Origin of the sequence: Geothrix sp., assembly GCF_020622065.1 — a bacterium.
Lineage (GTDB): Bacteria > Acidobacteriota > Holophagae > Holophagales > Holophagaceae > Geothrix.
This window is the reverse complement of record NZ_JAHRYQ010000001.1, coordinates 1,404,967-1,517,242: the sequence shown is the minus strand read 5'-3', so window position 1 is coordinate 1,517,242 and position 112,276 is coordinate 1,404,967. Positions and strand designations below refer to the sequence as shown.

Annotated in this window: 103 protein-coding genes and 5 tRNA genes (2 of these 108 running past the window's edge); 45 read left to right on the top strand and 63 right to left on the bottom strand. The window is 66.6% G+C overall.

The genetic code is table 11. The features are described from left to right. Both QZ647_RS07135 and QZ647_RS07130 read right to left on the bottom strand, forming a co-directional pair. Positions 1–886, bottom strand: partial view of an MFS transporter gene (locus tag QZ647_RS07135; protein ID WP_291271492.1) — the 5' portion only. Its footprint begins 458 nt before the window's first position; 886 of the gene's 1,344 nt are visible here — the first part of the coding sequence; the start codon lies at positions 884–886; its stop codon lies beyond the left edge, outside the window. A gap of 75 nt (positions 887–961) precedes the next feature. Then, entirely contained in the window at positions 962–1,507 is a 546-nt protein-coding gene (locus QZ647_RS07130) for a hypothetical protein (RefSeq protein WP_291271491.1), read from the bottom strand. Between the two features lie 99 nt (positions 1,508–1,606). Here QZ647_RS07130 and QZ647_RS07125 point away from each other — a divergent pair, with 99 nt between their 5' ends. Then, positions 1,607–2,800, top strand: coding sequence for a glycine C-acetyltransferase (locus QZ647_RS07125; RefSeq protein ID WP_291271490.1), 1,194 nt, complete (start codon positions 1,607–1,609; stop codon positions 2,798–2,800). A gap of 1 nt (position 2,801) precedes the next feature. On the opposite strand, the gene QZ647_RS07120 is transcribed toward QZ647_RS07125, so the two are convergent. Genes QZ647_RS07120 through asnB form a run of 3 tightly spaced genes read right to left on the bottom strand, consistent with a single transcriptional unit; the run spans position 2,802 to position 5,226 of the window. After that, positions 2,802–3,047, bottom strand: a complete 246-nt coding sequence (locus QZ647_RS07120) for a hypothetical protein (protein ID WP_291271489.1) — start codon at positions 3,045–3,047, stop codon at positions 2,802–2,804. 52 nt (positions 3,048–3,099) lie between these two features. Further along, entirely contained in the window at positions 3,100–3,471 is a 372-nt protein-coding gene (locus tag QZ647_RS07115; protein WP_291271488.1) for a PilZ domain-containing protein, read from the bottom strand. A gap of 57 nt (positions 3,472–3,528) precedes the next feature. Further along, entirely contained in the window at positions 3,529–5,226 is a 1,698-nt protein-coding gene (gene asnB, locus QZ647_RS07110) for an asparagine synthase B (RefSeq protein ID WP_291271487.1), read from the bottom strand. A 263-nt stretch (positions 5,227–5,489) separates the two neighbouring features. Between asnB and tdh the strand changes: the two genes are divergently transcribed. After that, positions 5,490–6,521 carry an L-threonine 3-dehydrogenase gene (tdh, locus tag QZ647_RS07105; RefSeq protein WP_291271486.1) on the top strand — a complete coding sequence of 344 codons (1,032 nt, stop codon included), beginning with the start codon at positions 5,490–5,492 and terminating at the stop codon, positions 6,519–6,521. A 71-nt stretch (positions 6,522–6,592) separates the two neighbouring features. Here the strand turns inward: tdh and QZ647_RS07100 are convergent, their stop codons facing one another. After that, positions 6,593–7,216 (bottom strand): hypothetical protein, encoded by a 624-nt coding sequence (locus QZ647_RS07100; RefSeq protein ID WP_291271485.1) that lies wholly within the window; start codon positions 7,214–7,216, stop codon positions 6,593–6,595. Positions 7,217–7,268: 52 nt separating this feature from the next. On the opposite strand from QZ647_RS07100, the gene udk reads away from it, so the two are divergent. From udk to QZ647_RS07075, 5 genes are all read left to right on the top strand, one after another. After that, positions 7,269–7,922 carry a uridine kinase gene (udk, locus tag QZ647_RS07095; RefSeq protein ID WP_291271484.1) on the top strand — a complete coding sequence of 218 codons (654 nt, stop codon included), beginning with the start codon at positions 7,269–7,271 and terminating at the stop codon, positions 7,920–7,922. Next, on the top strand, positions 7,915–8,232 hold the full coding sequence (locus tag QZ647_RS07090; protein WP_291271483.1) for a rhodanese-like domain-containing protein: 318 nt from the start codon (positions 7,915–7,917) through the stop codon (positions 8,230–8,232). The genes udk and QZ647_RS07090 overlap by 8 nt, the downstream gene beginning before the upstream one ends. Continuing rightward, positions 8,232–8,837 (top strand): NUDIX hydrolase, encoded by a 606-nt coding sequence (locus tag QZ647_RS07085; protein WP_291271482.1) that lies wholly within the window; start codon positions 8,232–8,234, stop codon positions 8,835–8,837. The genes QZ647_RS07090 and QZ647_RS07085 overlap by 1 nt, the downstream gene beginning before the upstream one ends. Before the next feature lie 72 nt (positions 8,838–8,909). Further along, on the top strand, positions 8,910–9,407 hold the full coding sequence (locus QZ647_RS07080; RefSeq protein WP_291271481.1) for a YajQ family cyclic di-GMP-binding protein: 498 nt from the start codon (positions 8,910–8,912) through the stop codon (positions 9,405–9,407). 2 nt (positions 9,408–9,409) lie between these two features. After that, on the top strand, positions 9,410–10,405 hold the full coding sequence (locus QZ647_RS07075; RefSeq protein ID WP_291271480.1) for a polyprenyl synthetase family protein: 996 nt from the start codon (positions 9,410–9,412) through the stop codon (positions 10,403–10,405). A gap of 15 nt (positions 10,406–10,420) precedes the next feature. On the opposite strand, the gene QZ647_RS07070 is transcribed toward QZ647_RS07075, so the two are convergent. Beyond that, positions 10,421–11,776 carry a tetratricopeptide repeat protein gene (locus QZ647_RS07070; protein ID WP_291271479.1) on the bottom strand — a complete coding sequence of 452 codons (1,356 nt, stop codon included), beginning with the start codon at positions 11,774–11,776 and terminating at the stop codon, positions 10,421–10,423. Between the two features lie 200 nt (positions 11,777–11,976). Continuing rightward, on the bottom strand, positions 11,977–13,548 hold the full coding sequence (locus QZ647_RS07065; protein WP_291271478.1) for a PilT/PilU family type 4a pilus ATPase: 1,572 nt from the start codon (positions 13,546–13,548) through the stop codon (positions 11,977–11,979). Between the two features lie 109 nt (positions 13,549–13,657). On the opposite strand from QZ647_RS07065, the gene sucC reads away from it, so the two are divergent. The 5 genes from sucC to QZ647_RS07040 all read left to right on the top strand — a co-directional run bounded on the left by sucC (position 13,658) and on the right by QZ647_RS07040 (position 18,390). Beyond that, entirely contained in the window at positions 13,658–14,815 is a 1,158-nt protein-coding gene (gene sucC, locus QZ647_RS07060) for an ADP-forming succinate--CoA ligase subunit beta (protein WP_291271477.1), read from the top strand. A gap of 44 nt (positions 14,816–14,859) precedes the next feature. After that, complete coding sequence (sucD, locus tag QZ647_RS07055; RefSeq protein WP_291271476.1) at positions 14,860–15,732, top strand: succinate--CoA ligase subunit alpha; 873 nt, start codon at positions 14,860–14,862, stop codon at positions 15,730–15,732. 94 nt (positions 15,733–15,826) lie between these two features. After that, positions 15,827–16,252 (top strand): hotdog domain-containing protein, encoded by a 426-nt coding sequence (locus QZ647_RS07050; RefSeq protein WP_291271475.1) that lies wholly within the window; start codon positions 15,827–15,829, stop codon positions 16,250–16,252. Between the two features lie 18 nt (positions 16,253–16,270). Further along, entirely contained in the window at positions 16,271–17,149 is an 879-nt protein-coding gene (locus tag QZ647_RS07045; protein ID WP_291271474.1) for a hypothetical protein, read from the top strand. Next, positions 17,149–18,390, top strand: coding sequence for a CapA family protein (locus QZ647_RS07040; protein WP_291271473.1), 1,242 nt, complete (start codon positions 17,149–17,151; stop codon positions 18,388–18,390). Before QZ647_RS07045 ends, QZ647_RS07040 begins: the two co-directional genes overlap by 1 nt. A 10-nt stretch (positions 18,391–18,400) precedes the next feature. Here the strand turns inward: QZ647_RS07040 and QZ647_RS07035 are convergent, their stop codons facing one another. Genes QZ647_RS07035 through QZ647_RS07010 form a run of 6 tightly spaced genes read right to left on the bottom strand, consistent with a single transcriptional unit; the run spans position 18,401 to position 22,948 of the window. Continuing rightward, the gene (locus QZ647_RS07035) at positions 18,401–18,958 is read right to left on the bottom strand and encodes an HD domain-containing protein (RefSeq protein WP_291271472.1); all 558 of its coding nucleotides are present in this window, start codon (positions 18,956–18,958) and stop codon (positions 18,401–18,403) included. 11 nt (positions 18,959–18,969) lie between these two features. Beyond that, the gene (locus tag QZ647_RS07030; protein ID WP_291271471.1) at positions 18,970–19,794 is read right to left on the bottom strand and encodes a hypothetical protein; all 825 of its coding nucleotides are present in this window, start codon (positions 19,792–19,794) and stop codon (positions 18,970–18,972) included. 8 nt (positions 19,795–19,802) lie between these two features. After that, on the bottom strand, positions 19,803–20,201 hold the full coding sequence (locus tag QZ647_RS07025; RefSeq protein ID WP_286355975.1) for a response regulator: 399 nt from the start codon (positions 20,199–20,201) through the stop codon (positions 19,803–19,805). 31 nt (positions 20,202–20,232) lie between these two features. Then, on the bottom strand, positions 20,233–21,084 hold the full coding sequence (locus tag QZ647_RS07020; protein WP_291271470.1) for a PHP domain-containing protein: 852 nt from the start codon (positions 21,082–21,084) through the stop codon (positions 20,233–20,235). Between the two features lie 9 nt (positions 21,085–21,093). After that, positions 21,094–21,402 (bottom strand): EscU/YscU/HrcU family type III secretion system export apparatus switch protein, encoded by a 309-nt coding sequence (locus QZ647_RS07015; RefSeq protein ID WP_291271469.1) that lies wholly within the window; start codon positions 21,400–21,402, stop codon positions 21,094–21,096. A 22-nt stretch (positions 21,403–21,424) separates the two neighbouring features. Next, positions 21,425–22,948, bottom strand: a complete 1,524-nt coding sequence (locus QZ647_RS07010; RefSeq protein ID WP_291271928.1) for a cellulose synthase family protein — start codon at positions 22,946–22,948, stop codon at positions 21,425–21,427. 127 nt (positions 22,949–23,075) lie between these two features. Between QZ647_RS07010 and QZ647_RS07005 the strand changes: the two genes are divergently transcribed. Further along, entirely contained in the window at positions 23,076–24,977 is a 1,902-nt protein-coding gene (locus QZ647_RS07005; RefSeq protein ID WP_291271468.1) for a serine/threonine-protein kinase, read from the top strand. 134 nt (positions 24,978–25,111) lie between these two features. On the opposite strand, the gene QZ647_RS07000 is transcribed toward QZ647_RS07005, so the two are convergent. The 14 genes from QZ647_RS07000 to QZ647_RS06935 all read right to left on the bottom strand — a co-directional run bounded on the left by QZ647_RS07000 (position 25,112) and on the right by QZ647_RS06935 (position 37,868). Then, positions 25,112–25,186, bottom strand: a tRNA-Gln gene (locus QZ647_RS07000). 78 nt (positions 25,187–25,264) lie between these two features. Continuing rightward, a complete protein-coding gene (locus QZ647_RS06995) occupies positions 25,265–25,624 on the bottom strand; it encodes a SpoVG family protein (protein ID WP_286355980.1) in 360 nt (119 codons plus the stop codon). A gap of 60 nt (positions 25,625–25,684) precedes the next feature. Beyond that, complete coding sequence (locus QZ647_RS06990) at positions 25,685–26,374, bottom strand: polyphenol oxidase family protein (RefSeq protein WP_291271467.1); 690 nt, start codon at positions 26,372–26,374, stop codon at positions 25,685–25,687. A gap of 7 nt (positions 26,375–26,381) precedes the next feature. Beyond that, positions 26,382–27,182, bottom strand: a complete 801-nt coding sequence (locus QZ647_RS06985) for a serine hydrolase (protein ID WP_291271466.1) — start codon at positions 27,180–27,182, stop codon at positions 26,382–26,384. Between the two features lie 122 nt (positions 27,183–27,304). Beyond that, positions 27,305–28,207: a UbiA family prenyltransferase gene (locus QZ647_RS06980; RefSeq protein ID WP_291271465.1), complete on the bottom strand. Its 903-nt coding sequence runs from the start codon at positions 28,205–28,207 to the stop codon at positions 27,305–27,307. Continuing rightward, the gene (locus QZ647_RS06975; RefSeq protein ID WP_291271464.1) at positions 28,204–28,989 is read right to left on the bottom strand and encodes a DUF116 domain-containing protein; all 786 of its coding nucleotides are present in this window, start codon (positions 28,987–28,989) and stop codon (positions 28,204–28,206) included. The genes QZ647_RS06980 and QZ647_RS06975 overlap by 4 nt, the downstream gene beginning before the upstream one ends. Further along, complete coding sequence (locus tag QZ647_RS06970) at positions 28,986–30,452, bottom strand: MlaD family protein (protein ID WP_291271463.1); 1,467 nt, start codon at positions 30,450–30,452, stop codon at positions 28,986–28,988. Before QZ647_RS06970 ends, QZ647_RS06975 begins: the two co-directional genes overlap by 4 nt. Then, a complete protein-coding gene (locus QZ647_RS06965) occupies positions 30,449–31,240 on the bottom strand; it encodes an ABC transporter ATP-binding protein (RefSeq protein ID WP_286353073.1) in 792 nt (263 codons plus the stop codon). The genes QZ647_RS06970 and QZ647_RS06965 overlap by 4 nt, the downstream gene beginning before the upstream one ends. 4 nt (positions 31,241–31,244) lie before the next feature. Beyond that, entirely contained in the window at positions 31,245–32,021 is a 777-nt protein-coding gene (locus QZ647_RS06960) for an ABC transporter permease (protein WP_291271462.1), read from the bottom strand. Positions 32,022–32,042: 21 nt separating this feature from the next. Continuing rightward, complete coding sequence (gene glmU / locus QZ647_RS06955) at positions 32,043–33,440, bottom strand: bifunctional UDP-N-acetylglucosamine diphosphorylase/glucosamine-1-phosphate N-acetyltransferase GlmU (protein ID WP_291271461.1); 1,398 nt, start codon at positions 33,438–33,440, stop codon at positions 32,043–32,045. Between the two features lie 62 nt (positions 33,441–33,502). Next, positions 33,503–34,219, bottom strand: a complete 717-nt coding sequence (locus QZ647_RS06950; RefSeq protein ID WP_291271460.1) for an aminotransferase class IV — start codon at positions 34,217–34,219, stop codon at positions 33,503–33,505. Further along, a complete protein-coding gene (locus QZ647_RS06945) occupies positions 34,216–35,433 on the bottom strand; it encodes a 4-hydroxythreonine-4-phosphate dehydrogenase PdxA (RefSeq protein ID WP_291271459.1) in 1,218 nt (405 codons plus the stop codon). The genes QZ647_RS06950 and QZ647_RS06945 overlap by 4 nt, the downstream gene beginning before the upstream one ends. Before the next feature lie 53 nt (positions 35,434–35,486). Further along, complete coding sequence (locus QZ647_RS06940; RefSeq protein ID WP_286353078.1) at positions 35,487–35,969, bottom strand: LSm family protein; 483 nt, start codon at positions 35,967–35,969, stop codon at positions 35,487–35,489. A gap of 198 nt (positions 35,970–36,167) precedes the next feature. Further along, positions 36,168–37,868, bottom strand: coding sequence for an ATP-binding protein (locus tag QZ647_RS06935; RefSeq protein WP_291271458.1), 1,701 nt, complete (start codon positions 37,866–37,868; stop codon positions 36,168–36,170). A gap of 72 nt (positions 37,869–37,940) precedes the next feature. Between QZ647_RS06935 and QZ647_RS06930 the strand changes: the two genes are divergently transcribed. From QZ647_RS06930 to amrB, 4 genes are all read left to right on the top strand, one after another. Continuing rightward, positions 37,941–38,327 carry a transcriptional repressor gene (locus QZ647_RS06930; protein WP_291271457.1) on the top strand — a complete coding sequence of 129 codons (387 nt, stop codon included), beginning with the start codon at positions 37,941–37,943 and terminating at the stop codon, positions 38,325–38,327. A gap of 36 nt (positions 38,328–38,363) precedes the next feature. Continuing rightward, a tRNA-Gly gene (locus QZ647_RS06925) sits at positions 38,364–38,438 on the top strand. Positions 38,439–38,510: 72 nt separating this feature from the next. Beyond that, positions 38,511–38,585 (top strand) — tRNA-Cys (locus QZ647_RS06920). Positions 38,586–38,857: 272 nt separating this feature from the next. Continuing rightward, positions 38,858–40,006: an AmmeMemoRadiSam system protein B gene (amrB, locus tag QZ647_RS06915; protein WP_291271456.1), complete on the top strand. Its 1,149-nt coding sequence runs from the start codon at positions 38,858–38,860 to the stop codon at positions 40,004–40,006. On the opposite strand, the gene QZ647_RS06910 is transcribed toward amrB, so the two are convergent. From QZ647_RS06910 to QZ647_RS06895, 4 genes are all read right to left on the bottom strand, one after another. After that, the gene (locus QZ647_RS06910) at positions 39,985–40,530 is read right to left on the bottom strand and encodes a hypothetical protein (protein WP_291271455.1); all 546 of its coding nucleotides are present in this window, start codon (positions 40,528–40,530) and stop codon (positions 39,985–39,987) included. The two genes, amrB and QZ647_RS06910, sit on opposite strands and share 22 nt — an antisense overlap. Positions 40,531–40,565: 35 nt before the next feature. Further along, positions 40,566–41,675: a tRNA 2-thiouridine(34) synthase MnmA gene (mnmA, locus tag QZ647_RS06905; protein ID WP_366526155.1), complete on the bottom strand. Its 1,110-nt coding sequence runs from the start codon at positions 41,673–41,675 to the stop codon at positions 40,566–40,568. Between the two features lie 54 nt (positions 41,676–41,729). Further along, positions 41,730–43,967 (bottom strand): LptF/LptG family permease, encoded by a 2,238-nt coding sequence (locus QZ647_RS06900; protein WP_291271453.1) that lies wholly within the window; start codon positions 43,965–43,967, stop codon positions 41,730–41,732. 74 nt (positions 43,968–44,041) lie between these two features. After that, positions 44,042–45,064 carry a KpsF/GutQ family sugar-phosphate isomerase gene (locus QZ647_RS06895; RefSeq protein WP_291271452.1) on the bottom strand — a complete coding sequence of 341 codons (1,023 nt, stop codon included), beginning with the start codon at positions 45,062–45,064 and terminating at the stop codon, positions 44,042–44,044. On the opposite strand from QZ647_RS06895, the gene QZ647_RS06890 reads away from it, so the two are divergent. Next, on the top strand, positions 45,063–45,686 hold the full coding sequence (locus QZ647_RS06890; RefSeq protein ID WP_291271451.1) for an LON peptidase substrate-binding domain-containing protein: 624 nt from the start codon (positions 45,063–45,065) through the stop codon (positions 45,684–45,686). The two genes, QZ647_RS06895 and QZ647_RS06890, sit on opposite strands and share 2 nt — an antisense overlap. Positions 45,687–45,721: 35 nt before the next feature. Beyond that, a tRNA-Ile gene (locus tag QZ647_RS06885) sits at positions 45,722–45,797 on the top strand. A 310-nt stretch (positions 45,798–46,107) separates the two neighbouring features. On the opposite strand, the gene QZ647_RS06880 is transcribed toward QZ647_RS06885, so the two are convergent. From QZ647_RS06880 to QZ647_RS06855, 6 genes are all read right to left on the bottom strand, one after another. Continuing rightward, complete coding sequence (locus tag QZ647_RS06880; protein ID WP_291271450.1) at positions 46,108–47,472, bottom strand: TniQ family protein; 1,365 nt, start codon at positions 47,470–47,472, stop codon at positions 46,108–46,110. Beyond that, on the bottom strand, positions 47,469–48,578 hold the full coding sequence (locus QZ647_RS06875) for an ATP-binding protein (RefSeq protein WP_291271449.1): 1,110 nt from the start codon (positions 48,576–48,578) through the stop codon (positions 47,469–47,471). The genes QZ647_RS06880 and QZ647_RS06875 overlap by 4 nt, the downstream gene beginning before the upstream one ends. Then, positions 48,529–51,249, bottom strand: a complete 2,721-nt coding sequence (locus tag QZ647_RS06870; RefSeq protein WP_291271448.1) for a DDE-type integrase/transposase/recombinase — start codon at positions 51,247–51,249, stop codon at positions 48,529–48,531. The genes QZ647_RS06875 and QZ647_RS06870 overlap by 50 nt, the downstream gene beginning before the upstream one ends. A 327-nt stretch (positions 51,250–51,576) precedes the next feature. Continuing rightward, positions 51,577–51,750, bottom strand: a complete 174-nt coding sequence (locus QZ647_RS06865; protein WP_291271447.1) for a hypothetical protein — start codon at positions 51,748–51,750, stop codon at positions 51,577–51,579. Between the two features lie 195 nt (positions 51,751–51,945). Further along, the gene (locus QZ647_RS06860; RefSeq protein WP_291271446.1) at positions 51,946–52,308 is read right to left on the bottom strand and encodes a hypothetical protein; all 363 of its coding nucleotides are present in this window, start codon (positions 52,306–52,308) and stop codon (positions 51,946–51,948) included. Between the two features lie 145 nt (positions 52,309–52,453). Continuing rightward, positions 52,454–53,848, bottom strand: coding sequence for a zinc-ribbon domain-containing protein (locus QZ647_RS06855; RefSeq protein WP_291271445.1), 1,395 nt, complete (start codon positions 53,846–53,848; stop codon positions 52,454–52,456). 534 nt (positions 53,849–54,382) lie between these two features. Here QZ647_RS06855 and QZ647_RS06850 point away from each other — a divergent pair. Further along, the gene (locus QZ647_RS06850) at positions 54,383–55,984 is read left to right on the top strand and encodes a hypothetical protein (protein WP_291271444.1); all 1,602 of its coding nucleotides are present in this window, start codon (positions 54,383–54,385) and stop codon (positions 55,982–55,984) included. Further along, entirely contained in the window at positions 55,981–57,642 is a 1,662-nt protein-coding gene (locus tag QZ647_RS06845) for a DUF2357 domain-containing protein (protein WP_291271443.1), read from the top strand. The genes QZ647_RS06850 and QZ647_RS06845 overlap by 4 nt, the downstream gene beginning before the upstream one ends. 27 nt (positions 57,643–57,669) lie before the next feature. Here QZ647_RS06845 and QZ647_RS06840 read toward each other — a convergent pair whose 3' ends face one another. Both QZ647_RS06840 and QZ647_RS06835 read right to left on the bottom strand, forming a co-directional pair. Further along, positions 57,670–59,280: a DNA cytosine methyltransferase gene (locus QZ647_RS06840; RefSeq protein ID WP_291271442.1), complete on the bottom strand. Its 1,611-nt coding sequence runs from the start codon at positions 59,278–59,280 to the stop codon at positions 57,670–57,672. Further along, positions 59,277–59,702, bottom strand: a complete 426-nt coding sequence (locus tag QZ647_RS06835; protein ID WP_291271441.1) for a very short patch repair endonuclease — start codon at positions 59,700–59,702, stop codon at positions 59,277–59,279. Before QZ647_RS06835 ends, QZ647_RS06840 begins: the two co-directional genes overlap by 4 nt. A gap of 578 nt (positions 59,703–60,280) precedes the next feature. Between QZ647_RS06835 and QZ647_RS06830 the strand changes: the two genes are divergently transcribed. Then, positions 60,281–60,574 carry a hypothetical protein gene (locus QZ647_RS06830; RefSeq protein ID WP_291271440.1) on the top strand — a complete coding sequence of 98 codons (294 nt, stop codon included), beginning with the start codon at positions 60,281–60,283 and terminating at the stop codon, positions 60,572–60,574. Between the two features lie 27 nt (positions 60,575–60,601). Then, the gene (locus QZ647_RS06825; RefSeq protein WP_291271439.1) at positions 60,602–60,817 is read left to right on the top strand and encodes a hypothetical protein; all 216 of its coding nucleotides are present in this window, start codon (positions 60,602–60,604) and stop codon (positions 60,815–60,817) included. Between the two features lie 16 nt (positions 60,818–60,833). Here the strand turns inward: QZ647_RS06825 and QZ647_RS06820 are convergent, their stop codons facing one another. The 3 genes from QZ647_RS06820 to QZ647_RS06810 all read right to left on the bottom strand — a co-directional run bounded on the left by QZ647_RS06820 (position 60,834) and on the right by QZ647_RS06810 (position 63,286). Beyond that, on the bottom strand, positions 60,834–61,337 hold the full coding sequence (locus QZ647_RS06820; protein WP_291271438.1) for a hypothetical protein: 504 nt from the start codon (positions 61,335–61,337) through the stop codon (positions 60,834–60,836). 409 nt (positions 61,338–61,746) lie between these two features. Then, positions 61,747–62,028 (bottom strand): hypothetical protein, encoded by a 282-nt coding sequence (locus QZ647_RS06815; RefSeq protein WP_291271437.1) that lies wholly within the window; start codon positions 62,026–62,028, stop codon positions 61,747–61,749. A 541-nt stretch (positions 62,029–62,569) separates the two neighbouring features. Beyond that, complete coding sequence (locus QZ647_RS06810; RefSeq protein WP_291271436.1) at positions 62,570–63,286, bottom strand: FadR/GntR family transcriptional regulator; 717 nt, start codon at positions 63,284–63,286, stop codon at positions 62,570–62,572. A 174-nt stretch (positions 63,287–63,460) separates the two neighbouring features. On the opposite strand from QZ647_RS06810, the gene QZ647_RS06805 reads away from it, so the two are divergent. The 7 genes from QZ647_RS06805 to dinB all read left to right on the top strand — a co-directional run bounded on the left by QZ647_RS06805 (position 63,461) and on the right by dinB (position 72,450). Beyond that, a complete protein-coding gene (locus tag QZ647_RS06805) occupies positions 63,461–65,221 on the top strand; it encodes an L-lactate permease (RefSeq protein ID WP_286353088.1) in 1,761 nt (586 codons plus the stop codon). 103 nt (positions 65,222–65,324) lie between these two features. After that, complete coding sequence (locus QZ647_RS06800) at positions 65,325–68,183, top strand: FAD-binding and (Fe-S)-binding domain-containing protein (protein ID WP_291271435.1); 2,859 nt, start codon at positions 65,325–65,327, stop codon at positions 68,181–68,183. After that, positions 68,180–68,926, top strand: coding sequence for a (Fe-S)-binding protein (locus QZ647_RS06795; protein WP_291271434.1), 747 nt, complete (start codon positions 68,180–68,182; stop codon positions 68,924–68,926). The genes QZ647_RS06800 and QZ647_RS06795 overlap by 4 nt, the downstream gene beginning before the upstream one ends. Then, complete coding sequence (locus QZ647_RS06790) at positions 68,916–70,349, top strand: LutB/LldF family L-lactate oxidation iron-sulfur protein (protein WP_291271433.1); 1,434 nt, start codon at positions 68,916–68,918, stop codon at positions 70,347–70,349. Before QZ647_RS06795 ends, QZ647_RS06790 begins: the two co-directional genes overlap by 11 nt. Beyond that, a complete protein-coding gene (locus QZ647_RS06785) occupies positions 70,342–71,004 on the top strand; it encodes a lactate utilization protein (RefSeq protein ID WP_291271432.1) in 663 nt (220 codons plus the stop codon). The genes QZ647_RS06790 and QZ647_RS06785 overlap by 8 nt, the downstream gene beginning before the upstream one ends. 36 nt (positions 71,005–71,040) lie before the next feature. Beyond that, positions 71,041–71,117: transfer RNA gene (locus QZ647_RS06780), tRNA-Met, on the top strand. Positions 71,118–71,280: 163 nt separating this feature from the next. Beyond that, positions 71,281–72,450 (top strand): DNA polymerase IV, encoded by a 1,170-nt coding sequence (gene dinB, locus QZ647_RS06775; RefSeq protein WP_291271431.1) that lies wholly within the window; start codon positions 71,281–71,283, stop codon positions 72,448–72,450. Between the two features lie 23 nt (positions 72,451–72,473). Here the strand turns inward: dinB and QZ647_RS06770 are convergent, their stop codons facing one another. The 3 genes from QZ647_RS06770 to bshA form a co-directional block, all read right to left on the bottom strand. Continuing rightward, positions 72,474–73,616: an acyl-CoA desaturase gene (locus QZ647_RS06770; RefSeq protein ID WP_291271430.1), complete on the bottom strand. Its 1,143-nt coding sequence runs from the start codon at positions 73,614–73,616 to the stop codon at positions 72,474–72,476. An 85-nt stretch (positions 73,617–73,701) separates the two neighbouring features. Next, a complete protein-coding gene (locus QZ647_RS06765; protein WP_291271429.1) occupies positions 73,702–76,248 on the bottom strand; it encodes a two-component regulator propeller domain-containing protein in 2,547 nt (848 codons plus the stop codon). A gap of 60 nt (positions 76,249–76,308) precedes the next feature. After that, positions 76,309–77,418 carry an N-acetyl-alpha-D-glucosaminyl L-malate synthase BshA gene (gene bshA / locus QZ647_RS06760; RefSeq protein WP_291271428.1) on the bottom strand — a complete coding sequence of 370 codons (1,110 nt, stop codon included), beginning with the start codon at positions 77,416–77,418 and terminating at the stop codon, positions 76,309–76,311. A 49-nt stretch (positions 77,419–77,467) separates the two neighbouring features. On the opposite strand from bshA, the gene QZ647_RS06755 reads away from it, so the two are divergent. The 4 genes from QZ647_RS06755 to QZ647_RS06740 are packed head-to-tail and all read left to right on the top strand — an operon-like array spanning position 77,468 to position 80,881. Then, a complete protein-coding gene (locus QZ647_RS06755; protein ID WP_286353102.1) occupies positions 77,468–77,725 on the top strand; it encodes a YggT family protein in 258 nt (85 codons plus the stop codon). Between the two features lie 9 nt (positions 77,726–77,734). After that, on the top strand, positions 77,735–78,283 hold the full coding sequence (locus QZ647_RS06750) for a DivIVA domain-containing protein (protein WP_291271427.1): 549 nt from the start codon (positions 77,735–77,737) through the stop codon (positions 78,281–78,283). A 46-nt stretch (positions 78,284–78,329) separates the two neighbouring features. Next, positions 78,330–79,502: a thiolase family protein gene (locus QZ647_RS06745; RefSeq protein ID WP_291271426.1), complete on the top strand. Its 1,173-nt coding sequence runs from the start codon at positions 78,330–78,332 to the stop codon at positions 79,500–79,502. 44 nt (positions 79,503–79,546) lie between these two features. Next, on the top strand, positions 79,547–80,881 hold the full coding sequence (locus QZ647_RS06740) for a DUF2252 domain-containing protein (protein ID WP_291271425.1): 1,335 nt from the start codon (positions 79,547–79,549) through the stop codon (positions 80,879–80,881). 50 nt (positions 80,882–80,931) lie between these two features. Here the strand turns inward: QZ647_RS06740 and QZ647_RS06735 are convergent, their stop codons facing one another. From QZ647_RS06735 to QZ647_RS06700, 8 genes are all read right to left on the bottom strand, one after another. Beyond that, entirely contained in the window at positions 80,932–82,431 is a 1,500-nt protein-coding gene (locus tag QZ647_RS06735; protein ID WP_291271424.1) for an outer membrane protein transport protein, read from the bottom strand. Positions 82,432–82,584: 153 nt separating this feature from the next. Continuing rightward, positions 82,585–83,337, bottom strand: a complete 753-nt coding sequence (gene trpA / locus QZ647_RS06730) for a tryptophan synthase subunit alpha (protein WP_291271423.1) — start codon at positions 83,335–83,337, stop codon at positions 82,585–82,587. A 1-nt stretch (position 83,338) separates the two neighbouring features. Next, positions 83,339–84,523: a tryptophan synthase subunit beta gene (trpB, locus tag QZ647_RS06725; RefSeq protein WP_291271422.1), complete on the bottom strand. Its 1,185-nt coding sequence runs from the start codon at positions 84,521–84,523 to the stop codon at positions 83,339–83,341. After that, positions 84,520–85,140: a hypothetical protein gene (locus tag QZ647_RS06720; protein WP_291271421.1), complete on the bottom strand. Its 621-nt coding sequence runs from the start codon at positions 85,138–85,140 to the stop codon at positions 84,520–84,522. The genes trpB and QZ647_RS06720 overlap by 4 nt, the downstream gene beginning before the upstream one ends. Next, a complete protein-coding gene (locus QZ647_RS06715) occupies positions 85,137–85,970 on the bottom strand; it encodes an indole-3-glycerol-phosphate synthase (RefSeq protein ID WP_291271420.1) in 834 nt (277 codons plus the stop codon). The genes QZ647_RS06720 and QZ647_RS06715 overlap by 4 nt, the downstream gene beginning before the upstream one ends. Beyond that, positions 85,967–87,025: an anthranilate phosphoribosyltransferase gene (gene trpD / locus QZ647_RS06710; protein WP_291271419.1), complete on the bottom strand. Its 1,059-nt coding sequence runs from the start codon at positions 87,023–87,025 to the stop codon at positions 85,967–85,969. Before trpD ends, QZ647_RS06715 begins: the two co-directional genes overlap by 4 nt. Continuing rightward, on the bottom strand, positions 87,022–87,597 hold the full coding sequence (locus tag QZ647_RS06705; protein ID WP_291271418.1) for an aminodeoxychorismate/anthranilate synthase component II: 576 nt from the start codon (positions 87,595–87,597) through the stop codon (positions 87,022–87,024). The genes trpD and QZ647_RS06705 overlap by 4 nt, the downstream gene beginning before the upstream one ends. Next, positions 87,594–88,979, bottom strand: a complete 1,386-nt coding sequence (locus QZ647_RS06700; protein WP_291271417.1) for an anthranilate synthase component I family protein — start codon at positions 88,977–88,979, stop codon at positions 87,594–87,596. The genes QZ647_RS06705 and QZ647_RS06700 overlap by 4 nt, the downstream gene beginning before the upstream one ends. Before the next feature lie 233 nt (positions 88,980–89,212). Between QZ647_RS06700 and QZ647_RS06695 the strand changes: the two genes are divergently transcribed. The 4 genes from QZ647_RS06695 to QZ647_RS06680 all read left to right on the top strand — a co-directional run bounded on the left by QZ647_RS06695 (position 89,213) and on the right by QZ647_RS06680 (position 94,283). After that, positions 89,213–90,136, top strand: a complete 924-nt coding sequence (locus QZ647_RS06695; protein WP_291271416.1) for a hypothetical protein — start codon at positions 89,213–89,215, stop codon at positions 90,134–90,136. Then, the gene (locus QZ647_RS06690) at positions 90,126–90,926 is read left to right on the top strand and encodes a 5'-nucleotidase C-terminal domain-containing protein (RefSeq protein ID WP_291271415.1); all 801 of its coding nucleotides are present in this window, start codon (positions 90,126–90,128) and stop codon (positions 90,924–90,926) included. The genes QZ647_RS06695 and QZ647_RS06690 overlap by 11 nt, the downstream gene beginning before the upstream one ends. Before the next feature lie 8 nt (positions 90,927–90,934). Then, a complete protein-coding gene (locus QZ647_RS06685; protein ID WP_291271414.1) occupies positions 90,935–91,891 on the top strand; it encodes a metallophosphatase in 957 nt (318 codons plus the stop codon). 166 nt (positions 91,892–92,057) lie between these two features. Beyond that, the gene (locus QZ647_RS06680) at positions 92,058–94,283 is read left to right on the top strand and encodes an NADP-dependent isocitrate dehydrogenase (RefSeq protein ID WP_291271413.1); all 2,226 of its coding nucleotides are present in this window, start codon (positions 92,058–92,060) and stop codon (positions 94,281–94,283) included. A 51-nt stretch (positions 94,284–94,334) separates the two neighbouring features. On the opposite strand, the gene QZ647_RS06675 is transcribed toward QZ647_RS06680, so the two are convergent. Together QZ647_RS06675 and QZ647_RS06670 are read right to left on the bottom strand one after the other, a co-directional pair. Next, on the bottom strand, positions 94,335–96,875 hold the full coding sequence (locus QZ647_RS06675; RefSeq protein WP_291271412.1) for a hypothetical protein: 2,541 nt from the start codon (positions 96,873–96,875) through the stop codon (positions 94,335–94,337). A 109-nt stretch (positions 96,876–96,984) separates the two neighbouring features. Continuing rightward, on the bottom strand, positions 96,985–98,892 hold the full coding sequence (locus QZ647_RS06670) for a formate--tetrahydrofolate ligase (RefSeq protein WP_291271411.1): 1,908 nt from the start codon (positions 98,890–98,892) through the stop codon (positions 96,985–96,987). Between the two features lie 107 nt (positions 98,893–98,999). Between QZ647_RS06670 and QZ647_RS06665 the strand changes: the two genes are divergently transcribed. The 5 genes from QZ647_RS06665 to QZ647_RS06645 all read left to right on the top strand — a co-directional run bounded on the left by QZ647_RS06665 (position 99,000) and on the right by QZ647_RS06645 (position 102,760). Then, complete coding sequence (locus QZ647_RS06665; RefSeq protein ID WP_291271410.1) at positions 99,000–99,608, top strand: YigZ family protein; 609 nt, start codon at positions 99,000–99,002, stop codon at positions 99,606–99,608. 197 nt (positions 99,609–99,805) lie between these two features. After that, on the top strand, positions 99,806–100,234 hold the full coding sequence (locus QZ647_RS06660; protein WP_291271409.1) for a DUF5668 domain-containing protein: 429 nt from the start codon (positions 99,806–99,808) through the stop codon (positions 100,232–100,234). Then, the gene (locus tag QZ647_RS06655; RefSeq protein ID WP_286353122.1) at positions 100,231–100,941 is read left to right on the top strand and encodes a DUF5668 domain-containing protein; all 711 of its coding nucleotides are present in this window, start codon (positions 100,231–100,233) and stop codon (positions 100,939–100,941) included. Before QZ647_RS06660 ends, QZ647_RS06655 begins: the two co-directional genes overlap by 4 nt. Next, positions 100,941–102,005 (top strand): histidine kinase, encoded by a 1,065-nt coding sequence (locus tag QZ647_RS06650; protein WP_291271408.1) that lies wholly within the window; start codon positions 100,941–100,943, stop codon positions 102,003–102,005. The genes QZ647_RS06655 and QZ647_RS06650 overlap by 1 nt, the downstream gene beginning before the upstream one ends. Beyond that, complete coding sequence (locus QZ647_RS06645) at positions 102,002–102,760, top strand: LytTR family DNA-binding domain-containing protein (protein WP_291271407.1); 759 nt, start codon at positions 102,002–102,004, stop codon at positions 102,758–102,760. The genes QZ647_RS06650 and QZ647_RS06645 overlap by 4 nt, the downstream gene beginning before the upstream one ends. A gap of 15 nt (positions 102,761–102,775) precedes the next feature. On the opposite strand, the gene QZ647_RS06640 is transcribed toward QZ647_RS06645, so the two are convergent. The 4 genes from QZ647_RS06640 to QZ647_RS06625 all read right to left on the bottom strand — a co-directional run bounded on the left by QZ647_RS06640 (position 102,776) and on the right by QZ647_RS06625 (position 106,680). Then, entirely contained in the window at positions 102,776–103,021 is a 246-nt protein-coding gene (locus tag QZ647_RS06640; protein WP_291271406.1) for a hypothetical protein, read from the bottom strand. A 10-nt stretch (positions 103,022–103,031) separates the two neighbouring features. After that, entirely contained in the window at positions 103,032–104,243 is a 1,212-nt protein-coding gene (locus QZ647_RS06635; protein ID WP_291271405.1) for an SCP2 sterol-binding domain-containing protein, read from the bottom strand. A 104-nt stretch (positions 104,244–104,347) separates the two neighbouring features. After that, positions 104,348–105,421, bottom strand: a complete 1,074-nt coding sequence (locus QZ647_RS06630) for a hypothetical protein (protein ID WP_291271404.1) — start codon at positions 105,419–105,421, stop codon at positions 104,348–104,350. Between the two features lie 95 nt (positions 105,422–105,516). Then, the gene (locus QZ647_RS06625) at positions 105,517–106,680 is read right to left on the bottom strand and encodes a hypothetical protein (protein WP_291271403.1); all 1,164 of its coding nucleotides are present in this window, start codon (positions 106,678–106,680) and stop codon (positions 105,517–105,519) included. A gap of 164 nt (positions 106,681–106,844) precedes the next feature. Here QZ647_RS06625 and QZ647_RS06620 point away from each other — a divergent pair, with 164 nt between their 5' ends. Then, complete coding sequence (locus QZ647_RS06620) at positions 106,845–108,341, top strand: Ppx/GppA phosphatase family protein (RefSeq protein ID WP_291271402.1); 1,497 nt, start codon at positions 106,845–106,847, stop codon at positions 108,339–108,341. A 7-nt stretch (positions 108,342–108,348) separates the two neighbouring features. After that, a complete protein-coding gene (locus QZ647_RS06615; RefSeq protein WP_286353129.1) occupies positions 108,349–109,551 on the top strand; it encodes a LeuA family protein in 1,203 nt (400 codons plus the stop codon). A gap of 9 nt (positions 109,552–109,560) precedes the next feature. Here the strand turns inward: QZ647_RS06615 and QZ647_RS06610 are convergent, their stop codons facing one another. The 3 genes in view from QZ647_RS06610 to QZ647_RS06600 are tightly spaced (at most 23 nt apart) and all read right to left on the bottom strand, a layout consistent with a single transcriptional unit that may run on beyond the window. After that, positions 109,561–110,850, bottom strand: coding sequence for an NAD(P)/FAD-dependent oxidoreductase (locus QZ647_RS06610; RefSeq protein ID WP_291271401.1), 1,290 nt, complete (start codon positions 110,848–110,850; stop codon positions 109,561–109,563). 6 nt (positions 110,851–110,856) lie between these two features. Continuing rightward, positions 110,857–111,165 (bottom strand): hypothetical protein, encoded by a 309-nt coding sequence (locus QZ647_RS06605; RefSeq protein ID WP_291271400.1) that lies wholly within the window; start codon positions 111,163–111,165, stop codon positions 110,857–110,859. Between the two features lie 23 nt (positions 111,166–111,188). Beyond that, positions 111,189–112,276, bottom strand: the 3' end of a protein-coding gene (locus QZ647_RS06600) for a nitric-oxide reductase large subunit (protein WP_291271399.1). It continues 1,201 nt past the right edge of the window; only the last 1,088 of its 2,289 coding nucleotides appear in the window; its start codon lies beyond the right edge, outside the window; its stop codon occupies positions 111,189–111,191.

The following is a 112,276-nucleotide window of genomic DNA, read 5'->3' as shown; positions in this document are numbered from 1 at the left end:
CGCAGAGCAGGCCGCCCAGGATGCCACCGCCCATGAAGGCGATGCCGGTCCACCAGAAGAGGTGTTCCTTCTTGCCCAGGTGATAGATCTCCTGCAGGTATTCGGTGAAGTAGAGCATGACCCCTTGGCGCACGAAGCCCGTGCAGAACTCCGCGAAGATGAGCGACACGATGATGGGGTTGTGGAAGACCTTCTTGATCAGGTCGCGAAGGGGCAGGGGGGCGTCTTCGGCCGAGCCGGCATTGGAGCCGTCCCCGGTGTCGAAGTCGGGGTATCCGGCGTGGCTGGGCCGGTTGCGCACCAGGAACCAGTCCACGGCGAACATGAAGGTCATGGCGGCGGCCGGCACGAACCAGATGACCGTCCAGCTGCGGAAGCTGGCGAGCAGCCAGGCCCCGATGGTGGTGGCCAGGAAGTAGCCCGAGCTGATCATGATCCCGAAGATGCCGCCGAAGACGCCGCGCTCCCGGACATGGAACCAGGTGCTGTTCACCTTCACCACGGACAGGGCCCCGAAGCTCTGGAAGTACATGTTCAGGCTCCAGAGCAGGCTCATGCTCACCAGGATCTGGGTGACATGACCGTTCAGGAACATGAACCCGATGGCCAGGTTCAGGAGGGCCGCGCCGAGGGAGCCCACGAGGATGGCCTTGCGTCCGCCGATGCGGTCGGCGAGGGGGCCGTTGAAGGCCACGGCCAGGCCGTAGGTCCAGAAGCCTGCCGAGGCGATGAGGCCCATCTGGGCCTTGTCCAGGTGATACCAGGCGCCGATGTCGTTCTTCACGATGTTGAAGTTGTAACGGCCCATGTACATGGCCGCGTAGGTCAGTCCCAGGGGAAACCAGTTCAGGAACCGGCGCAGACGAAAGGCGGGACTGTGATTCAAGGGAACCTCGATGCCTTCAAGGGTACTGGAGGGCCTGCCGGCCCCCAAGTGACGAGGCTGTAACTCTGGTCAAAGTCACTCGGCCTTGCGGAAGGCTTCGTCGGTCCCCGTCAGTTCCCAGGAACCCCGGCGCCGCTCGAAGGTGGCGTGACGCTGCTTGGTCTGGCCCACCTTCGCATCCGGATGCAGGGCCTGGAAGAGGGGGAATTGGGCGGTGGGCTTCTCCAGGCGGATTTCGTAGGTGACGCGGGCCCCCTCCCGGGTGGGCTCCATCCGGACGGCCCGGACGAAGGTGGCCTCGGCCGCGGGCACGGAGAACCCCTTGGGCGCGGCCTTGATCATCTTGGGGGCGTCGGCTTTCAGGCGGAAGGTGAAGGATTCCCGATCACCTTCGGTCAGCACGGTGGCATCGAACCAGCCGCTCTTGTCGAGATTCTCCTTGAGGGCCCCCAGACGCAGGTGCTCGGGGCTGCCCTTCGTCGCACTGGCCTTCTCAGGCACAGTGACGGGAATCACGACGGGGTAGTCCTTGCGGATCAGATCCTCGGCCTTGCCGCGCTCCAGCTTGGAGCTGCAGGCCAAGGTGAGCAGGAGGACGGGAAGGAGCAGGGCAGGGCGCATGGTCGGTTCCTCTCCGGTTGGCAAGGATGGTGACACAACTCGGTGCCCGCCATTCAACCTCGCAGTATCCTATCAAGTTGCTGACGATAGGAGATTGCCGTGAATCCTGGCTACCTGGCCCACCTCAACCGCGAGATCGAGCTGCTGAAGGAGGCCGGGCTCTACAAGACCGAGCGCGTCATCACCTCGCCGCAGCAGCCCCAGATGAAGGCCAACGGCCGGGATGTGGTGTGCCTGTGCGCCAACAACTACCTCGGCCTGGCGAACCATCCGGAAGTCATCCAGGCCGCCAAGTCGGTGATGGATGGCCATGGCTTCGGCATGGCCTCGGTGCGGTTCATCTGCGGCACCCAGGACATCCATCGGGAGCTCGAACTCAAGCTCGCCGCCTTCCTGGGCTTCGAAGACACGCAACTTTATTCCTCCTGTTTCGACGCCAACGGCGCCATCTTCGAGGGCTTGCTGGGGGAGGAGGATGCGATCATCAGCGACGCCCTGAACCACGCCTCCATCATCGACGGCATCCGGCTCTGCAAGGCCAAGCGCTTCCGCTACGCCAATTCGGACATGGCCGATCTGGAAGCCCAGCTGAAGGCCGCGGATGCCGCCGGGGCCCGCTTCAAGCTGGTGGTGACGGACGGCGTCTTCAGCATGGACGGCTACATCGCCAAGCTCGCGGCCATCTGTGACCTGGCGGAGAAGTACGGCGCCATGGTGATGGTGGACGACAGCCATGCCGTGGGCTTCATGGGTGAGAACGGCCGCGGCACGCATGAGCACTGCGGCGTCATGGGCCGCGTGGACTTCATGACGGGTACCTTCGGCAAGGCCCTGGGCGGCGCCTCGGGCGGCTACATCGCGGGCAAGCGCGAGGCCATCGACTGGCTGCGGCAGAAGGCCCGGCCCTACCTGTTCTCGAATTCCGTGGCCCCGGCCATTGTGGCGGCGACCCTGAAAGTGCTGGATCTGCTCAAGGACAGCCAGGGCCTCATCCGGCAGGTGCACGAGAACGCCCGCTACTTCCGCGCCGGAATGGAGAAGGCCGGGTTCAAGCTGCTGCCGGGCGAGCATCCCATCGTGCCGGTCATGCTCTACGAGGCCCCCCTGGCCCAGGAGTTCGCCAAGAAGCTCCTCGATGAGGGCGTCTATGTCATCGGCTTCTTCTTCCCCGTGGTGCCCAAGGGCCAGGCCCGCATCCGCACCCAGATGAGCGCCGCCCACACCCGCGCGGACCTGGATCATGCCATTGCCGCCTTCACCAAGGTGGGCCGCGAGCTGAAGGTGATCGCCTGACCTACAGCACGATGTACCGGTAGGTTCCCGGATTCTGCTCCTTCAACAGGAGCTGGATGGTCCAGCGGCCGTCCGGGAACCGCTCGTACATGGTGGCGCTCAGGACGGACTCGGCCAGCCAGGGCTTGATGTCCTCGTACCGCTCGAAGACAGGCGGGACCCACGCCTCTTCGGCGGTGCCTCGGGCGGCGGAGCCGGGCTTGATGTAGTCCATGAGGCGCGAGAAGGCGGATTCTGGGTGCTGCACAGGGGGCTCCGGGGCTGATTCGGGTGGGCGGACGCTTCCCGTCGGGAGGCGGCTATCCGCAGGCCTTGATGTCGGTCTCGAAGGCCTGATCCGTCTGCGGGCTCAGAGATTGGATCAAGGCCCTCAGGGCTTCGAGGCTGGCGGGTTCGAGGTCCCTGGAGAACGCGATGGCCATGCCATCCGCATCGGCCCGGACCACGGTGCCTCGGGTCACGATCCGCTTGCCGGCCTCGGCGTCCTCGAGGAGGATCGCCACACCGCAGGCACTGCCGAGGGGAAGCCGCTCCGTGCCTCCGACCAGGATGCCGCCCAGGCTGATGTTGATCGCCGAGGGGAAGGCGAGGATCTGGTCGCCGGTCACCACCTTCACCCGGTAGGCGATGGGGATGCGGGGAAACTGTCGTTGGTCGGAGGGCACGCTCACCACGGGCATCCAGGTCTGCTGGCTGATGCATGATAGCGCGGGCGGGAGGTCCAGAGGCTAGCGGTGGCCCTGCTGGTGGACATCGCGAACAGCTCGCCCCGAGGGATCGGCCATGGCCGCGAAAGCCGCATCCCAGGCCAGAGCGATGGGCGTGCTGCAGGCCACGCTGCGCTCGTGGGGGACGCACTCGACGGCCGCAGCGGAAGGGAAGTGGTGCTCGAAGAACTGGCGGTAGAGGTAGGCCTCCTTGGTTTCGGGCGTCTTCACGGGGAAGCGGACCGCCGCGGCCTGCATCATGGCATCGCTGATCTCCCGTTCGGCGGTGGCCTTGAGGGCATCGATCCAGGCGTAGCCGACCCCATCGGAAAACTGCTCCTTCTGGCGCCACAGCACCTCGTCGGGGATGAGCCCCTCGAAGGCCTTCCGCAGGGGGAACTTCTCGATGGGGTGGGGCCGGGCGGCGTTGCGCGGCAATTTCACCGAGGGGTCCAGGCGCATGGCCACATCCAGGAACTCGCGGTCCAGGAAGGGGACCCGGGCCTCCACACCCCAGGCGGCACTGGACTTGTTGGCCCGGGCGCAGTCGTAGAGGTGCAGCTTCTGGAGCTTCCGCACGGTTTCCGCATGCAGCTCGGCTCCGTCCGGCGCCTTGTGGAAGTAGAGGTAGCCGCCGAAGATCTCGTCGGCCCCCTCGCCCGACAGCACCATCTTGATGCCCATGGCCCGGATCTTCCGCATCATGAGGTACATGGGCGTGGAAGCTCTGATCGTCGTGATGTCGAAGGTCTCCAGGTGGTAGATCACATCCGAGAGCGCATCCAGGCCCTCCTGCACGGTGAAGTGGACCTCGTGGTGGATGGCACCGATATGGTCGGCCACCAGCCGGGCGGGGCCGAGGTCCGGCGCGCCCTTCAGGCCCACGGCGAAGCTGTGGATCCGGGGCCACCAGGCCGGGGCGCTGCCGCCCGCCTCCACCCGGCCCTCCCGGTACTGGGCGGCGATGGCGGCGATCAGCGACGAGTCCACGCCTCCCGAGATCAGGACGCCATAGGGCACATCGCACATGAGCTGGCGGCGCACGGCGGCCTCCAGGGCCTTCCGGAGGGCCGCGGGATCATAGGGCTCCTGCGGCACCTGGCCGGGTTCGGCCCAGTCCGGCTCGTAGTAGCACTGGAACCCTTTGTCCGCCTGGTGCCCCAGGAAGAAGTGCCCCGGCGGGAACTCGCGGATCCTTTCACAGTGGCCCACCAGGGCCTTCATCTCCGAGGCGGCGTAGAGGTTGCCCGCCTCGTCCCAGCCCACATAGAGCGGCACCACACCGATGGGATCCCGGGCGATGAGAAAGGTCTCCCGCTTGGGATCGTAGAGGACGAACGCGAAGATGCCGTTCATGCGGTTGAGGAAGTCCTTGGGGGAATGCTCGTCGTAGAGGTAGAGGATCACCTCGCAGTCCGACAGGGTCTGGAAGTCGTGGGGCTCCCGCAGCTCCTCTTGGAGGTCCCGGTGGTTGTAGATTTCGCCATTGACCGCCAGCACCGTGCCCTGGAGGGTGTCGATCAGGGGTTGGGCGCCATGTTCCACATCCACGATGGACAGCCGCTCATGGACGAGGATCGCCCGGTCGTCGGCGAAGATGCCGCTCCAGTCGGGGCCCCGGTGGCGGATCTTCCGTGCCATGGCCAGGGCCTGGCGCCGGAGTTCGGCGGGATTGGACCGGGCCGGGTCGATGCCGAGGATGGTGAGAATGCCGCACATGGAGGCTCCAAAAGAAAAACCCCCGATCCGCTGTCGCGAATCGGGGGTGGTCCGGGAAATCAGGGATCTAGGAGACGCCCTCACCGGCCCACGCGCGATCCGCGCGAGGGAACCGATTGGAATGGCGGTTGGGCCGCAGGGGGGAGGAAGTCATGGAAGGCCTGGAAGCACCTTATCGGCCGGTTTCTCGAATCGTCAAGCCGGGAAGACCGAAGTTGGCCCGCCTTGCCCTTGATGTTGAAATGGTGCGGTTGGAGGCACGCATGAAAGTCCTGTTGAAGTCCAAGCGCGAGGAAGGCATCTGGATGGGCGAGGCGCCCATGCCCCAGGTGGGGCCGAACGATGTCCTGATCCGCGTCCACAAGAGCGCGATCTGCGGCACCGATGTGCACATCTACAACTGGGACGACTGGGCCCAGAAGACCATACCCGTGCCCATGGTGGTGGGACACGAGTATTTCGGCGTCATCGAGCAGGTGGGTGCCGAGGTGGAGGGTTATCAGCCCGGGGACCGCGTCAGCGGCGAGGGCCACATCACCTGCGGCCACTGCCGCAACTGCCGGGCGGGCAAGCGCCACCTCTGCCGCAACACCGTGGGCGTGGGGGTGAACCGCACAGGCTCCTTCGCTGAGTACCTGTCCATCCCGGCCTTCAATGTCTTCAAGGTCCCGGACAATGTGCCCGACGAGGTGGCCTCCATCTTCGATCCCTACGGCAATGCGGCCCACACGGCCCTGAGCTTCGACATGGTGGGCGAGGATGTGCTGATCACGGGCGCAGGCCCCATCGGCATCATGGCGGTGGCCATCGCCAAGCATGTGGGTGCCCGCCATGTGGTGATCACGGATGTGAATGAATACCGGCTCGACCTGGCCCGGAAAATGGGCGCCACGGTCGCCGTGAACCCCATGAAGAAGGGCCTCCCCGAGGTCATGAAGGACCTGGGCATGACCGAGGGGTTCGATGTGGGCCTGGAGATGAGCGGCAACCGCAACGCCTTCGAATCCATGCTGGAGGCCATGCACCATGGCGGCCGAGTGGCGCTGCTGGGGATCCTTCCGGGCGACTGCGCCATCGACTGGAGCCAGGTGATCTTCAAGGGCCTCATCCTGAAGGGGATCTATGGCCGCGAGATGTTCGAGACCTGGTACAAGATGGCCGCGATGATCCAGAGCGGCCTGGACATCACCCCGGTGATCACGCATCGCTTCGGTATCGACGATTTCCAGAAGGGTTTTGACGCGATGCGGAGCGGGCAGAGCGGGAAGGTGATCCTGGATTGGGGCGTGAAGTAGCTTCTCTCCTACGGACATGACGACGGAATGCGGCCCTTGGGCCGCATTCCGCGTACTTGGGCGCAAGCGCCTCAGCGCACCGGCTGGGGCTGGGGGATGGGCGGGAGGCCCGCCTCGCTCCAGGGGGCGCCATCTTTGATGAGGAGGTCGCCAGCCAGGCCTTCGCCTCCGGGTAGGAGGTCGGTCCCGAGGCAGGCGAGATAATAGCCGTCGAACTTGGTGTTGAATTTCTGCCGCACGGGGCCCCGCTTGACCTGGATCTCCTCCACGGGGCGGGTGACATAGGGCCGGTAGAGGAAGGGGTGCCCCCAGGGCGCCTCGGGCACCTGGTCGAGGTACTCGGGAACCAACTCGTGCAGGGCCACGGGATATTCCCCCTTCTTCGTCTTGAACCGGATGAGGGCATCGGTGACGCGCTTCATGGCCCCGCGGACCTGCCGCTGGCGGTCGGCCATGTCGCGGCTCACGAAAGCCTCGATGAGGTAGAGGTCCCGCTTGGCCTGGTGAGCGGCCTCGGAATCCGGGTAGCGCTCCGCCAACTGCTTCATCATGGCCCGGGCTTCGAGGCTCCGGCCCTCCAGATTCAGCTTCCGGGCCTCCTCGTAGAGGTTGCCTGGAAGCCGGGGGTCTTCCGAACTGCAGCCGGCCAGCAGCGTCAGAAGGGCCAGGGCGGGAGTGATGCGCGTGCGCTTCATGGCATGAACCTTAGCAGAGGCGTGTGAAGTAGGATGGAAGAAAGGGGGCGTCATGATCGACAGACCGATGCTGGTGGGCATCGTGGGGGGCTCCGGGAGCGGGAAGACCTCCGTGGCCGCCGAGCTGGTGAAGCGGCTCAAGAAGAAGACCGTGGCCGCCCTCCTGCTGGACATGGACGCCTACTACGCCCCTCTCGAGGTCGTGAAGGGGCGCTTCGGGGACCGGCCCGTCAACTGGGACCACCCCCACGCCTTCGATCTGGAGCTGATGGCCTCCCACCTGTCGGCGATGCATCGCGGCGAAAGCATCCGGAAGCCGACCTATGATTTCACCCTGTCGGACCGCACCGGCTGGGAAGCCCCCCTGCCGCCGGGCCAGGTCGTGATCCTGGAGGGGCTGCTGCTCTTCGCCTTGCCGGAGCTGCGCGATCAGCTGGACATGAAGGTCTTCGTGGACACGGACGCGGACATCCGCATCCTGCGGCGCATCCGCCGGGACACCCGGGAGCGGGGCCGCAGCCTGGAAAGCGTCATGGACCAGTACGAACAGAGCGTGAGGCCCATGCACCTGGAGTTCGTGGAACCCAGCAAGCGCTGGGCCGACCTGATCGTGCCCACGGGCGTGGAGAACCGCACGGCCCTGGATGTCATCACCCACCACATCTGCAGCCGGGTGCTCGGCTCCGGAGGGCCGCCGCATGTTTGAACAAGGCATCCACCTCTCCCCGGAGACCTACCGGGACCTCGACGGGACCGTCCAGCGGCTCGATGTCCGGGAGCCCTGGGAGTATGACCTCGCCCGGATTCCCGGAGCCGTCCTGATCCCTCTGGGCGAACTGGCGGACCGTGTGGGCGAGCTGGACCCCACCCGACCCGTGGCGGCCTACTGCCACCATGGCACCCGCAGCCTCTATGCGCTGCGCTTCCTCCAGGGCGCGGGATTCAAGGACCTGGCCCACCTCGCCGGCGGTATTGATGCCTATAGCCGCCTGGATCCCACAGTGCCCCGCTACTGATGCGCCTCCTCCACCGCCACCCCGAGGGCTTCGATCCTGCCGCCGCCTGGATCCAGGAGTCCGAGAGTGTGCGCCAGGATTCGCGTCTCTTCCGCCAGATCGTCGCCCAGCGGCGGAGCCCGCACACGGGGCGCCAGCACGCCTTCTATCGCCTCCAGGGCCCCGATTGGGTGAATGTGGTGGCCTTCACCTGCGAGGGTGACCTCCTGGTGGTGGAGCAGTTCCGTCACGGCATCGATGCCCCGACGCTGGAGATCCCCGGAGGGGGTTGCGATGCGGGGGAGACCCCGGCCGAGGCTGCCCGCCGCGAATTGCGAGAAGAGACGGGCTTCGTGTCCGATCGGTGGGTGGCCCTGGGCAGCTGCACCCCGAACCCCGCCACCCAGAACAACCGCTGCCACACCTTCCTGGCCCTGGACTGCGAGGCCGATGGAGCCTTGGCCCTGGATCCAGCCGAAGAGCTCCAGGTCTGGGCCTGCTCCTGGCCCGAATGGCAGGCCCGCATGCGCCGGGGGGAGATCCACCACGCCCTGGTTCTGGCGGCCTTCCAGTTCCTGGGCTTGTGGGAGGGCTGGCCCGCCCTTCGGCAGCGATTGGAACTCTGAACCGGCTTGTCGCCTTTTCCCGAAGCCGCGCGAGGCGCTAGTCTGGAGGCTGGACCCGGATGAGGAGTGCCCATGGCCAGCGAATGTTCGTTTGATGTCGTCTGCAAGGTGGACCTGGACGAGGTGAAGAACGCCGTCTCCCAGGCCATGAAGGAGATCGGCCAGCGCTATGACTTCAAGGGATCGGTCTCCAAGATCGAGCTCAAGGACGACAAGATCCTGGTGCTCACGAGCGACGACGAAGTGAAGCTGAAGGCCGTCATTGATGTGCTTCAGACCAAGCTGCACAAGCGCGGCGTGAGCATCCGCAGCATGGAATACGGCAAGATCGAGCCCGCCTCCAAGGGGACGGTCCGCCAGGAGGTCACCATCCACCAGGGCATCCCCGTGGAGAAGGCCAAGGGGCTCATCAAGGCTGTGAAGGACGCGAAGATCAAGGTCCAGGCCAGCATCCAGGGCGACCAGCTCCGGGTGAGCGGCAAGAGCCGCGACGACCTGCAGGAAGTCATCGCCCTCTTCAAGAAGGACGATCAGGGGCTGGACCTGCAGTTCACCAACTACCGGGGCTGACTTTGAGCCGATTGGACCTCTCCCGCTATTTCCTTCCCATCGCCCCGAAGCTGGCGGGTGTGGAGGCAGAGCTGCAGCGCATTCTGCAGAGTGATGTGGAGGTGGTCCAGAAGCTGGCGGACCATGTCCGAGGGGGGCAGGGGAAGCGCCTGCGGCCGGCCCTGGTGATGTTGTCGTCCCGCTTCTGCGGCGTGCAGAACGAGGATGATGTGAGGTTCGGCGCGGTCTTCGAGCTGGTCCACACGGCCACCCTGGTGCATGACGATGTCATCGACCACGCCCAGCTCCGCCGGAGCATGCCCACCCTCAACCGGCTCTGGGGCAACACCCTGACCGTGCTCTTCGGGGATGTGCTCTACCTGGTGGCCATGAGCGAGGCCATCGCCGGGCGCAGCTGGCGGATGATGGAGATCTTCGCAGAGGTCACCACCCGCATGATCGAGGGTGAGCTGATCCAGAACGATGTGCTCTTCAAGCTGGACACCAGCCGGAAGGATTACTTCGACATCCAGGAGCGGAAGACCGCCCTGCTGTTCAGCGGCTGCACAGAGACGGGCGCCGTCCTCACAGGGCGGAACCCAGAGGAATGCATCGCCATGCGCCAGTACGGCCTGGAAGTGGGCCGGGCCTTTCAGCTGGTGGACGATCTCCTGGACTACACCGCCACCAGCGAGCAGCTGGGCAAACCGGCCTTCAGCGACCTGCGCGAGGGTAAGCTCACGCTGCCCATGCTCACCCTGCTTGAGAAGGCCCCGGACGAGGCCCGATCCCTGGTCCGGACCATCTGGGATCGGGGCGAGGAAGTGCCCATTCCCGAGGATGAGGAAGCCCACCTCCGCGCCCTCATCGTTCAGCACGACGCCTTGGCCGAGACCCGCGAACTCGCGGTGAAGGCCTCCAGGAATGCCGTGGCCCACCTGGCCCTCGTGCAGGGCGAGGCCGCCACGGGCGAGCTGTTGCGCGAGATTCCCGAGGCCCTGCTGTCGCGAAGCAAGTGAAGCGGGACCCTCCGATCAGCTCCCCAGCCGTGCCATCAGAGCCTGGAAGCGGGGGTGGGACCGGACGGCATCCAGATCCCCGTCGTGGATGAACCAGTCCTTCTGGGAGAGTCCTCCGGCGGCCGCCCGTTCAAGGCACTCCAGGCTCTCCTCGGGATCGCCCGCGAGGGCATGGATGCAGCCCAGGTTGTAGAGCAGCATCGGGTCGTCCGGATCCATGCTCCGGGCCTTGCGGGCCCAGTCCAGGCCCTTCTCCCGCTCCCCCAGGGCCACGAGGGCATTGGCCCCCAGGTAGCGGGCGCGCACATCCTCGGGAACCCGTTCCAGCCGTTCCTCCACCAGGGCCAGCCCGGTCCTGCGGGCGCGCTCGGCCTCATCCTCCAGACCCAGGCTGTGGTAGACCTGCGCCACGAGCAGGATGGCCTGGAAGTCTTCGGGACGGAGGGCGGCGGCCCATTCGAAGTACTCGATGGCCCTTTCCAGCTTCCCGTTGGCGAAGCAGTGGCGCGCATAGAAGTAGGCCGCCGCGAAGAGGTTGGGGTCCAGGCGGAGGGCCGTCTCGAAGGCCGCCTCGGCCTCGTCGGCCAGGCCGGCGGCCGAGAGGGCCACGCCCCGGGAGGCGTGCGCCTCGGCCAGGTCGGGGTCCAACTCCAGGGCCTTGCGGCTGCAGGACTCCGCCAGCTCCCGCTGAGGTTCGGTGCGGTCGATGTAGATGTAGGTGAAGGCCGCGCAGTTGGCCAGGCCTGCCCAGGCCGAGGGGAAATCCGGATCCAGGTCCAGGGCGCGCCGATACATCTCGGCCGCGGAACGCATGCCCTGGCGGTTGAACTGGAAGTAGGCCTGTCGTCCCCGCAGGTAGGACTCGTAGGCTTCGAGATCCACCGCATAGCGGGGTCGGATGGAGGCCGGCACATGGAGAGCCGAGGCCACGCAGCCGGTGAGGTCGTCCAGCGTCTTGAAGAGATCCGGCCGGTCGAAGGCATAGGCTTTGGACCAGGCGACCCGTCCCGATTTCACCTCCACCAGTTCCGCCTTCAGGGTCAGGAGGGATGCCTCCTTGCGGAGCGTACCCGCCAGGATCACGGTCGCGTGCAGGCGGCGGCCCACCGCCAGTGGGGAGAGGGTTGATCCTCCGTAGCGGAAGGAGGTGGTCCTGGAGACCACCTGGAGGCCTTCCAGGTGGTTGAGGGCCTGCAGAACCTCCTCGGCGATGCCTTCACTGAGGTGGGAATCGGCGCCCCCCGGGCGCTGATCCAGGAAGGGGAGGACGGCCACCACGGCCTGCGCTTTGCGGGCCTTGGGATGGACCGGTCCCCTTTTCGCGGGGGCCGTTTTGGGTGTTTGAGGGGACTTCCCCAGTTGCAGGGCCATGCTCCACCTCCAGGACAGATCTCAAAATGAACTCTGATCGGGGCGGGCTTGGATGCATCTCCCTGAAAGAAGGCAAATCACTACAAACTTCACCGGGGTTCCCAAAAGGGGACCCCCGGGTGGGCAGACGCATGGAACCTGGCCCGCAGGCGCTATCCAGGATGGGATGGCCGGGCCTCTGCGCAAGGGCTGCCGGGGCCCTAAGCTTCGACTTCCCCCAGCCTCAGGTCGAAGGGGATCCCCGCCCGCTTGCAGGCGGCGATGAAGCTCTCCTTGTCGGGGCACTTGAGGTAGGCCTCCATGGCCTCGACCTTCTTGTCCTTGATGAGCTCGATCAGGGAGTCGTTCATGAGCTTCTGACCGTAGCTGCGGCCAGTCTGCATGGCGCTGGGGATCTGGAAGTTCTTGCCTTCGCGGATGAGGTTGGCGATGGCCGGGCTGATGAAGAGGGTCTCCAGGGCCGCGACGCGGCCCCCGCCGATCTTCTTGAGCAGGATCTGACTGACCACGCACTTCAGGGCATCCGCCAGCATCACGCGAATCTGCTGCTGCCGATCCGCGGGAAACTGGTCCACGATGCGATCGATGGTGCCGATGGCGCTGCTGGTGTGCAGGGTCCCGAAGACCAGGTGGCCGGTGACGGCGGTCTCCAGGGCGATGGCGATGGTTTCCAGGTCGCGCATCTCGCCCACCATCACGATGTCGGGATCCTCGCGGAGCGCGGCGCGCAGGCCGCTCTTGAAGCTGTCGGTGTGCGTGCCCACTTCGCGCTGGTTCACCAGGCAGCCCTTGCGGGGATGCACGAACTCGATGGGATCCTCGATGGTGAGGATGTGGTCTCTCCGCTTCTGGTTGGCCAGGTCGAGGATGGCCGCCAGGGTCGTGGATTTGCCGCTGCCTGTGGGGCCCGTCACCAGCACCAGGCCCTTGGCCAGGTTGCAGAGGCGCCGGACGGGATCGGGCAGGCCGAGCTTGTCGGGATCGGGAATCTGGTTGGGGATGACGCGGCAGACGAAACCCGGGCCTACCCGGTCGTGGAAGTAGTTCACCCGCAGCCGGCACCCGCCCGCGTCGTAGGCGTGGGCGAAATCCGCGTCGCGATGGCTCTGGAACCGGGCCCAGGCGTCCGGCGTGGCCAGGGCCTCCATCAACTCGAGGAGGGCCTCCGGTTCCAGGGGCTGGAAGCCGGGCAGTTCCTGCATGTCGCCGTGCACCCGGACCAGAGGGGCCTCGCGGCTGGTGCAGTGCAGGTCGGAGCCCTGGCATTCCAGCAGCGCGGCGAACAGCCGCTCGGCCAGGGCGTGTCGAGAGGTGCCGCCGGTTCCGCCGGGCGCAGGTTTCGGGGCGGATTTCGGGGTCATGGGCTGGGCTGGCTTAGCGGCTGGTGCAGCCGTCGGCGCCACATCTGGGGCCATAGACAGCGCGGCCGCAGGGAGGTCGGCCTTGACGGTGGGGGCGGGGGCTGCCGGGCCGAGATGTTCGGCCGTGATCTGGGCCGCCTCCTGGTAGCGGGTCAGACGGATCAGGAAGGCCTGGCCGGAGAGGTTGTACTCGAATTCCGCGCGGCCCTCCGTGGCCCAGGCGTTCTTGAGCTCCGGAGGCACCACATCTCCGGCCAACACATCCACCATCACGGCGGGCAGGGGGTTCGGGAGGAGGTCCACGCTCCCGCCGCGCCTCAGTTCGAGGGAGGGCCGCTTGTCCGCCTCGAGGCGCAGCTTCGAGCCGCCTTTGGCGATGACATGGGAAAGCAGCCGGTCCAGTTGGGCCATGGGGAAACTCCTCCCTGGAGATTCAAAGGATGCCACGGGTCACAGCCTTCGGGGTTCGGGCTTTGGCCTCCGGTCGCTAGACTGGAAGGTGACCCTTTCGGGAGTGACCATGAATATCCACGAATACCAGGCCAAGGAACTGCTGCGGCAGTACAAGGTAGCCACCCCGGATGGGAAGGTGGCCCAGGATGCGGAAGAGGCCCGCATGATCACCAAGGAGTTCGGTGGGGCCAGCGTGGTCAAGGCGCAGATCCATGCCGGTGGTCGCGGCAAGGGTGGCGGTGTGAAGTTCGCCACGGATCCCGACAAGGCCGCCGAGCTGTTCAAGGCCATGATCGGCATGCAGCTGGTCACGAAGCAGACCGGTGCCGAAGGCCGCAAGGTCCGCACGGTCTTCCTTTCCAAGCCCGTGGACATCGAGCGGGAACTCTACCTGAGCTTCCTGGTGGATCGCGTCACCAGCCGGATCACCATCCTGGCCTCGACTGAAGGCGGTGTGGAGATCGAGGAAGTCGCCGAGAAGACTCCCGAGAAGATCGTCAAGGTGGCCGTGGATCCGGCCCTGGGTCTGAACGGCTTCCAGGCCCGCCAGGTGGCCTTCGCCCTGGGGCTCGAAGGCAACTCCTTCAAGCAGGGCGTGGTCTTCCTGCAGAACCTGTACAAGCTCTTCGTGGAGAAGGACTGCTCCATGGTGGAGATCAACCCGCTGGTGATCACCAAGCAGGGGGATGTCACGGCCCTGGACGCCAAGATCGGCTTCGACGACAACGGCCTGGTCCGCCACCCGGATGTGCTGGCCTACCGCGACCTCAATGAGGAAGCGGAGGAGGAAGTGGAAGCCAGCAAGTACAACCTCAACTTCATCAAGCTGGACGGCAGCATCGGCTGCATGGTGAACGGCGCCGGCCTCGCCATGGCCACCATGGACATCATCAAGTACTGCGGCAGCTCCCCGGCCAACTTCCTGGATGTGGGCGGCAGCGCCACCGAGGACGCGGTGAAGAACGCCTTCCGCATCATCCTGCAGGACAAGGCGGTGAAGGCCGTGCTGGTGAACATCTTCGGCGGCATCATGCGCTGCGACATCGTGGCCTCCGGCATCGTGAACGCCGCCAAGGAAATCGGCATCAAGGTGCCCGTGGTCGTCCGCCTGGAAGGAACCAATGTCGAGGAGGGCAAGAAGATCCTCGCGGAAAGCGGCCTGAACCTCATCGTCGCCACCGACCTGAAGGATGCCGCCGAGAAGGTGGTCGCCTCCGTCAAGTAGTCCCACCACGGAACTCGATCGATTCCATTTTTGCGAGGTATGACATGGCCGTTCTCGTGGGCAACCACACCAAACTCATCGTCCAGGGCATCACGGGCCGCGAAGGCCTCTTCCACGCCAAGGGCTGCCGGGACTACGGCACCAAGGTCGTGGGCGGCGTGACCCCCGGCAAAGGCGGTACCGAGATCGAAGGTTTCCCCGTCTTCAACACCGTCCAGGAAGCCGTGGCCAAGACCGGCGCCAACGCCACCATGATCTTCGTGCCCCCCGTGGCCGCCGCGGATGCCATTCTCGAGGCCCTCGACGCGGGCATCGAGCTGATCGTCTGCATCACCGAGGGCATCCCCGTCCTCGACATGGTCAAGGTCAAGCGGGTGCTGCCCAACTACCCCAAGAGCCGCCTCATCGGTCCCAACTGCCCGGGCATCATCAGCCCCGGCATGGCCAAGATCGGCATCATGCCCGGCCGCATCCACAAGCAGGGGCATGTGGGCGTGGTCAGCCGCTCCGGCACCCTCACCTATGAGGCCGTGGGCCAGCTCACGGCGCTGGGCATTGGCCAGAGCACCTGCATCGGCATCGGCGGTGACCCCGTGAGCGGCACCAGCCACATCGACGCGCTGGAGCTGTTCAACAACGACCCCGACACTCACGCCGTCATCATGATCGGCGAGATCGGCGGCAGCGCCGAGGAAGATGCCGCCGCCTGGGTGAAGGCCAACATGAAGAAGCCCGTGGTGGCCTTCATCGCCGGCCAGACGGCCCCTCCGGGGCGCCGCATGGGCCACGCCGGTGCCATCATCTCCGGGGGCAAGGGCACCGCCGCCGAGAAGATGAAGGCCCTCACCGCTGCGGGCATCACCGTGGTGCAGAGCCCGGCCGACATGGGCCGCGCCCTGGCCGAGCGCCTGAAGTAGCCGCCACCAAAAGCTTCACCACCAAGACACCAAGACACCAAGAACTGCTTTTTCTTTTCTTGGTGTCTTGGTGTCTTGGTGGTTAGTTTTTACCATGCTGATTTCACGAGAAATGGTCCTGGATCAGGACATCGGCCTCAATGCCACCCTCTTCGGCGGCGACATGATGTCCCGCATGGACAAGGTGGCCGGGATCACGGCCTCGCTCATGTCCCGGAACCGGCGGTTCCTCACGGTTAAGGTCTCGGAACTGGTCTTCCACAGCCCGGTGCGGGCCGGGGAGATCATCGAGTTCTACATCGGGATCACCCGGCAGGGACACACGAGCCTCACCCTCCAGCTCGAGGTCCAGGTCTATGAGCCGGTGTCGGATCAGCGCCGGGATGTCACCAGCGGCGAATTCGTGATGGTGGCCGTGAATGAGGCCCTGCAACCGGAGCCGATCCTGTGGAAGCCGGAGATGGTCCAGGTGGCGGAAGCTGCCCACCGGGCCCGGGACGGCCGGGCCAATCGCGCCTGACTCGCGTATTCTGGTGCCATGTCAGAGCTCATCAAGGCCCATCTGGATCACCGTCGCGTCTGGCGGGATTTTGACTACTGCTATCCCGTGATCTCGCGGCGCAGCCGTGGCGTGAGCCTGGGTGTGAACCTGAACCCCGACAAGGTCTGCAACTTCGATTGCGTCTACTGCGAGGTGGACCGCCTCACCCCGCCCAAGCGCCGCGACCTGGATCTGGATCTGCTCCGGCAGGAGCTGGGCCTGTTGCTGGACCTGGCCACAAGCGGCGAGATCTACGACATCCCCCCCTTTGATTCCGCGCGGCCGGAGCAGCGGCGCCTCAACGACATCGCGTTCAGCGGCGACGGAGAGCCCACCACGGCCCCGGCCTTCGCCGAGGCCGTGACCTGCGTGGCCGACCTGAAGCGGGTCCGGGGGTTGGACCTGGTCAAGCTCATCCTCATCACGGACTCCAGCCGCCTCCAGGCCCCGGATGTGGTGCGGGGCCTGGAAGTGCTGATGGCGAACCATGGGGAGGTCTGGGCCAAGCTCGACGCGGGCACCGAGGCCTACTACCGGGAGATCTGCCGCAGCCAGGTGCCCTTCACGCGCATCCTCGACAACCTGCTGGCCACGGCCCGCCGCTGGCCCATCCTGATCCAGACGCTCTTCCTGAGCTGGAAGGGACGGGGGCCTTCCGCCGAGGAAGTTGGGGCCTACTGCGGGCGCCTGGAGACGATTCTCGCGCAGGGGGGGAAGCTTCAGGCCATCCAGCTCTACACGGTGGCCCGGCCCACCCCGGAACCCGAGGCCCGGCCGCTGCCGCGGCTCGAAATGGACGCCCTGGCCGCCAGCCTGCGATCCCGGCTGCCGGGCCTGCCGGTAGAGGTCTATTACGGGCCGGAGGAATGGGCCTGATGCCCTGTCCGCGCCGGGCTGGAGCCGCCCTGGCGGCGGCTGGGCTGGTGCTCCTGGCCTCGGCCTGCCGATCCCGGGAGAAGGCCGGGCCCTCCTCTCCTCCGCCCCTGCGGATCCGCCTCGTGGCGGTGGGGGACATCCTCATGCACCAGGATGTGAAGGCGGCCGCCGAGGCCCACCCGCAGGGGTACCCGGCCCTGTGGGAGGATCTGCTGCCGCTGTTCCAGGGGGCCGATGTCGCCTTCGGCAACCTGGAGACGCCCATCGCGCCCAGCACGGGCCGGCCCGGGATACCGTTCCAGTTCAACGCCCCGGCCACCCTCCCTGCGGCCCTGCGGACGAGCGGGTTCACCGTCCTGTCCACGGCCAACAACCATGCCTTCGACCAGGGGCCGAGGGGCGTGCGCGAAACGCTGGAGCGCCTGCGGGCGGAGGCGCTCGTGGCGGTGGGAAGCGGCGAAGACCGGCCCCGGGCCGAGGCGCTGCATGTGGTCGAACGGCAGGGGTTGAAGGTGGCCTTCCTGGGTTTCACGGATCTCTTCAATCTGGACCTGAATCGCCGGGCCACCGAGCCCTGGGTGCGTCCGCTGGATCTGGAGCCGGCCCTGGCGGCCGTGCGGGAGGCCCGGGAAAGGGCCGACCTGGTGGTGGTGAGCGTCCACTGGGGGAACGAGTACCAGCGGCAGCCCACGAAGCGGCAGCGGGAGCTCGCCCGGAAGCTGGTGGAGGCGGGGTGCGATCTCCTGCTGGGTCACCATCCCCATGTGCTGCAGCCCGCGGAGCTGCTGGAGGTGGAAGGGCGGAAGGCCCTGGTGGTCTACTCTCTGGGCAACTTCATCAGCAACCAGGACCGCATGTACCGGGCGGACCTGTTCCCGGTGGCGGGGGGCGACAGCCGGGACGGGGCGGCCCTGCAGGCCGTCTTCGAGCGCCGGCGCCAGGCTGACGGCCAGGAGCGGGTGGTGCTGGCGGAAGCGGCCTTTGAGCCCTTGTGGACCGAGAACAACTGGGGGGCGCCCGGTGCGAAACGGGCGATCCGCGTCATCCGCGTCGCCGCCGCCGAGGCCCGGACCCGGGCGGAAGTGGACCGGCTTTCCGACCCCCAGGAAGGGCCCAGGGCCTTGCCCGATGAGCCCCTGCGCCGGAAGACCCTGCTCGAAAAACAGGAATATCTGCGGACGCTCATCCTCCGCCGACGGCGCATCGCCGAGACGCTGGGCGAGGCCTTCGTCGTCCGCTAGAGCCGGCCCACTAGCTGAGTCCGAGTTCTTCGCGGTGCTCGTGCAACACGGCGATGATGCGGGCCAGGTGCTCCTCCTCGGTCCCGCCCTTGGCCTCGATGAGCATCCGGAGGCCCTCAGCCACTTCGAAGCGATCGACCCCCGCCGCGAAGGCCTTGTCCTTCAGCTTCTTCTTCACGCTCTTCGGCTCCAGGCCCTCGGTGCGGGTGGGCCGCACAAGGGCGCAGGCCATGACGAAGCCCGTGATCTCGTCGGAGGCCAGCAGGGCTTTGTCCAGCAGATGGTCGTAAGGTACGCCCCAGCGGGTGTAGTGGGCGCTGATGGCATGGGCCAGATCCGCCTCGCCGCGCTCCCGCAACCAGGCCACGATGCGTGTCGGGTGCTCCTCGGGCCAGGTGTCGTAGTCCGCGTCGTGCAGCAGGCCCGCGAGGCCGAAACGCTCCACATCTTCGCCCAGCCGGCCCGCGAGGTCGCGCATGACCAGCTCCACGGCGCAGGCGTGGACGCGCAGCTTGGCAGAGGGCGTCCATTCGCAGAGCAGCTGCCAGGCTTCATCGCGGGTGAGCATCAGGGGCGTCCTCAGGGAATGGAGAGGGTGGGCTTCGGCGGTCCGGGTTCGGGATCGCCGGCGTAGCGCACGGCCTCCAGGAACAGGCCCGAGGCGGGGGCGGCCTTGGCGCCCCAGTAGAGATTGGCGGCTTCCGTGGGGTTGCGGAGATCCTCCAGCACGCGGCGGGGTTCTTCTTCGCCCAGGGCGCAGGCCACGGAGGCGCCCACCATGCGGCGCACCTGGCGACGGAAGAAGTGGGTGGCCCGCACCCGCAGGAGGGTGAGGGAACCACTTTCGACGACTTCGCAGCGGATGATCCGGCTGCGGCCGTCCTCTTCGGGATCCAGATCGGCAAAGGCGCTCACATCCAGATCGCCCTGGAAGGCGCTCCAGGCCTGGCTCAATTTCTGGGGATCGAGGCTGCGCTTCACCCACCAGATCCACGGCTTGCCGAAGGCGCTGCGGCGGTGGCTGATCTGGTACAGGTAGCTGCGGTCCACGGCGTCGTGCCGGGCATGGAAGCGCGGAGGGCAGGACCGCACATCCCGCACGGCGACATCCTGGGGCAGGGCCGCATCCAGGAGGCGCCGCAGCTCGCCGGGGCGTGGGGCGCCCTTGGCTTCCAGGTGGAGGTGGGCGACCTGGCCCAGGGCATGAACGCCCGCATCCGTCCGTCCCGCGCCGCCCAGGTAGAGGAGCCGCAGGCCGGCTTCGTGGATGGCGTGCTCCAGGCTCCCGGCCACGGTGCGCACGCCCTCGCGGGACTGCTTCGGTCCCTGTTTCTGCCAGCCCTGGAAACGGCTGCCGTCGTACTCCAGCAGAAGCCGGAAGGCGGCGAGGGGAGCGGGTTTCATGGCCATGGTCAGTGCCCGATGACGGCCTTCACCGCCTCGATGAGTGATGCGGGATCATGGATCGGCTTGGCGATGTAGCCTTCCGCGCCGGTCAGCTCCAGGTATTTCTCCCGGTCCCCGAACATGGCGTGGGCCGTGGCGAGCAGGACGGGAATGTGGCGCGTGGCCGCGTCCTGCTTGAGGAGCTGCGTGATGAAGATGCCATCCACCTTGCGGCCCTCGTAGCTCGATCGGGACAGGCTCACATCCATGATGACGGCCTTCAAATCCGTCTCGCGGGCCAGGCGCAGGATCTCATCCACTTCTTCGGAGACGACGACTTCGTAGCCCCCCTTTTTTACAAGGACGGTTGAGATGAACTTGATGTTGATGGGGTCGTCCTCGACGAGGAGGATGCGCTCGGACATATCGGCCTCAGTGCTTTCAGCCTATCGGCCTTCAGCGATAAGTGCCATTTTTTTGCTGGGTTTCCAGGCGCTCCAGCAGGTCGTCGGGCACCTTGAGCCCACCGCGCCCACTGCCGAGCCGGAGACCCGGCTTGTTCCCGCCGTGGTAGTCGCTGCCGCCGGTGACGACCATGCCGAGGCGCGCAGCCAGCGCCACGAAGTATTTCTGTTCGGCGGCCCGGTACTCGCCGTAATAGCCCTCCAGTCCCTCCAGGCCTTCGCGCTGGAGGTCCTGCATGGCCTCGTCCCAGCGGAAGCCCCCGTTGGCGAAGCGGCCGGGGTGGGCCACCACGGGCACGCCCCCGGCTTCTCGGATCCAGCGGGCGGCCTCGGCCGGGCTCAGTTCCTCGCGCGGGACGAAGCCGGGGCAGTCATCACCGATGAGCCGCTCGAAGGCCTCCGGCGCCCGGCGCACGAAGCCCCGCGCGGCGAGGGCCTTGGCGAAGTGGACGCGGGAGAGCAGGGGGGTTTCGGCCTGGGCCTGGACTTCCTCGTAGGTGATGGGGCAGCCCAGCTCCGCCAGGCGCGCGATCATGCGGCGGTTCCGGTCGTCCCGGCGTCCACGCAGGTCCCCAAGGCGGGCCTGGAAGCAGGCATCGGCGGGATCCACGAGCAGGCCCAGCACATGGAGGGAGCGGCCCAGGAAGCGGCAGCTCAGTTCCGTCCCGACCAGCAAGCGGACCTTCACCTGCGGCTGCATGGCGAGGAAGGCCGGGATGCCACCCAGGGTGTCGTGGTCGGTCAGGCACAGGGCGGTCAACCGCGCCTCGTCCGCGAGCAGGGCCAGCCGCTCGGGCGTGTCCGTGCCGTCGGAGTGGAGGGTGTGGCAGTGCAGATCGATCATCGTCTCGGATCAGGAAGGGGGTGGCGCCAGGCTCTTGTTGGCCCGGTAGAGGGCAGCCAGCAGCACGGCGACGGCCTGGAAAAGCTCAGGGGGGATGAGGCGGTCCAGGTCCAGCGGTTCGAGGGCGGCCAGCAGGTCGGGATCTTTGGAGACCACCACGCCGTGCTGCTTCGCCAGCTCCAGGATGCGTTCCGCCAGGAGCCCCTGGCCCTTGGCCACCAGCCGGGGCGCCGCGTCCTGGAAGGGCGCCTCCGGCCGGTACCGCAAGGCGGCGGCGCGGGGGCGGGAGGATCCGGGACGGGCGGCTGGGCGAGCCATGGTCCCTGATCGGAAGCCGGGGCTACTGAACGAAGTTCGCGGCGCTCTGGGCGTCGTCGGCCGGTTCATCCATGGCCAGGCGCCGGAACAGCTTCACATCGGCCAGGGACAGGATGCTCATGTAGGAGAAGCCGCTGAAGAAGAGCCATAGGAAGGGGACCGAGGCCCACTTGCGGATCCAGATGGCCACGAGGACGGCCGCGAAGTAGTAGATCGCGAAGCCCAGCTCCAGGAAGGTCATGAGGCTCTTGGGCACCTTGTAGGCCCGCTTGGTGACCGTCTTGCCCGTGGCATCCACGCCGTACTTGGGGGTGCGCTTGAACTCCTTGTCGTCGGTGAAGAAGCCCTCCAGCACGGCCTTGGCCTGGTTCAGGGCGAGGCCGATGCCCAGACCCATGAGGCCGGGGATGTACTTCAGGCGGGACTGCCAGCCGGTATTGTCCGTCAGCTCCTTCTGGGAGAGGCCGAAGTAGAGGCCCACGCTCACCGCGTTCAGGAGGAAGAAGGGGCCATCCGTGAGCAGCAGGACATGCACGGGGGTGCCGGCCCGGAAGATCATGGCGGGCACCATGATGACGGAGAGCACGACCATCAGCATGTAGTTGCAGTTGGCCGTGAGATGGAACCAGCACTCGAGCTTGGTGTGCAGGCTCTCGTTCGACTTCCAGATGGTCTTCATGAGCTTGCGGATGACCTGGGCATTGCCCTTGGCCCAACGGTGCTGCTGGCTCTTGAAGGCGTTGACCTCCACGGGCAGCTCGGCGGGGACGACCAGATCCTTGAGGTAGACGCCCTTCCAGCCCTTGAGCTGGGCGCGGTAGGACAGGTCGGCGTCCTCGGTGATGGTGTCGTGCTCCCAGCCGCCGGCGTCGGCGATGGCGGAGACACGCCACATGCCGGCGGTGCCGCTGAAGTTGAAGAAGGCGTGGGACCGGTGGCGGGCCGTGTGCTCGAAGACGAAGTGGCCGTCGAGCAGGATGGCCTGCACCTGGGTGAGCAGGGAGAACTCGCGGTTCAGGTGGGCCCAGCAGCCCTGGACGAAGGCCACCTTCTCGTCGGCGAAGTGGGGCACGGCTTTGCGAAGGAAGTCTTCGGTGGGAAGGAAGTCGGCGTCGAACATGGCCACCAGCTCGCCCTTGGCGACCTTGAGGCCCTCGGAGAGCGCGCCGGCCTTGAAGCCCGTACGGTCCGTGCGATGGAGGTAGTGGATGTCGAAGCCGAGGGCCTTGTAGCGGTCCACCACGGCGCTGGCGACCTTGACGGTGTCGTCCGTGGAATCGTCCAGCACCTGGATCTCGAGCTTCTCCTTGGGCCAGTCCATCTTCACGACATGGTCCATGAGGCGCTCGATGACATTCATCTCGTTGAACACCGCCAGCTGCACGGTGACCACCGGGAGATAGTTCTCGTCGCCCTTGGGCTGGGGAACCTCATTCTTGTGGCGGTAGTAGAGCAGCAGCATCCAGAGGCGATGCGCCCCGTAGATGCTCAGGATGGTGAGCAGCGTGAAGTAGGTGCCGAGCACGATGGTCTTGACGACTTCCATCACGGAATAAACCTCCCACAGCCCAGGTCAGTGGGCCTGCTTATAGTCTGGCAGGGACGATGGGAAAATCCACGAAAAACCTAACAATCTACCTCTTCATCTCCGATGGGTTCGGTAGGATGCTGACATGGCCGACCTCGACAACCTGAACCTCCCCCAATCCATCGGCCGCTACCAGGTCCTGCGCCTGCTGGGCTCCGGAGCCATGGGCAGCGTGGTGCTGGCGGAGGATCCCCGCATCAAGCGCAAGGTGGCCATCAAGCTGATGCGGATGGATGCGGCTCGGACCGAGGCAGATCGCCACGAATATCTCCTTCGTTTTCAGCGAGAAGCCGAGGTTTCAGGCCTGCTCAACCATCCGGGGATCGTGGCCATCTACGATGTGGGGGAAGAGGAGGGCCTGGGACCCTTCCTGGCCATGGAGTTCGTGTCCGGAAAGCCTCTGGATGGCCTTATCAAGACCGGCCCGCCGCTCCCGACGAAAGAAAAGCTGCGGATCGCCGTGGGGCTGGCGGAGGCCCTCGACCACGCCCACGCCAAGGGGATCGTCCATCGGGATGTGAAGCCGGGCAACGCGATGGTGGGCGAGGATGGCCGCACCAAGCTGATGGATTTCGGCATCGCCAAGCGGGAGGACGCCAGCCTTACCCAGACGGGCACCTTCCTGGGAACCCCCAGCTATGCCAGCCCCGAGCAGATCCGCGAAGGCACGGTGGACAGCCGGTCGGACATCTTCAGCTTCGGAGTGCTGGTCTTCGAGTTGATGAGCGGCCAGTCTCCGTTTCCCGGCAACTCCATCAACACCATCCTCTATCGCATCGTGAATGAACCCCCCGTCGAGGTGCAGCCTCCGGTCACCGGCATCCTGCCTGAGGGATGGCGACGGGTCTTCGACAAGGTGCTGGCCAAGCGGCCGGAGGACCGGCACGCCACCTGCACGGCCTTCGTGCGGGATCTGCTCGACGCGGTGGTGGAGCTTGGCAAGGAGGACCGGCGCGAGATCCTCGGGCTCATGAAGCTGAGCGGCGATTCACCGCTCCCGGAGATCACCTCCACTTCCTTCGACGAGACCATGGTGGTGCCACGGGTCGAGCCCAGCCGGGCCAGTCGGGTCTGGCTGGGTCTGGCCGCCGCGGGGGTCCTGGCGGTGGGTGGCTGGTTCCTGTTCCGGGGGCCGAAGGGTACCCGGCTGCAGATCGACTCCCGGCCGACCGGGGCCAAGGTCTTCGTGAACGGCCTGGCCGTGGGCGCCACGCCCATGAACCAGCCGCTGCAGGCGGGCGACCAGCTGCGTCTCGAGCTGAAGGGGTTCCAACCCATTCTCTATGCGTTCAAGCCGGGCGAGGCACCGCCGGCCTTCCCCCTGGAGGCCATCATCACGGAGGAGACGCTCGATTCCGTGCCCCAGGGGGCCGCCGTCGTGCTGGACGAGAAGCCGCTGGAGGGTGTGACGCCCCTGAAGGTCCGCTGGAACCAGGGGCAGCCCCACCGCCTCACGCTCACCAAAGAAAAGCTGGGGTACGCCTCGGATTTCGGGCCCGGCGAGGTCCCGGGAGGGCGGGTCTTTGAACTGAAGGAGGCCACCACCGCAGATACCCGGCAGGAGCCGCCCCTGGATCCCAGCGCCCCCGGGGCCCTCAAGCTGGCGGGTGGATTCGGTGTGCGCGTAAAAGTGGATGGCAAGGATCTGGGCGACCTCAGCCCCGGCGCCAAGCTGGCATTGCCGCCGGGATCCCACAAGGTCGAGCTCGCAAGTCCCAGGCACTTCTACAAGGACAGCCGCGTGCTGAGCGTGTCTGCAGGTCAGGTCCTCCCCCTCACGCTTCCGGCTCTCGCCACCCTCACCGTCGAAACCTTCCCCGGTACCGGCAAGGTCTTCGTGGATGGCCAGGACGCGGGCATCGAGAGCGATGGCAGCAGCGTCCAGGTGGCGCAAGGCCGCCACACCATCACCGTCCGGGGTGGCCGGGGAAGCAAGAGCGAGACGGTGGAGGTCCGTGGGGACAAGGGTCTGCGGTTCCCCTTGTGACCCGGGGAAGGGGCCGCAAGGCCATCCCAGCCTTCGAGTCCCTCAGGTGCAGGTGCAGGCAAAAATCCCTGCTGACTGGGGCTTCTGCGTGGAAGTCCGGGGTCTGCGCAAAGCGCGGAGCCCCCGGACAGCATTGGTTGGGGAGGAAGGATTCGAACCCTCGGTACGCAGGATCAAAACCTGCTGCCTTACCACTTGGCTACTCCCCAGGCGCAAAGGCAAGCATAGCGCGGCTCTGCGTCCCGCCCAAGTCCGACTCTCGGATCAAGCCCGGGCCAGGGGCTCGTTCAGGGATTGCTCTTGGGCGTGAACCCGAATTCCTCGACGCTCAGCAGGTCGGGGCGCACCACGGCGGCTTCGCCGCGCTCGATGCGGCTGAGGGCGCGGTTTCCGGTGGCGGTCTCGTAGGCCAGGAGCACACGCTCCTCGATCTGTTCGCGTAGGGTGTTGTTCAGGGGATAGGCAATGTCCTTGAAGCTGCCATCGCGCTTCCGCCGGCTGGGCATGGCCACGAAGTAGCCGTCCTCGCCCTCCACCACCCGCAGGTCGCCGACCAGGAAGCAGTCATCGATCACCAGGCCCGCAAAGGCCCGCAGCTTGTCGTCGCCTTCCACCTTGGTGATGCGAACATCCGTAATGTTGAGCATGGCAATCCTCAGTCTTGAATCTTCAAGCCCCAGTCATCAGGAGCGAGGCGGTCTCTCAGGTTATCCGATCTCGACCCAGCCCCACTGGCGGCCGGTGGTCTCGCCGCGGCGGTACGAGTAGAGCAGGTCGGGACGGCACACGGTGCAAAGGGGCACGCTGCCGTCCCGGGCCGGATCCAGGCCCAGATCCAGGGCCTGGGCACGCAGGAAGCCATGCAGGTCGAGATGGGGTGTCCCCGAGGGACCTTTGGAACGCAACCCCTCGTGCCAGGCGGGATCCCGGCGCGCGGCCTCGATGACCTCCTCACCCACCTCGAAGTGGCAGGCCAGGATGGCGGGGCCGAAGGCCCAGACCAGGTCCGCCGGGCGCCCTCCCAGGGCACGGTAGCGTGCCGTGCCACGGCGCAGGATGCCCCGGCCGGGTCCCTCGAAGGGGGAGTCATCGCCGTGCCCGGTGGCGCCCCGCCAGCCCGCATGCAGGGCAGCGGCCCAGAGGCGGCCGCCGGGGAGCGGGCCGGCCAGCAGCACGGGGACGCAATCGGCCACGCGCACGCCAAGGCGGACGCCCGGGGCGGTGGTCCAGAGTCCATCGCCCTCCACCACGGATCCCTCGGTGCCCGTCGAAGCCTCCACCACGCCGCAGCGGTGCACCTGGTTCAGGCGCCGGACGGGCAGATCCTCAGGCGGATCCAGGCGGGTGGAGAATCCCCAGGACAGGGGGAAGGGGAGCCGGACCTCGGGAACGAGCAACGGGCCCTCAGCCCTTGGTGCCGAGGCGGGCTTCCATCCACTGCTTGATGCGGTTGGCGTCGCCCAGGCGGGTGTATTTCCCCCAGGAATCCAGCAGGATGATGAGCACGGGCCGGTTGGCCAGCATGGCCTGCATGACGAGGCAGCGGCCGGCCTCTTCGATGTAGCCGGTCTTGGAGAGGCCGATGCTCCAGCGGGGGCTGCGCACCAGGGCGTTGGTGTTGGGGAACTGGATGCTCTTCCGGCCGGACAGGATGCTGGTCTCGGGCCGGGTGGTGAAATCACGGATTTCGGGGTAGTTGTAGGCGCTTTCGAGGATGCGGGCCAGGTCCCGGGCCGTGGCCACATTGCCGCTCGAAAGGCCCGTGGGATCTTCGAAACGGGCCCCGGTCAGGCCGAGTTCCTTTGCCTTGGCATTCATGGCCTGGACGAAGGCCGAGAGGCCCCCCGGGAAGGTGCGGCCCAGGGCGTGCGCGGCGCGGTTCTCGGAAGCCAGCAGGGCCAGCAGCAGGGCCTGCTCCCGGGGCAGGCGGGTGCCCACGGGCAGGCGGGACTTGCTGTGGCGCAGCATGTCCTTGTCATCATTGGTGATGGTGAGGATTTCCTGGGGGTCGAGGTGGGCGTCCAGCAGCACCATGGCCGTCATGAGCTTGGTGATCGACGCGATGGGCACCACGGCGCCGGCCTGCTTTTCCAACAGGGTCTGACCCGTGCTCTGATCCAGTACCAGGGCCGAAGCGGACTTCAGGGTCAGTTTGGTTGCGGAATGGGTCGAGCCAGCATTCAGGGCCGCACATCCCGCGGCCAAGACGACTCCTGCCAACCGAAAACCCCTGCTGAATCCCATGCACGCTCCTGAAGATTCCGACTGTTGTCACTTGTTCCTAGTCTATCGGATCGGGAGGTCCCTTGCTCAAGGGCAATTCCTGCTCAAGGCCACAAAAGGACCAATAGGCTCAGGTCCGTGACGGCCCAGGCACCCAGGCCCCAGTACATGCCAGCTTCGTGCCGATGATCCGACCAGGTGCGCCACTGGCCCAGCCAGGGGAGCAGGACGGCCAGCCAGGCCCCCAGGGAGAGGGCCAGATACCAGGGGTTCCGCCCCTTGGCCAGGATGGCGGCGGCGAAAAGCCCATGGGCCGCCAGGGCCGCCCCAAGAGCCAATCCCAGGCTCCGGCCCACGCCCACGCGGATGACCAGCGTGCGATCACCCCGGCGGGCATCTTCGGCCACCTGGTAGATCTGGGTCATGGGGTAGAGCGCGGCGAAGAGAAAGGCAAAGCCGAGGGCGGCCCTGAGGATGGCCGGGCTGAAGGGCCGGCCGGTGAGGGCCCAGCCCGCCAGGGGTGTGAACAGGCCGAACCCCAGGCAGTTGATGAGCAGATCCCACCCGGCCCGGGCCTTGAGGCGTGCCGGGGGCACGGAGTAGAGGATGCTCATGGCCACGCAGGCGAGGTTGAGGAGCGCGAAGGGACGGGGCAGCAGGAAGCCCAGCAGGGCGGAGAAGGCCAACAGCAGGACGGAGAAGGCCAGCAGGTGGTCAGGGGGCTTGGGTGGTGCCTTGAGATACCCGATGTCACCCTCGTCCTGGTCGAAGGCGCTGTTGATGGCCAGGGTGCCCCCGTTCATCAGAGCCACGAACACCAGCCAGCCCAGGAGGGCAGGGCCCGCCGTCAGGGGCCAGCCCGAGGCCAACAGGGTGCCCAGCAGGAAGTGGGCCGTCATGATCGGCCATTCCAACGGGCGCAGGTGGAGCAAGTACGCCGTGACCTTCGGGCCGAGGAGGCGTTGGACGAAGGTGCGCAACGGGAAGCGGGGGGCCGCTCCGGTCACGCGATGCCCTCACGCCTGAGCGGCTGGATGTCGCCGGGGCGCCTGGGCTCCACCAGGGCCTCCATGGCGGCGAACACATGAGGCACGCTGAAGTCCGTGTCCACGCACATGCCGTGGGGCAGGGACAGGGGGATCACATAGCAGGGGATCTCCGGCATTTTCGTGAGTCCCTTGAGCAGGCGGTCCGTGCAGCTCACCGCCACCACCAGATCCGGCCTGAATTCCCGCGCCTCGCGATAGGCCTTGTGGCTGCGGTTGGTGATGCGGCCTTCCCACCGGTTCAGAAGGGCGGCGTTCATGTAATCGCCCACGGGGCAGAGGCCGCAGTCGTAGCAGGCCTGAAGGTCGTCGAGGATGCCAGCCTTGCAACGGGCCATCTGGATGCAGTGAGGCAGCAGGATGAGGGCCCGCTTGGCCCGGCGGCTTCCCAGAGCCTCCCGGACGCGCTGATTGTTGTGGCCGCAGAAGGAGAGGATCCACGCATCTTCCTGCCCCAACCGCCGGGCCAGCGGCCGGAGGGCGTTGGTCCAGAGGCAATCCTGGCGCATGACCGCAGCCCGGTTGCGGAGAAAGGCCTCTCCCCGGAGGAAACTGGGCCAGGCGGCGGCCAGGGCCCCCGTGCCTGCCAGCAGCCACCAGCCCCGACCGGCCGAGTGCAGCGCGGCGAAGGCGAAGGCGAAGACCGCCAGCGCCAGCGGTACGCCCCGACGAACCCAGAGGAACAGCGCGCCCCGCTCCACCGGCAGGGGGCCGGGCTGGGGCAGGGCGCGGGGTTCCTTCACTTGGCGGCTCCGGCAAGGCCGATGATCTTCTTCAAGTCATCATCCTTCCAGCGCAGGCCGCCGCCGAAGAAGACGGTGCGGAGATCCTTGTTGCCGATGTCCTGGACGCCGGCCTGGATGTAGGCGCCCTTCCAGAACTGGTAGCTGCTGGTGAAGCGGTAGCGGGGATTCGGCTTGTCGTCCCGCTTGGTGAAGTCGTAGGCCAATATGCCGAATCGCAGGCGGTCGTCGTCCAGGGTGCGGAACTCCAGTCCGCCGCCGCCCTTGCCCTCGACGATGCCGGCCGAGAAGATGGCGGCTCCGATGCGCTTGGCGAACTGGGCCGATACGGTGAAGCTCTGGTCCGTGGTGACGAACTTGTTCTTTTCGAGCACGCTGACGGACTGGCCCGTGACGGGATCGATCTGGGTGACGGTCCGGGTGCTCTCGCTGAGCTTGCCATCCGGCGTGGAGGCGAAGCCCAGGGCGTACCAGTAGTCGGGCCGGGGCGCGACTTCCAGGCCAAGACCCACGCGGCTGTCCTTGCGCTTGTCCCACTGGGCCGCGTTCATGTCCAGGCGGAAGTCCATCTTGTTGAATCCGCCCAGCATGCCGTTCACATTGTCCACGGCCTCGTTGATCTTCTTGATGGTGGTCTCGTCATTGAGCAGCTTGCCGATGGTGCCTTCGCCCTTGTTGATGCGGTCGGTGAGCACCTTCATGTTCTCCGCGGTCCCCTGGAAACTCTGGGCCAGCTTGCGGACATCGCTCATGACACCCTTCAGCTCGGGGCGGTTCTCCTCCAGGATGGCGTTGAGGTTCTTGCCCACGGTCTCGAACTGCTGAGCGAGCTTGGGCAGCTTGTCGCGCAGGTCGGAGCTGATGGCCTCGACATTGGCCATGGTGTTGTTGATGGCCCCGTGGTTCTCCTGGGCCATGGAGCGGAACTCGGCGGTCAGCACGCGGATGTTGTCCACGATCTCGTCGAGCTTCTGGCGGCCTTGCTCGCCCCCGATGGATTCGTTCAGGGACTGGGTGACGCCCTTCACATTCTTGCCGATCTCGGAGAGGGTCTCCATGAGGTTGTCCAGGCTCACGCCGGCCTTGCTGGGGAGGGGCACGCCTTCGGGGAAGGGACCCATCGCGCTGTGGCCGGGATCGAGGTCGATGAACTTCTCACCCAGGATGCCGATGGAGCCCAGGGATACGCTGGCATCGCGGTAGACCTGCACTTCGTTGCCCAGGCCGATGGCCACGCGGGCCTTGCCGTTCTCAAGGGCGATGGTGCGCACATCGCCCACCTTCACGCCGGCGATGCGCACGGCGCTCTGGAGGCTCAGTCCGGCCACGGAGTCGAAGATGGTGAACCGCTCGGACTGGTTGCGCTTGCCGCCGACCTCCAGCTTCTCGGTCCGGAGGATGAGCACGGCCAGCAGGAAGATGGCGCCCGTGAAGAAGAGGCCGACTTTGGTTTCGAGCTTCATGGGTGGGCCTCCTGGGTTTTGCGCTTGGGCGGGGGCGGGTCCTGAAGGAAGGGGCCATCCGCATCCCCCCGCAGGAACTGCTGAATGACGGGATGGGGATTGACCTTGAAGGCCGCCGGCGACTCGCAGGCGATGCACTCGCCGCGGAAGAGCAGGGCAATGCGGTCGGCGATCTCGAAGGCGGACTTGAGGTCGTGGGTGATGGTGATGGTGGTGACGCCCAGCTCGTGCTTGAGGTCCAGGATCACGCGGCCGATGACATCGGTCATCACCGGATCCAGTCCCGTGGTGGGCTCGTCGAAGAGGAGGATCTTGGGCTTGAGGGCGATGGCGCGCGCGAAGCCCACGCGGCGCTTCATGCCGCCGGAGAGTTCAGCGGGCTTCAGCTTGTCGGTGCCCTTCATGCCCACCATGGAGAGGCATTCCTCCACCCGGGCCTGCACTTCGTCCTCGGTGATCTCGAGGTGCCGCCGGAGGCCGAAGGCCACATTCTCGAACACCGTCATGGAATCGAAGAGGGCCGCCATCTGGAAGCACATGCCGATGCTCTGGCGGACCTTGAACAGTTCCTCCCGGTCCAGCTGGGCGATGATCTTGCCTTCGATGGCCACATGGCCCGAGTCGGGAGTCAGCAGGCCCATGATGTTGCGGAGCAGCACGGTCTTGCCGGTGCCGGACCCGCCCAGGACCACGAGACTCTCGCCCTCCTGGACCTGCAGGTTCACATTGGATAGCACCACCTTCGGACCGAAGGCCTTGGAGAGATTGACGACATCGATCAGCGCCATGCCGTCACACCAACAACAGCTTGGTCAGGAAGAAGTCGGAGACGAGGATCCAGAGGCTGCTGGTCACCACGCTGCTGGTGGGCGCATTGCCCACGCCCTCGGCGCCGCCGTGGGTGCGATATCCCTTCCAGCAGCCGACCAGGGCGATGATCATCCCGAACACCAGGGCCTTGATGAGGGCGATGCGGAGATCGCGGAAGGCCAGCAACTTGTAGAACTCGCTGCTGTAGACATAGGCGCTCTGGCCTTCCACGCCGACGAGGATCATGTAGCCGCCCCAGAAGCTCACATAGATGGAGACCACCGTGAGGAGGGGAACCATGACGACGGCGGCCAGGAACCGCGGCACGAAGAGGTAGTGGATGGGATCGGTCGCCAGGCACTCCAGGGCATCGATCTGCTCGGTCACCTGCATGGTGCCCAGCTCCGCGGCCATGGCCGAGCCGATGCGCCCGGAGAGCATCAGGCCCGTAATCACCGGCCCCAGCTCGCGGACGATGGCCAGACCCTCCACCTGGGAGGCCAGACCCTCCGCCTGAAACTGGCGGAAGCCGAAGGCCAGCTGCACCGCAAACACCATGCTCACGGCGATGCTCGTGAGCACCACCACGGGAATGGAGTTCACGCCCAGCGAATGGAGCTGGTTCATGAGGCTCTTGCCGTCGAAGGGGCGCTTGAAGATGGCGGCGAAGGTCCGCCCTGCGAGCACCGCAAAGTCCCCGGTCGTCTCGAGGGCCCCCAGCACGCGGGCGCCGGTCTTGTCGAAGAGGGTCAGGACCATGGGGCTCCGGGACGCAAAAGGCTAGCTTAACCCAGACGGCTTCTTCTGTCGGTCGCGCAGCTTGGAGGCACCCCCCTCGCGGCTGGTCTGCGGAGTCCGGCTGAGGGCCAGGGCATCGGCGGGGACATCCTTCGTAATCGTGCTGCCCGCGCCGATGAGGGCCCCGTCGCCAATGGTCAGGGGAGCGACCAGTTGGGTGTCCGATCCGACGAAGACCCGGCGGCCGATGGTGGTCTTGTGCTTGTTGACGCCATCGTAGTTGCAGGTGATGACCCCCGCGCCGATGTTGGTGCCTTCGCCGATCTCCGTATCGCCGAGGTAGGCGAGGTGGTTGGCCTTGGCGCCCCGGTGGAGTTTCGCCTTCTTGGTCTCCACGAAATTGCCGATGTGGACCCCCTCGGCCAGGTCGGTACCCTCCCGCAGCCGGGCGAAGGGGCCCACCTTGGCGCCCGCACCCACCAGGACCTGCTCGATGACGCAGTAGGGCCGGATGTCCACGCCGTCGCCCAGGACGGAATTCGTGATCACGGTGCCCTGGCCGATGCGGCAGCCCTCACCGACGAGGACCGAGCCCTCCATCCGCACGCCGGGTTCGAGCAGCACATCGCGGTGAAGGACCACCCGCGGTCCCACCAGCGTGCTGTCGGGATGGAGGAAGGTCACGCCCTCGGCCATCCAGTGCCGCTGGATCCGCCGCTGGGCCGCCGCCTGCAGGGCCGCCTGATCGTGCCTGGAGTTCATGCCGGCCAGTTCCTCGGGATCGCAGACTTCCACGGCCACAGGAAGGTCCTTGGCCACGGCCGCCACGGCATCCGTGAGGTAGTACTCCTTCTGGGCGTTGTCGTTCTTGAGGCCCTGGAGGGCCTTCCTCAAGGCGGGCCAGGGCAGGGCATAGGCGCCGCCGTTCACTCGCTGGACGGCCAGCTGGTCGGGGGTGGCGTCCTTGGCCTCCACCAGATTGGCGAGGCGGCCATCCGCGTGCTGGATCACCCGGCCGTAGGAGCCGGGGGTGGGGAGGTCCATGGCCAGCAGCAGGGCCTCGGCGGAACAGAGCCGGAATACCGTGGCGGGTGAGGTCAGCGGCACATCCCCGCAGAGGATGGCCACCTGGCTGGCGCCGAGGCGGTCCAGTTCGGGGATGCAGACCTGGAGGGCGTGGCCGGTGCCGAGGGGCTCCCCCTGGTCCACAGTGCTCACGGGACAGGGCAGCAGCCCGGCCTTCTGCCAGGCCTCCAGGGCGGCCAGAACCTGTTCCTTGCCGTGGTGAACCACCACCACCGCGCCACCCAGGCCGGGAGGGAGGGCCCGCAGGGCCCAGAGCAGGGTCGGGTCGCCGAGGATGGGGTGCAGCACTTTGGGAAGCCGCGATTTCATGCGGGTTCCGAGGCCCGCCGCCAGGATCACTGCCACCGTGGACATGCCACCTCCCGCTACCAGCCTACAACAGCTGCACGGTCATCCTTGGAGGTCGAGCCGGGGACTCAGAGAAGGATTGCGGGCCAAATACCGCGCAACGCGTTCAGGCACCAGAGCTGTCCCTCGGTTCCAAGGGGGATGTCCCGGGTTTCCAGGGCCAAGCCCCGGGCCTCTGCCCAGGCCGGGAGATCCAGCCGCTCCGCCACGCTGGCCACCCGGCCCGGGGCAGGCGGGATCATCAGGGCCCCCCCGCGCTCCAGGGCCACGGCCGCGATGGCCGTCTCCGCCAAAGTCCCATCGGGCCACAGCAGGAGGGCATCCTCCGCGCCGCGGCGGTGGGCTGCGGCCATGGCCGGAGGGCGCCAGGGGCCCGAGAGCCCTTTGTGGGGGGCCAGGGGGTTGGACCGCAGGTCCCCCATGGGATGGGGCAAGGGCGCCAGACGGTAGGGTGCTGGCGTGGAGGGCAGGACCTCCAGCCGCGCCGCGAGGAGCCGGAGCTCCAGGTGAAGCGCCAGACGCAAGGCACCTTCCGAGGCCGGCCCGAGTGCCAGCCAGATGCCGAGTTCCACCGCGGCACCGGCCAGCCAGGGAACCTCCTGGCCCAGCGCCTTCGCTCCGGCCCGGAGCCGCGCCAGGTGGGCCTCCAGGTGGCGGGGGACGCCCTGGTGGATGGGTAGGGCCGTGCGGGGGCCCTCTCCCGCAGGGGTGGGGCGACCGGGGAGCCAGGCGGAGCCGCCGGGGCCGAACACCGCTTCAGCAGGCAGGCCAGCGGCAGGCCTCACGGCGTGGCCACGCGGGCAGTCCAGGGCTGGTGGCGGGCCCGGCCGGCCAGACGCACCGCCAGGGCCGTGGCTTCAAGGAAGTTCCGCGGATCGGCGATCCAATGGCCGGCCTTGTCGAAGGCCGTGCCGTGGTCGGGGCTGGTGCGGATGAAGGGCAGGCCCAGGGTGAGGTTCACGGCCCGGGTCGGTTCCAGCAGCTTGATGGGGATGAGCCCCTGGTCGTGGTACAGGGCCACGACCAGATCGAATTCCCCCGAAACGGCACGGTGGAACAGGCTGTCGGAAGGGTGCGGGCCCGAGAAGCGGGGGCCCAGAAAGTTGGGGGAAGGTCCGCCGGCCTCCACCGGGACCCTGGCGGTCTCTCCCGGATGGAGCGTCCACCCCTGGGGTGCGGGGCCGGACGGAAAGGGGGAGGGCAGGGCCGCGAAAGGCCCTGCGGGCCCGGCTTTCCGGAAGGCGGCCTCGGCTCGGGCCAGGGCCTCCGACAACAGTGCCTCTTCCTGGCCGAAAGCCCCCGCCTCGCCGGCGTGGGGGTTGAGGGCGCATAGCGCCACGCGCAGATTCGGATTGCCTGTGAGCTGGATGAAGCGATCCGCGGAGAAGGCCAGCGTCTCAGCCACGGCCTGGACCTCGAGCCCGTCCACCACGGAGCGCAGGCTCTGGTGAACCGTGTGGAGCACCACGGACAGGCGGGGACTCACGAAAGCCATGCGGGTGAGGGGCGAGCCGGAGAGGGCCTGGAGGAACTCCGTGTGGCCCGGGATGTCGTACCCGGCGAGATGGGCGGCGGATTTGGCCATCGGCAGCGTGACGAGGGCATCCACCAGCCCCGAGGACGCGAGGCCCGCAGCGAGGCGGATGGCCTCCACCGTGGCCCGGCCGGAAGCTGAAGAGCCCCGGCCCAGGTGGAGATCGCCCACTCCGATGTCGGGCGTGGGATCCAGCCAGATGGCCGCGGCTGAGCCCTGGGGTCCCTCGATCCGAAGCTCCAGCGCGGAGCCCTGGAAGGCAGGTGGGGGCGGCGCGGAGGAAGGGTCCCAGCACCAGGTGACGGCGGTTCCGGGAAGTCCCTCGAGGAGGTCCACCCCCGCCCGGGAGCCCACGACCACAACATCGGACCAGACCTGGATGGCAGTCAAGGAACGGAGCAGCAGCTCGGGCCCGATGCCGCAGGGATCTCCCAGCGTGATGGCGATGCGCGGTCGGCGGCTCATGGTGATCCCAATCGTGATCCTGATTGTGATCTAGGGGGGCGCGAAGCCCAGCCTCAATCGTAGGCGGGGACTTCCACCTCGGTGGTGAGCGGCTCTTCCTTCTTGAGGGTGCGGCTCCGCCGGATGCGGGGTTCCTCTTCCTGCTTGTAGATGTATTTGATGTTGTGTTTCGGGACTAGGACATTGGGTTCCTTCACCCGATTGATCTTCAGGCAGTGCTTGTCGTACCACTCGATGACCCCGCGCACCTTCTCGTCGTCCTGGAGCACGATCACCATCGGCGTCTTGGACTGCATCTGCTTGAGGTAGTAGAAACTTTCGGCGTTGGTCTGCTCGGGAGGGGCGATCTTGCGCCGGGGGCTGCCGAGGCCTTGAGGCGCCGTGGCCGCGGCCGGGTTGGTGGCCGGGTTCGGCTCGCCGCTGGCCGTCAGGGCCGGCGGAACCGGTGTCATGGCTTCCCCGCCGCCGGCCTTGGCGGGAATGCCCAGCTTGTCCTTGAGTTCGCTGAGGTTCGGTCGGATGAGCTTGCGATTCATGGCAGATCCTGGCCTGTCGGGCTGTGCGTGGAATGTCAAAGGTATCGGCGGGTGTCCGGTCCCTCTCAAGCCTGGGCAGAACGCGACAATGGGGAGGCGCGGCCTGAGGACACTGGAAGGGAATAAGCCACTTTGGCAGGTGCCAAGTGGACCCCGCAAGGGTGTGTGCAGATTTGATGCTTGAAAGCTGCCGGAAGTTTACGCCTGATCTCCATGGGCCGCCAATGCATCTTCGGATCCCGCCTCTGGTAGGAAAATCTGGACGCGGGTGCCCTCGCCGAGGCGGCTTTGCACCTCGATCCGCCATCCCATCGCCTCGGTGAATTTGTAGACCAGGCTCATGCCGAGGCCCGAGCCCTCCTCGAAGCTCCCCGCAAAGGGCACGAACAGGCGGTCCAGCTGATCGGGCCCCATGCCGCAGCCGTTGTCCTCCACGGTCAGCTGGATCTGCCCCTCCGACTGAACGGCCGAGAGGCTGACTCTGGGAGCGGGAATCCCCTTCACGGCCTTCCGGGCGTTGCTCAGGAGGTTCATCAGCATGCGGTGGAGGCCCACGGCATCCGAGCGGAGGAAGGTTTTGGGGGGCGCCTGCACGGTCAGCGGCAGGCCGCCGGTCCGGAGATCCATCTCCCAGCTGGCACGGGCTTCTTCCAGGACCCTGGGCAGGTAGAGCGTGGCACTGGGCAGGGCCTCGGGCCGGGCGAAATCGAGGAAATCGGAGACGATGGCGCCCACGCGATGCGTCTCCCGCTCCAGGATGCCGAGGACCCGGCCCTGCACATCCACGGGCGCCTGCCCCTGGTGGAGCAGCTGCACGCAGCCGCTGATGGAAGCGAGGGGGTTCCGCAGCTCGTGGGCCAGGCCGGCCGCCAGTTGCCCGATGGCCGCGAGGCGCTCGCTGATCCGGGTCCGTTCCTCGAGGGCCTTGAGTTCCGTGAGGTCCTGGAAGAGCAGCAGCTGCCCCGTCTCCTGGCCCCGGCCATCCCGCAGCGAGGCGAGGTGCCCGCCCAGGATGCGGCGGCGCGCGTCCTGGGTCTGAACGGTCACTTCGAAGCGATGTTCGCGCCCCCGCTGGGTGGGAAGGGGATCTCCCAGGGGGAGCAAGCCCTGCAGCGGTACGCCCAACGGGACGCTCCGTCCGAGGATCGCTTCGGCAGCCGGATTCGCCGAGGTCACCCGACCCGCCGGATCCAGGGTGATGAGACCTGACGACATGGAATCCACCACCCGCCGATGGAGGGCGGACAGCTCATCCACAGCCGCCTCGCTGACGCTGAGATCCGTGCTCAGACGCTCGAGGTTCCGCCGGATGAGCACCACCACCAGGGTGGTCGCGAAGACCTGCAGCGAGGCGATGCCGAGCAGGTACGGAAGCCGGGTCCCGTCCGGATCGAGGGTCTCCCCGGAGAGCCCGAAGGCAGGCAGCAGGCCGCTGCTGAATCCCAGCACCAGCAGGATGTGGGAGGCGGAGCAGGCGATGCCCACCCACACGATCTCCACGGTCCCCAGGTAGAAGGCGGAGGCCAGCACCGGGAAGATGTACAGCGTCGAGAACCGCTCCTGCATCACGCCCTGGAAGGCGATGATCAGCGCGACCAGGACCAGGTCCAGGGCCAGGTTCCATCGGATCCAGGGAAGCCGCGGGGTGGGGAAGAGGAGGATGTCCTGGGCCTTCAGGCCGAGGCCGACCTCCCAGGTGGCCTCGATGAACAGCAGCCCCAAGGCCAAGAGATACGCGCTTTCGCCCGGGCCCGCGACCCGCCCTTCGGCCGGCAGGGCAAGGTGGAGCACCAGCAAGCCGAAGCTGGTGAAGAGCCTGAAGGCGAGGGGGAGGAAGGGCGGGTTGGCATCCCGCACGCCCAGGCGGCCCAATGTGCGCTGGAGCATAGGTTCCAGCATGCCCGAATCTGGCATGCTAAGGCCATGCTGGAACCCGCACCCCCCTCCACGCCCTCTCTGCGTGCCGCCGGCATGAGGCAGACCCCTCAGCGGGAGGGGATCCTGCGCGTGTTGAAGGACTCCGATCGCCCCCTTACCGTGGAGGAGATCTGGGAGCGCATGCCCGAGCGCCGTTCGGGGCTCCCCACGGTCTACCGCAACCTCGAACGGTTCGTCCACGAGGGTTGGGCGGAGAGCATCATGGGGCCCGACCAGGTCATGCGGTTCGTGCGGTGCGACTCACGGCACCATCACCACCACCTGCAGTGCGAGCGCTGCGGCCGCACCACGGAAGTGGATGCCTGCGGCCTCGACGCGTCGCTGACGGAACTGGAAAAGCTCTCGGGATTCCGGATCACCCGCCATCAGCTCATGCTCTTCGGGCTCTGCAGCGCCTGTCGCGCTGAAAAAGACCGTTGACCGGATCGCGCGCCATTGCTAGTCTTGATGTCTCACGCGGGTGTAACTCAGTGGTAGAGTGCAACCTTGCCAAGGTTGAAGTCGTGGGTTCAAATCCCATCACCCGCTCCACTGCCCGGGCCGCGTAAGCGGCCCGGATCATTTGAAAGCTCCACAGCACCAACGCCCACCGCACCAACGCAAGGCGCCGTAGCCAAGTGGTAAGGCCCGGGACTGCAAATCCTGTATCCATCGGTTCGATTCCGATCGGCGCCTCCAGACCAGCCCCCGCAAGGGGGCTTTTTTGCGCCGGTCGGAATCGAAGTCGCGGATGGCGCGCAGGTAGGCCCCGCCTGGGGCGCCACTGAATGTGGCGTTCCGGGCGAGAAGGGCCGTGCGCAGCCAGCCGCGCGGCGGGAACCGGATTCCGATCGGCGCCTCCAGACCAGCCCCCGCAAGGGGGCTTTTTTTGCGCCGTCAGGTTCAGATCCGGCATCGAAGTCCCGAATGGCGCGCAGGCAGGGCTGTTACGGTAGGTCCGGAGATCCTCCATGCCAAGCATTCCGGCTGTCTTCACCTGCCTTCTCGCCAGCCTTCCCGCCCTGGGCCAGGCGTCCCTCTCCCTGCAGCCTGAACCACCCCGACGCCCGGCGCTGGAAGAGGTCCGCAAGGCCATGGGCATCCCCTCCCAGGGCGATCTCCGCGGTCAGCAGGACACCGTGGGGTTTGCGTCCAGGCCCGATCAGATGGCCCAGGTGTGGGAGGCCTCCGCGCTTCCTCCCGCCCCGGAGTTCGCCGGTCCGTTGCCCGCTCCCGGGGTCGCCGGGCTCATCTGCCCCCACGATGACTATCTTTATGCGGGCCGAGTCTATCGCCGCATCCTGCCCCTGGTGACGGCCCGGACTGTCGTGCTGGTGGGCGTCTTCCACAAGTACCGGCGCTTCGGCGCCAAGGATGCGCTGGTGTTCGACTCCTACCGGGCCTGGCGTTCCCCCGACGGGGAGATCCCGGTCTCGGAGCTACGGAAGGATCTGCTGGCGAAGCTTCCGGCGGTGGATGTCATCCAGGATGCGGCGATGCAGGACAGTGAGCACTCCGTCGAGGCCATCGCCTATTGGCTGAAGCACCTCAATCCCAAAGTGGAGATTGTGTCGGTCCTGGTCCCTTCGGCCTCCTTTGACCGGTTCCAGGAACTGGCCACGCATCTGGGGAAGGCCCTGGCGGAAAGCGCCAAGGCCCGCGGGTGGTCCCTGGGGAGAGATTTGGCAGTGGTCATCTCCTCCGATGGCATTCATTACGGCACAGACTTCAAATACACGCCGTACGGCGAAGGGGGCGTGGGCCCCTACACCGAGGCGGTCGCGCGGGATCGCGACCTGCTGAAGGGTCCGCTGGCCGGGCCGGTGACCGCCGCCAAAGCCGGGGCCTTTTTCTCGGCGGTCGTGAACCCGCAGAACCCCGATGAATACCGAATGCCCTGGTGCGGCCGCTTCTCCATCCCTTTCGGCCTGCTGCTCTTGGGAGAGACGGCCCGCGCGATGGGCAGCCCCGTGCCCACGGGCCAGACCATCGCCTTCGGCACCTCGATCAGCTTTCCCCAGCTGCCGGTCCGGAGCCAGGGCCTGGGTGTCACCGCCGAGGCGAACCTCTACCATTTTGTGAGCTATCCCGGGGTGGCCTACACCCTGGGGAGGGAGTGATCTCGGCTTCGCAGCCCCAGGATGACGCCCAGCGCCAGGGACCACAGGGCCGCCAGGCCCAGCTGGTAGTCCAAGGGCAGGCTGAAGGTGAGGGTGTGTGCGGGAACCCAGAACCAGAGCAGGGTCCAGAGCGCAGGCGCCATGCCATCGAATCCGCGGCGACGGAGGATGAGGTTGTCCTCCAGGCGGTGGAACAGCATCATCTGCGGGCCGAAGAAGAGGTTCGTCAGGGCGGAGAGCGCGAAGGCGCCGCCGGGACCGACGCCCAGGAAGGCCGGCAGGATGTGATGGTCCACCAGGGCCCGGGTGAAACCCCTCATGCCCACGAAACCCGCCTTGATGACGAGGCCGAGCAGGGCCCAGGCCAGGACCTTGGCCAGCAGCTGGGGGGCGGTGCAGGGCAGGCTGGGGCGCCGGGCCCTGAAGCTCGAGGCCGCGAGCTCACCCAAAGTGCCCAGCAGGGCGAACTGGAGGGCGGCGGACAGAAAGGGATGGGTCTGGACCCAAAGGCGGTAGGTGAACATCCCTGAAGGCTAACGATGGTGGGGCTGGACGGGGGTCACAGGCCCGAGGGGCCGATCCCCGGGCGGTCTGCACAGCCATCGATCCACCCACCTCCGAGGACTTCGCCGTCCCGGTAGAAGACCACGGCCTGCCCGGGGGCGATGGCCCGCTGGGGTTCGGCGAAGGCGACCTTCACCCGGCCGTTTGGCAGGGGGATCACGAGGGCCTCGGCCTCCGGGGAGCGGCTGCGGATCCGCGCCTCGCAGGCCAGGGGGCCTTCGGGAGGACCGTCCACCCAGGTCAGCTCGCGGGCCACCAGCTCCTGGCCAAAGAGATCGGCCTCGCCGCCCACCCAGACGGTGTTCGTGGCGGGCTCGAGCCGGATCACATAGAGGGGGTCGGCAAACGCGACGCCCAGCCCCCGGCGCTGCCCGATGGTGTGTCGCCAGTAGCCTTGATGCCGGCCCAGCACCCGACCGTCCAGGTGCCGGATATCCCCGTCTCCCAGTCCCGGAGTGCGGCCTTCGGCTTCGAGAAAGGCGTCGTAGCGATCCTGGGTTACGAAGCAGATCTCCTGGCTTTCGGGCTTTTCGGCCAGATGGAGGCCCAGTTCTGCGCCCAACCGCCGCACCTCCGGCTTGGTGAGATGAGCCAGGGGGAAGAGGGTTCGCGCCAGCGTGGCCTGATGGTGGTGGAAGAGGAAATAGCTCTGATCCTTGGCTGGATCGGAAGCCTTGCGGAGGTGCCAGCGCCCATCTTCATGGGTAATGGTCGCGTAGTGCCCGGTGGCCACGAAGGCGGCTCCCAGGGCCTCGGCCCGATCCATCAGGGTGGAGAACTTGAGGTGTTGGTTGCATCGTATACAAGGACTTGGCGTTTCGCCATCCAGATACCCCTGGATGAAGCCTTCAATGACGGTGTCCCGAAACCGCTCCTCGAAGTCCATGACATAGTGGGCGAAGCCGAGGTCGTAAGCTACCCGTCGGGCATCCTGGAAGTCATCAAGAGTGCAGCATTTCCCTTCCGAAGTTTGAAGCCCCTTCTTGTCGAAGAGCTGCATGGAAATGCCGATGACCTCGTACCCGGCCCGGTGCAGCAGGGCCGCCATCACGGAGCTGTCCACGCCACCGGACATGGCCGCCAGAACCCGGTCCCCCCGCTTCAAGGTGGGGTGCTCCAGCAGGGGGGTGAGGGCGGCGTCGAGCAGGGTGGACAAGGTTCAGGTTCTCAGGCGCTGAAGGCGCAACAGGGAGATGGACATCAGGATGAGCAGGGGGGCCAGGACGCCCCAATAGGCGGGGATCTCGGAAGCCCGGGCTGCGCCGCCGAATAGGGTCTGGAGTCCCAGGAACACCAGTCCGGCCACCAGCCCGGCCCCCAGGGCCTGGCCACGCCCCTGACGGGGGCCCGGGAAGGCGAAGGACAACATGGCCAGGACAAGGCAGGGGCCGGCCAGCCAACCGAGCAGGCGGCTCCAGAGCATGTAGGATCGCTCGGGGTCCGGCGCCCACCGCTGCCAGTGGAGCAGGTCGAGGGTGCGGGCCTCTTCAGCAGAAGCGGAGGCCCGGAGCGCCTGGGTGGGGAAGAGCTGATCCGCCTCGGGCCCTTGCACCAGATGGAGGCCGCCCCAGGCCAGGGCCTCGGCCCGGGGGGCGCCGAGGCGCCACCGCAGCAGGATCGGTGCCTCCCCCGGAGCCTTCAGGGGGAAGCCCCAGCGCTGATCTGCCTGAAGGTGCCAGAGAACGCCCGTAGCCCCCAAATGCAGCCAGGGGCGCGAAGATGTTTGGACCTCAGACCGATTGAGTATTCGTCGATAAAGACTGTTGGCACGGCTCATGGCAGTAGGGGCGACCCCCGCTTGCAGCACCAGGGTCAGAAGGGCGACCACCCCCCAGGCGTAGCGGCTGCACCAGAGCCAGCGCAGCAGGCTGACGCCCCCCGCCCGAAGGGCCAGCCATTCTCGGCTGAGGGCCGCTTCCGAAAGGGAGAGTAGGCTGCCCAGCAAGAAGGCCATCGGTAGGGCTATCACCAGGAAGGGGGGGAGATTCCAGAACCAATAACGAGCAAATACATGGATTTGAACGCCATTCTTCGATAGGTCACCCGCCAGGGTTGCGTACTCCACCAGGAGGTTCAAAACGAGCAGGCTCCCCAAGGCTGAGGCCCAGTTCCGCCACCAGGCGAGGGTCGACCAGTGGCGGAGGATCCCATGCTGGGTGCCCTTTCCGTGGATCCAGCGCAGCAGACGGGCTTTGGCCTCGGCCATTCGCTGCAGCGTCGGAGCCAAGTGGGACCGAACGGGCTTGAACCGGGGGGAGAGCCTCCGCCAAAGGCGGTTCGGATGGTGGGGACGCAGGCGCAGGTGAAGCAGGAGCCAGCCGGCGATCAGGAAGGGGAAGGGGAGCAGCAGCAGGGGGGCAACCGTTTTTAACTTCTCAGCCAACCACATGTTTTCAAAGTACTTCATCACCAAATAATAGAGCATGATGACCAACATGCTCTTCAGAATGGCGCCCCCTCGGTAGAACCGGGGATGCCCGAACCCCAGGCCGATGCCCAGGAGCAGCAAGGCCGCCGCGGCCAGCGGCAAGGTCGTGCGCCGGCACACCTCGATCAACGCCTGGATTCGCCGGTTCTTCGTGTCAGGCGTTTCCACCCCAGAATCCGGTCGCCGCCCCAGCTTCAGCAGCGTGGCACTGTTCTCGTAACGCAGCGGCGTGGGGGGGAGCAGGCGATTGCCCGAGGGAATGGCAAAGCGGAGAACCTGTTTTTCCTGATGGAGGTGGAGAACACTCCCGGCCCCAGCGGGCTGGTAGAGGACGCCCTGAAGCCCTGAAAGGTGGAGCTGGAGCTCGGAGGAACCATCCGGCTTGGCCTCCAGCGCATAGGTCATGGTGGCGGCGGTGAGGTGCTGCACCCCTTGGGGGGTCGATTCCATGATGTGGATCTGGCCTTCCGGGGAAACCCAGAAGGCGGAGTGGGGAGCGCTGGGGGGGAACCAGGGTGGGCCTCCTGGCCGGAGGAATCGGGCCTGGGCCTCTTCGGTCATCCGAACCTGCAGTCCCTGCTGGATCCGGGCCGCAGCGGGGACCAGCAGGTGGGCGTTGAGCGTGGCCAGGGTCACGAGGGCAACGGCCAGGATCGCCCAGGGGGTCGTCCAGATGCGCCTACCAGCGCCAAGTCCTTGGGCTGCCACCAGTTCGGAACCTTCCATCAACTGCTGCGTCCCAAGCAAACCTCCGAGGACCGCCGCCATGGGAAGCACCATGCCCAGGATTTCCGGCAGCGAGGTCAACAGCAGCGGCACGAGCCAGCGAAGGGGCGCCCCCTGGGAGAAGATCTGCTTGGCGATGGCCACCATCTCGTTGGCAAGCAGGAGCAACCCATAGAAGAGCAGGGCTCCCACAAGAGGCAGGCTCCATCGGCGCAGGATGTATCGGGTCAGTACGGCAGGCACTTGGGGTCCAGATTTAGCTTTCGATAATGTATATTATGTAACCTTGAATCATGGCCTCGATCCGGCTCAGGCATTCACAAGACCTTTGCCGCCAGAAGATCGTGGATGTGGATGACGCCGCAGGGGCGCCCTTCCTGCTCGACCATGAGGAAGGTGATCTTCCGGGCTTCCATGTCGGCGGCGGCTTCGAGGGCCAGGGCCTCCTGGCTGATCCGGGCTGGGGTCCGGGTCATGATCTGCTCGGCGTGAAGTCCAAGCGGATTCCGCCCCTCCCGCTCAGCGGTTTCGAGGGCCCGGCGGATGTCGCCGTCGGTGATGACGCCGCTTAGGCTGCCGTTCTGCATGACGCTGGTCATGCCCAGCCGTCCTTCGGTCATGGCGCGCAGCACCTCGGTCAGGGTGGCTGAGGGCTCGACCTTGGGCCAGGTCGTATGCATCAAACTCCCGACTTTCATAAGCTTCGCACCAAGACTTCCAGCGGGGTGATTCAGGGCGAAGTTGTCCCGGGTGAACCCCCGCCGGTCCATGAGGGTGGCGGCCAGGAGGTCGCCCCAGACCAATTGGAGGGTGGTGCTCGCCATGGGGGCCAGATCGAGGGGGCACCCCTCTCCCTGGGGCAACCGATAGAGGAAGGTCCACTGGGCTGCCTGCCCCAGGCTGCTCTCGGCGCGTGCGGTGATGGCCGCGAGGGGAATCCCCAGGCGCAACAGGCTCGGCAGGAGGCGGACGACCTCATCGCTTTCGCCGCTGTTGGAAAGCGCCAGCACCGAGTCGTCGGGGGTGACCATGCCGAGATCGCCATGCAGGGCTTCAGCAGGATGGAGGAAGAAACTCGGGCATCCGGTCGACGCCAGGGTCGCCGCCACCTTCTGGGCCACAAGGCCCGACTTGCCCATGCCCGTGAGCACCACGCGCCCGGTCCGGCCCAGCACCGTCTGGCACCACGCATTCACCTGGGCGGGATCCCAGGTTTCCCGGAGTTCGGCGAGGCCCCCTCGAACCGCGTCCAGCACGGCATGGCCGACTTCCTGCGCCGCGGTGGCCTGGTTCTCATCCTTCACTGTTCCGACTCCGATGGGATGGTGCAAGGTGTTCATGCTACCAGCCATTCTTCCCCTCTTCCCCCTGCCCCAGGTCGTGCTCTTTCCGCAGACCTTCCTGCCGTTGCATGTCTTCGAGCCCCGCTATCAGGAGATGACGGTCGAGGTGCTGAACGGCCACCACCACCTGGTCCTCGTCCTGATGCGGGAGAGCCCGGATGCCGGCCCTTTCGGAGAGACGGCCTCGACCTTCGAGGTGGGTTGCCTGGCGGAGGTGGTCCGGGCCGAACCGTTGACCGGGGGGCGTTGGAACCTGCTGGTGCAGGGCAAGGAGGCGGTACGGATCCTCGAAGAGGTTCCCGGCAAGAGCTTCCGCCAGGCCCACACCGCGCCGCTCCCCTTCGACAGTTCCGTGCTCTGGCCGGGACCGCATCGCCGCCGTCTCATGGAATCGCTCCACGCCTATGCCGCCAAAGAAGGTATCGAAGCCCAGCTTAAGGAGCTCCTGGACCTGCCCCTGGAAGATGCGGCACGGCTGAACACGCTGGCGATGGCCCTGGATTTCGAACCGACCGAGCGCCAGTTCCTGCTGGAGTCGCCCGATCTTCCGGCCCTGGCGGAACGGATGATCCAGCTGCTGGATTTCGCCCAGGGGGGCCGGGCCATCCACGGGGTGTGACGGAGCGGCCCGGCCCGCCTTGCTACACTGGCTCCGGCCCTGTAGCTCAGCGGTCAGAGCTGGCGGCTCATAACCGCTTGGTCGTGGGTTCGAACCCCACCGGGGCCACCATTTCGCCGGATTGCGAAATAGGACGAGGGCACTGTGTCGTGAACCATAGTTTGTCGCAAACGACAAACTATGGTTCCAAGGCAGGGAACGACAAACTATTGTTCCCGGACCGCCCGGAAGTCTTATCTGTTGGACTTAGCCAAGGAATCGGGCTCACGCCAGGGGGGTGAAGTCACCTTTCCTCTGGTCAGCCTTTCGATGGCCAACGATTCGGGACGGGGGGCTTTGCCCCCTACCCTATCCTCCGAGTTGGCAGAAGGGCGCTCGTCTGAAACAGAAGGCTCCGCATTGGCAGCGAACCTTCAGCGCTTCAGATTCCACCTGATGGGTGGAATTCCAGCCAGATGTCCTTGCACATCCCTCTTAGGGCGACTCTGCTTCTCCAAGGGGACCCGGCAAGCAACCCTTCATCTTGAAGTCGTCGCCAAGTCGGGCGGATACCGCTTTCCGCCATCTGGCGTGCGGCCAACCGGACCCGTTCCGCAAGCTCCTCATCCCTCTGCACCACAAGGGATCTCTGCCAGATCATCCACCTTGCGGTGATGGCTGAGCAGATCTCGGGTTCCTTGTTCTTGAGGAGATCGTAGGACACCTCCACGCGCCGGCTGGCTTCAGCCACATTGATGGGCGGGTCCTGTTCAAGGATTTCCTTCAAGCGCTTGATGATGGTGTCCCAATTGAGCTTTCTGGGCTTCTTCTTCTGTCGCTTTTTCGCCGTCCGGATCGACTTGGGGATCATCGGGCTCGTGGTCACGGCTTCGGAACGTCCGCATATGACATCCGAGATCGAACACCCATGTGCTTCCGCGATCATCATAATTTCCGTGAATCCAGGTGTATGCCCGCGATGAAGCCATCCATGCAGGGTGGATTTGCCGACCCCAAGGAGCCGGCCAAGGGCCATGGCATTCCCATTGGCATAGGTCGTCAGCGATTCGTTCAGGAAATCGGCGATGTCCCGACTTGATGGCTGATCCGGCGCCGGAAGCTCACTCAGCAGCAGATCCGCCACCATCCGGCTGTGCCTGAGGTCCTTTTCCGAAGGGAGGTCAGATCCCCTGCCGTTTTCCAGTCCGAGATTCCGACCGCATTGATTGCAGATGTGCGGCAGACACTTGATCATCCCCGGGGCCTGCGCCTCATCAGGCCCACAACCGCACCGTTCTACCAGCTTGTTCCCGTGTTTCGGGCAACAGGTCACGGCTTCGATGCACCAGATCAGTCGCCCGTAAGGGATTCCGCGTTCCTGGTCCTCTCGGAAGCAAGCTGGGCACCACCGGGATTTGGCGCTGACAAGTCCACGGGTGGACAGCCTGTCAAGGAACCCCAGGGTGAGGCGTTCAAGCCCGTCCACCATCGTGAGTTCTTTCAGGCGCGGGACCCACACCTGGCATGGGACCCCGATTCCATTGAAGAAAGGACGTTTCCAGGCGCAATCGAAGTGGTTGGTGCGCAGGACACCTTCCTTGATCCGTTCGGGGAAAAGGATCTCCCTGGCCAGCATCATCGGGGAAAGGCGGTGGGCATCGGCCAAGCGCAGGAAGTAGCTGCTGAGACATTCCCTGTCGGGCGTCCCGAGACCAAGAGGCTGAAGGCGGATGAGGGGCGATCGGGGCGGCAATTCGAATCCGGTCCCCGGACAATCCAAGCCCCATTCGTCTTCAGGATCGATCACGCGATACCCCGGCGCATGGTCTCGATCAACTTCGCCTGGGCCATCAGGGCCTCGAACGTCCCCGAACCAAGTTCGGAATCCTGGATGCTGGCTTCCCCGCTAAGGGTCGCGGTCATGATCTTGGTGAACTGTGCCCTGCTGAACTGGGCCTTCTCAAGGTGCGATTCGGACCATTTCCCACCGTTGTGCAGGGCGCTGTTAAGGGTGGAGAGAAGGACGGTCTTGAGGATGCCGACACATCCGATGCAGGTGGTCTGGAGTTCCAGGGCCCGGTCGGTGAGGTCCGGCATGTCTTGGAGGGGCATGAATTTCTGCAACTGCTGCAGCGCCTTCCGGAACGCCCGTTCGTCCTCCGGGATCCCGGTCAGGTAACGGCGGAAATGGACAATGGCCGAACGCCTTGCCACCTGATCGCCCTTGCTGGCGAGTTCAAGAAGGTCGTAAGAACCAACCAGGACCAGGGTCATGTCGTTGTCCACCATGGTCTTGATGGTGTCCATGTGGTTTTCAAGGCTGTTCCCGGGGGCTGGGCGGAGCATGGGAACCGCCTCATCGACCACGACCAGTTTCGTTCGGCGGGACTTGATGATGTCGGCCACCGCCAGCTTCATCCCGGCCAGCGTGCTTCCTGATCCCGGAAGGCGAACGAAGGTCTTGTCCCCCTCGATCCTGGTCTCAAGCTTCTTCTCCATCAGCGGTTCCCGCAGGGCCTTCCCCAGGACCGAATAGAACATCTTCCAGGAGAAGCCGGGACCCCCAGAAGCCGGTGCGACCATCATCGCCACCGGAACATAGGAAGGGTCGGCATCGATCTCCGCACGTTCCCTGCTGATCATCTGCTCCCCAAGGGTTTTGATCAGGGTGGACTTGCCGACACCGGTAGGCCCGATGAGGAGGACGATGCCCTTCCCCATGTCCGATGTGGCCCGGAGGGTCATCTCGTTCAAGGTTTCCGCGATTCGGGGGTGTTTCAGGCGGACAAGCTTGAAGTATTTGATCTTGTCGGCGTCCGACAGCGTCAGCGCTTCCTCCCGGCTCATGGTGCGGGGGTCGATGTCACAGCAGGTCATAGTCTTCATCCATGCTCCCTTCGATCTCCTGCGCACTCGCGCAGGGCTTGTTGATGTGCGTTCTGGCCGGTTCCGGTCGCTTCCGGATTTTTCGGAACGGGGTGACGTTGGTTTTCGAGTGATCCAACCGGGTCTCCATCCCCATATCCACCGTCCCGTCGGTTTCTGCGGTCACCACCGTTCCCGGCACGCTGGTCATCCCAAGGGGGTCGTAGACCAGGCGGGCTTCTGCCTGGGTAATGGCCAACCGCGAATCGAAGTTCACGGCTTCCCTGACCTTCAACCACTCGGCCAAGCGCTCGGGGCTGAGCTTCTTCTTTTGGACCGAGTGCCTCTTGGCCAGTTCCTCACAGGCATACCGAAGCTCAACCTCGGTGTAGCTTTCCACGAGCCATGCCAGCTTGGACCGGCAGCGGTGCCATTCCCGCCCGATCAGGATGAACACGAAGCGGACATCCCAGGGATCGACTCGGACGGAGAGGCTCTGGCGAGCGAGCGTCTGGTCACGGAAGGCATCGCACCAGTACCAGATGTGCTGGATCTTCACGCCCCGCTGGCCGTTCACCTTCCGCGTCTCCCCATCCACGGGACTCGGGCATGTCTCGACCCGGAAGCGGTGGTCCAGGTTCACCAACCGGTTGCGCCGCTCCCCGGTCTCGGTCATACGCATCGCCAGGTGTTCCACGGGACCGTCCTGGTGGGTGGGGTGCGGTTCCTTCCCGTACAGCGTCGTGAAGTAGTAGTCGAGGCCGCCGTGTAGCGCCGGAAGGGTCCATTCGACGAAGTTCGATGGCATCACCCGTTTGGTAGCCTGCCGGGCGTGCAGGAGCACCTGGGTGTTACCCGCCAGATTGTTGATGAACTGGCTTTGGGTGGTTCCGAACAGCCGTTCCAGCACCCCCCCGAACCGTGCCTTTGAGGCGGGCCGGTAGCGAAGTGTGGTCCCGTAGAGCAGGCACACCCGCCTCATCGCACGGGAATGGAATTCCTTGCCGTTGTCCAGGACCAGCATCTCCGGCATCCGGCCGTGACGGCGGACGATGTCGCGGAGCACCATCATGCAGGACCGGTAGCTGGGGGATTCGAAACTCAGGTAGAAGCCAACCATCGCCCGCGATTCCGCATCCATGGCCAGACTCAGCCAGACACGCCCGAAGGATTCCTTGGAACCTGGGATCGTCAACTCGATCTGGAGTTCCGTGTGGTCGATGTGGACGACCTGGAACGGCCTGACCCCGTGGATCGATTCATGAAGGTCAAGGTAATGGACGATCGGAGCCTTCTGGTAGGCCCGGCGCTTACCTTCCCGCAGGTAGACGGACCCGTGCTTGGCCAGTTCCTTCACGAAGGTCCGGCGGGAACAGGGGTCCTCCCCGGCGCCGATGCAGGCCGCCACGAAGTCCATGTAGTTCCATTCCTTGTTCACGTTCGTCGGGGTGTTGTACTTCTCCCGGACGGTTTTGGCGATGAGGGCGATCACGGCTTCCGACAGGCGCCGTTCGCGGCGGCCGCTGTTCGCGTATTTGGGTGCGATCGCCAGATGACGGTCGATGACGCTGTCACCCGCTTCCCGCATTGACTTCTTCCAGCGCTGCAGGGTGCGCGTGGAGCACGGCACGGTTTCAGGTGAGACAAGGGCTTGTTCCAGCCATTCGGCCCGCTGAAGGGCAGTATCCAGATGCTTCGGGTGGATACCGTTCAGCAGATCCGTGGCCATCGCGATGGCGTCCGATGCCTTGTGTGTGGACGCCAGGGACAGCTTCCCGTTCCGGTAGTGCTGTTCCACCCAGGTCAGGGGCATTTCAACCGCCCCGGCCCCGGACTTCAGGATGACCTTCTCCTTGCCCACAGGGCCGATCTCATAGTCCTGCCCGTCATAGCGGAGCATTCCGCCTGTGGCGATCGAAGCATCCAGGCGTTCCACAGATTCCCCGATGGGCGCCATTCCCACCTTGCGGTGCAACAGCATGGTCGTTTCGTCCCGGAACACCTGGACCCGGTCGGTCTCCGCGATGTCGTCGTTCATCAGGTCGAAGGACAGCAGGCCATCGGCGATCGCCTGATAGACGTGATCCGGCGAGACCCCTTCCGTATTCAGAACTTCCCGCAGGTGGATGGCGGCGCGGTCCGAGAAAAGGCCCAGAAGGACCTTCGCCACCGCAGGGTTCGACGCCTTGCCACCCGCATCCAGGTAGTCCCCCAGGAAGATCAGGTTGCGGATGTAGCAGCGGGGGTGCTCGTCGGCGGACCGCAGGCGATAGGTGATTCCCATTGCGGCAAGCTGTTCTTCGACGAAGGGCGAACGCCAGCCGTCCTCCTCACGGACATAGCGGCCGGGGTATTTCACGGCGTGCGCCAGCAGGCGCTCCTCCTCACGCCATTCCTCGATCAGGATCCCGTCCCTGCGAACCACCAGGAAGTCCGGTGTGTGCGTGAAGCTGCACTTCTTCCCGTTCGCGTCCATCTGGTTGATTTTCAGCTTCACCGGCTGGGCGAAGTATTCCAGGACCGACGCGTCCCGTTCGTAGGTGATCACCGCCGGGTATTCGACCGTCCGGCTTTCCGTGGCGATGGAACGGGCCATCTTCTGGCTGACGAACAGGGTGATGACGTTCGACAGATGGGACTGGACCTTGCGGACCGGGGCTTCATTCCGGGCCTTCCGGACGAGCTGGCGGCCGAAATCAGGCATTCCGAGCCGTTCCATCAGTTCTTCAAGTTCATGTAAAGCCAACATCTTAGATATCCTTCAGTAAATCATTGAAATTTTTCACTTGCGCTACCACTGTTCCGCCGGGCAAGCTGCGGGGGGGCCGCGTTTGATAAGCCTAGTTGGTGGTTAAGCGGCAGCAGAAATCTGAGAGAGAGGGCAGGCAAGCGGGTTCGCACGCGTGGTGATCGCGGGCATTCACGCCCTTGATCAATCGCGACGCTCGTGTGTACGGATCGAAATCCGATTCCACGAAATGCCGACCCCTTCCGCCCTCTCGTCCGCCATCCCAGGTCCGGACCAGAAAAGCGCCCCCGTACTTCCTTACGTGCGCGGCATCAGATCCAGCACGCGCGTCACCTTCCTCTCAAGTTGATCGAACCCCTTCATGAAGAGCGCCAACGGGATCAGCAGTTCCCGCCTTGCCGAAGCCGCCACGAACTGCGTGTCCCACACGAAGCCCAGCAACGCATCGCGCGTGGGTTCCGTGCTGGCCATCGCGCGTCCCACAGGGCACTGCCAGGCATGACCTCGGACAGGCCCAGAGCCGCAGGCCAAGCACCGTTCCTCGTTCGGGGGTCCCACAAACTGCATCCGTTCCGTGACGGTGTACAGGATCCGAAGACCGACGGAAACCGGCGGATCATCCGGTGATCCCCAATCCTGGGGCTGGTCGTCAAACACGGTCACCCCCTAGAACAGGTGCAGAAGGTCCTGGATGGTCGTGAGGCAGCCCTCAAGGTCATCCAGTTCGGAACTGCACGCGCCGACCACCACCTGGATGGACCGCCGCCGGGTGCCGATGTCCCGGATCGCGTCCGTGACCGCCTGGTTCAGTTGCGCCGCGCCATGGTCAGGCGTCAGCGCCAGTCCGACCATACAGGCGCTCATGTGACCGTGCTTTTTCAGCGCGCCGCAGGCGGGGCAGTGCCCGCGCCCCATCATTCCGCCCCATTCGATGTCGCGAAGCGCCGCGATCAGCATGCCTTCCTGGGCTGCCTGCAGCGCGGAATCCCTTCGTACGAAAGGCGGGTGGAGGTCTTCAGGCTCAGGCATCGGCAGCTCCCATTAGCTCGCAGGCTAGGAAGCATACAGAGATGATTTCAACTCGTGAGCCAGCTATTTTTCGCAAAAATTACGCGAGGTCGATAACCCCTGAAACCTGCACCAGTTCTGGGTCTTGGGCGGGTCATGTGGGGTCTTATGGTTCCTGTCGTTCTCGGCGCGTGGCCCACCCTTCCCGACTGGCCCGGCCTCGATTCTTGTTCCAACAGGTTGGACACCATGATCCCCGCTTAACGCTATTTGGTTTTGCATCCCATTCGTGGCCCTGAGAGCAGCGCCAACGGACCTTGCTAAGAGCATCAAGATATTCAGTCGAAACACACATTCCACCGCGACTGCGCGCAATTGAATTGCATTCCTCGATTGAGCCGCGCTGTGCATCGCGCGCACAAATAGGACACCATGAACCTCGTTTGATGTTCGATGGCGTTGCTTCCCATTCATGTCCATTAGAACAACGCCATTGCAGGTTCAATGTTCTGTTTACATATTCAGACGAAAGGCAGTCGCCACCTTGCGTTTTGGCAATTGATCGGCATTCCTCCAACCTGGCATCAGATTCTGTTTGCCCAGGCGACCACACCTTCTTTCCCACACAGAAGGGGCACCAGGACCCCTTTTTTATCTCAACCGTCTTCGCATCCCAATTATGTCCTTCTGAACATTGCCAGCGAAGTTTTCCACGCTGTTCAATGTATGTTTCAGATAGACATAACCCACCACGTTCTTTTGCAATAGTTTGGCATTCTGTCAGCCGCGCTTGTGCTTCGGTCTGTCCGGGTGACCAGACTTTGAACCCCTGACAATATGGGCACCACGAACCCCGTTGGACGTTGGCCGGGGTCGCTTCCCAATCATGACCTTCGGCGCATCGCCAACGCACGTTTGTCATTCCGCCACCATATGACGAGGAAAGGCAGTCCCCACCACGCTCTCTGGCCAACACGCGGAGTCCGTCAAGAAAACCACGATCGTAGCCCATTGAATCAACGGTCAGACCTTCTGGAATCCGAACAATTACACCCGTTTTTTCCGAAAGTGTAATTGCAAGATACGGCAACATTTCGTCAAGGCGAACGCTGTGGTGGACTTCGATCAACTTGATGCCATGCGCATGACACAGGTCACGCTTGCGTTGATCATCAGCCATGCGAAGTGCCAGTGCGAATTCCCCACTGCGGAAGTGTTTCACTTCACTGAAATGTTGTTCGCCCTGATATTCATAGGCCACTCCGATATCCTTGCAATAACCGTCCAGTTCCATGCGCCCACCGCGTTCGTTCACAAGCCAAGCCGGTCTCGCCTTCGGCCAGGCTTTTCCCGTCAGGGATTCAAGGGCTGCACGACAAAATTCCTCTTTCAATCCACCAGAACATTGCGGACACCACGAACCGCTTTGCACATTTGCCGGGGTCGCTTCCCATTTGTGTCCATCGCTACAGCGCCACAAAAGATTTACCTTCACACCACCGTATTGATCCGAAAGGCAAGCTCCACCACGCGCCTTGGCAAGGGTACGGCATTTATCCAACCGGGCTTCCGATTCGGTTTTCCCGGGTGACCAAATCCTTTTGCCTTTGCAATAGGGGCACCAGCTTCCCGTCCTTATGTTGGAGGGGACCACTTCCCATTCGTGCCCTTCAGAACATCGCCATCGAAGGTCTGTGCGAGCATTTTTGTATTCGATTGACACGCACTCCCCACCCCGTTCGCGGGCAAGGGCTTTCATGTCTTCAAGGGTTAGTCTACGCATCGAAGCGGATTCTGCCCCCAAGACACGCACCCAGCCCACTTTTGCGCGCCATCCGTGTAGAAATCGACACACACCGCAGGGAATCCCCATTCCACAATCCTGGCCCGTGGACCTAGGCCGGCCGCGGTTGTTCGCCTGAAACCTGCGCCAGTCGCGGGGCTTCGGATGGCACCGGATGCGAAGGGTTGAACCACGTGGCATTCGCATCGATTTCAATGGGAATGGACAGGATATGTGACTTTGCGGTCCACAGCCCCAGATGGTAGGCTCCAGCGGTCAACTGGTCTGAAAACGAGTGTGGTCGGAGTCAAGATGCCCAGCATTGCTGAAGACGAATACGGCACTTTCCTGGAATGGCTGGAACGGTCGGTTCCGGGCGCCACCGCCCGCACCGGCAAGCGGGAAGCCCTCAGTGCCAGCAATGGCCCTTTCGCGATGGAGAATGGCGTCCGAGTCGGCCTGTTCAACATCCTCAACGTGGATTTCAAGGCGCTTGCGGATGCCGACGCCCCCTTCAGCTTCCTGACGACATTTGTCCTGCCCAACGGCTGTTTCCTGAATCTAGCCCTGGTCTACAAGGGGAAGCCCGCCCTGAAGGCGCTGGCGGCAAGGCAGACCGCGATCAAGGCCCAGGCCGGGGACACCAGCAAGGTCCGCGTCTATCTTCATGAAGGTTCCCTGTATCTTCGCCAGCCCGGCGGGTCCGTCACCCCAACGCCGGATTCGGATCCCACATCCATCGATCTGGCCGATCCATGGATTGGCATCAGCGTCCCCCCGACGATGGCCTACTACGCTGACGTGAAGCGTGGTGGAACGCTGGACCCGGTTGAGATCTCCTACCTTGAATTCATCCGAAAGCACCTGCCCCCGGTCCCGATCTCCAGGGCCGGCGCATCCACGGCTGCGACCTTCGTGGGCGTGGGTCTTGAACCGGCGGATGTGGACCCAAAGGAGATCGTGAAACGGGTCAAGAACCTGGGCGGGGTCTTCCCCGATACCCTGGTCCACCGCTATCACGTGGCCATGAATCATCAGGCGCAGAAGCACTTCGTCCTGCTGACAGGCATCTCCGGGACCGGCAAAACCCTACTGGCCAGATGCTATTCGTATGCGGTCGTCGGAATCCCGGACCTGAAGCTGGCCAACGACAACTTCATGCTGATCCCGGTACGGCCGGACTGGACCGAACCCGCCCACCTGCTGGGCTACCTGGATTCCGTGACCGGGAAGTACCGGTCCACCCGCTTCCTGGAAGCCCTGATCAGGGCCAACGCCAATCGGGACATGCCGATGTTCGTCTGCCTCGATGAGATGAACCTGGCCCAGCCCGAACACTACTTCGCGGACATCATGAGCGCGATGGAAACGGGCGGCGACATCCATCTGCACGATGTCGACGAGGCGGAAGCCGGCGTTCCGAAGTCCATCCCATGGCCGGCGAACCTCTACATCGTAGGCACCGTGAACATGGACGAGACCACCCGGCCGTTCAGCCCGAAGCTGCTGGACCGGGCCAACGTGATCGACATGAGCGAAGTGGACATCCCCACCTACCTGACCGCCATCGCCTCAGATCCGGCCTGCGCGCACGCGGGCGATGCCGCTTTCGGCGCCTTCATCAATGACCTCCACGCAGCACTTGAGCCATTTGGGCTTCACTTCGGGTACCGGACCGTCAAGGAGATGGTGAAGTTCCTGGGTTTCGCCAATGCGAAGTCCCTGCTGGCGGCCGAAGCCATGGACGTCCAGGTTCACCAGAAGATCCTCACGAAGCTGAAGGGCAGTAGGCGCCATTCGGGCGTGCTCGACCAGTTGGAGACCCTGTTCGCGGGCCTGCCCAAGTCCCTGGCGAAGGTGCGCCAGATGAAGCAGGATCTCGATGAATTCGAGTCCTTCCAATACTGGTCATGAGCAAGGCCAGGATCGACCTTCGCCTTCCGGATGGCGAAGTGTTCCAGCTCCACCCGGCCACCGATCCGGTGCCGGAAGGGCGGTTGGCGGAGGGCATGGATGTCCACCTGGTCACCACCCATCCCCCGGAAACGGACGTCTACGCCCTGCAACTGTCCCTCAATGACCAGCCACTGGTCTGCATCGCGAAGTCGCCGACCTGCGCGTGGTGGCCATGGTCCATCGGATTCCACGCCGGGACTGCCGAACTGAAGCTGGTCAGTCCCGGCGAAGCCCCGCTGCAGGTGACGGTCACGACCGACCCCGCCACGGCGAAGCTGACGCGGGATGACTACCTGAAGATGATCGGGGACATCATCGATGATTCCCTGGCGATCGCGTCGATCGCGGGACACAAGGTCGGCTTCGATCGCGGTCTGGACCGCCCTCCCGAGATCGCCAGGTTTGAATACCTCAGCCGCTGGTTCAGCAGGATGGAACACGCTGTCCGAGAGATTGACCGCGCCCCGTGGCTGAACGGGGAACGGCATCAGAAGATGGTCCCGTTCGGACATGGCGGGATCACCACGCCCATGGCCCTGGCAAGGGCGCTGCGAAGCGCCAAGCGCCTACCGGACGCGGAACTGGACCGCCTTGAACCGTCCGTCCGGAAGGTGATCGATCGTCTTGGTGGGCGTTACCCCGAAATGGTCTCCCGGACCATCCTCCAGACCGACAACAGGCGCCGTGAGCATTCCGATATGCTCGCCGTGCTTCACATGTGGCAGGGATTCCTGGCCAGGGTGCAGAAGTCCCTTGATCGGCTGGAGAGGGAACGCCGCCCGGCACCACCGTTGATGCGCAAGCGCGTCACGGGCATGCTCCAGCGCCTGATGCGGCTGACCACCCTGCCGCTGTTCGATGGGGTCAAGCCGACCTACGGCGGCATCCAGACCAGCCACGTCTTCCGTAGGGTTCCGGCCTACCGGACCTTCCATGAGACCTATCGGGCCTTCATGGCGGGCATCGGGGACATCGCCGGCGACTTCATGGACATCCCCGTCAACCGGACCTACGACCTCTATGAGTTCTGGTCCTTCCTTCGGATCCTCCGGGCGGCATCCGGACTGCTTGGCGCGGAAGGCTGGAAGGAGACCCTGGAGGACCGGATGTCCCAGGGCTGCCTCACCGTCAAACTGGACGCGAAACCCTTCAAGTTCGGCCCCTACCGGCTGACCTTCCAGCCGACCTATGGGGAGATCTGGAAGGTCCCGGCCCCCGCGGTGGGAAGCTATTCCCGCCCCATGAACCCGGACATCGCGATCGACGTGGAAGCCCCTGGCAAGTGGGTCCCGACGGTGATCCTGGACGCGAAATACCGGGTGGAACAGGCGCTGGATTCCGCCATCGCCTCCACCCACATGTACAAGGACGCCCTGGTCATGGCTCGCGCTGGCGGCGTCATGGAACACCCGATCCGAAGCGCGTTCCTGCTGACACCCAACCGGGAGGTCAGGGACCGGGGGGCGGAATGGCGGGAATCGGATTCACCGGAAGTGTTCTTCCAGAAGGGATACCACCGGGAATACCGGTTCGGGGCCATCTCGATGCGACCGGGCATGGGGGTCAGCCAGGTCCAGGAACTCCTGGCTTCCGTCCTGCCCCCCATACCCGCCTGATGGGCCGGGCCGGATAGGCCCAACACGTCAGAGGATGTAGCCGACCCTGATGTCCTTCAGTTCCTTCGCCCCGAGCGCCGCGCGGATGTTCCGGGCCAGCGCATAGGCCATCAGGGGCGGGACCGCGTTGCCGATCTGCTTGAAGGCCGGGTTGATGGTGCCCTCGAACAGGAACCCGTCCGGGAAGGACTGCAGGCGCGCGCCATCCCGGACGGAGATGGTCCGACCCTGCCCGTTGTCCGGGTGGATGTGCGAATAGGAATCCTTGCCCAGGTGCGCCAGCAGCGTCCGGGACGGCATGTCGGCCTCCAGCTTCCGCCACTTATTCGGGAACTTGCTGGCGTCATAGGGTGGGACGAACGAATCCCACAGCACCTGCCATGCCTTGGTGCCTTCGGCCGGGGCGTGCCCCTTCCGCTGCAGCTTCCGGTATTCCTCCTTGAACATGGTCACGGCCATCGCATACGCCTGGGGATACTGGTCCCCCGGCTTCATCCGCTTGAAGAGCTTGAAGTCACGGGGCAGGTAGCGGATGACGTGGTCATACACCCCGTCCCTGGCCTCGAACCCGGGCCACTCCCGCATCAGGCGCGCGTAGCCGGTATGGGGTTCGCTGCCGTAGGGCAAGGGCTTGTCGAACCGCTTGGCGCCCCGGATCAGATCCCCGTCCTTCAGCAGCTTGGCCGCGTCAAGGAACGGAAGGTCATAGATCGCCTGTTCCACCGTGATGGACGGCGGGAGGCCAACCTTGGGCACGGGCGGCCGTTCAAGGTGGTTTTCGTCGCTGCTGAAGATGTCATCGTTGAAAAGGCTCCCACCACCCCCACGGGTCGCCTTCAGTGCCACCACCCGCGTGTGCTCATACCCCGAAGGCAGGTTCACGAAGTGGGTCGGTTTGGGGAACTCGAAGCTGCGCTTGGCAACGCCGTGGATGGCGACCAGGAACATCCGTTCACGCATCTGCGGGACGCCATAGTAGGCGCTGTTCAGCAGGGTGTACTTGCAGGAATAGCCTTCCGCTTCCAGGATCTCGCACACTTCCTGGGAGATGTTGTGCCCGCCGTAGTTCAGGACGTCCGGCACATTCTCCATCAGGATCGCCAGCGGCCGGGTGGCCCGAATGTAGGCCAGGTAACGCAGGTAGAGGTTCCCGCGCGGATCCTGCTTGAACGCCTGGGGGTGGCTGTCCACCTCGCGCAGCTTGGCCCGTCCCACACGGGCGAAAGCCTGACAGGGCGGGCCGCCGACCAGGACATCGACGGAATCGTCCACGGGGCCTTTGATCCCCAGCCCCGCAAGGAATTCGGGTGGGTCCAGCTTGGTGATGTCCCTCGGGAGGCCCAGCGTCGCCGGGTCGGCGTGGGGCGCGTGCTTCCCGAAGTTCCTGGCGAAGGACAGCGCCGCGAAGGGATCGATCTCCACCGCGCCGACCGTCTGGTAGCCGGCCGCGTGGAAACCCAGGGCGATGCCGCCGCAGCCCGCGAACAGGTCTAGGGTGCGGATCTCCCCCCCGTCCTGGATCCGCTTGAGCTTCCTTGCCATGAGCGCCTTCACCTTGGCCTTGGACGGTTCGGGCGTCGTCTCCGCGCCTTCCACCACGCCGGATTTCGGTGAGCAATGCGAACGATCGGTCTTCATTGATGGTCTTCCTCAGGTGAATGCAACACTTCCAATACCGTCCTGGTGACCGATGCCAGATCCGCCTCCAGGTCGTGTTCCCACACCCTGATCACGGACCAGCCCATGGACCGGAGCACCAGGACCTGCTTGGCATCCCTGGCCCGGTTGCCGTCCAGCTTGTCCCGCCAGAACGCGACGTTGGTTTTCGGCCTGACCCCATGCTCCGGGCAGCAGTGCCAGAAGCAGCCGTCCACGAAGATGGCCAGCCGCCGGCGGGTGAACGCGATGTCGACCCTTCCGACCCCCGGGATCCGGTAGTCCACCCGGAAGCGGGCACCACGCGCGTGCAGTTCCTTGCGCAGGGCCAGTTCCGGCGAGGTGTCCCGGCCGCGGATTCGCGCCATGACCTCGGATCGTGTCAGCGGGGTCGCCTTTCCCATCACGGCCACGCACGAACGGGGTCGGTGCCGAATCCGGCACTGGCATGAAGAAATGGGGAAGACATTCGGGTTCCAATGGGTGGCCTGTTCATTTAGATAGTGTTCTTTCCGCGCGCCGGAATCAACCGCTAAACCTGGTGGGTCATGCCGTTTCAAGTGTTGTAAGTTTTATATTTATGGAAAACGGTTTGCCCAACTTCAATGAATACGGCACCCATATGCCATCCGGTCATATCGAAATCCCGGGATGCCCCTGCCACATGACTACCCCCGGCAAGGCTTCCACCTTAGAGCGGACGTCCGGGAATTGGAGCCCACCAATTGCCTCATGATCCCCGCGGGTCCGCCGGGCCGATTCCACCTCCCTCCCAAGACCCCCTCGACGGCTCAGAATGGGGCCGCGCGACGAACTGACAGACCAGCCGCCTGAAAGGACACCGGACATGGGCATGATCGACTGGAGGCCCTTCCCGGCGGCATTCCCGATCCTGTTCGGGGAAAAGGAACGGATCCTTTCCCTCAGTGCGGGACCGGGCTGGCACCCGCTCATATGGGACCTCTGCACGGCCCTGGAGGGCATGGCCCGCCAGCAGTTGGCTGAAGGCCAAGCGCCGATGCGCGCCTGTCAGGTGAAGGAGAAATACGGAACCCTGCGCTTCTACCTGACTGGCGGGTCCGTGTCCGATGAGGCGATTGAACTGACCGAAGCTGCCGAGGAACAGTCCGCCACCATCTGCGAGACCTGCGGCAAGCCCGGAATGACCGGCTCGGTGGGCGACTGGCTGCTGACCTACTGCCCGAAACACCGGCGGGAAGCCCTGAAGAAGGCCAGGGACAGGCGCAAGTCAGTGGCCGGGCCGGTTTCGGACTAGAATTGGGCTTCACCACAAGGGCCGCCCATGAAGATCGTTCTGCTGGAAGTCGATCCCAATCCCAACGGCGCTTGGGATCCGGACACCGAAACGGAACTCGGGGTCTTCGACAGCCGCGAGGCAGCCATCGCATTTTCCCGTGAAAGCCTGCAAGAGGAAGGTTTCGACATCGAAGAGATTGATCTGATGCCTGTCGCCGGTTCACCCGGGAGTCGCTTCCAATTGCGGGAAATCAGCGACTGATCCAGCCACAGAGGGTTCATCCCCTTGGTTCACCGTGTGGGTAAAGGGCGCGCCATTCCTTCAGCTTTATCGACTGCCTGTCACGGCCATCACCATTCGGATGCCGGGGGGTGTAAAGGGTTCGGATCCTGGCACCAGCGGGGATCTGACCGTCCCACTTCCTGGCTTTGGTGAGATCCAGAAATCCGTCCACCCACAACCCTTCAGGCAGGGTGGTGATCTTCGTGTTCCCAAGATCCAGGCTGCCGGAGATGTGCAGTCCCTTACCAAGGGTCCTGACGGGGGAATCCCGCAGAAACAGGTCCGCCGTCAGGTTTTCCGGAAGGTCCTTCACGGAAAGCTTCTCCATGAACATGGGACCAGTGACGGTCAGGTCCCTGGGCAGCGAGGTGATCCATTTCATGCCACCGGACAGGTTCTGGAGGTAGTCGTAACAGATGGTGCGCCCTTCCAGGATGAAGTTCATCGCGGCGTTGGCGCCCTTGGGATCCACCTGCGCGATGCCCTGCAGGACGATCATGGCCTTCTCGAGATTCCGCATGGCCTCGTGGCGCAGGAAGTTCCGGGGCACGGCCGCCAAGGCCGGAAACGCGGCCGGATCCATCCCCGCTGCGATCATGGACACCACGGCATCCCAGCGGTCCATCCCGGTCGCCACGAGCGCATCGATGGCCCCGCTGATGTCATCCGGTCCCACGGATGCGGTGACAGCACCCGGAACCAGGGATTCGGGTCGGTTCAACCCCACCGAAGGTGACAATCCCCTACCCATCGCACGCCCCCTTGGCCCATCCCAAGGGTGGCATGTGCGGAATCGCTAGAATCCGCACACATCCGGCCTTGGGATCTTTGTGGCGGTCAGGCTTCTCACGCGTTTTCACCCGTGGCCAAGCCCAGCCGTCACCCCTGCGGGTTCCCCGCTGGTCAGGTCATCCGACATCACACTGCTTGGAATGCCAGCCGAGGTGGGTGCTGATCCGTTTGATGGCCTGGTCCGCCCTGTAGCTGCAGCCTTCGCCTTCGTAGATGGCGATCGCATCGAAGGGATCGGATTCGGTGTTGGCTCCCGTGTCGCGCTTCTTCTGGCCCAGGAAGTGGCCGACCACGACCGACATCGGCTTGTCCCCGGGGCCTTCCGGCTGGAAGTGCTCCGCCACGATGGACCGGTAGGCGGTCGAGTTGAAAAGTCCTTCCTTGCTCTTGATCCACATGGTCACCTCATCGAGGGGTGCGGGAAACGGATCAGCCCGATCGCGCGATCCGAATCTTGATGCCAAGGCTTTTCCTCGGGCCACATCGCCCCTGAACGAAGGATGGATGACGGGCAGGCCGCCCCGGCATTTCGCCCCAAGATCCCCATCGGCCCACCCGGCCGACGCAAGCGCACTCGCCAGCCTCAGTCCCTGCCTCCCAATGCAACTTACAGCCACTCTCACTGCCGAAAACGGGGCATCTTCAAGAAAAAAGGGGCACCAAAACGACATTGATCTTAGTTTTTGCGTCTATCGCGCACGCATTAGCTGTTTGCCATCAGCCCATTGGGATCCGTCTGCACTCGGCGACAAACTATGCTTCCGTTTTGCACGCAGCGACAAACTATGGTTTCACCCTTCTTGAAAAGTGGCCGATTTTGGGCACAAAAAGGACTCCCGGAGGGGCCCTTCGAGGGTTGGGGCGACAAACTATGGTTCCCAAAAGCGACAGACTTTTGTTCACGACACAGGCACAGGAAGTGCCCTCGTCACCGCTTGTCTAGACGATCCACTTCCTCAGCTCGTCTTCCGCGAAGATCAGGTGGCTCAGCATGGCTTTGGAGGCCATCTGAGGCGAGCCGGATCGAATGGCGGCGAGGATCTCGGAGTGCTGGTCGATGATCTTCTGGGCGTTCTGGATGTTGTCGTGGTACAGCTGGCGGCGGGCCACGGAGTTGGCCTTGGCGAACTCTTCCGAGACGGTCTTGAACAGCTTGGTCAGAAGGCTGTTGTGGGTGGCCTCGGCGACCGCGTGGTGGAAGGCGGCATCGAACTCCTCGCCTTTCTCGGGGTCCTGGACATTCAGCCGTTCCTTCATGCTCTCGAGCATGGATTCGATCTGATCCAGCTCCTCGAGGGTGGCGCGCTCTGCGGCGAGGCTGGCGGTGGCCGTCTCGAAGATCCGCCGCATCTCGAACATGTCGAGCAGCGAGCTGCGCTCGACGGCAAGGAACATCGCGAGCGGTCGGATGATGTCGTCGGTCTCGCTGCTCCGGACGAAGGTGCCTTCTCCCGGGCGGATGTCGATGACGCCGAGCATCTCGAGGGTGCGGATGGCCTCGCGTACCGAGGCACGGCTGACCTGGAACCGCTCGGCCAGTTCCCGCTCGGCCAGCAGTTTGTCCCCGGGCTTCAGCTTCCCGTCGGTGATGAGCTGTTTGATCTGCTCGACGATCTCTTCGTAGAGCCGCTTGGTCTTGATGGGGGTGAATTCCATGGGGTTCGCTTTATATGAGGTGCTTAAGTCCATAAAAAATAACACATGCAAAGTGTGATCAAAAGCAGAAGGTGTTTTTATGGTCTGACCACTAGACCCATTGTAATCTTCCTCCAGGTTCTTTTCCTAAACTACCTCTTCATCCCCTACTCCCCCCACCCAACTGGAGGCTGCATGACCCCGTGGACCCAAGTCTATTCCCCCGTCATGGGGAATATCTTCCTCTCCGCACTGGTGGCAGCTTTGCCAGTCTTCGTGCTGTTGGGCTTCCTGGCCAAACATGTCAAGGCCCACTACTCGGCCATCCTGGGCCTCCTCACCTGTTACGCGGTGGCCGTCCTGATCTACAAGATGCCCGCGGGCATGGCCAGCATGGCCGCCGTGCACGGCGCCCTGTTCGGTCTGATGCCCATCGGCTGGATCGTGCTGAACGCCATCTTCATCTACGACATCACCGTGAAGTCCGGGGATTTCGAAGTGGTGAAGCACTCCATCGCCGGCCTGGCCGGTGACCGCCGCATCCAGGCCCTGCTGATCGCCTTCAGCTTCGGCGCCTTCATCGAGGGCGCCGCCGGCTTCGGCACGCCCGTGGCGATTTCCGCGGCCATGCTGATCGGCCTGGGCTTCCGCCCCCTCCAGGCCGCCGGTCTGGCCCTCATCGGCAACACCGCTCCCGTGGCCTACGGCGCCCTGGGCAGTCCCCTGATCGCCCTCGCCGGCGTGACCGGCCTGCCCCTGGACATGCTCAGCGCCGCCGCGGGCCGCATCCTGCCCATCTTCTCGCTGATCGTGCCCTTCTGGATCATCTGGACCATGGCCGGGCGGAAAGCCATGATGGAAGTCTGGCCGGCCTGCCTCGTGGCCGGTGGCAGCTTCGCCATCACGCAGTTCGCGGTGAGCAACTTCCACGGCCCCTGGCTGGTGGACATCATCGGCGCCATCGTCTCCATGGTGGCCCTGGTCCTGTTCCTGAAGGTCTGGCAGCCCAAGACCACCTGGCGCTATGAGCACGAGCGTGAAGATGCCCACGCGGTGAAGGTCGAACAGCCCGCCGGCAAGGTCGTCAAGGCCTGGCTGCCCTGGGTGTTCCTGTCCCTGTTCGTGTTCGCCTGGGGCACGCCCCAGGTCAAGACCTTCCTCAACGGCGGCACCAAGGACAAGCCGAACTTCCTCTACGGCTACACCGTCAAGAACTTCGAGATCCCCCTGCTCCACAAGAATGTGATCAAGGCTCCCCCCGTCGTGGCCAAGCCTTCCGCTGAAACCGCGGTCTGGACCTTCAACTGGCTCTCGCTGACGGGCACCAGCCTTCTCCTGGCCGGCATTCTCAGTGGCCTCGTGGCGGGCTTCAGCTTCCTGGAACTCGTCAAGATCTTCGGCAAGACCGTCAATCGCGTGAAGATCTCCCTGCTGACCATCGCCGCCATGCTGGGCCTTGGTTTCGTCTCCAAGTCCGCGGGCCTGGACGCCACCATGGGCCTCGCCTTCGCCAGCACCGGCGTGCTGTTCCCCTTCTTCAGCGCCATGCTGGGCTGGCTGGGCGTGGCCCTGACCGGCAGCGACACCTCCGCCAATGTGCTGTTCGGTGGCCTCCAGAAGATCACTGCCCAGCAGCTGGGCCTGAACCCGATCCTCACCGCCGCGGCCAATACCACCGGCGGCGTCATGGGCAAGATGATCGACGCCCAGAGCCTCGTGGTGGCCTCCGTGGCCACCAACCAGCAGGGCGAGGAGGGCACCATCCTCCGTTATGTGTTCTTCCACAGCCTGGCCCTGGCGGCCATGGTCGGCGTCGTGGTCTTCCTCTATGCGAAGGTCCTGCCCGCCAACTGGATGCCTCAGCTTCCTCCCGCCGCGCCTGCGGCGGTGACGGCACCCGCCCCCGTTGCCCCGGCCGCTCCGGCGACCGTGCCCGCCCCTGCCCCGGCCAAGTAGCTCTGGCCCAGGCGCTCTCGTACTGAATGACCCCGGGTCCCGCCGACAGCTCCAACCGTCGGCGGGACCTTTTGCCGCCCCCCGTGGGAAGAGGATGTTTCTCATGAGCACTGCCGCCATCGCCACTTCCTTGAAGGAAGCCCTCGTTGCCATCGTCGGCCCGGATCGCGTTCTGGATCGACCCGTCGACCTGATCGCCTTCGCCTCCGATGCGAGCTTCTACCGCCTCATCCCCAAGGCGGTGGTCTTCGCAGGCAGCGTGGACGAGGTCCGGGCCCTGTTCCGGCTGAGCCGCGAGTTCCAGGTCCCCATGACCTTCCGGGCTGCGGGCACGAGCCTGTCCGGGCAGTCGGTCTCCGACGGCATCCTCGTGGAAGTCGCCCGCAACTGGCGCGGCATTCAGGTGCTGGAGGGCGGCGCCAAGGTGAAGGTGCAGCCCGGCGTCATCGGCGCCCATGTGAACCACGCCCTGCGCCCCTACCGCGCCAAGATGGGGCCTGATCCGGCCTCCATCAACACCTGCACTGTGGGCGGCATCCTCTCCAACAACTCCAGTGGCATGTGCTGTGGCGTGACCCAGAACGCGTACCACACCCTGGAATCCCTGACCTTCGTCCTGCCTTCGGGCACCGTGATCGATACGGCCGCTGCGGACGCGGATGCACGCTTCCGAGAGGCAGAACCGGCACTGGCCGAAGGGCTGCTCAAGCTGAAGGCCGACCTGGAAGCCAACCAGCCGCTGGCCCAGCGCATCCGCGCCAAGTACAAGATGAAGAACACGACGGGCTATTCCCTCAACGCCTTCATCGACTACGAACGCCCGGTGGACATCTTCCGCAACCTCCTGGTGGGCTCGGAAGGCACCCTGGCCTTCATCGCCGAGGCCGTGCTGAACTCCGTGCCAGACCTGCCCGTGAAGGTGACGGGTTTCCTGATCTTCTCTGACCTGCATGCGGCCTGCGCGGCCATCGTGCCCCTGCGGGATGCCGGTGCCGCGGCCCTGGAGCTGCTGGACCGGGCCTCGCTGCGGTCCGTGGAGAACCAGGCTGGCACACCCCCCACCATCAAGACCCTGCCCGAGGGCGCCGCGGCGCTGCTGGTGGAGTTCCAGGGCAAGGATGAGTCCGCCCGGGCAGATCTGGAGCGCCGAGCGCTGGCCGCCGCCGCGGACCTCACGCTGCTCGAGCCCGCCCGCTTCACCCACGATCCCGTGGAGCAGGCCCTCATGTGGAAGATCCGCTCTGGCACCTTCCCGTCCGTGGGCGCGGTGCGTCAGCGGGGCACCACCGTGCTGATCGAGGATGTGGCCTTCCCCATCGAGAAACTGGCGGATGCCGCGGTGGATCTCACCAAGCTCTTCGTCAAGCACCGCTATGACGAGGCCATCCTCTTCGGGCACGCCAAGGACGGCAACCTGCACTTCGTCATCACCCAGTCCTTCAACGATCAGGCCGCCGTGGACCGTTACTCGGCCCTCATCGACGATGTGGTGGAACTGGTGGTGAAGAAATACGATGGTGCCCTGAAGGCCGAGCACGGCACGGGCCGCAACATGGCGCCCTTCGTGGAAGCCGAGTGGGGACCCGAGGCCAAGGCCGTGATGGAACAGCTCAAGGCCCTGGTGGATCCCCAGCGCCTGCTGAACCCCGGCGTCATCCTCAATGCCGATCCCAAGTGCCACCTGTCCGACCTCAAGCCCATGCCGGGCGTGGAAGAGGAAGTCGACAAGTGCATCGAGTGCGGCTACTGCGAGCCCAAGTGCCCCAGCCGCGAGTTGACGCTCACGCCGCGCCAGCGCATCGTGGTGCGCCGCGAGATGGCCCGGCTGGAAACCAACCGCGAGGATCCCGCCCTGCTCTCCTCCCTGCGGGAAGCCTTTCCCTACATGGCCCTGGATACCTGCGCGGTGGATGGCCTGTGCGCCACGGCCTGTCCCGTGGGCATCGACACCGGCCAGCTCACCAAGCGCTTCCGCCGGGCCAACCACAGCCGCCGGGCGCAGAAGATCGCCCTGTCCGTGGCCCGCAACTTCGCTTCGGTGGAGCCGGCCATGCGCCTGGCCCTGCGCAGCGGCCACATCGTGCAGAGCCTCTTCGGCCCCAAGGTGATGCCCTTCATCACCCGTGCCATGAAGGCCTTCGGCGCCTCCCACCAGTGGAGCCCCGAGATGCCGAAGCCCGCCAAGGCCGCCCTCCCGGTGACCAAACTGGAGGGCGCGCAGGCCATCTACTTCCCCGCCTGCATCTCCCGCATGATGGGCTACCTGCCCGGGGAGCCCGAGGAGCTGAGCCTGGTGGAAGCGCTCGTGAAGGTGGCGGAGCGCGCCGGGTACCCCGTCCACATCCCCTTCGATGTGGAAGGCACCTGCTGTGGCGTGCCCTTCTCCTCCAAGGGCTATGACGAGGCCCACCGCTACACGGTGAACCACGCCATCGAGAAGTTCTGGGAGTGGAGCCAGCAGGGCCGCCTGGCCATCGTGATGGACACCAGCCCCTGCACTTACGGCGTTATCACCAGCCGCGGGTACCTCACGCCCGAGAACCAGGCCCGGTTCGACAAGCTGAAGATCATCGACAGCACGGCCTTCGCCAACGAGGTGCTCCTGCCCCGCCTGAAGGTGACGCGAAAGGTCGGTTCCGTGGTCCTCCACCCCGTCTGCTCCGTGACGAAGATGAACCTCCTGCCCCAGCTGGAAGGCGTGGCCAAGGCCTGCGCCGACAAGGTCCTGGTCCCGCGGGATGCAGGCTGCTGCGGCTTTGCGGGTGACCGGGGCTTCACGCACGCGGAGCTGACGGCCTCGGCCACCAAGCACGAAGCCCGCGAAGTGAAGACCCAGTCCTTCGATGGCTACTACGCCAGCAGCCGCACCTGCGAGGTGGGCATGACCCGGTCCACGGGCCAGGTCTACCGAAGCTTCCTATACTTGCTCGAGTCCGCAACCCGCCCGGAGGCCTCCAAGTGAATGGATCGAAACCCAAAAAGGTCTACTTCTACGGCACTTGCCTGGTGGACCTGTTCTTTCCCGATGCAGGCATGGCGGGCATCCAGCTCCTGCGTGAAGCCGGAGTGGAGGTGGTCTTCCCCGAGGGCCAGACCTGCTGCGGCCAGCCCGCCTTCAACTGCGGCTACTGGGAGGAGGCCCGCGAGGTGGCGCGCACCCAGGTGGCGCTCTTCCCCCAGGATCTGCCTGTGGTCCTGCCCTCCGGCAGCTGTGCGGGCATGATGAAGGTCCACTATCCCGAGCTTTTCCATGGGCAGCCGGACGAGGCTAAGGTCCGCGCCTTCAGCGCCCGGGTCTACGAGTTGACCCAGTTCCTTGTGGATGTGCTGGATGTGAAGCTGAAGGATCTGGGCGAACCCGTGAAGGTCACCTGGCACAGCTCCTGCCACGCGGTCCGCGACCTTGGCTTGAAGGGCGAGCCCCAGGCGCTCATCGGCCAGCTCGCCCATGTGGAACTGGCGCCCCTGACCCGGGAGCACGAGTGCTGCGGCTTCGGCGGCACCTTCTCAGTGCGGCAGCCGGAGATCTCCGCGGCCATGTCCTGCGACAAGGCCGCGGATGCCGAAGCGACCGGCGCATCCGTGGTCCTTTCCACAGATGGTGGCTGCCTGCTCAATGTGAATGGCACCCTGGAAGCCAAGAACAGCAAGCTCAAGGTCCAGCATGTCGCCGAATTCCTGTGGGAGCGCACCCGTGCACGCTGAGACTGAAGTCCACTTCCGCGATGCCGCCGCCAAGGCCTTGCTGGATCCCCAGCTCCGGGCCAATTTCCGCCGCGCCATGGATGGCCTCATCACCAAGCGCAAGGCCCAGTTCCCGGATCCCCGCGACCTGCAGGATCTCCGCGACCTGAGCACGGCCATCCGCTCCCGGAGCCTGCTGAACCTGCCGGAACTGCTCGAGCAATTCGAGGCCAACTGCACGAAGAATGGCATCAAGGTCCACTGGGCGGAGACCTGCGAGCAGGCCAACGAGCTGATCCTGGGCATCATGCAGGCCAAGGGCGCCAAGACCCTGGTCAAGGGCAAGAGCATGGTCTCCGAGGAGATGCACCTCAACGCCTTCCTCGAATCCAAGGGCATCGAGGCCCTGGAATCCGATCTGGGCGAGTACATCATCCAGCTCGATGGCGAGACGCCGAGCCACATCATCATGCCGGCCATCCACAAGAACAAAGACCAGATCGCCCGGCAGTTCAGCCAGAAGATCAAGGACGCGAAGTACACCGAGGATGTGGACGAGCTCACGGCCATGGCCCGGAAGGTGCTGCGCCAGAAGTTCCTGGATGCGGATGCGGGCCTGTCCGGCGTGAACTTCGCCGTCGCGGAAACCGGCACCCTGTGTCTGGTGGAAAACGAGGGCAACGGCCGCATGAGCACCCATGTGCCGCCCCTCCACATCGCCGTCATGGGCCTGGAGAAGGTCGTGGCGAGGCTGGAGGATGTGGCGCCGCTCTACGCCATCCTCACGCGCTCGGCCACCGGCCAGGCGGTGAGCACCTACTTCAACATGATCACCGGCCCCCGGGGCGCGGGCGAGAAGGATGGCCCCCAGGAAGTCCACCTGGTCATCCTCGACAACGGTCGCTCGCGGATCTACGCCGATCCCCAGCTGCGCGCCACCCTGCGCTGCATCCGCTGCGGCGCCTGCATGAACCACTGCCCGGTCTACACCCGCGTGGGCGGTCACGCCTACGAGGCCGTCTACCCCGGTCCCATCGGCAAAATCCTCACGCCGCAGATGGAGGGTGTGGGCGTGCGCCATGACCTGATTCACGGCTCCAGCCTCTGCGGGGCTTGCGGAGAGGTCTGCCCCGTGGAGATCCCCATTCCGGAAATCCTGGTGCGTCTCCGCCGCGAGGCCACCCACGAGGATCTGGGATCGACCGTGGCCGGCAAGGGGACGGGCCGCACCGCCACCGAGGACTGGGCCTGGCGCCTCTGGGCCGGCGTCACCAAGCGCCCCGTCCTCTACCGGATCGCCACCTGGTTCGCCACCCGCTTCGGAAAGGCCCTGCCCGCCGGCGCGCCCCTGATCAAGAACTGGACCCAGTCCCGCACCAAGCCCGTGCCCGCCCGCCGCTCGCTCAGCGAACGGATGCGCGCCGAGGGAGGCCCCCATGCCTGATCCCCGCACCGCCATCCTTGGCCGACTCCGCGCTGCCGGCGATTCCGGTCCCCTGCCCGCCCTCGACACCGCCGTGCTCGAGCGCCGCCAATGGCCCGCCGCGGAGCGGGTGGCCCGGCTCCGGAAAGGCATGGAGGCCGTCCATACGGAATTCCTCGACGCCACGCCGGCCACCTGGCCCGCCGTGGTACGCGCCTTCTGCGACCGCGAGGGCCTGAAGAACCTGCTCTTCGGTCCCGCCTGCCAGGATGGCGCGGCCCTGGCGGCCGCCTGGGCGCCCGGCGGGACCCGGCTGATGCCGTACGACCGCCCCGTGGAAGCCTTCAAACAGGAACTCTTCGGCGAGGTGGATGCGGGCTTCACCAGCACGGTGGGCGGCGTCGCCGAAACCGGCGGCCTCCTGCTGATGCCCGGTCCCGCCGAGCCCCGGCTCATGTCCTTGGTGCCGCCCATCCACATCGCGCTGCTGCGGGCTTCCACGATCCAGGACAGCTTCTGGTCCGCCGTGAAGGCCCTGGGCTGGGGCCGCGCCCTGCCGCCCAACGCGCTGATGATCTCCGGCCCCAGCAAGACCGCCGACATCGAGCAGACCCTGGCCTATGGCGTACACGGTCCCAAGCGCCTCATCGTCGTGCTGGTGGACGATCTGGCGTAGACGCAGGCCCACGCCCGCGCTACACTGCTCCTTCATGGCTGGGTAGCTCAGGTGGTTAGAGCGAGGGTCTCATAATCCCTAGGTCGGCAGTTCGAGTCTGCCTCCAGCCACCACTCAACAAACCGGAGCCGAGCGGCTCCGGTTTTGCTGTACGCCCACCCAAGCCAACAGGTCCGAACGGCCGGGAAGCAGTGGCGGCCCGGCTGACCCGGCGACCCGCATTCCTTGCCCTTTCGCCCATTTTTCGCCATTCTGATCCGGTCCCAGGAACCTCCGATGGATCTTGTTCCACCCGTCCGCCGCATCGCCCACCTGGACATGGATGCCTTCTTCGCGTCGGTGGAGCTGCTGGAGCATCCGGAGCTGAAAGGTCTTCCGGTGGTCGTCGGCGGTCGCCGCGCCGCCTCGGCGCCAGCGGGAAAGGACCACCCGAGGCTGAAGGACTATGTCGGTCGAGGAGTGGCCACCACGGCGACCTACGAGGCCCGGGCCTTCGGGGTGCGCAGTGGCATGGGACTCATGAAGGCAGCAGCGCTGGCTCCAGACGCGATCCTGCTACCGGCCCACTTCGACGCCTACGCCAGGGTGTCGCGGGCCTTCAAGGCCGCGGTGGCGGAAGTGGCGCCGCTGATCGAGGACCGGGGCATCGATGAGATCTACCTCGACTTGACGGAGGTCCCGGGAACATCCGATGAGCTGGCCCAGCGCCTCAAGGAGGCGGTCCGGCGAGCCACCAACCTGAGCTGCTCCATCGGGATCACGCCCAACAAGCTGCTGTCCAAGCTCGCCTCGGAGCTGCAGAAGCCCGACGGCGTGACCATCCTGGGATACGGGGACATTCCCTCCCGGATCTGGCCCCTGCCCTGCTCGGCCATCAATGGCATCGGGCCCAAGGCCAGCGCCAAGCTGGAAGGCTTTGGCATCCACACCATCGGGGAACTGGCGCAGGCCAATCCCGCCTGGCTGGTGGAGCACTTCGGGCGGAGCTACGGGGGCTGGCTCCACGATGCCGCACAGGGCCGAGACGACCGGCCCCTGACGCTGTCCCGGGAGCCCAAATCCATCAGCCGGGAGACCACCTTCGAGCGGGACCTCCACGCGCGGCTGGATCGGGAGGACTTGTCACGCATTCTGCTCGACCTGTGCGAGCGGCTCGCCGGGGATCTGGAGCGCAAGGGCCTTCGGGCCCATGCCATCGGCATCAAGCTGCGCTTTGAAGATTTCACCACCGTCACCCGGGATCAGGCCCTCGCGGTGGCGGTGGCGGATGCACTATCGCTGCGCGAGGCGGCCCGCGCCGCCCTGAGGCGGGCGCCCCTCGACCGGAAGCTGCGCCTGCTGGGCGTGCGGGCGGGATCGCTCGTGAAGGCCGGGGATCCCTCGATCCACCCGGTGCAGGGGCAGCAAGTGACCGAGCCGGGCCTCTTCGACCATCTCCTCTCATAACCACCCTGCTTTCGGCCGGATTTTCAGGTCAGCACCTGCCGCTTGGCCTGCAGCCGCGCCTGGTTCCACCCCATCCAGGCTTCCCGGAGCACGCGGCGTTGCTGGAGCCGCTGGTGTTTCCACTCGGTCCGAAGCATGCGCCAGGCATCGGCCTTGGCGAGGCCCTTCGCCTTCCACTCGGCCTTCCTCGCGGGCCAGGCGTCGAGACAGGCCTGGAAGGCGGTAAGGGACGCGTCGATGTGGAAGCGGGCCTCTTCCAGGGCCCGCCTGGCCTGGAAGGCATCCCGGGTGAGCGCCGCCGCCAATCGCCGGGCTTCCATGGCCACCCGGGCGCGCTGCACCTCCGTGGCGGAGACCCGCCGCAAGCCCCGAGTGAGGCCCACCCAGGCTCCGGCGGCAATGAGCCACTTCGCCGGGTCCCACTGGTACCAGCGGGGGCCGTTGCGGTAGTCCCACTGCCACATGTGGTGGAAGTTGTGATAGCCCTCGCCGAAGGTGAAGGGGGCCAGCAGCGCATTGTCGCGGGCGCTGTTGGCATCTGTGTAGGGTTGGGTGCCGAACCAGTGGGCGGCGGAATTGATGAGGAAGGTGCTGTGGTGCGTCAGGACGATGCGCAGCAGGAGGCCGACCACGAGCTGGCCCACGACATTGTGGGTCAGCAGGCCCACCGCCAGCACGGGCAGCGCCGCCACGGCACCGCCGATCCAGAAGTGGTACCGGCGCTGCCACCGGAGCAGGGGATCACGCTCCAGGTCGCCGATGGCCTCCAGGGGCCGGTCCTTGGCCTCCATCACCCAGATCCAGTGGGCGTACCAGAAGCCCCGCTTGACCGGATAGGGATCGCGCTCGGGATCGTCCACGAAGCGGTGGTGGTGGCGATGGTCGCTGCACCAGGCGATGGCGGAGTTCTGGAAGGCCGCGGCTCCGAAGAGCAGCACCGCCAGTCGTACAGGCCAGGCCGCCTGGAAGGCCCGATGGCTGAAGAGCCGATGGTAGCCCACGGTGATGGCAAGTCCCGTGGCCGAGTACATGGCCAGGAGAACCGCCCCTTCGCTCCAGCGCAGACCCTGCACCGCCACCTTCCAGGGCACCAGGATCAGGGCTAAGGACAGCGTCCCCACGAGGAAGAGGGTATTAAGCCAGGATCGAGGCGTTCGATGGACCATGGAGCCTCCTCGAGCCGAAGCGCTCCACCCCCACAATAGGTTCCGGTCCCCGCCACCGCCCGGGTATTTCCCCGGTGGGAGGACATCAGCCCTTCGGATCCGCTTCCGGGGCCTGACCTCCCTTGGCCCGCTTCGGAAACATGGTTTCCACGCAATCCGGGCAGATGCCGTGGGAGAACCCGACTTCGGAGTGTTCGCTGATGTAGTGTTCCAGCTGGTTCCAGTAGCCCTGGTCGTCCCGGATCTTCTTGCAGGTGGAGCAGATGGGGAGAAGGCCCGAGAGCTGCTTGACATTGCCCAGGGCGGAGGACAGTTCCTCATTCCGGTGCTGCAGTTCTTCAGTCCGTTCGGCCACGAGGGCTTCCAACTCGGCCTTGCTGCGAGCCAAGGCGGCGAGGCGCAGGCGCAGGACGACCCGGCCCAGGCCCAGGACGGCCAGCGTGGCGAGACCGGTGGCCCACCAGGTGCGCCACCACGGGGGGCGGACCTGGAAGTCCAGGGCGGCGACTGGGCCGAACGCCCCTTCCCCGTCGGATGCGCGGGTCTCCAGCCGGTAGCGCCCGCCGGGAAGCGCGGGGTATCTCACCAGAGGGGCTTCCACATCGCGCCAAGCATCCTCCAGTCCCAGCAGGCGGACCTGGAGGCGTGCCCGGCCTTCGCCCAGGTAGGAGGGCGCCCCCACGCGGAAGGTCACGGTGGCCTCCTGATGGGGCAGCGGCGTAAGCCGGTCGAAGGGGGGCTCCAGCCGTCGGGGCCCGAAGGCCATCTCGAGAATGTGGGCCTGGGGAGGCGCCAGGAGCGGATCGGCCTCGCCCGCTTCGTAGCGGACCAGGCCGGCGGCCGTGCCCACCCAGATGCGGCCCCCCTCGGCGAGCAGGGCCTGGATGGCGCAGTCCTCGCTGACCATGCCCTCTCTGCGACCGATGTGCAGGGGCGGATCCAGGCGGTCCAGCCCCAGATCCGTCGAGGCCCAGGTCCGGTCCCGTTCATCCACTTCGACGGCATAGACCAGGTTCGAATGGAGGCCCTGCCCCTTCACACGCTGTTCCAGCACCGTCAGGTGGCTGCCGTCGATGCGGATCCGGGTCAGTCCCTGGGGTTCCTGGTAGTGCACCCAGGCGCTGCCGTCCGGCAGGAAAGCCATGCCGTAGAGGCCATAGGGGAGCAGGCCGTCCTGCTCGTTGAAGAGCCGCCAGGATCCCTGGGCGCTCCGCAGGTAGAGCCCCGCCGTCGTGGCGGCCCAAAGCCGGCCCTGCGCGTCTTCCCGGATGCGGAACACGCCCAGGGCGCCCTGGGTGTTGGGAGCGACCTCCTGAACGAGCCGACGGGCGCCGGCATCCCAGCGGAGGATGCCGTATCGTGCGTGGCCCAGCCAGAGGGCGCCCCTGGAATCCTTCATCACGCTGTTGACGCCGAAGCCGAAGTCCCCGAGCGGAGCCACTTCCGTCTTCTGGCTGCCCGGACGCAGCCAGAGGGTGGGGCCGATGGTGCTGACCATCCAGAGGGTTCCCGTCGGATCGGTGGTCAGCCCCTTGATGCGGTGTCCCTCGGTGCCCCGGATCCGGCTCAGGCCCGCGGCCTCCACCCGGATCGCCCCGTCATCGGTGGCTGCCAGCAAGGTGCCCTTGGAGTCCCGGATGATGGACCAGACCACTTCGCCCGAGGTTCCCGAGGCCAGGGAGTGGTTCCAGACGCGGCCCCCGCCCTGAAGGCGGGCCAGGGCCGTTCCCAGAACCCAGAGCGTGCCCTCCCGGTCCCGGAAGACCGTGCGGACCCAGCGGAAGGGGAGCCCGTTGCCCGAGTCGACCTGCTCGGTCTTCTCTCCGGCCAGATGCAGGGCACCGGCCTGCGTGGGGAGCCAGACCGAGCCGTCCGCATCCCTGAAGGGCACGCTGTTGGGCGACAGGCTGCCCCCCAGACGCGAGGACTGGTCGGTGAAGCGATCCCCGCCCGGCGCTTTCATGGCCAGGTTGCGGCCGGAGCCAGCCCAGAGGCGGCCGGCCCCGTCCTCCGCCACGGCCGAGACGCCGTCGGCGGGAAGGCCCTGGGCAGGACTCCAGCGGCGGCTTGAACCATCCGGCAGGAAGGTCTCGATGCCTTCCTCGGAGCCCAGGTGCATCACGCCGCCGGATCCCGCCCCCAGGGTGAAGGCCCGGCCCGAGGGCCGTTCGGAACGGCGCTGGAATCGGAGCCCCTCCTTCTGCACGAACAGGCCCGCCGAAGTCAGGACCCAGAGGCGGCCCTCCCGGTCCAGCTCAAGGACATTGGCGGGCAGCGATTCGGCTTGGCCGTCGAACTGGGCCCGTTCGATGCGCCCGGCCCGAAAGCGGGCCAGGCCGCGCAGGGTGGAAACCCAGACCCCCCCGCCATCGGCGGGCAGGACGCGATGGATGAAGCTCGACGGCAATCCGTCTTCCCGTCCCCAGGCCCGGCAATGAGCCCCGTCGTAGCGGAGGAGCGCGCTTTCCGTCCCCACCCAGATGAATCCATCCGAATCCTGGGCCAGGCTCGTGATGGCCCCCGAGGGAAGCCCCTGATCCGGACCGAGCAGGGTGAAGGGGCGATGCCATCCCTCCGCGGCCATGCCGAAGATTCCCAGCAGGCCCACCAGGGCGACCCGAAACCAGACCATTCACCACTCCTGCAGTTGCCGCTATATCGGAGCCTCCGCCTCTGAGGCTGAACTGACTCGTCAGTCTTTGCCCAGTACCCGCCGGTACAACGCCTCGTACTGATCCACGATGGGGCCTTCCGCGAAGGTGCCGAGCGCCCGCTCGCGCGCGGCATCGCCCATGGTGAGCCGCAGGTCCTCGTCGCGCAGCAGGGTCACCGCGTCGGCTGCCATGGCCTCCACATCACCCATGGGCTCCAGGTAGCCGTCGATGCCGTGGCGCACCACCTCGGGCAGGCCCCCCACGCGGCTGGCGATGACCGGCACCCGGTGACCCATGGCCTCCAGGGCCGCCAATCCAAAGCTCTCGGTGGCGCTGGGCAACAGGAAGAGGTCGGAACAGGCCAGTACGGTGCCGATGTCCAGCTGTTTGCCCGTGAACCGGACCTCGGCGGCGAACCCGCGGTCGCGGCAATAGGCCTCGGCCTCCACCCGATCCGGTCCGTCGCCCACCATCACCAGGCGGACGGGAACCTCCTTGCGCACCAGCTCAAACACCTTCAGCACATCCATCACGCGCTTCACGGGCCTGAAATTGGAGATGTGCGTCAGCACCGCGGTGGCCCTGGGAGCCAGCCAGGCTCGGCAGTCCGGGCGCTCCTGGCCGGGGGGTTCCACGAAGTTGCCGATGACATCGATGTCGCGACCCCCCCCGAAGGTCCGGTAGGTCTCATCCCGCAGATACTCTGAAACGGCAGTCACGCCATCACTTTCCCGGATGGCCATCTTCACCATGGGGAGGTAGCTGGGGTCGCTGCCCACCACAGTGATGTCCGTGCCGTGGAGGGTGGTCACGACCTTCAGGCTCGGGATGGCCATGCGGGCCAGCAGGGCGGCCATGGCGTGGGGGATGGCGTAGTGCGCGTGGATGATCTCCAGGCCGTGATGCTCGGCCACATCCGCCATCTTGGAGCCCAGGGCGATGGAATAGGGGGCGTCCTCGAAGAGGGGATAGGTGGTGGCCCGGACCTCATGAAAATTGATGCGGTCCTCGAAGCCCACCAGGCGCGGCGGCACGCTGGGGCTGAGGATGTGCACCTCGTGGCCCCGGGCGGCGAGGGCCTTGCCCACCTCCGTGGCCACGACGCCCGAGCCGCCGAAGGTGCTGTAGCAGGAGATGCCGATGCGCATGGAAGATCCTCACTCCCAGCTATGATGGGGTGTTCCCAGGATCCTGCCCATGCCTCTTCTCTTCGCCATCGCCTACTACGCCCTGGATGTCCTGATCTATCTGCTGTTGGCGGTGGCCATCCTGTCCTGGTTCCCGATCGACCCCGGAAACCGCTGGATCCGTCTTCTGCATGCGATCACCGACCCGATCCTCCACCCCATCCGGGCCATCGTGCCGAGCATCGGGGGGTTCAGCTTCGACATCCTCGTCGCCGTGCTGCTGCTCGGCGTCATCCAGAGAGTCTTTCTGCGGGCCCTGGCCTCCTAGGAGCGTGTCATGAAGTACACCCCCCTCGACATCCAGCGCCGGGAATTCGAGAAGGTCTTCCGCGGCCTCGAGGAATCCGAGGTCCGTTCCTTCCTCCACGAGGTGGCCGCCGAGTGGGAGGAGGTGCTGGCGGAGAACCAGAAGCTGAAGGAGGAGATCCTCGACAGCCGCGAGCGGCTGCGGCAGTACCAGGACCAGGACCGCATCTTCCGCGAGACCCTGCTCCAGGCACAGCGCACCCGCGAGGATGTGCTGGACGGTGCCAGCCGGGAGAAGGAACTGATCATCCGCGAGGCCCAGTTCAAGGCGGAGGAGATCATCCGCGAGGCCCAGCAGCATGTGGTCGAGATGGAGGTGCAGCTCCGCAACCTCAAGATGGAGCGCATCCGCTTCTTCCGGGAGCTGGAGGCCCTCATGGACCGCACGCGGCGCCACATCCAGGAGGAGGCGCCGGACATGTATGTGCCCGCGCCCCCGACTTTGAACCTTGAGAACCTCGACCTCACCGCGCTGGACGAGCCCGCCCTGCCCCCCCGCCGGCCCAATCCCGCCCCCTGAGTCCCGATTATCTGAACATCTGAGCATCTGAATTTCCGGAGTCCCCATGTCCCAAGCTGTGATCCTCAAGTCCCTCCGCAGCCCCATCGGCAAGTTCCAGGGCGGTCTGGCGCCGCTGGCCGCGCCGGATCTGGCGGCCCAGGTGGTGAAGGCCCTGCTGGCAGCCGTGCCGGGCGCGGTCCCGACGGAAGTGATCCTCGGCCATGTGGTGAGCGCGGGCGTGGGTCAGGCCCCGGCCCGCCAGGCGGCCCTGCGGGGCGGTCTGCCCGCCAGCGTCTCCGCCCTGACCATCAACAAGGTCTGCGGCAGCGGCCTCAAGGCCATCCAGTTGGCGGCCAATGCCGTGCGCCTCGGCGACCACGACCTGGTGCTGGCGGGAGGCATGGAGTCCATGTCCAACGCGCCCTACCTCCTGCCCAAGCTGCGGGCGGGCGCGCGCATGGGCCACACCGAGGCCAAGGACGCCATGATCCTCGATGGGCTCTGGTGCGCCATGACCGATCAGCACATGGGCCACACGGGCGAGCTGGTGGCCTCCAAATACGGTGTCGGCCGCGAAGCGCAGGATGCCTGGGCCGCCGAAAGCCACCGCAAGGCCGTGGCCGCCATGCAGTCCGGCGCCTTCCGGAACGAGATCGTGCCCATCGCCGTCCCCGGAAAGAAGGGGGACCTGATCCTCAGCGAGGACGAAGGGCCCCGGGCCGACTCCACGCCCGAGTCCCTGTCCAAGCTGCGCCCCGCCTTCAAGAAGGACGGCACCGTGACGGCGGGCAACGCCCCCAGCGTGAATGACGGCGCGGCGGCGGCCCTGGTCAGCACGGAGTCCTACGCCAGGGCTCACGGCCTGCCCATCCAGGCCCGCATCCTCGGCGCCGCCACGGCGGGCCTCGAACCCGAATGGGTGCTCATGGCCCCTGTGGAGGCCATTCGCAAGCTCCTGGCGCAGGTGGGCTGGTCCGCGGAGGATGTGGATCTCTGGGAGATCAACGAGGCCTTCGCCGTGCAGCTGGTGGCCACCATGAACGAACTGAAGCTGCCTGCGGACCGCATCAATGTCCACGGCGGTGCCGTGGCCCTGGGCCACCCCATCGGGGCCTCCGGCGCCCGCGTCATGGCCACCCTGCTCCATGGCCTCGAGCGGCACGGCAAGCAGCGCGGCGTGGCGGCGCTCTGCCTGGGGGGCGGCAATGCCATCGCCATGGCGGTGGAGCGGGTGTAGCCCCGCCCCAGCTGGGCCCCAGTCGGGGCACCCGAGAGACAGCCATGCCGATGCCGCCGCCCCGCCCCTCGCTCGCCGAACGCCGTTCCGCCGGCAAGGCGCTGCGGGACCGGCTGTCGCGAACGGATCAGGGGCATTGGAAGGCAGCCGGTGACCGGCCAGACCTCATCCCCCGGCTGAAGGCCGCCAATGAGCTCCGCCTTCCGGACCTCCTGCCCCTCAAGTGGGGACGGATGTCGGCATCCCCTTTTGCCTTCTTCCGGGGTTCGGTGGCGCTGATGGCCGGTGACCTCGCCTCCGGACCCACCACCGGGATGACAGTTCAGATGTGCGGGGACGCCCACCTGCTGAATCTGGGAGCCTATGCCGCCCCGGACGGACACCTGGTCTTCGACCTCAATGACTTTGACGAAACCATGCCTGGTCCCTGGGAATGGGATCTGAAGCGGCTTTGCGCCAGCACTGTGCTGGGCGGTCGGGAAGCGGGCCAGTCCGAGACGGAGGCCAGCAAGGCAGTCAAGGGGCTGGTGCGGGCCTATCGCGAGCATATGGCCCGATTTGCGGAGATGAAGGGGCTGGAGCTGGTCCGTTTTGAAGTGACCCCCCAGGGCGGCGGAGGCGTCCTGAAGGAGGTCCTGGCCAAGGCCCGGCGGGATACGCCCGACAAGCTCCTGGCCAAAGTCACCATGGATGACGGCCGGGGCGGCAGGCGGTTCCAGGCCCGCCCACCCCTGACCCGCCCACTCGATCCGGCCGAGCAGGAAGGGCTGTGGGAGGGGTTGCCGGCCTATCGGGAGACTGTGCTCCCCGGGCGCCGGCAGGTGCTGGAAGGCTACGCGCCGATGGATGCGGTCTTCAGGGTGGTGGGCACCGGCAGCATCGGCCTGAGAAGCCTGTTGGTGCTCTGTCTGGGCCGCGACTCGGAGGACCCGCTCTTCCTCCAGCTCAAATCGGAAGAACCTTCCGCCTGGGCCCCGCACCTGCGGGAGACGCCCCCCAGCCTCCACCAGGGACAGCGGGTCGCGCTGGGCCAACACCGCTCGCAGACCTGGGTGGATCCCCTGCTCGGCTGGACCCGGTTCGGGGGCCAGGATTTCCTGGTGCGGCAATGGTCCGATCACAAGGCGGGCATCGATGGGACTGCGCTGGGGGGGCCGGCGCTCGGGGACTACGCGGCCCTCTGCGGTGGCATCCTGGCCAAAGCCCACGCCCGGACCGGGGATGCAGCCATGCTCGCAGGCTATCTAGGCGATGCCGACAAGCTGGATGAGTCCCTGGCCGATTTCGCCAAGGACTACGCGGATCAGGCCACCCGGGACTACGAGCGGTTCCTGAGCGCCATCCAGGCCGGAGATCTGCAGGCCGTCACGGGAATCTAGGCAGAGGAAGGGCCCGGTAGACCGGGCCCTTCCTCTGGGGTGACTGGTGCCTAGAAGGAATACCGAACCTGAGCGCCCAGGATCTCGATGGTGGCCTTCATGGTGCCGGTGAGGCTGCCCCGGGTCGTGTTGTCGCCGGCCGCGGTCAGGTTGATCTTCGCGTCGCCGATGAACAGGTGGGTGTAGCCGACATCGATGGCCACCTTCTTGGAGACGGTGTAGGTCGCGCCGAGGGAGAGCCACTTGCGGTCGTTGTCGGGGATGCGGGGGGTGCGGTGGTTGTCGTCCACGGCGCCCTGATCAAAGGCCACGCCGGCGCGGAGTGTCCAGTCCTGGTTGACCTTGTAGGTGCCGCCCAGAGAGTAGAACCAGGTGTCCTTCCAGTTCTCGTCCGTGATGGAATCCGGGGCCCCGGTGTTGAACTTCACGCGGAGTTCCTTGAAGCGGGACCAGGTGCTCTGGGCCACTTCACCCTGGAGGGAGAAGGCGGAGGTCGCCTTCCAGTCGAAGCCCAGCGAGGCCGTGGCGGGGAGGGCGAGGTCAGCCTGTCCGCCGCCGTTCTTGAGGCCGGCCCCGTTCAGGGCAGCCAGGTCCGTGGGCGGCAGGTTGCCGGGGAACTCGAAGGAGGCATCCCCCTTGAGCGTCATGGTCATGGCGGCGGAGTAGGCACCGCCCAGGCGGAACTCCTTGGTCGGCTGCCAGGTGAAGCCCGCCTTCCAGCCGTAGCCCCAGCCATCGCCCTTCAGGCCGGCCTTGCCGTCCCAGGCGCCGGGGATGGCGTAACCCGGCGTCCCGAAGACCGCGCTGGGAGCGCCCATCGCGATGTTCGCCACGGGGCTGTTCTGGCCAGGGCCGGGAGACACGGTGGACATGCCCGCCGCCGCCAGGCCGGACCCCACCTTCAGGGCCAGGGCCGTGCCGTAGTCCACGGCGTTGGTCAGTTCCGCATCAGCCTTGCGGGCCACGAAGGCCACGCCGAAGGAGAACTGGTCGTTCACCCGGTAGGCCAGGCTCGGCGCGACATCGATGGTCTTCAGGTCGGACTTCAGGCCGTGGTAGCGGCCGGCCCAGTTGGCGTCGTACTCGGTGGTGAGGCCGAAGGGCACATTCAGGGAAAGCCCCACCTTCAGGTCCTTGCTGACGCTGTACATGATGTTGAATTCAGGCAGGACGGCCGAGATCCCGGAGTTCCCGTGGCTCGAGGCGCCCGAGATCGGGCCCAGGCTGGTGCCCGTGACCGGGGCCGTCTGGAAGCCCAGCGCGAGCAGGGCCGGGGTGCGGCTGGCCGAGAGGTCCTGCAGCTTCACATCCAACCCGACATAGGTGCCGCCCAGGGAGAACTGCCAGCCGTCGAACTGGGTCATCGTCGCGGGGTTGAAGAAGAGGGCGCTGATGTCGTTGCCCCCCGCGCTGATGCCCGCGAAGGCGTTGCCCTGAGCGCTCGGGCTCTGCTCGCGGAGCTGGAAGCCGGAAGCCTGGGCCTGGGGAGCGAAGGCGCCGGCGGCGATGAGGGTCAAAGCCGTGAGGGTGAGGCGTGAGCGGTGGGTCATGGGCGCATGGCTCCTAATCCCGGACTTCCCGGGGTGGGTGGCTGTTGCCAGCCGGTTCTGAAGGGCAAGATTGACCACGATACCAAATCGTTACGCCCTTGCAACCATCCTGGGGGTGGGCTGAAAACCCGCTAATTCACGATCTTAAGATCATCAACGGAGCCCGCCGTCGAGGGCCTGCGACAGGGACTTGCCCGCGTCGAGGGCCTGCACGAGCGCCGAACCGACGACAGGCGTGGCGCCCATGTTCCGCACCGCCGCCAGGCTGGCGGGATCGGAGAGGCCGAAGCCCACCGCGAGAGGACGGCTCGTGGCCGCGAGCAAGTGGGCCAGCCGTTCACGCACGGGGGCCAGGTCGGTGCCCTGCCCCGTCCCCGTGACGCCCAGGCGAGCCACCACATAGGCGAACCGCTGGGCGAAGGGTGCGGAGGGGCCGGGATCCGGCCGTTCCGACAGGACCTGCCGGGCTCGGACCAGGGTCGTGGTGGGTGCCAGCAGCGGCACCATCGGATAGCCCGCGGCGCGCAGATCCGCTTCGAATCCGGGCTCCTCGCCAAAGGGCAGGTCCACCACCAGCAGCGCCTTCACCGGCGTGGGCGCCAACAGCGCCTTCAGCCGATCCGCGCCGAGTTGGAGCAGGGGATTCAGGTAGGTGAAGAGGATGAGATCCGGGCTTTCTGCGATTCCCGCGAGGGATTCGAGCACCCGGAGGGGCGTGGCGCCCCGGGCGATGGCGCGCTGGGCTGCGGCCTGGAGCACGGGACCGTCCGCGATGGGATCCGAGTGCGGCAGCCCCAGCTCGAGGGCCTCGATGCCGTGGGTTTTGGCCTCCGAAAGAAGGGCTGGGAGAGCCTCCAGGCTGGGATCACCGGCCATCAGGAAAGGGAGGAGTGGATTCAGGTTCATCTCAGATCCCCAGACGCGACTGGTAGGTGGACAGGTCCTTGTCGCCCCGGCCGCTGAGGCCCAGCAGGATGGTGGCGACACCTTCGACGGCGAGGGTGGGCAGCAGGGCCAGGGCGTGGCTGCTCTCCAGGGCCGGCAGGATGCCCTCGCTTTCGCAGAGCAGGCGCGCCCCGGCCAGGGCTTCATCATCGGAGGCGCGGCGCACTTCCACTTGGCCATCCAGCGCCAGGGCCGCGAGTTCGGGACCCAGCGCCGGGTAGTCCAGCCCGGCGCTGATGCTGGCGGTCTCCGCCGTGTGGCCGTGTTCGTCCTGGAGCAGCAGGGTCTTGCAGCCATGCAGGACGCCCATGCGGCCTCCGTCGAGCCGGGCCGCGTGTTCACCCAGCGCCGGACCATGACCCCCAGCCTCGACGGCCACCCGGCGCAAGCCGTCGCCCAGGAAGGGCACCAGCAAGCCCAGGCCGTTGCTGCCGCCACCGGCGCAGGCGAGGACGACCTCGGGCAAATGTCCGGATTGCTCCAGCACCTGCGCCCGGGCTTCCTCGCCAATCACCGTCTGGAAGCTGCGCACCAGCGTTGGGAACGGGTGGGGTCCCAGGGCGGAGCCGAGGATGTAGTGGGCGCGATCGCAGCGACCGGCCCAGGCCCGCAGGGCCTCGTTCACGGCCTCCTTGAGCGTGCCCTGCCCGGCTTCCACGGGCACGACCTGGGTGCCGAAGAGCCGCATCCGCGCCACATTCGGCGCCTGGCGGGCCATGTCCGTGACGCCCATGTAGACGGTGCAGGACAACCCCAACCGGGCGCAGGCCGCTGCGGTGGCCACACCGTGCTGACCCGCGCCGGTTTCCGCGATGATCTCCGTCTTGCCCATGCGGCGCGCCAGGAGGGCCTGGGCCAGAGCGTTGTTGATCTTGTGGGCGCCCGTGTGGGTGAGGTCCTCGCGCTTGAGGAAGAGCGCCTTCAGGCCCAGCTTCCCGGCCAGACGAGGTGCGGCCGTGAGCGGCGTGGGCCGGCCCACGAAGTGGCGCAGCTCCGTCTTTAGCTCTGCGAGGAAGGCGGGATCGCCGGAGGCCCCCAGGAAGGCCGCCTCCAGGTCGAGCAGCGGCTGCATGAGGGTTTCCGGGGCGTAGCAGCCGCCGAGAGCCTGTGTCCCGAACCGCGTGGGGAGTTCGAATCCGGTGGTCATGGGTGCTCCAGATGGTGGGCGGCGGTGATGAATGCGCCGATTTTCGCGGCGTCCTTGCGACCCGGGGCGGACTCCAGCCGGCTGGCCGCATCGAAGCCCTGCAACTGGGGGCGGACGGAGGGCGGCAGAGGCGCGGCGCGGGTGGCCAGGGAGGCCGCGTCCAGCCCGCCGGCGAGCAGGAAGGGGCCTGGCGGCGGGAAGGCCATGCCGTGGCCCTGGCCCGAGCCCCCGACCACGCCGGTTTGCGCGGGACTGGACTCCCAGAGGTAGAGGTCCGCGGGAAGGGCCGTCTGGCCGGGTTCATCGGGCCAGGGCAGCAGGACGAAGAGCCCGGCCTCCCGCAGCAGGGCCACGCCGCGCCCCCGTTCTGCGGTCGGCAGGTAGGGCTGCACGCGACGAAACCCATGGCGCCGTGCCACCTCGAGCAGGTCTTCGGCGCGCTCTGCCACGGCCACGAGCACCGCACGATCCAGATGGGCCTCTGCCACAGTGAGGTCCGCACAGTGACGCGGGCTGGGAGGATGCGCCACAAACCCCAGCAGGTCGGCGCCCTGGTTGGCGGCGAAGGCTGCATCCTCGACCGTGGTGAGGCCGCAGACCTTGGCGAGGAGGCTCATCGGGCCTCCTGCCGGAGATCCGCGAAGACCCGCTCCAGGAACCCTTTTGGATCCGGGCTCCGCATGAGCGCCTCGCCGATGAGCACCGCGTCGAAGCCGGCCCGCAGGGCGGCGCGTGCGTCCTCCGGTGTGGCGAGCCCTGATTCGCGGATCAGCACCGCCTCCGGGAAGACCCGGCGCAGAGGCTCGGCCGTGGGCACGCCGAGGTTGAAGGTCGAGAGGTCCCGGGCATTGATGCCCACCAGGCGGGCCTGGGCCTCCTGGGCGAAGGGCACTTCGGTGAGGTCGTGCAGCTCCACCAGGGGCTCCAGGCCGCGGTCGCGCGCCGCCTCCGCGAAGGCGGCCGTGTGGCCCTTGAGCACGCGGGCAATGAGCAGCACGGCCTCAGCGCCGCAGGCCTCCGCCTCGGCCAGTTGGGCCTCGGCGATGACGAAACCCTTGTAGAGCCGGGGCCGGTCGAGTTCGGCCGCGAGGCGGATGTGGTCGGCGTCGCCCCGGAAGAGAAAGGGTTCCGCAAGGATGGAGAAGGCCGCGGTGCCGCCCTCGAGATAGGCCCGGAGCTGGGGCAGCAGCGGCGTGCCGGCTGCGAAGGGACCGAGGGAGGGCGAAGCCTGCTTGTATTCGGCGATGACCGCGCCGCCCTTCCCCGCCTCGTCGCGCCGCAGGGCGGCTTCGAAGGGGCCGCCTCCGGCGCGCCGGGGGCGGGCGGGAGAGGGCGTGGCGAGTCGGCCGACCCGCGCGAGCTCCGCGACCAGCACCCGCTGGAGGTGGGATCGGGAGGAAAGGCCTGTTTCGCCCACCAGGAGGGCGGGATCGGGAAGACGGCTCATGGCTGCCCCCCTGCGGCAGAGTCCGAGGCGGGACCCGGCGCGGGGAATGGCAGCGCGAATCCTCGGTCCAGGGCGGCCCGGGTTTCCTGGAAGGCCCGAGGCAGGTCGTCGAGCCCCCGGTTCCGATGGAGGAGCAGGCCGAGCCCCGCCTGCAGGGCCACCGCATCCGCCACCGCAGGGCGGAAATCCGCGTGCCCCGCCCCGCCGAAGATGCCCCGGGCCACGGCGAGGGCTTCGGCCCGATCCGCGACGCGCAGGGCATGCCGTGGCGGCTGGCCGATGCCCAGTTCCCGGGGCACCAGCACCTGGAGGGCCTCGACCCGCCCGTCCGCCACGGACTGGACCGTGGTGGGCCCTTCGATGGAGGCTTCATCCAGCCCCCTCCCCTCGGCATCCTTGCCGTGGATCACGAAAGCCCGCCGCAGGGTCGGCCGCCGCGCCAGGGCCCCGGCCATGGGGGCCAGCAGGTCTTCGCGGGCCACGCCCAGCAGCTGCAGGGGCGGGTTCGCCGGATTCAGCAGCGGGCCCAGCAGGTTGAAGATGGTAGGGATCCCCAGGCGGCGGCGGATCTCCCGCAGGCGACCGAGCAGGGGGTGGTAGGCCGGGGCGAACAGGAAGGCGAAGCTGTGGGCCTGCAGGTCCTGCGACAGGTCGGCGCTGGCCCGGGCCAGGTCGTAGCCCAGGGCCTCCAGCAGGTCGGCGCTGCCGCAGACGCTGGTGGCGGCGCGGTTGCCGTGCTTGACGATGGGGACCCCAAGGTGCGCCAGCAGCAGCGCTGCCAGGGTGCTGAGGTTGGCGGTGGAGGCCCCGTCGCCGCCCGTGCCGCAGGTGTCGAGGGCGCCTTCGGGCAGGGCCGGGAACGGGACGGCCACTTCGGAGAGGGCCCCGGCGAAGGCCGCCAGCTCGTGGGCCTCGGGCACCCGCTGGGCCAGCAGGGCCAGACAGGCCCCCACCAGCAGGGCGTCCGTGTCCTGGTCGATGAAGATGCGCATGAGCTCCGAGGCCGTGGCCTCGGGCAACGGGCGGATGGGATTGTGGGTGGTGAGCAGAGTCATCGGGATTCCTTGGCCATCCGGAGGAAGTTGGCGAGCATGGCCGGGCCGTCCGGCGTGAGGATGCTTTCGGGGTGGAATTGCACGCCCCAGCGGGGCAGCTGGCGGTGGGCCATGGCCATGATTTCGCCGCCGGGGCTGCGGCCCGTCACGCGCCAGCAGGCGGGCAGCGAGGCTGGCTCGGCGATGAGGCTGTGGTAGCGGCCCACGGGCAAGCCGGGCGCCAGCCCCAGGAAGAGGCCGGTACCCTCGTGTTCCAGGGGGGTGGCCTCGCCGTGCAGGGGCTCGAGGGCGCGGATGACCCGGCCCCCCGTGGCCGCCGCCAGGGCCTGATGCCCCAGGCAGACGCCCAGCAGCGGGATGGCCCAATCCGAGCCCGCCAAGGCCATGTGGGCCGGGCTTTCCGTGGGATGGCCCGGCCCCGGCGACAGCACCACGGCTTCGGGCTTGAGGGCCTTGGCCTCCTCGAGGCCGATGGCATCGTGCCGCACCACGCGCACCGGCATCCCCAGCGTCTCGAAGGCCTGCACCAGGTTGTAGGTGAAGGAATCCAGGGCATCAATCAGGAGGATCATCGAGAGGCTCCAGGCAGCTGGACCCCGAGGGCCTGGGCGACGGCGCCCAGCTTATGCAGGGTTTCAAAGTATTCAGACTCCGGGTTCGAAGCCCGCACCACGCCGGCCCCGGCCTGCAGGTAGGCGGCCCCTCCGGCGTAGACCGCCGTGCGGAGGATGAGGGCCGTGTCCAGGATGCCGTCCGTCCCCAGCCGCAGCAGCACACCGCCGTAGGGTCCGCGGACCTCACCTTCCAGCTCCGCGATGCGCTGGCAGGCCCGGAGTTTGGGGGCACCGCTCACGGTGCCCGCGGGGAATGCCGCCGCCAGCACATCCAGGGCATCCACGCCCGCCCGCAGCTTCGCCTTCACCGTGGTGGTGAGGTGCAGGACATGGCTGGTGCGCTGGAGGGCCAGGGGTTTCTCCACCCGGACCCCGCCGGGCACGGCCACGCGGCCCAGGTCGTTGCGGGCCAGGTCCACCAGCATCTGGTGCTCGGCCAGCTCCTTCGGATCCCGCTTCAGGGCCTCGAAACGGGAGGTGTCCTCCTCGGCGTTCGCGCCCCTGGGCACCGTGCCAGCGATGGGCAGGGTCTCGGCCTCGCCATCCTGCACCCGCACCAGCATCTCCGGAGAAGCGCCCACCAGGGCGAAATCCCCCCATTCGAGCAGGAACCCATAGGGGCTCGGATTCAACCGGCGCAGGCGGCGGTAGGCCTCGAGGGGGGGTGGCGGGTCCTCGACGCGGAAGCGCTGGCTGGGCACCAGCTGGTAGATGTCGCCATCGAGAATGCGCTCCTGCGCCCGGATCACCGCACCCTCGTAGGCCTCGCGGGCCATCAGGGCCTGGGCCCTCGGATGGGAGGTGCCCGGCCCCGGATCGCGCACGCCCGCCAGCAGCCGGGCCCGCAGCTCCCGCAGACGCCGGAAACCGGCTTCGACATCGGCATCCACGGTCTGCAGCTCGGCCACCTGGTGCAAGTGGTCGAAGACCAGGGCCGCGTCGAAGCGCTTCACCCAGAGGCCCGGCAGGCCCAGCCCGTTCCGGGCGGGCAGCGGAAGGGTCGGCTCCTGGGCGCCCATGGCCTCGAAACCCAGATAGCCCGCACATCCGACACCGATGGGCAGGGGTTCCCGGAGCGTGGGGAGTTCGGCGACCGGATCGTGGATGGCTCCTGACGGCGGGGCTCCAGCCAGCCCCCGCAGGGCCTCGATCCAGCCCCGGGCGGGAGGCGCCAGGCGGCATTCCGCCGGGCCTTCCAGCAGCACGAAACTGTGGCGGCCCACCCGTTCGCCCTGATCACAGGACTCCAGCAGGAGGCTGGCTCCAGCCGGGCGCAGGGCCAGGTAGGCGGCCAGGGGCGTCAGCAGGTCGGCGGGAAAGGGATGGCGGATCAGGTGCACGGGGTCATCCAAATGCGAAAAAGCCCGACCATGGGGTCGGGCTCGGAAGGTCCGGGGTGGCAGCGGCCGTCAGGCCTCGCCAAGGGAGCCGTCCGAACCCACGCGCCACCAATAGGCCCCGAAAAGGAGGCCCCGGTGCAGGGAGGGGAAGGACGACAGCATGGAAGCGATGAAACCCCAAGGGCCCCGGCCCTGTCAAGTGTGGTTTGATGAAGGATTGTTTGCGGACGGCCATGAGCTTCGAGGAAGAACGCCCCACCACCATCCACACCGAGGAGACCCTGTCGCCTCGGGCGCCGTGGTCCTTCTTCGCCCCTGCTCTGCCCGGCGGTTTCGGCCGATGGGGCTGGGGCCTGATGGCGGGCTGGGTGCTGGTCCTGCTGGGGCCCTCCCTGGGCTGGGCGGGCCACCTCCGCCGGGCCGCTGGCTGGAGCGCCCTGCCCAGCCACTGGGGCGAAGGAATCAGTGCGCGCGACATCTGGGAACTGTGGGTGAACGGCGGCCTTCAACATCGCCTGGCCAACTCGCCGACGGTCCACCTGCTGGGCCTTGGCCTGGTGATCGTGCTCTGGTATGGTTGGCGCCTGCAGGCGGAAGCGGGCGGACAGAAGGCCCGGCTGGGCCCCTGGCTGCTGGGCGCACTGGACACCCTCCTGATCGGCCTCCTGCCGGTGGGCCTGGTGGGCTGGGCGGCCTATTCGGCCCTGGCCTGGGCCGGAAGCCTGGGCATCGACGGGCTCGGCTGGATGGCCTTTTTTGGGCGTCCGCTGGTGGTGATGGCGACCGTCGCGGCCCTGAACCTCCAGTGGTGGTTCTGCCGGCTGGGGCGCGCGGCGGGACTCTCTCGGGGCTACTGGGCGCACCTGGCGGACTGCTTTCTGCGGCTCTGGATGCACCCGATCCAGTGGGGGCTGGTGAATCTCGGCGGAGCCGCCTTGCGTGCCCTGCTCCCCTTCCTGGTGCTGTTGCTGGCCTGGCGGCTGGGGGGCGGCACCACCTTCAGGGTCTGGCTGTTCCTGCTGCTGCAGCTGGCCGCCACCCTGATCAACGGCTGGCTGATGGGCTGGTTCCTCCGCGCCGCCGCCCGATTCTGGATCCACGATGCCGCCGTGCGGGACGCCCTGGCGGCCTTGAAGGAAGATGCCCGTGAAGCCTAATCCAGGTCGTGCCCTCCTCGTCTTTTCCCTGTTTTCCCTTCCGCTGGCGGCGCAGCCCCCCAGCGTGAAGACCGAGGTCATCCCCATTACGGAGGCCATTCCGGAGGATGCGGACATCCAGAAGGTCATCGCCCCTTTGGCGGCGGAGATCAAGGCCAGCTTCGGTCTGCCGCTGGTGGAGGCGCCCCAGGGGCTCTTCCGTGGGCGCCGGGGCGAGGAGAACCTGCTGGGCTATTGGGTTTCGGATGTCATGCGCCGAGCCGCCCAACCCCTCGTGGGCATGCCAGTCCCGTTTGCCATCACCAATGCCGGAGGCTTGCGGGCCAACCTGCGACCGGGACAGCTCAAGGTGGGCGACATCTTCGAGCTGATGCCCTTCGAGAACGAGATGGTGGTGATCGAGCTCACGGGCGCCGAGGTGATCCAGGTCGTGAAGGAAGGCCTGCTCCGCCGAGGCGGTGAGCCCTGTTCCGGCGTGAAGGCGAAGATCGAAGGCCCCCCTGAGCAGGCTGTCCTCACCGTCACTTGGGAGGACGGCAGCCCCATCGATCCGGAAGCCACAATCAAGGTGGCCACGACGGACTACCTCTACGGTGGCGGCGATTCCATCCCCACACTGAAGAAGGGGCGCAAGCCCTTCACCACGGGTGTCACGCTCAGGCAGATGCTGCTCGATGAATGTGCGGCCCTGGGCAAGGCGAAGAAGGACCTGGTTTCCCCACCCCCGGGGCGCTATGGGATTCCAGTTCCAATCCAGGAAGCCATCCGCGACAAGAAGCTGAAGCTGTAGGGGCCCGCATGGATCGCCGCGATTTCCTCGTCTCCCTTGGCGCCGCCGCTGCCGCCTCCCAGGTATCCCCCCTGCGGGCCTCAATGGGGGCTGTGATGGGGGGTACCGAGGCGGCCGCCGCCGGCCGCGTCACCCTCCTGCACACCAACGACACCCACTCCCGCATCGAGCCCTTCGGGCCGGGCAACGGCGCCATCAGCGGCAAGGGCGGCATGGCCCGCCGGGCCACCCTGGTGCGGCAGCTGCGCCAGCAGCTGGGGGCCGTGCTGCTCCTGGACGCCGGCGACACCTTCCAGGGCACGCCCTACTTCAACCGCTACAAGGGTCGCCTGGACTATCAGCTCATGCGCATGGTGGGCTACGACGCGGGCACTTTGGGCAACCACGATTTTGACAACGGCGTGGGAATGCTGGTGGAGGCCATGGAATCCATGGAGCAGCTCAAGCACGCCAACCCGCCCTTCGCCTTCGTCAACTGCAATTTCGACTGCAAGGGCGCTCCCGCCCTCGAAAAACGCATCCGGCCCTATCTCGTCCGCGAATTCCCGGGGCTGAAGGTGGGCATCACCGGCGTGGGCGTGGCGTTCGCGGGTCTGGTGGCCCCCAAGAACCACGAGGGGATCGTCTGGAAGGACCCCTACGAAAGCCTGAGACCGGTGGTGAAGCGGCTGCGCGAGGTCGAAAAGGTGGACCTGGTGGTGGTGCTGTCCCATCTGGGCTACAGCAACAAGGATTCCGCCCACGACGACCTGCGCCTGCCCGGCGCGGTGGCAGGTATCGACGCCGTGATCGGTGGGCACAGCCACACCTTTTTGGAAACACCCACCAAGCTTCCCCAGGCCCAGGGGGAGACCCTCGTGTTCCAGGTCGGCTTTGGCGGCGTGAATCTGGGCCGCATGGACTTCGCCCTGACCCGCGGCGGCGTCAAGGCCGCCTCTGGAGTCGCCATGCCGGTGGCGGGCTGAAAACGCCCGGAGTGACCGAAGTCCCAAACCGCCGTCTCGACAGGGAAAGCCGCTTGAAGCAAGGCTTTTCCCGTGGGAGTCTGCCTTGATTACCCGTCGCCGGACAAACGAGATCTGCCTGCCGTTCTCGTTCGGGTCGAGCCGGGGAAGATTCTAAGGAGAGCCCATGACCACCCAGAAGATCATCTGGACCGACATCGACGAAGCCCCGGCGCTGGCGACCTACTCCCTGCTTCCCATCATCCAGGCCTTCACCAAGGGTACCGGCATCGCCGTCGAGACCTCGGACATCTCCCTCGCCGGCCGCATCCTCGCCAACTTCCCCGAGCACCTGACCGAGTCCCAGCGCATCCCCGACAACCTGGCCCAGTTGGGCGCCCTGGCCCTGAAGCCGGAAGCCAACATCATCAAGCTCCCCAACATCAGCGCCTCCATCCCCCAGCTCATCGCGGCCATCAAGGAACTGCAGTCCCAGGGCTACCAGATCCCCGACTATCCCGAGCAGCCCACGGAGGAAGTGGAGAAGGCGATCCAGACCCGCTATGCCAAGGTGCTGGGCAGCGCGGTGAACCCCGTGCTGCGCGAGGGCAACTCCGACCGCCGCGCCCCCCTCTCCGTGAAGAACTTCGCCAAGAAGCACCCGCACAAGATGTCGCCCTGGAGCCCGGACTCCAAGGCCCGCGTGGCCCACATGACCACCGGCGACTTCTTCGGCAGCGAAACCTCGACCACCCTCGCCAAGGCCACGACGGCCCGCATCGAATTCGTGGGCGCGGATGGCGCCGTGAAGGTGCTGAAGGAGAAGCTTCCCCTGCAGGCCGGTGAGGTGCTCGACGCCTCCGTCATGAATGTCAAATCCCTCCGGGCCTTCTACGCGGAGCAGATCGACGCGGCCAAGCGGGACGGCCTGCTGCTCTCCCTGCACCTGAAGGCCACCATGATGAAGATCTCGGATCCCGTCATGTTCGGTCATGCCGTGTCCGTCTTCTACCAGCCGGTCTTCGAGAAGCACAACGCCACCCTGCGGGAATTGGGCGTGAACACCGCCAATGGGCTGGGTGATGTCTACGCCAAGATCCAGGCCCTGCCCGAGGCTCGCCGTGCCGAGATCGAGGCGGACATCCAGGCGGTCTACGCCACCCACCCGGCCCTGGCCATGGTGGATTCCGATAAGGGCATTACGAACCTGCATGTGCCCAACGACATCATCGTGGATGCCTCCATGCCCGTAGTGGTGCGCGACGCGGGCAAGATGTGGGGCGCCGATGGCAAGCTCCACGACACCCTGGCCATGATCCCGGACCGCTGCTACGCCACGATGTACAAGACCGTCATCGAGGACTGCCAGAAGCACGGCGCCTTCGACCCCGCCACCATCGGCAGCGTGCCGAATGTGGGTCTCATGGCGCAGAAAGCCGAGGAATACGGCTCCCACGACAAGACCTTCTTCGCCCCGGCCGCCGGGACCATCCGCATCGTGGACGAGTCCGGCGCCACCCTGCTCTCCCAGAAAGTGGAGGAGGGCGACATCTTCCGGGGCTGCCAGGCCAAGGACGCGCCCATCCAGGACTGGGTCAAGCTGGCCGTCACCCGCGCCCGCCTGACCGGCGCCCCCGCCATCTTCTGGCTGGACAAGGCCCGCGCCCACGACGCCCAGATGATCGCCAAGGTCGAGACCTACCTCAAGAACCATGACACCAAGTGGCTGGACATCCGAATCCTGCCTCCGGATGAGGCCATGAAGGTCTCCTGCGAGCGCATCCGGAAGGGCCTCGACACCATCTCCGTCACGGGCAATGTCCTGCGCGACTACCTCACGGACCTCTTCCCCATCATCGAGCTGGGCACCAGCGCCAAGATGCTCTCCATCGTGCCCCTGCTGGGCGGTGGCGGCCTCTTCGAAACCGGCGCCGGCGGTTCCGCTCCCAAGCATGTCCAACAGTTCCAGAAGGAGGGCTACCTCCGCTGGGATTCCCTGGGCGAGTTCTCCGCCTTCTGCGCCTCTCTGGAGCACCTGGCCAATACCTTCAAGAACGCCAAGGCCGCCGTGCTGGCGGAAACCCTGGATCAGGCCATCGCCAAGTTCCTCGACAACGACAAGTCCCCCGCCCGCAAGGTCGGCCAGATCGACAACCGGGGCAGCCACTTCTACCTGGCCTTGTACTGGGCCCAGGCCCTGGCTGCTCAGGCCAAGGATGCCGAGCTTCAGGCCCGGTTCTCGAAGGTGGCCCAGCAGCTCGGCGCGAACGAGGCGAAGATCAATGAGGAGCTGATCGGAGCCCAGGGCAAGCCCGTGGACATGGGCGGCTACTACCACCCCGATCGTGCCAAGACGGGCGCGGCGATGCGGCCCAGCGCCACGCTGAACGCCATCATCGACGCCATCGCATAGCGGCCTCGGAAACGCCTGAAACGGACCCGCCAGTGCGGGTCCGTTTCGCATCTACTTGGGTGCCGGAGTCGGACCGGGCCGAGCCTCAGGCCTGGCGGTATTCACCGGCGCCGAGGACGATGCAGGCGCCGGTCCCAGGAGCCGCACCAGAACCTCGGGCCAGCCGTAGAGCCGCAGGCAGAGATTCTCCCCAGGCAGAGGCGGCGGAACCTCAGCGGATTGGCTCCCGTTCCGGAAGTCCATGGCCAGCGGCACCCAGGGGCCGGCAGGACTGGGGGCCACCGCCTCGATCGCTTCAAGCGCCGGGCCTTCCAGGTGCGTGCCGGTGCCATCCTGGTAAAGCCGCTTGACGATGGGTAGGTCCACGAACAGCGGCGGCAGGACGACCCAGGCGCTGGCGCCTGCGGAGGCGTCCTCCACCTGGATCTCCAGGCGCCCGGAAGCCGTAGGGCCGAAGAGGTCCGCCACCCGGAGCGTGGCGATGAGGCGCTGGCCGCGCCCCAGCAGGCGGACCGCGGCGGGAGGCACCGCGCGCACGGTGCCCGGCTCGTCCGAGAGGCGCAGGGACAGCTTGGGGCTGTGCCCGAAGGGGAAGGCTCCTTTCCGGCCCGGCAGGATCGACACCATCACAGGGCTGGTGGTCGACAGGAGCGGGGGGTCCGCGGAGAGCGGCAGGCCCGGAGCGGGCTGCTCGGCCAGCACCTGAAGGCTGCCGAGGACCGGACGCGGGGGGAGCAGCCGCACATCCTTCAGGGCCAGCGTCCGCCCATCGGCCAATTGGATCTCCCCCTGCAACAGGGCTCCGGAGACTCCGGGGATCGGACCCTTGGCGGAATCGAAGGTCCAACCGTCGCTGTTCTCCTTGCCCCGGGCCAGGACCTGGCCTCCGAGGACGCACTGGGAAGCCTCGCCGAGGTTGCGCCCGGAGATGAGGAGGGTCGCCTCACCTTGATGAGCCTCCACACGGTCCACCACCGGCAGGGGAGGCAGCAGGGTCATGGGGATGCTCAAGGTGGGCCGCTCGGCCCCGGGCAGGAACAACTCCAGGTTTCCCGGCCCGGACAGGTTTCCCAGGGGCCTGAATGTGGCCAGTCCCGCCCCATCCGGCTGCCGTTTCAGCTCGGCCTCCAGGGGAGAGGCTCCGGTCCTGCCCGGGCGGAAGGCGATGCGACCGAGGCAGGCGGCCCAGGGCGCCGGGAGCCGCAGCACACTGGCTTCGCCCACCATGAAGTGAGCCCGCTCCGCGGCGGAGGGAAGCCATGTGGGATCGAGGCCGGCGGGAAGCTCCTGGGCCTCGGTGGCCACGGCCTGGAAGCCCCATGCACCCTCAATGTGGGCCTTGACGCGCAGGAAACCATGCTGCCGAAGGGCCTCCAGGGGAGCACCCGGAATGATCATAAAGGCCTGCTTGCCCGGGCTCGGTGCGAGGGGCAGCGGCGCGAGCTTCTCCCCGTTCGGGCCTTCGACGATCAGCCGCCAGTCATGCCCGAACAGGGCGAAAGGCAGGTTGCTCCCGGCCTTGGGCCGGAGCAGCAGCTGACCGTAGGGCTGGACCAGGGCACTGTCCAGAGGGACCGTGAAGGTGAAGGATGGGGGCTCCGCATCCTCCCAGCGACAGGGACTGAACACCAAGGCACCGAGGATATCGCCGGTGGTATGGATCCAGTCTCCGTACCAGAGCTGGGAGCGGGTCCCGTTGAAATCCTTGGCCAGGGCCGGAACATACTGGAACCGGTGTCCGGGCCAGAGGTTCTGGAAGATCTGAACCAGGTCGAACACGATGGAGATGTAGGCGGAAGAGGCCCGGGCGGGCCCCGAAACCGACTGGCCCTGGATGGTGGTGGTTCGATCCCCGGCATCATTGGCCGGAACCAGGATGTTGGTCCGCCGGAACTCCTGCGTGAGGAACTGAAACTTGTCGAGGTTCGAGGCGCTGTTCCGGCTCAGGAAAACCTGCAGATCCTGAGAAACCTGTCCCCCGTAGGCCTTCAGGAAGTTGAAGACGGCCGCATCGTAGGCCGCGGGGGACTGGTCCTTCCGGATGGTGTCCAGACCGGTGAGGAAACGGTCGGCATGGGCCCGTTGTTCGGTCAGATCCGAGAGCTTGAGGCAGATGGAGCGGAAGGCTTCCAGATGGGCCAGGACATCCGCCAGGACCTTCCGCCGGCCTCCGCTGTCGGGCACCAGGAAAAACATCGGAATGGCGTCGTAAGGGGCCTGAAGGACGGGCGCCACCATCTGCCCCCCCTGTCGCTTGAGACGCAGCTCAGCCACGCCCTGGGTTGTCGGGGCCACGGTCCGGGGCAGGAAGACGGCGATGAGGGTCCAGTCGGAGCGAGTGACCCGGGGATCGAAGGCCTCCCCGGACAGGGAGATTTCCACACGGTCCTGGTATCGGAGGACCGGAGTCTGGAAGAGCGGGAGCGTCTGCTCCGACCCGTCCGTCCCGCGCCGGAGGACCCGGGCATTCAGGGAGATGGGGCCCTTCTCGAAGGCCTCGGCCAGGGTCTTCGCGGCGGGGGGCGCGGGAGCGCCCTCCGCCCAGGTTGGCCCGGCCGCCAGGAGCAGGATTCCGGTCGACAAAGCTGCCAAGCCGCGGAGACACCTGCGGAGGGGAAGGAGCGGACCGGTCAGCATCACAGAGCCCATGTCATGAAGGGTTCATGCTACCAGCGGCCCTCCGTTTCCGGATTTCGTGCGCTCAGAACAGACCGACCACACGACCGGTCTCCAGCTCGATGTCCACATCGTAGAACCCGGGTCTGGTGGGCAGGCCCGGCATGGTGGCCATCTTGCCGAGCAGGGGATAGAGGAAGCCCGCCCCGACGCTGGCCCGGATGTCACGAACGGGAATGCGGAAGCCGGTGGGGGCGCCCTTCAGCGTGGGGTCATGGCTCAGGCTCAAGTGGGTCTTGGCCATGCAGATGGGGAGCCTGTCGTAGCCGAGGCGGGTGTAGGCCTCGATCCGGGCTTCGGCCTCGGGCGAGTAGTCCACCCCGTCGGCGCCGTAGATCTCACGAGCGATGGTCTCGATCTTCTGCTTGATGGGCTCGTCCAGGTCGTAGAGGAACCGGAAATGCGAGGGCCGGTCGCAGACGCGCATGACCGCCTTCGCCAGATCCAGCGCCCCTTCCCCGCCCAGGGCCCAGTTCTGGCAGACCACGGCATCCTCGGCGCCGCTTTCCAGCGAGGCCCGGCGCACCAGGTCCAGCTCGGCGGGGCTGTCCGTGGCGAAGCCGTTGACCGCCACCACCACGGGGATGCCGAACTTCCGGGCGATGCGGATGTGGTGGAGCAGGTTCGGCAGGCCCTGCCGGAGGAGCTCCAGGTTCTCCTCCACATAGACCGCATCCAGGGGCTTCCCGGCCACGACCTTGGGGCCGCCGCCGTGCATCTTCAGGGCGCGCACTGTGGCCACCAGCACCACAGCATCCGGCACCAGACCCGACACACGGCACTTGATGTCGAAGAACTTCTCCATGCCCATGTCCGCCCCGAAGCCGGACTCCGTGATCACATAGTCGGCCAGCTTGAGGGCGATCCGATCCGCCAGGATGGAGCTGTTGCCGTGGGCGATATTGGCGAAGGGCCCCGCGTGGACGAAGACGGGCGTGCCTTCGAGGGTCTGCATCAGGGTGGGCTTGAGGGCGTCCTTCATCAGCACGGTCATGGCGCCGGCCACGCCGAGGTCCTCGGCCGTGACGGCATCCCCCTTCCGATCAAGGCCCACCACCATGGCCCCCAGGCGGTGCCGCATGTCCTGGAGGCTGGTGGCCAGCGCCAGCACGGCCATGATCTCGCTGGCCACGGCGATGTCGAAGCCCGTCGCCCGGGCGAAGCCCTGTTCCTCATCGCCCTGCCCCACGGTGACGCCGCGGAGGAAGCGGTCACTGGTATCCAGCACGCGACGCCAGGTAACGGCCGCCGGGTCGAGGTCCAGGCGGCAGATGCGGCGCCGTTCCTCGGGCGTGAAGGCGTCGGGATCGCCCTTGGTCACGCCCAGCTTCGCGCAGCGCAGCTGGAGGGACCGGGGGAACTTCCGGGCGCCCTTGGATTTCGGGAAGATGCGCTCGAACATCTGCTCGTCCGTGGCACCGGCCTCATGCAGGATGCGGGCGTCGATGGCAGCTGCGCAGAGGTTATGGGCTGCGGTGATGGCATGGATGTCCCCCGTCAGGTGGAGGTTGAAGTCCTCCATGGGGATCACCTGGCTATAGCCGCCACCGGCCGCGCCGCCCTTGATGCCGAAGGTGGGGCCCTGGCTGGGCTGGCGGATGCAGGTGGCCACGCGCTGGCCCAGGTGGGCGCCCAGGGCCTGGCTGAGGCCCACGGTGGTGGTGGTCTTGCCCTCACCCAGGGGCGTGGGCGTGATGGCGGTGACATCGATGTAGCGGCCATCCGGGCGATCTCGCAGGCGCTCCAGCACTTCCAGCCGGACCTTCGCCTTGGTGGGGCCGTAGAACTCGAGCTCGTCGTCGCGCAATCCCAGCTCCGCCGCCACCTGCCCAATGGGCTTGAGGGTGGCCGCCTGGGCGATGTCCAGATCCGAGGGGACCGGGATCCTGCGCTGCAGGACCGTGGGTGAGAAGGGCCGCGCGACGGTATCCATGCCGTCTCCTCGAAAAGATCCTCCCCAACTATAAGCAAATACGACTGAAAGGTCGCTATTGTCGCCCCTTTGTTGATTCCCGTCACAGCCGCCCGCATGCTGGATTCATGCGTCGGTTGAAGGAAGTCGCGAACCACCGTTTCCGCGAGAAGGCCTCGGTCTTCCTCACGGAGCTGCACCCTGCCCGGGAGGCGGCCGGACGGGCGGCGGTGCTGGCGGCCCTCAGGAAACGCGACTTCGACGCCACCCACCACTGCAGCGCCTGGCGCGAGGGGGTTCCCGTCTCGGCCTTCGGCGCCGATGACGACGGTGAACCGTCCGGTACAGCCGGGCGGCCCATGCTGGCCGTGCTGGAGGGGGCGGAGGTCACCGATCTCCTCGCCGTCTGCATCCGGTGGTACGGCGGCACGAAACTCGGTACCGGCGGCTTGGTGCGCGCCTACACCGAGGGCGTTCAGGGCGCACTGGCCGCGGCCGATGCCGCCGGCTGCTGGGAGGAGGTCCGCATCCTCCGCACGGGTGAGATCCGCGTGCCCGCCGCCCAGGCCCACCTTCCCTTCGCCCTGCTGGGCGCCTTCCCCGCCGCCCTCGTCCTGGAGCAGACCTTCGAGGGCGAGGGGGCCGTGGTGCGCTTTGAATGTCCTCCGGACCTGGTTCCCGCCCTGGATCACGCCTGGCGGGAACGCAGCCGGGGCGGGACGATCACCTGGGTCTGACCGCTCGCCGGTCCTCGCCCGCCATTCGCCGATCCCCGCCCGATTCCAGGTGGGAACGCCCGTAGCTTGATCACACGGGAGGAAGGCATGATCCACGCGGGATGGTTCCTCGACAGCCCCTGGTGGTGGCTGGCGTTGTGGCTCCCCACGCTGGCCTTCGTCGTCCCCTTTGGATCCGGCAGAAAGGAACACCGCTCATGAACGCCCAGGACACGCGCCCCCCCCTCTTCTCGACTAAACTCGTCATCGGCCTGGCCGTCATTGCCCTGGGTCTCATCCTCACGGCGGACAGCCTCCGCTGGTACGACGCCTGGCACCTGCTGACCTGGTGGCCGCTGGTGCTGGCCGCCCTCGGCCTCGCCCGGCTGGTCCAGGACGGGCCGCTCAGCCTCCGGGGGCATGTCTGGCTGTGCTTCTCCGTCGCGGGCTTCATCTCCCAGTTCGGCCCCTGGGGCCTGCTGGAGCGCTGGTGGCCCATCTTCCTGGTCTGGGGCGGCCTGATCATCACCCTTCGGGCCATCTTCCCCCAGCCCAAGCCGGAGCGGAAAAGCAAGGATATCCCCCCATCGCCAAGCCCCGCCGTTTCCTGTGATCCTGAAACCGACTCTGAACAGGTGAAGCCATGACTGCCCCCGACGACGCCAAGGCCCCCAGCCCCTTCAGCCCCAAGCTGGTGGTGGGCGTGGCCATCATCGTGGCGGGCCTCGTCCTCACCCTGGACAACCTCGGCCTCATCCAGGCCCACACGATCTTCAAGCTCTGGCCCCTGGTGCTGGTCGCCATGGGCGTCGCCAAGATCCGTCAGGAGGGCAGCGGCGGCGGCATGGGCGGCTGGTTCCTCGTGCTCGGCGGCGCCTTCCTCCTGCTCTTCACCTTCGCCCGGGGCCATCTGGCCGAGGCCCTGGCGCCCATGCTGGTGGTGGGCGTGGGCATCCTCATTGTAGTCAAGGCGCTCAAGCAGAACCGCGGCGTGCCACCCGAGCTGGCCCGCTCCGAGGACTTCCTCCAGGGCACGGCCATCTTCGGGGGGTTCAAGCGGCGCGTCCTCACCCAGGCCTTCAAGGGCGGCGAGCTGACGGCCATCTTCGGGGGCTATGAGGTGGATCTCCGGCAGGCGGCCCTCGAAAACGGCCAGGCCCGCATCGATGTTTTCGTGCTTTTCGGGGGCGGGGAGATCCGCGTGCCCGATGGCTGGGAGATCGCCAACCGCGCCACGGCCGTGGCCGGAGCCCTGAACGACAACACCCACCATGGCCCCGGTCCTGTGGAAGGCCGTCCCCGCCTGGTGGTCACGGGTCTCATCCTCTTCGGCGGCACCGAGGTCAAGAGCTGATGCACCCGCTCCTGGCCAGCCGGGCCCGGTTGGGGGCCTACCTTCTGGGATGGGCCCCCATCGCGCTGCTGCTCACGGGCATCGCCCGGAGCCAGGGCTGGAGCTGGGCCGAGGCGGGCTCCCTCGCCCTGCCCCTCTGCCTCCTGGCGGCCTTCCTGTTCCTGTCGGCCTGGTTCCTCTGCCGGGCCCTGCCCCTGGGTCGCACGGTCGAGGGGCTCGGCGCGCACGGGGCGGCCTGGGGCATGGCGGCCGTGCTCATGGGCGGCCTGTGGGCCGGCCTCGCCTGGATGCTCGCCCGGATGCTGGCCTGGATACCAGGGCTGGGCGCCCTGCCCCAGCGCGTGAACACGGCCCTGCCCGTGCTCACGGGCCTGGGCATCCTGCTCTACCTCGCCTCGGTCGCGCTGAGCTACCTGATGCTGGCCCAGGACCGGGCCCTCGAGGCCGAGCGGAAGGGTGCCGAGCTGCAGCTGCTGGCCCAGGAGTCCGAGCTGAAGGCCCTGCGCGCCCAGCTGAACCCCCACTTCCTGTTCAACAGCCTGAACTCCCTGTCGGCGCTCACCGCCGTGGACCCGGCCCGGGCGCGGGAGATGTGCGTCCTCCTGTCGGATTTCCTCCGCCGCAGCCTCGGTCTGGGCGAGCGCCGCCTGGTGCCGCTGAGGGAGGAACTCGATCTTGCGCGGGCCTACCTGGCCATCGAGCAGATCCGCTTCGGCAGCCGCCTGCAGCTGGCCTGGGCCGTGGATCCAGAGGCCGAACCCGCCCTGCTCCCGACCCTGTTGCTGCAGCCGCTGGTGGAGAATGCCATCAAACACGGCATCGCGGCGCTGCCGGAAGGCGGCACCCTGTCCCTCAGCGCGGAGGTCACCGAAGGCCATGTGATCCTGCGCGTGGAAAACCCGATGGATGGTGATGCCCCGACCCCCCAGGGCCTGGGCATCGGCCTGCGGCAGGTCCGCCAGCGGTTGTTGGGCCGCTTCGGCAGCCGCGCCCGCTTCGAGGCCGGCGTGCAGGAGGCCCTCCATCGCGTGACCCTGGTATTCCCCCTGGAGACCGAACCATGAAAGCCCTGATCATCGACGACGAGGATCTGGCCCGCGCCGTGGTGCGCGAGCACCTGGTGGCCCACCCGGATGTGGAGGTGGCGGCAGAATGCGCCAACGGCTTCGAGGCCCTGAAGGCCGCGGCCCAGCATCAGCCCGATCTGATCTTTCTGGACATCCAGATGCCCAAGCTGGACGGCTTCGAGGTGCTGGAGCTCCTGGAGGCCGAAGGCAGGCGGCCCGCCGTGGTCTTCGTGACCGCCTACGACCAGCACGCCCTCCGGGCCTTCGAGGCCCACGCCGTGGACTACCTCCTGAAACCCTTCTCGAAGGAACGGTTCGATGCGGCCCTCGTCAAGGCCCGAGCCCTGCAGGCGGCCCAGCCGGCCGCGCCGCCGCCACCCGCGTCCGAGCTCGCCGCCGCCGCCCGTCAGGGGAAGCCCCTGGAGCGCATCGTGGTGAAGGATGGCCCCAAGGTCACCGTGGTCCACCTCGACCGGCTCGATTGGGTGCAGGCCCAGGACGACTATGTCCTGCTGCGTACGGAGGGCAAGAACCTGCTCAAGCAGCAGACCCTGGCCCACCTGGAATCGCAACTCGATTCAAGCCGTTTCATCCGCATCCACCGCAGTTACATCTTGAACCTCGACCGCCTTGTCCGGGTCGAACAGGACACCAAGGAGCACCGTGATGCCATCCTGCGGGACGGCACCCGCCTGCCGGTGAGCCGGGCGGGCTACCAGCGCTTGCGGGAGCTGTGGGAAGGCGCCGACTGATCGAGGCCAGCGGGGTCAGATCGGCCCGTGCAGCCGGCAGGGATGGCAGTCGCAGTGCCCGCACCGGCCCGAACAGGGCAGATCCATGGTCTGGCCCAGAGCTGGACCGTGGGTCTGGCCGCACGCCAGCTGGGGTTCGGGAAAATCCGCAACGGGCTTCATCAGGGTGGGGATCAGCTTGGTGGAGCGCACCACGCCATCCCCTGCCGGGAGTGGCTTCCGGGCTTCGTGGCCCTTGTGGTGGTCCCCCCCCCTGCTCACCTGCCCCTCCTCAGGCCTCCGGCCGCTTGAAGCTCTTCGCCACTTTCTGCATGAGCAGGGGATCGCCTTCGATCTGGATCTTGCCGGTCATGAAAGCCTCCTGGGCATTCAGCGTTCCGGTACTCATGGCGATGAAATCGTCAGCCTTGGCTTTGAGGAGCGTATCACAGGGTTTCAGCAGGCGCGGGAAGACCATGCAGGTCCCGTTTCGGATTAACAAAGTGTAAGCCGTATCCTCGATCTGGTAGCCCACGACAGCTTCGAGATCGCCGGCCTTTTCCGCATTGAAACGCTCAGGCATGGATTCCAGAAGCCCCTGGGCGGGGTTCACATCCACCTCGAAATGGGCGGTGTAGGCCGCCACCTGGCTCATGTCGCCTTTGACCGTGATGCCGCCGCCCAGCAGGGCGGCCACCAGGTTCAGCTTGCCCGCGTTGAGGGCCGCGAAATCGGCATCGGAGATGCCCAGGGCCGCGCCGCCCTCCACTTCGCCGGGCCGCACCGCCAGCCCCTCGGGGCTGAAGTCCAGGCGGTAGGGCACCCCATCCACCTTCACCTCCAGCGTTCCGCTGGCCCCGCCCTTGTATCGCTTCCTCAGGGTGGCCAGAGCCTTGCCGCCGGGCGTGTCCGGGAAGGTGATCTCCGGCTCGGCGGACCAGGTCTTCCAGGCCTTGCGGAGCAGCGCCATGTCGCCGGAAAACCGGATCTGGCCACCCAGCAACGCGGGGCCGGGATCAGAAAGGCCGCAGACCAGACCGCGGACAGCGGCCTCGTCGCCCGCCACTTCCGCGCCCTCACCCCAGCTCTCGGACCCCACGGTCACCTTGACCCCGGTCGCCAGGGCCAGGCGCGCAGGCACCAGCTCCTTCAGCAGCTTCACCGGGCCCCCCTGCTTCTGGGGCTTCTTGAAGAACTTGGGGAATTTCTGGAGCAGGCCCAGGTCGCCGGTGCCCTTGAGCTTGCCGGTCATGAAGGCCTGCATGGGATCGAGCTTGCCCTCATTGAGGGCGATCCAGTCCTCGGCGCCGATGACCACCACGGAGGTGGCATCGGGCTTGGGTTCCCGCTTCAGGGAGAAGACCCCGTTCTCGATCAGGCAGGTGTAGTCGCCACCCCCTTCCCCGGTCACCTGGTAGTAGACGGACACCGTCAGGCCCTGCGCCTTCTCGGGCAGGAAGAGTTCGGGCATGAGCGCAAAGATGCCATCCACCGTCAATGCCATGATCCACCTCGGAATGTGGAACGAGCATGGCCGGGCGTTCCGACTTCGCGCAACGGTTACCGGAGGTCAAGCTCCTCCATGCCAGGAATCCACTGTGGGCCGGACTATTCGCGCCCCTGGAAAAGCGTCTCCAGCACGGCCGCGGCATCGGGGTTTCCCGCCTGGATGGCCTGCGTCATCCAGCGCTTCGCTCCTACCCGGTCCATCGGGGCCGAGAGCCCGTGGAAGAGGAGGACTCCGACGCGGAGCATGGCCTCGGGGCTGCCTTTTTCTGCGGCCTTCAGATACCAGGTGAACGCCTCCCGGTCGGCCGCTTCTCCCATGCCGCTGAGCTTCCGGGCCACCGCCAGGCAATCGGGGATGGCCCCCGACTCCGCCGCCGTCCGGAGAGCCGCCAGCGAACGCTGGAACTCGGGCTCGTTGAAGCTCCGGAGCACCTCTTTCTGGTAGCTCTCCCAATCCAGGGATCGCGCTTCTTCATGCGGCACCGCCGCCTGCGTGCGTAGGATCTCCCCCGATTCCACATCCAAGGCGAGGGCCCGGCCCCCTCGGGTTTCCACCCAGAGCGCGCGCTCCGCAAGCCCGATCCACGCCGGGGGCTCAGCATCGCCCCAGGTCCGCCAGGTTCGCCGCCACGGGAACCCCCGTTCCTGGTGCGCCCAGGCCACCAGGCCCGGCGCCCACAGAAACCGCACGGTCTTCGCCCCTTGACCGAGGGGCTGGGTCTCTTTCCCTGGCTGGAATGCAGTCCACTCCCTCGGAAGTGAGATCCCCGGCACGGGCCGGATCAGACTCTGGCCCACGGCGGACAAAGCCCAGCCGAACCCGTCCACTTGGCCTTCGGCAAAGGGCGAGCCCTTCGCCCCGCTGGCGGCGATCAGGACGAGCCCCGTGGCGGGATCCACTTCGGAGGCGGGATCGAAGACCCCGGCCTGAAGGCCTTCGGAGGGGGCGCTCCACCCGCGAAGAGGTTGGGCCGGCAGCGCCCGCGTGGGTTGGTAGGGCCTGATCCCGGCCTTCTGGGCCTCATGGAGCATGGTGGCGCCGTTGAGGAAGCCCGCCTGGTAGTCCGCCCGGGCGCTTTCCGAGAGCCCCTCCAGCCGTCCCGCCAGGGCCGCGTTCATCTGCTTCGGCCAAGGGTCCACCTGCGGCCGGGCGCAAGCGCCCAGCAGCATCATCAGCGACCCGCCAAACCCAAGCCCCCACCTGCGCACGCTCCCTCCCTGGAAACCCGCCATCGAGACCTCCCTCCAACTCCCGTCGATGAACCGCTTCAGAGCTGGGACTGGGCCAGCACCTTGACGCCCTTCCGCTTGACGGTGATCTCCAGGGCGGGCGAAGCGGCGGTGGCGCCATCGTCGGCCCAGCGGAGCAGGTAACGGGATCCGAACACCTGGATGCCCTGCCCGAACTGCGCATCCAGACCATTGCCCAGCGGGAAGGCGAACCCTCCGGTGGCGGCGGTGATGTTTCCGATGCTGCCGAGGATGTTCTGGCCGGCGCCCGCGACGGAATAGAGGGTGACGCCCGAAGCCACGGCCTTCGCCTTGACGGACATCTGGAGGATGGTCATGTCGCGGTTGGCCAGGGTGGCCGACTCGGCCGGGCCCCCGCCATCGCCCCGCTCCCGCTTGAAGGACTGGGTCGCTGCGCGTTTCACGCTCGGGTGGGCCATGTCGTCGGATTCACAGCGGGAGAAGACCACCATGTGCTTCTGCCCGGGCAGCGGCGCCACATGGGCCATCACGGATTCCAGCGCCTTCAATTCACGGCTGATGGTGGCGAGCATCCCAGCCACGAGCATGGGGTTGTTGAAGTTCAGGCGATCCAGGACATTGATGCCCCGCTGATCAGTCGTGCCCTTGGCCCAGGCCGGGGCCCCCGACCTGAAACGGTTCAGCAGGGCCGTCAAAGCCTCCTGCCCCGCAGGGGTATCAGACCCATCCGCGTAGGCGGCATTGAAGCCGGCGCCCTGCAGCGTCTCCTGCGGAGAACCCACCAGGGCTTCCGGGAGCAGGTCCGGCACCTTCGCCAGGGCCTCGGCCCACAGGCTCCGGCGGAGCGAGAAGCCGGGCATCAGCGATTCCAGGGAATCCTTGCCCCGGGCGATGATCAGCACCCGGTCGCCCTCTGGCACGCGGGTCAGGAAGTCCGCGGCGGCCGTGAACGCGATGGCCCGCATGGCCGTATCGCGGATGGGCTCGAACACCAGCACCCAGGATTGGGCCGCGTCGGCCGTCTGGGCGGGCGTCTTCAACTCGACGACCGGACGGACCTTGCCGCCCACTTTCACCTCGAGGTCCCCGGGCTTGAGGTCTCCCACCACCCCACCCTGTCCGTCCAGGGCCAGCACCCAGGCCTGGGTCCGGCCGGGCGCGGGAGGCGCGGCCATCAGGCCCGCCCCGAGGATCAATCCGATGCACCAGCGGTGGAACATGCGCGGCTCCTTGTTTGGGGATGAATGGATCTCCATTGCACCACGCCGGCCCCCTCGTTCCCAGCGTTGATCCCAGCGTTGGTCCGAGTGTTGGTCCGAGCGCCGGTCGGGCCCCCGCCCAAGATTCCGCTGGCCAGAGGAATCGCCTCCGCCACAATCGTCCCATGCGGATCGCAGCGGTCGATGTCGGATCGAACTCCATCCACCTGGTGGTGGTGGAAGCCGATCCCCTCGGGGGGCAGCGGGTCCTGGCGCGGGAGAAGGCCATGGTCCGCCTCGCCCTGGGGGAGGCGAAATCCGGCGAGATCGGTCCCGAAGCCTACCGGGCCGGACTGGAGGCCCTGGCCCACATGGCGAAAGTCATCGGGGACCTGGGCTGCGACACGGTCATGGCCTGCGGCACCGCCGCCCTGCGGGACGCCCGGAATGCCCAGGCCTTCGTCCTGGAGGCGGAAGAACTGGGCATCCCCATCCAGGTGATCTCGGGCGAGGAGGAGGCCCGGCTCATCCACCAGGCCGTCTCCCACGCCATCCCCTTCCCTCAGGAACCCGTGGCCCTGATCGACATCGGCGGCGGCAGCACCGAGATGACCTGGGTGCAAGGGGGACGCGTGGCCGCGAGCATCTCCCTGCCCTGGGGTCTCCAGCGGCTGGCGGATGCGGCCCAGACGACCGACCCGCCCACGGCCGGCGACCTCAAGCGCCTGCGGCGGATGATCCGGCGCATCCTCAAGAAGGCCCGCAAGGACCTGCCCTCAGAGCTGCCGGAACCCGCGCTGGCCCTCGGCACCTCGGGCACCCTGGAGGACCTGGCCAAGGGCGCGGGCGATGGCAGGGCGTTCACCGTGGCGCAGCTCCGGGCCCTTGCCTTGAGGCTGTGGCGATCCGACGCGGCGCAGCGCATCGAGCGGCTGGGCGTGGACCCCAAGCGGGCCGAGGTCCTCCATGTGGGGGCCATCTGGGCCCTGTCGCTTCTGGAATGGCTGGGGGCTCCGCCCCTGCGCCACCTCCCCGTGGGCCTGCGGGAAGGCATGATCTGGGAGGCCCTCAAACACGGAGGAGCCGCCATCCCGCCTCTTGCGGACCGCCGCCGTGCCTCCATCGAGCAGCTGGCCTCCCGACTCGATCCCGATCCCGGACACAGCCGCCAGGTGGTCCGCCTGGCCGATCAGCTCTTCCTGGCCCTGCAGCCCCACTTCGAGCTGGGGGACACGGAGCGCCAGTGGCTCGCCTTCGCGGCCCGGTTGCATGACATCGGGTTTTCGATCTCGGAGAAGGGTCACCACAAGCATGGCGAGTATCTGGTGCGCAATGCCACCCTGCCGGGCTTCTGGCCTCACGAGGTGGACCTGCTGGCCCAGGTCGTGCGCTTCCACCGGGGCAAAGCGCCTCATCACGCCAAGCACGAGGCCTTTCGCGCCCTGGCGCCCTGGCACCGCCAGGTGGTGAGGAAGCTGGCGGCCATCCTCCGGGCGGCCGATGCCCTGGACCGGCGACGGCGCCAGGCCATCCGGAACCTCTCCGTCGCCATCGACGAGGAGGCCCTCCAGGTGAGGCTGGAGGCCCAGGGAGAGGTCGAAGCGGAGATGGCGACCTTCCTCGAGAAGGGGGCGCTCCTCGGAACCTTGCTGGACCGCAGGATTGAAGTCACCTTAGGCTAGGAGGGAGATGACCCTCGACGAGCTGATCAACGACTGGAATGGCCCTCTGGCGGAAGGCGCCCGGGTTCCGCTGCTTCTCGACGAGACCTTGCGTGATGGGCTCCAGAGCCCCTCGGTGCGCGACCCGGACATCGCCGCCAAGCGGGACCTCATCCATCGTTTGGCCCGCTTGGGCGTGGACGCCGTGGACCTCGGCATGCCCGGGGCCGGCCCGAAGGCGATGGCCGCCGTGCGGGCGCTCATGGTGGAGATCCGCGACCACCGCCTGCCCATCTCGCCCAATGTGGCCGTGCGCACCCTGGAAGGGGATCTGGCCCAGGTGGCGGAGATCCAACAGCGGGCCGGCATCCCGCTGGAGGCCGGGGCCTTCCTGGGGTCGAGCCCCATCCGCATGGATGTGGAAGGCTGGGACCTGGCCTTCCTGGTGGACGCCACCCGCAAGGCCGTGGCCTTCTGCTGCCGGCACGAGGTGCCGGTGATGATGGTGACCGAGGACAGCACGCGGGCCCGCCCGGAGGTCCTGGAAGCCATCTACGGCGCGGCCCTGGACGAAGGGGCCCATGCCATCTGCCTGTCGGATACCTGCGGCCACGCCACGCCGGATGGTGTGCGGCGCCTGATCCGCTTCATCCGGGAGAAGGTCATCGACGGCCGCGCCGTCCGCATCGACTGGCACGGCCACAATGACCGGGGCCTGGGCGTGGCCAATGCCATCGCGGCCTTCGAGGCCGGGGCGGACCGCCTCCACGGCAGCATCCTGGGCATCGGCGAGCGCTGCGGCAATGTGGCCCTGGACCAGCTCATGATCAACTTGCACCTCATGGGCTTTCCCAAGGGCGACCTGTCGGGCCTCCCCGCCCTGGCCGAACGCGTGGCCGAGCTGTGCGATGTCGAGATCCCCGCCAACTACCCGGTGCTGGGGCGGGATGCCTTCCGCACGGGCACCGGCGTCCATGCCGCAGCCATTGTGAAGGCCCTGCACCGCGGCGATGTGGAGCTGGCCGATGCGGTCTATTCCGGCGTTCCCGCGGCCCTGGTGGGGCGCCGCCAGGAGATCGAGATCGGCCCCCTGGCCGGCCACAGCAATGTCGTCTACTGGCTCGAGATGAACGGCTACGACCCCAGCCCCGAGCGGGTGGACCGCATCCTCCAGGCCGCCAAGAACAGCCCCAGGATCCTCAAGGAGGCGGAAATCCGGTCGGTGCTCTAGGGCGGTGCTTCAGGTCCCGGCGGTGCTCGAGGAACTCGGATCGCGCTTCCCGAGGATGAGCCGGGCCCGGGGCTGGGTCGTCAGGTAGGCCCACAGCCACTCGAAGAAGACGAACACCCGGCTTCGGAAATCCACGAGCAGCATCAGGTGGATGAAGAGCCAGGCCAGCCAGGCCGGGTAGCCGGTAAAGCTCAGGCGGCCGATGTGCGCCACGGCCCGGCCCCGGCCCAGCGTCGCCATGCTGCCCTTGTCCCGGTAGCGGAAGGCCCGCCTCGGCCGCCCCGCCAGGGTTGCCAGGAGGTTCGCCGCCGCCGCCGCGCCCTGCTGGATGGCGACCGGGGCCACGCCCGGCAGGGGGCCTTCAGGCCCATGCGCGAAGGCCGCCAAGTCGCCCACCACGAAGACCTCCGGATGGCCGGCGAGGCTGAGATCCGGTTCCACGATCACCCGCCCGAGGCGATCCAGCGGCACGCCGAGGCCTGCGCCCAGCGGCACGGCCGAGACGCCAGCCGCCCACAGCACCGTCCGCGTTGGAATGCGCTCCCCGCCCAGCTCGACCGCCCGCGCGTCGATGGCCGTGATGGCCTGCCCCAGCCGGACTTCGACGCCGATGCGCTCCAGCCCCTGAACCGCCTTCTCGGACAGCCCGGAGCCGAAATTCGCCAGGATGCGGGGGCCGGCCTCCACCAGGATCACCCGGGCGCGATCCGTGCGGATGCGCCGGAATTCCCGCGGGAGGGACAGCCTGGCCATCTCCTTCAGGGTGCCTGCGAGTTCCACGCCGGTCGGGCCTCCGCCCACGATGACGAAGGTCAGCCACTCCCGACGGACCTCCGGATCCTCCTCCTGCTCGGCCCGCTCGAAGGTCAGCAGGAAGCGCCGCCGCATCTCCAGGGCATCGTCCAGGGTCTTGAGGCCCGGGGCCAGCTCGGCCCAGGCATCGCGGCCGAAGTACGAGCTGCGGGAGCCCGCGGCCAGGATCAGGAAATCGTAGGCCAGGGGCGCACCTTCCCGCAGCTGGACCTGCCGGGTGTCCAGGTCCACGGACGCGACCTCCGCCAGCACCACCTCGGCGTTCCCCTGGGTGCGGAGGACATGGCGGATGGGCGCGGCGATGTCGGCGGGGGAGAGCGTGGCCGAGGCCACCTGGTACAGGAGCGGCTGGAACAGATGATGGTTCTGCCGATCCACCAGCACGACCCGCACCGGTGCGCCGGCCAGGGCCCGGGCGGCCCGCAGCCCCCCGAACCCGCCGCCGACGATGAGGACCGTGGGCCGGTCGAACCCCTGATCCGCCACTGGCCTTCAGTCCCGCATGTGCGTCACGAGGACATAGGAGGACTCGATGCCGGTCAGGGCGTGGGGTTGGTCCTTGTCGAAGACCACCCGATCCCCAGGAACCATGGGGATCCAGGTTTCGCCCTTGAGCACTTCGATGCTCCCGGTCAGGAGCTGGGCACTGGCCACATAGGGCGCCTTGTGGGGTGCGATCTTGACGCCCTTCGGCAAGGCCACGAGGACCACCTTGGTGCCGTGCTCCACATCGATGAGTGGCAGGTTGGCCCGCTGGGATTCGGGCATGGGAAGGGCTTCCTGCAGGTTCGTGATGGTCATGACGATCTCCTGGATGGCGCGGATCAGGCCGCATCCTTCGGTTCAGGGGTGAACACCAGCCTCAGGGTGCCGTAGGCGATGGGCAGGGCTCCCGCGAGGAGGAACACCATGTCGGCCACGATGCGCACCCACTCCAGCGCATGGAAGGTGCCCCCCATGAGGAAGGAGAGGCGCCGGGCATGCCAGTAGCCATTCGAGAGCACATCCCAGAGCTGGATCACGCCACCGGGGAACAGATCGAGGAGCATCATCAGGCCCAGACCGATATTGAGGCCCCAGAAGCCGATGCGGATGAACTTCTCAACCCTGTCCCAGGCCCGGTCGCTCTTGAGCTCCCGCAGGCAGAACACCAGGACAGCCAGGGCCAGCATGCCGAAGACGCCGAACATGGCTGCGTGTCCATGGTTGGCCGTCAGCGTGGTGCCCACCTCGAAGTAGGAGACGATGGGCAGGTTGATGAGGAACCCGAAGACGCCCGCCCCCACGAAGTTCCAGACGCCCACGGCGATGAGGAACTTGATGGCCCAGCGCTGTTTCGCCGCCAGGGGCCGGCCGCAGTCGTCGCAGTTCCGATCCTGCAGACGGATGAAATCCCAGGCGTCCAGCGTCAGCAGCGTGAGCGGCACCACCTCCAGGGCGGAGAAACTGGCCGCGAGGCCCATGTTCAGGGTTCCCTGTCCCGTGAAATACCAGTGGTGGCCGATGCCCATGATGCCGCCGGCCAGGTAGAGGATGGCGTCGAGGTAGACCAGCCGCGTGGCGGATTTCGCCGTGACGAGGCCCAGCTGGTAGAACATCACCGCCACCAGCACCGTGGCGAAGAGCTCGAAGAAGCCTTCCACCCAGAGGTGGATGATCCAGAAGCGCCAGTTGTCGATGACGGCGAAGTTGGTGCGGGGCCCGTAGAACAGGGCCGGAACATAGAAGAGGGGGATGGCGATGGCTGCATAGAAGAAGAGCGAGGGCAGCTCCCCCTGCTCGCCGCCCTTCATGGCCGGGCGCAGGGCCCGGAACATGAGGAAGAGCCAGAAAATGAGCCCGGCGGCCAGCAGCAGCTGCCAGAAACGGCCCAGGTCGAGGTATTCGCTGCCCTGGTGGCCCAGCCAGAACC

Excerpts from the sequence above, each read along its gene's own strand:
- QZ647_RS06705 (WP_291271418.1), bottom strand. The coding sequence starts at position 87,597 with ATGATCCTCCTGATTGATGCCCTGGATTCCTTCACCTACAACCTGGTG.
- QZ647_RS07030 (WP_291271471.1), bottom strand. The coding sequence starts at position 19,794 with ATGAAACCCGCTCCCCTCGCCGCCTTCCGGCTTCTGCTGGAGTACGAC.
- QZ647_RS06820 (WP_291271438.1), bottom strand. The coding sequence starts at position 61,337 with ATGATCGTCCTGCAGGGCATCGCGCAGGTGGATCCCAAGGGCGCCAAC.
- QZ647_RS06940 (WP_286353078.1), bottom strand. The coding sequence starts at position 35,969 with ATGAATCGCAAGCTCATCCGACCGAACCTCAGCGAACTCAAGGACAAG.
- QZ647_RS06895 (WP_291271452.1), bottom strand. The coding sequence starts at position 45,064 with ATGAACACCTTGCACCATCCCATCGGAGTCGGAACAGTGAAGGATGAG.
- QZ647_RS06680 (WP_291271413.1), top strand. The coding sequence starts at position 92,058 with ATGACCACCCAGAAGATCATCTGGACCGACATCGACGAAGCCCCGGCG.
- QZ647_RS07035 (WP_291271472.1), bottom strand. The coding sequence starts at position 18,958 with ATGCTCACCCGCGATGAAGCCTGGCAGCTGCTCTGCGAATGGACGCCC.
- trpB (WP_291271422.1), bottom strand. The coding sequence starts at position 84,523 with ATGACCACCGGATTCGAACTCCCCACGCGGTTCGGGACACAGGCTCTC.
- QZ647_RS07065 (WP_291271478.1), bottom strand. The coding sequence starts at position 13,548 with ATGGCCCAACTGGACCGGCTGCTTTCCCATGTCATCGCCAAAGGCGGC.
- QZ647_RS06625 (WP_291271403.1), bottom strand. The coding sequence starts at position 106,680 with ATGTTCCACCGCTGGTGCATCGGATTGATCCTCGGGGCGGGCCTGATG.
- QZ647_RS06770 (WP_291271430.1), bottom strand. The coding sequence starts at position 73,616 with ATGGTCCATCGAACGCCTCGATCCTGGCTTAATACCCTCTTCCTCGTG.
- QZ647_RS07090 (WP_291271483.1), top strand. The coding sequence starts at position 7,915 with ATGTTTGAACAAGGCATCCACCTCTCCCCGGAGACCTACCGGGACCTC.
- QZ647_RS06815 (WP_291271437.1), bottom strand. The coding sequence starts at position 62,028 with ATGTGGATCAAGAGCAAGGAAGGACTTTTCAACTCGACCGCCTACCGG.
- QZ647_RS06935 (WP_291271458.1), bottom strand. The coding sequence starts at position 37,868 with ATGCTGGAACCTATGCTCCAGCGCACATTGGGCCGCCTGGGCGTGCGG.
- amrB (WP_291271456.1), top strand. The coding sequence starts at position 38,858 with ATGCCAAGCATTCCGGCTGTCTTCACCTGCCTTCTCGCCAGCCTTCCC.
- QZ647_RS06745 (WP_291271426.1), top strand. The coding sequence starts at position 78,330 with ATGTCCCAAGCTGTGATCCTCAAGTCCCTCCGCAGCCCCATCGGCAAG.
- QZ647_RS06945 (WP_291271459.1), bottom strand. The coding sequence starts at position 35,433 with ATGAGCCGCCGACCGCGCATCGCCATCACGCTGGGAGATCCCTGCGGC.
- QZ647_RS06645 (WP_291271407.1), top strand. The coding sequence starts at position 102,002 with ATGAAAGCCCTGATCATCGACGACGAGGATCTGGCCCGCGCCGTGGTG.
- QZ647_RS06860 (WP_291271446.1), bottom strand. The coding sequence starts at position 52,308 with ATGCCTGAGCCTGAAGACCTCCACCCGCCTTTCGTACGAAGGGATTCC.
- QZ647_RS07010 (WP_291271928.1), bottom strand. The coding sequence starts at position 22,948 with ATGGAAGTCGTCAAGACCATCGTGCTCGGCACCTACTTCACGCTGCTC.
- tdh (WP_291271486.1), top strand. The coding sequence starts at position 5,490 with ATGAAAGTCCTGTTGAAGTCCAAGCGCGAGGAAGGCATCTGGATGGGC.
- QZ647_RS07015 (WP_291271469.1), bottom strand. The coding sequence starts at position 21,402 with ATGGCTCGCCCAGCCGCCCGTCCCGGATCCTCCCGCCCCCGCGCCGCC.
- QZ647_RS06850 (WP_291271444.1), top strand. The coding sequence starts at position 54,383 with ATGCCCAGCATTGCTGAAGACGAATACGGCACTTTCCTGGAATGGCTG.
- QZ647_RS06830 (WP_291271440.1), top strand. The coding sequence starts at position 60,281 with ATGGCCCGCCAGCAGTTGGCTGAAGGCCAAGCGCCGATGCGCGCCTGT.
- sucC (WP_291271477.1), top strand. The coding sequence starts at position 13,658 with ATGAATATCCACGAATACCAGGCCAAGGAACTGCTGCGGCAGTACAAG.
- QZ647_RS07020 (WP_291271470.1), bottom strand. The coding sequence starts at position 21,084 with ATGATCGATCTGCACTGCCACACCCTCCACTCCGACGGCACGGACACG.
- QZ647_RS06750 (WP_291271427.1), top strand. The coding sequence starts at position 77,735 with ATGAAGTACACCCCCCTCGACATCCAGCGCCGGGAATTCGAGAAGGTC.
- QZ647_RS06755 (WP_286353102.1), top strand. The coding sequence starts at position 77,468 with ATGCCTCTTCTCTTCGCCATCGCCTACTACGCCCTGGATGTCCTGATC.
- QZ647_RS06965 (WP_286353073.1), bottom strand. The coding sequence starts at position 31,240 with ATGGCGCTGATCGATGTCGTCAATCTCTCCAAGGCCTTCGGTCCGAAG.
- QZ647_RS07070 (WP_291271479.1), bottom strand. The coding sequence starts at position 11,776 with ATGGCCCTGCAACTGGGGAAGTCCCCTCAAACACCCAAAACGGCCCCC.
- QZ647_RS06660 (WP_291271409.1), top strand. The coding sequence starts at position 99,806 with ATGAACGCCCAGGACACGCGCCCCCCCCTCTTCTCGACTAAACTCGTC.
- udk (WP_291271484.1), top strand. The coding sequence starts at position 7,269 with ATGATCGACAGACCGATGCTGGTGGGCATCGTGGGGGGCTCCGGGAGC.
- QZ647_RS06960 (WP_291271462.1), bottom strand. The coding sequence starts at position 32,021 with ATGGTCCTGACCCTCTTCGACAAGACCGGCGCCCGCGTGCTGGGGGCC.
- sucD (WP_291271476.1), top strand. The coding sequence starts at position 14,860 with ATGGCCGTTCTCGTGGGCAACCACACCAAACTCATCGTCCAGGGCATC.
- QZ647_RS06805 (WP_286353088.1), top strand. The coding sequence starts at position 63,461 with ATGACCCCGTGGACCCAAGTCTATTCCCCCGTCATGGGGAATATCTTC.
- QZ647_RS06615 (WP_286353129.1), top strand. The coding sequence starts at position 108,349 with ATGACCCTCGACGAGCTGATCAACGACTGGAATGGCCCTCTGGCGGAA.
- QZ647_RS06970 (WP_291271463.1), bottom strand. The coding sequence starts at position 30,452 with ATGAAGCTCGAAACCAAAGTCGGCCTCTTCTTCACGGGCGCCATCTTC.
- QZ647_RS06800 (WP_291271435.1), top strand. The coding sequence starts at position 65,325 with ATGAGCACTGCCGCCATCGCCACTTCCTTGAAGGAAGCCCTCGTTGCC.
- QZ647_RS07050 (WP_291271475.1), top strand. The coding sequence starts at position 15,827 with ATGCTGATTTCACGAGAAATGGTCCTGGATCAGGACATCGGCCTCAAT.
- bshA (WP_291271428.1), bottom strand. The coding sequence starts at position 77,418 with ATGCGCATCGGCATCTCCTGCTACAGCACCTTCGGCGGCTCGGGCGTC.
- QZ647_RS06890 (WP_291271451.1), top strand. The coding sequence starts at position 45,063 with ATGCTACCAGCCATTCTTCCCCTCTTCCCCCTGCCCCAGGTCGTGCTC.
- QZ647_RS07025 (WP_286355975.1), bottom strand. The coding sequence starts at position 20,201 with ATGTCCGAGCGCATCCTCCTCGTCGAGGACGACCCCATCAACATCAAG.
- QZ647_RS06765 (WP_291271429.1), bottom strand. The coding sequence starts at position 76,248 with ATGGTCTGGTTTCGGGTCGCCCTGGTGGGCCTGCTGGGAATCTTCGGC.
- QZ647_RS06735 (WP_291271424.1), bottom strand. The coding sequence starts at position 82,431 with ATGACCCACCGCTCACGCCTCACCCTCACGGCTTTGACCCTCATCGCC.
- QZ647_RS07080 (WP_291271481.1), top strand. The coding sequence starts at position 8,910 with ATGGCCAGCGAATGTTCGTTTGATGTCGTCTGCAAGGTGGACCTGGAC.
- glmU (WP_291271461.1), bottom strand. The coding sequence starts at position 33,440 with ATGTCCACGGTGGCAGTGATCCTGGCGGCGGGCCTCGGAACCCGCATG.
- QZ647_RS06825 (WP_291271439.1), top strand. The coding sequence starts at position 60,602 with ATGAAGATCGTTCTGCTGGAAGTCGATCCCAATCCCAACGGCGCTTGG.
- QZ647_RS07040 (WP_291271473.1), top strand. The coding sequence starts at position 17,149 with ATGCCCTGTCCGCGCCGGGCTGGAGCCGCCCTGGCGGCGGCTGGGCTG.
- QZ647_RS06605 (WP_291271400.1), bottom strand. The coding sequence starts at position 111,165 with ATGACCATCACGAACCTGCAGGAAGCCCTTCCCATGCCCGAATCCCAG.
- QZ647_RS06910 (WP_291271455.1), bottom strand. The coding sequence starts at position 40,530 with ATGTTCACCTACCGCCTTTGGGTCCAGACCCATCCCTTTCTGTCCGCC.
- trpA (WP_291271423.1), bottom strand. The coding sequence starts at position 83,337 with ATGAACCTGAATCCACTCCTCCCTTTCCTGATGGCCGGTGATCCCAGC.
- QZ647_RS06630 (WP_291271404.1), bottom strand. The coding sequence starts at position 105,421 with ATGATGCTGCTGGGCGCTTGCGCCCGGCCGCAGGTGGACCCTTGGCCG.
- QZ647_RS06785 (WP_291271432.1), top strand. The coding sequence starts at position 70,342 with ATGCCTGATCCCCGCACCGCCATCCTTGGCCGACTCCGCGCTGCCGGC.
- QZ647_RS06845 (WP_291271443.1), top strand. The coding sequence starts at position 55,981 with ATGAGCAAGGCCAGGATCGACCTTCGCCTTCCGGATGGCGAAGTGTTC.
- QZ647_RS06685 (WP_291271414.1), top strand. The coding sequence starts at position 90,935 with ATGGATCGCCGCGATTTCCTCGTCTCCCTTGGCGCCGCCGCTGCCGCC.
- QZ647_RS06655 (WP_286353122.1), top strand. The coding sequence starts at position 100,231 with ATGACTGCCCCCGACGACGCCAAGGCCCCCAGCCCCTTCAGCCCCAAG.
- QZ647_RS06650 (WP_291271408.1), top strand. The coding sequence starts at position 100,941 with ATGCACCCGCTCCTGGCCAGCCGGGCCCGGTTGGGGGCCTACCTTCTG.
- QZ647_RS07100 (WP_291271485.1), bottom strand. The coding sequence starts at position 7,216 with ATGAAGCGCACGCGCATCACTCCCGCCCTGGCCCTTCTGACGCTGCTG.
- QZ647_RS06665 (WP_291271410.1), top strand. The coding sequence starts at position 99,000 with ATGCGTCGGTTGAAGGAAGTCGCGAACCACCGTTTCCGCGAGAAGGCC.
- QZ647_RS06720 (WP_291271421.1), bottom strand. The coding sequence starts at position 85,140 with ATGAGCCTCCTCGCCAAGGTCTGCGGCCTCACCACGGTCGAGGATGCA.
- QZ647_RS06995 (WP_286355980.1), bottom strand. The coding sequence starts at position 25,624 with ATGCTCAACATTACGGATGTTCGCATCACCAAGGTGGAAGGCGACGAC.
- QZ647_RS07085 (WP_291271482.1), top strand. The coding sequence starts at position 8,232 with ATGCGCCTCCTCCACCGCCACCCCGAGGGCTTCGATCCTGCCGCCGCC.
- QZ647_RS06695 (WP_291271416.1), top strand. The coding sequence starts at position 89,213 with ATGAGCTTCGAGGAAGAACGCCCCACCACCATCCACACCGAGGAGACC.
- QZ647_RS06740 (WP_291271425.1), top strand. The coding sequence starts at position 79,547 with ATGCCGATGCCGCCGCCCCGCCCCTCGCTCGCCGAACGCCGTTCCGCC.
- QZ647_RS06810 (WP_291271436.1), bottom strand. The coding sequence starts at position 63,286 with ATGGAATTCACCCCCATCAAGACCAAGCGGCTCTACGAAGAGATCGTC.
- QZ647_RS06835 (WP_291271441.1), bottom strand. The coding sequence starts at position 59,702 with ATGGGAAAGGCGACCCCGCTGACACGATCCGAGGTCATGGCGCGAATC.
- QZ647_RS06635 (WP_291271405.1), bottom strand. The coding sequence starts at position 104,243 with ATGGCATTGACGGTGGATGGCATCTTTGCGCTCATGCCCGAACTCTTC.
- QZ647_RS06930 (WP_291271457.1), top strand. The coding sequence starts at position 37,941 with ATGAGGCAGACCCCTCAGCGGGAGGGGATCCTGCGCGTGTTGAAGGAC.
- QZ647_RS07005 (WP_291271468.1), top strand. The coding sequence starts at position 23,076 with ATGGCCGACCTCGACAACCTGAACCTCCCCCAATCCATCGGCCGCTAC.
- dinB (WP_291271431.1), top strand. The coding sequence starts at position 71,281 with ATGGATCTTGTTCCACCCGTCCGCCGCATCGCCCACCTGGACATGGAT.
- trpD (WP_291271419.1), bottom strand. The coding sequence starts at position 87,025 with ATGACTCTGCTCACCACCCACAATCCCATCCGCCCGTTGCCCGAGGCC.
- QZ647_RS06620 (WP_291271402.1), top strand. The coding sequence starts at position 106,845 with ATGCGGATCGCAGCGGTCGATGTCGGATCGAACTCCATCCACCTGGTG.
- QZ647_RS07045 (WP_291271474.1), top strand. The coding sequence starts at position 16,271 with ATGTCAGAGCTCATCAAGGCCCATCTGGATCACCGTCGCGTCTGGCGG.
- QZ647_RS06670 (WP_291271411.1), bottom strand. The coding sequence starts at position 98,892 with ATGGATACCGTCGCGCGGCCCTTCTCACCCACGGTCCTGCAGCGCAGG.
- QZ647_RS06865 (WP_291271447.1), bottom strand. The coding sequence starts at position 51,750 with ATGGCCAGCACGGAACCCACGCGCGATGCGTTGCTGGGCTTCGTGTGG.
- QZ647_RS07130 (WP_291271491.1), bottom strand. The coding sequence starts at position 1,507 with ATGCGCCCTGCCCTGCTCCTTCCCGTCCTCCTGCTCACCTTGGCCTGC.
- asnB (WP_291271487.1), bottom strand. The coding sequence starts at position 5,226 with ATGTGCGGCATTCTCACCATCCTCGGCATCGACCCGGCCCGGTCCAAT.
- QZ647_RS06870 (WP_291271448.1), bottom strand. The coding sequence starts at position 51,249 with ATGGAACGGCTCGGAATGCCTGATTTCGGCCGCCAGCTCGTCCGGAAG.
- QZ647_RS06840 (WP_291271442.1), bottom strand. The coding sequence starts at position 59,280 with ATGAAGACCGATCGTTCGCATTGCTCACCGAAATCCGGCGTGGTGGAA.
- QZ647_RS06715 (WP_291271420.1), bottom strand. The coding sequence starts at position 85,970 with ATGAGCCGTCTTCCCGATCCCGCCCTCCTGGTGGGCGAAACAGGCCTT.